Source organism: Variovorax sp. 10N420 (assembly GCF_056394705.1).
The window spans coordinates 228065-343023 of record NZ_JBFTIJ010000005.1 but is presented as its reverse complement, the minus strand read 5'-3'; the positions used below and the strand labels follow the sequence as shown (position 1 = coordinate 343023).

At 62.9% G+C, this 114959-nt stretch carries 102 protein-coding genes (2 of these 102 running past the window's edge); 57 read left to right on the top strand and 45 right to left on the bottom strand.

Going from position 1 to position 114959, the window contains the following annotated elements; all coding sequences use genetic code 11:
- The 8 genes from AC1DEK_RS15485 to AC1DEK_RS15450 all read left to right on the top strand — a co-directional run.
- Nucleotides 1-522, top strand: the 3' portion of a protein-coding gene (locus AC1DEK_RS15485; RefSeq protein ID WP_478126131.1) for a phosphatidylglycerol lysyltransferase domain-containing protein. 372 nt of this gene lie to the left of the window's left edge; only the last 522 of its 894 coding nucleotides appear in the window; its start codon lies beyond the left edge, outside the window; its stop codon occupies nt 520-522.
- A gap of 113 nt (nt 523-635) precedes the next feature.
- Nucleotides 636-2255, top strand: a complete 1620-nt coding sequence (locus AC1DEK_RS15480; RefSeq protein ID WP_478126130.1) for an acyl-CoA carboxylase subunit beta — start codon at nt 636-638, stop codon at nt 2253-2255.
- Between the two features lie 29 nt (nt 2256-2284).
- On the top strand, nt 2285-4273 hold the full coding sequence (locus tag AC1DEK_RS15475; RefSeq protein ID WP_478126326.1) for an acetyl/propionyl/methylcrotonyl-CoA carboxylase subunit alpha: 1989 nt from the start codon (nt 2285-2287) through the stop codon (nt 4271-4273).
- Nucleotides 4270-5118: an enoyl-CoA hydratase/isomerase family protein gene (locus AC1DEK_RS15470; protein ID WP_478126129.1), complete on the top strand. Its 849-nt coding sequence runs from the start codon at nt 4270-4272 to the stop codon at nt 5116-5118. The genes AC1DEK_RS15475 and AC1DEK_RS15470 overlap by 4 nt, the downstream gene beginning before the upstream one ends.
- A gap of 2 nt (nt 5119-5120) precedes the next feature.
- Nucleotides 5121-6929: an acyclic terpene utilization AtuA family protein gene (locus tag AC1DEK_RS15465; RefSeq protein ID WP_478126128.1), complete on the top strand. Its 1809-nt coding sequence runs from the start codon at nt 5121-5123 to the stop codon at nt 6927-6929.
- 93 nt (nt 6930-7022) lie between these two features.
- Nucleotides 7023-8459: an MFS transporter gene (locus AC1DEK_RS15460; protein ID WP_478126127.1), complete on the top strand. Its 1437-nt coding sequence runs from the start codon at nt 7023-7025 to the stop codon at nt 8457-8459.
- A gap of 71 nt (nt 8460-8530) precedes the next feature.
- The gene (locus AC1DEK_RS15455) at nt 8531-10261 is read left to right on the top strand and encodes an IlvD/Edd family dehydratase (RefSeq protein WP_478126126.1); all 1731 of its coding nucleotides are present in this window, start codon (nt 8531-8533) and stop codon (nt 10259-10261) included.
- A gap of 21 nt (nt 10262-10282) precedes the next feature.
- Entirely contained in the window at nt 10283-13795 is a 3513-nt protein-coding gene (locus AC1DEK_RS15450; protein WP_478126125.1) for an indolepyruvate ferredoxin oxidoreductase family protein, read from the top strand.
- 208 nt (nt 13796-14003) lie between these two features.
- Here the strand turns inward: AC1DEK_RS15450 and AC1DEK_RS15445 are convergent, their stop codons facing one another.
- Nucleotides 14004-14894 carry a LysR family transcriptional regulator gene (locus tag AC1DEK_RS15445; RefSeq protein WP_478126124.1) on the bottom strand — a complete coding sequence of 297 codons (891 nt, stop codon included), beginning with the start codon at nt 14892-14894 and terminating at the stop codon, nt 14004-14006.
- Between the two features lie 339 nt (nt 14895-15233).
- Between AC1DEK_RS15445 and AC1DEK_RS15440 the strand changes: the two genes are divergently transcribed.
- The 3 genes from AC1DEK_RS15440 to AC1DEK_RS15430 all read left to right on the top strand — a co-directional run bounded on the left by AC1DEK_RS15440 (nt 15234) and on the right by AC1DEK_RS15430 (nt 18572).
- Complete coding sequence (locus tag AC1DEK_RS15440; RefSeq protein WP_478126123.1) at nt 15234-16892, top strand: thiamine pyrophosphate-binding protein; 1659 nt, start codon at nt 15234-15236, stop codon at nt 16890-16892.
- Between the two features lie 70 nt (nt 16893-16962).
- Complete coding sequence (locus AC1DEK_RS15435) at nt 16963-18126, top strand: acyl-CoA dehydrogenase family protein (protein WP_478126122.1); 1164 nt, start codon at nt 16963-16965, stop codon at nt 18124-18126.
- Nucleotides 18127-18401: 275 nt separating this feature from the next.
- The gene (locus AC1DEK_RS15430) at nt 18402-18572 is read left to right on the top strand and encodes a tripartite tricarboxylate transporter substrate-binding protein (RefSeq protein ID WP_478126121.1); all 171 of its coding nucleotides are present in this window, start codon (nt 18402-18404) and stop codon (nt 18570-18572) included.
- Nucleotides 18573-18654: 82 nt separating this feature from the next.
- Here the strand turns inward: AC1DEK_RS15430 and AC1DEK_RS15425 are convergent, their stop codons facing one another.
- Nucleotides 18655-19554 carry an AraC family transcriptional regulator gene (locus AC1DEK_RS15425; RefSeq protein ID WP_478126120.1) on the bottom strand — a complete coding sequence of 300 codons (900 nt, stop codon included), beginning with the start codon at nt 19552-19554 and terminating at the stop codon, nt 18655-18657.
- Between the two features lie 171 nt (nt 19555-19725).
- On the opposite strand from AC1DEK_RS15425, the gene AC1DEK_RS15420 reads away from it, so the two are divergent.
- Entirely contained in the window at nt 19726-20685 is a 960-nt protein-coding gene (locus AC1DEK_RS15420) for an aldo/keto reductase (RefSeq protein ID WP_478126119.1), read from the top strand.
- Nucleotides 20686-21261: 576 nt separating this feature from the next.
- On the opposite strand, the gene AC1DEK_RS15415 is transcribed toward AC1DEK_RS15420, so the two are convergent.
- The 5 genes from AC1DEK_RS15415 to AC1DEK_RS15395 form a co-directional block, all read right to left on the bottom strand.
- Complete coding sequence (locus AC1DEK_RS15415; RefSeq protein ID WP_478126118.1) at nt 21262-22002, bottom strand: ABC transporter substrate-binding protein; 741 nt, start codon at nt 22000-22002, stop codon at nt 21262-21264.
- Nucleotides 22003-22028: 26 nt separating this feature from the next.
- Nucleotides 22029-22826, bottom strand: a complete 798-nt coding sequence (locus tag AC1DEK_RS15410) for an MBL fold metallo-hydrolase (protein WP_478126117.1) — start codon at nt 22824-22826, stop codon at nt 22029-22031.
- Nucleotides 22827-22828: 2 nt separating this feature from the next.
- Nucleotides 22829-23800 carry a Bug family tripartite tricarboxylate transporter substrate binding protein gene (locus tag AC1DEK_RS15405; protein ID WP_478126116.1) on the bottom strand — a complete coding sequence of 324 codons (972 nt, stop codon included), beginning with the start codon at nt 23798-23800 and terminating at the stop codon, nt 22829-22831.
- Between the two features lie 62 nt (nt 23801-23862).
- The gene (locus tag AC1DEK_RS15400) at nt 23863-24909 is read right to left on the bottom strand and encodes an Ldh family oxidoreductase (protein ID WP_478126115.1); all 1047 of its coding nucleotides are present in this window, start codon (nt 24907-24909) and stop codon (nt 23863-23865) included.
- 35 nt (nt 24910-24944) lie between these two features.
- Nucleotides 24945-25958, bottom strand: a complete 1014-nt coding sequence (locus tag AC1DEK_RS15395) for a Bug family tripartite tricarboxylate transporter substrate binding protein (RefSeq protein WP_478126114.1) — start codon at nt 25956-25958, stop codon at nt 24945-24947.
- Nucleotides 25959-26073: 115 nt separating this feature from the next.
- Here AC1DEK_RS15395 and AC1DEK_RS15390 point away from each other — a divergent pair, with 115 nt between their 5' ends.
- Nucleotides 26074-27009 carry a LysR family transcriptional regulator gene (locus AC1DEK_RS15390; protein ID WP_478126113.1) on the top strand — a complete coding sequence of 312 codons (936 nt, stop codon included), beginning with the start codon at nt 26074-26076 and terminating at the stop codon, nt 27007-27009.
- A gap of 373 nt (nt 27010-27382) precedes the next feature.
- On the opposite strand, the gene AC1DEK_RS15385 is transcribed toward AC1DEK_RS15390, so the two are convergent.
- A complete protein-coding gene (locus tag AC1DEK_RS15385; protein ID WP_478126112.1) occupies nt 27383-28591 on the bottom strand; it encodes an aminotransferase class V-fold PLP-dependent enzyme in 1209 nt (402 codons plus the stop codon).
- A 48-nt stretch (nt 28592-28639) separates the two neighbouring features.
- Nucleotides 28640-29611, bottom strand: a complete 972-nt coding sequence (locus AC1DEK_RS15380; RefSeq protein WP_478126111.1) for a Bug family tripartite tricarboxylate transporter substrate binding protein — start codon at nt 29609-29611, stop codon at nt 28640-28642.
- A 14-nt stretch (nt 29612-29625) separates the two neighbouring features.
- On the opposite strand from AC1DEK_RS15380, the gene AC1DEK_RS15375 reads away from it, so the two are divergent.
- Nucleotides 29626-30618, top strand: coding sequence for a LysR substrate-binding domain-containing protein (locus tag AC1DEK_RS15375; RefSeq protein WP_478126325.1), 993 nt, complete (start codon nt 29626-29628; stop codon nt 30616-30618).
- A 267-nt stretch (nt 30619-30885) separates the two neighbouring features.
- Here the strand turns inward: AC1DEK_RS15375 and AC1DEK_RS15370 are convergent, their stop codons facing one another.
- Nucleotides 30886-31857 (bottom strand): GlxA family transcriptional regulator, encoded by a 972-nt coding sequence (locus AC1DEK_RS15370; RefSeq protein WP_478126110.1) that lies wholly within the window; start codon nt 31855-31857, stop codon nt 30886-30888.
- A gap of 51 nt (nt 31858-31908) precedes the next feature.
- Between AC1DEK_RS15370 and AC1DEK_RS15365 the strand changes: the two genes are divergently transcribed.
- Nucleotides 31909-33147, top strand: coding sequence for an MFS transporter (locus tag AC1DEK_RS15365; protein ID WP_478126109.1), 1239 nt, complete (start codon nt 31909-31911; stop codon nt 33145-33147).
- Nucleotides 33148-33743: 596 nt separating this feature from the next.
- On the opposite strand, the gene AC1DEK_RS15360 is transcribed toward AC1DEK_RS15365, so the two are convergent.
- The 3 genes from AC1DEK_RS15360 to AC1DEK_RS15350 form a co-directional block, all read right to left on the bottom strand.
- Nucleotides 33744-34406, bottom strand: a complete 663-nt coding sequence (locus tag AC1DEK_RS15360) for an enoyl-CoA hydratase/isomerase family protein (RefSeq protein WP_478126324.1) — start codon at nt 34404-34406, stop codon at nt 33744-33746.
- A gap of 64 nt (nt 34407-34470) precedes the next feature.
- A complete protein-coding gene (locus AC1DEK_RS15355) occupies nt 34471-35049 on the bottom strand; it encodes a cupin domain-containing protein (protein WP_478126108.1) in 579 nt (192 codons plus the stop codon).
- Nucleotides 35050-35056: 7 nt separating this feature from the next.
- Nucleotides 35057-36037 (bottom strand): Bug family tripartite tricarboxylate transporter substrate binding protein, encoded by a 981-nt coding sequence (locus tag AC1DEK_RS15350; protein ID WP_478126107.1) that lies wholly within the window; start codon nt 36035-36037, stop codon nt 35057-35059.
- 94 nt (nt 36038-36131) lie between these two features.
- On the opposite strand from AC1DEK_RS15350, the gene AC1DEK_RS15345 reads away from it, so the two are divergent.
- Nucleotides 36132-37052: a LysR family transcriptional regulator gene (locus tag AC1DEK_RS15345; RefSeq protein ID WP_478126106.1), complete on the top strand. Its 921-nt coding sequence runs from the start codon at nt 36132-36134 to the stop codon at nt 37050-37052.
- A 14-nt stretch (nt 37053-37066) separates the two neighbouring features.
- On the opposite strand, the gene AC1DEK_RS15340 is transcribed toward AC1DEK_RS15345, so the two are convergent.
- On the bottom strand, nt 37067-37474 hold the full coding sequence (locus AC1DEK_RS15340) for a GlcG/HbpS family heme-binding protein (RefSeq protein ID WP_478126105.1): 408 nt from the start codon (nt 37472-37474) through the stop codon (nt 37067-37069).
- A gap of 182 nt (nt 37475-37656) precedes the next feature.
- Between AC1DEK_RS15340 and AC1DEK_RS15335 the strand changes: the two genes are divergently transcribed.
- The 5 genes from AC1DEK_RS15335 to AC1DEK_RS15315 are packed head-to-tail and all read left to right on the top strand — an operon-like array spanning nt 37657 to nt 45841.
- On the top strand, nt 37657-38466 hold the full coding sequence (locus tag AC1DEK_RS15335) for an enoyl-CoA hydratase-related protein (RefSeq protein ID WP_478126104.1): 810 nt from the start codon (nt 37657-37659) through the stop codon (nt 38464-38466).
- Nucleotides 38463-40364 (top strand): AMP-binding protein, encoded by a 1902-nt coding sequence (locus tag AC1DEK_RS15330; RefSeq protein ID WP_478126103.1) that lies wholly within the window; start codon nt 38463-38465, stop codon nt 40362-40364. The genes AC1DEK_RS15335 and AC1DEK_RS15330 overlap by 4 nt, the downstream gene beginning before the upstream one ends.
- Nucleotides 40361-41125, top strand: coding sequence for a transporter substrate-binding domain-containing protein (locus tag AC1DEK_RS15325; RefSeq protein WP_478126102.1), 765 nt, complete (start codon nt 40361-40363; stop codon nt 41123-41125). The genes AC1DEK_RS15330 and AC1DEK_RS15325 overlap by 4 nt, the downstream gene beginning before the upstream one ends.
- A complete protein-coding gene (locus AC1DEK_RS15320) occupies nt 41122-44643 on the top strand; it encodes an indolepyruvate ferredoxin oxidoreductase family protein (RefSeq protein ID WP_478126101.1) in 3522 nt (1173 codons plus the stop codon). Before AC1DEK_RS15325 ends, AC1DEK_RS15320 begins: the two co-directional genes overlap by 4 nt.
- A 28-nt stretch (nt 44644-44671) precedes the next feature.
- Entirely contained in the window at nt 44672-45841 is a 1170-nt protein-coding gene (locus tag AC1DEK_RS15315; protein WP_478126100.1) for a hypothetical protein, read from the top strand.
- Between the two features lie 12 nt (nt 45842-45853).
- On the opposite strand, the gene AC1DEK_RS15310 is transcribed toward AC1DEK_RS15315, so the two are convergent.
- The gene (locus tag AC1DEK_RS15310; RefSeq protein ID WP_478126099.1) at nt 45854-46759 is read right to left on the bottom strand and encodes a LysR family transcriptional regulator; all 906 of its coding nucleotides are present in this window, start codon (nt 46757-46759) and stop codon (nt 45854-45856) included.
- A gap of 95 nt (nt 46760-46854) precedes the next feature.
- On the opposite strand from AC1DEK_RS15310, the gene AC1DEK_RS15305 reads away from it, so the two are divergent.
- From AC1DEK_RS15305 to AC1DEK_RS15290, 4 genes are read left to right on the top strand one after another with little or no spacing between them, the layout of a single operon-like run.
- A complete protein-coding gene (locus AC1DEK_RS15305; RefSeq protein WP_478126098.1) occupies nt 46855-47451 on the top strand; it encodes a cupin domain-containing protein in 597 nt (198 codons plus the stop codon).
- 1 nt (nt 47452) lies between these two features.
- Nucleotides 47453-48088 carry a flavin reductase family protein gene (locus tag AC1DEK_RS15300; protein ID WP_478126097.1) on the top strand — a complete coding sequence of 212 codons (636 nt, stop codon included), beginning with the start codon at nt 47453-47455 and terminating at the stop codon, nt 48086-48088.
- A 52-nt stretch (nt 48089-48140) separates the two neighbouring features.
- On the top strand, nt 48141-49127 hold the full coding sequence (locus AC1DEK_RS15295) for a Bug family tripartite tricarboxylate transporter substrate binding protein (RefSeq protein WP_478126096.1): 987 nt from the start codon (nt 48141-48143) through the stop codon (nt 49125-49127).
- 3 nt (nt 49128-49130) lie between these two features.
- Entirely contained in the window at nt 49131-50666 is a 1536-nt protein-coding gene (locus tag AC1DEK_RS15290) for an acetolactate synthase large subunit (RefSeq protein ID WP_478126095.1), read from the top strand.
- Here the strand turns inward: AC1DEK_RS15290 and AC1DEK_RS15285 are convergent.
- Together AC1DEK_RS15285 and AC1DEK_RS15280 are read right to left on the bottom strand one after the other, a co-directional pair.
- Nucleotides 50647-51411: an alpha/beta hydrolase family protein gene (locus tag AC1DEK_RS15285; RefSeq protein WP_478126094.1), complete on the bottom strand. Its 765-nt coding sequence runs from the start codon at nt 51409-51411 to the stop codon at nt 50647-50649. The two genes, AC1DEK_RS15290 and AC1DEK_RS15285, sit on opposite strands and share 20 nt — an antisense overlap.
- A gap of 110 nt (nt 51412-51521) precedes the next feature.
- Entirely contained in the window at nt 51522-51659 is a 138-nt protein-coding gene (locus AC1DEK_RS15280; RefSeq protein ID WP_478126331.1) for a hypothetical protein, read from the bottom strand.
- A gap of 234 nt (nt 51660-51893) precedes the next feature.
- Between AC1DEK_RS15280 and AC1DEK_RS15275 the strand changes: the two genes are divergently transcribed.
- Entirely contained in the window at nt 51894-52349 is a 456-nt protein-coding gene (locus AC1DEK_RS15275) for a thermonuclease family protein (RefSeq protein WP_478126323.1), read from the top strand.
- Nucleotides 52350-52694: 345 nt separating this feature from the next.
- On the opposite strand, the gene AC1DEK_RS15270 is transcribed toward AC1DEK_RS15275, so the two are convergent.
- From AC1DEK_RS15270 to AC1DEK_RS15250, 5 genes are all read right to left on the bottom strand, one after another.
- Nucleotides 52695-53081 (bottom strand): hypothetical protein, encoded by a 387-nt coding sequence (locus AC1DEK_RS15270; RefSeq protein ID WP_478126093.1) that lies wholly within the window; start codon nt 53079-53081, stop codon nt 52695-52697.
- A 135-nt stretch (nt 53082-53216) separates the two neighbouring features.
- Nucleotides 53217-54701 (bottom strand): CsgG/HfaB family protein, encoded by a 1485-nt coding sequence (locus AC1DEK_RS15265; RefSeq protein WP_478126092.1) that lies wholly within the window; start codon nt 54699-54701, stop codon nt 53217-53219.
- A 21-nt stretch (nt 54702-54722) separates the two neighbouring features.
- Nucleotides 54723-55376 carry a hypothetical protein gene (locus AC1DEK_RS15260; RefSeq protein ID WP_478126091.1) on the bottom strand — a complete coding sequence of 218 codons (654 nt, stop codon included), beginning with the start codon at nt 55374-55376 and terminating at the stop codon, nt 54723-54725.
- Between the two features lie 60 nt (nt 55377-55436).
- Nucleotides 55437-56573: a hypothetical protein gene (locus tag AC1DEK_RS15255; RefSeq protein ID WP_478126090.1), complete on the bottom strand. Its 1137-nt coding sequence runs from the start codon at nt 56571-56573 to the stop codon at nt 55437-55439.
- Nucleotides 56564-57214, bottom strand: a complete 651-nt coding sequence (locus AC1DEK_RS15250; RefSeq protein WP_478126089.1) for a hypothetical protein — start codon at nt 57212-57214, stop codon at nt 56564-56566. Before AC1DEK_RS15250 ends, AC1DEK_RS15255 begins: the two co-directional genes overlap by 10 nt.
- A gap of 57 nt (nt 57215-57271) precedes the next feature.
- On the opposite strand from AC1DEK_RS15250, the gene AC1DEK_RS15245 reads away from it, so the two are divergent.
- From AC1DEK_RS15245 to AC1DEK_RS15220, 6 genes are all read left to right on the top strand, one after another.
- Nucleotides 57272-57643, top strand: a complete 372-nt coding sequence (locus AC1DEK_RS15245) for a hypothetical protein (protein WP_478126088.1) — start codon at nt 57272-57274, stop codon at nt 57641-57643.
- A gap of 1099 nt (nt 57644-58742) precedes the next feature.
- On the top strand, nt 58743-59534 hold the full coding sequence (locus AC1DEK_RS15240; protein ID WP_478126087.1) for a TnsA endonuclease N-terminal domain-containing protein: 792 nt from the start codon (nt 58743-58745) through the stop codon (nt 59532-59534).
- Nucleotides 59531-61777: a hypothetical protein gene (locus tag AC1DEK_RS15235; RefSeq protein WP_478126086.1), complete on the top strand. Its 2247-nt coding sequence runs from the start codon at nt 59531-59533 to the stop codon at nt 61775-61777. Before AC1DEK_RS15240 ends, AC1DEK_RS15235 begins: the two co-directional genes overlap by 4 nt.
- Complete coding sequence (locus tag AC1DEK_RS15230; RefSeq protein ID WP_478126085.1) at nt 61764-63185, top strand: DEAD/DEAH box helicase family protein; 1422 nt, start codon at nt 61764-61766, stop codon at nt 63183-63185. The genes AC1DEK_RS15235 and AC1DEK_RS15230 overlap by 14 nt, the downstream gene beginning before the upstream one ends.
- A gap of 13 nt (nt 63186-63198) precedes the next feature.
- The gene (locus AC1DEK_RS15225) at nt 63199-64989 is read left to right on the top strand and encodes a TnsD family Tn7-like transposition protein (protein ID WP_478126084.1); all 1791 of its coding nucleotides are present in this window, start codon (nt 63199-63201) and stop codon (nt 64987-64989) included.
- A 14-nt stretch (nt 64990-65003) separates the two neighbouring features.
- The gene (locus AC1DEK_RS15220; RefSeq protein WP_478126083.1) at nt 65004-66635 is read left to right on the top strand and encodes a TniQ family protein; all 1632 of its coding nucleotides are present in this window, start codon (nt 65004-65006) and stop codon (nt 66633-66635) included.
- Between the two features lie 21 nt (nt 66636-66656).
- Here AC1DEK_RS15220 and AC1DEK_RS15215 read toward each other — a convergent pair whose 3' ends face one another.
- From AC1DEK_RS15215 to AC1DEK_RS15195, 5 genes are all read right to left on the bottom strand, one after another.
- Nucleotides 66657-66806, bottom strand: coding sequence for an antitoxin Xre/MbcA/ParS toxin-binding domain-containing protein (locus tag AC1DEK_RS15215; protein ID WP_478126322.1), 150 nt, complete (start codon nt 66804-66806; stop codon nt 66657-66659).
- 154 nt (nt 66807-66960) lie between these two features.
- A complete protein-coding gene (locus tag AC1DEK_RS15210; protein ID WP_478126082.1) occupies nt 66961-68001 on the bottom strand; it encodes a metallophosphoesterase in 1041 nt (346 codons plus the stop codon).
- A 9-nt stretch (nt 68002-68010) separates the two neighbouring features.
- A complete protein-coding gene (locus AC1DEK_RS15205; RefSeq protein WP_478126081.1) occupies nt 68011-68442 on the bottom strand; it encodes a hypothetical protein in 432 nt (143 codons plus the stop codon).
- A 14-nt stretch (nt 68443-68456) separates the two neighbouring features.
- Nucleotides 68457-69692: an AAA family ATPase gene (locus AC1DEK_RS15200; protein WP_478126080.1), complete on the bottom strand. Its 1236-nt coding sequence runs from the start codon at nt 69690-69692 to the stop codon at nt 68457-68459.
- A gap of 59 nt (nt 69693-69751) precedes the next feature.
- Nucleotides 69752-70252 (bottom strand): hypothetical protein, encoded by a 501-nt coding sequence (locus AC1DEK_RS15195; protein ID WP_478126079.1) that lies wholly within the window; start codon nt 70250-70252, stop codon nt 69752-69754.
- A gap of 272 nt (nt 70253-70524) precedes the next feature.
- Here AC1DEK_RS15195 and AC1DEK_RS15190 point away from each other — a divergent pair, with 272 nt between their 5' ends.
- Nucleotides 70525-70836 carry a helix-turn-helix domain-containing protein gene (locus AC1DEK_RS15190; protein ID WP_478126078.1) on the top strand — a complete coding sequence of 104 codons (312 nt, stop codon included), beginning with the start codon at nt 70525-70527 and terminating at the stop codon, nt 70834-70836.
- A 233-nt stretch (nt 70837-71069) separates the two neighbouring features.
- Here AC1DEK_RS15190 and AC1DEK_RS15185 read toward each other — a convergent pair whose 3' ends face one another.
- The 4 genes from AC1DEK_RS15185 to glmS form a co-directional block, all read right to left on the bottom strand.
- Entirely contained in the window at nt 71070-71645 is a 576-nt protein-coding gene (locus tag AC1DEK_RS15185) for a DUF7281 domain-containing protein (RefSeq protein WP_478126077.1), read from the bottom strand.
- Between the two features lie 66 nt (nt 71646-71711).
- Nucleotides 71712-76259: an NACHT domain-containing protein gene (locus tag AC1DEK_RS15180; RefSeq protein WP_478126076.1), complete on the bottom strand. Its 4548-nt coding sequence runs from the start codon at nt 76257-76259 to the stop codon at nt 71712-71714.
- A gap of 144 nt (nt 76260-76403) precedes the next feature.
- Nucleotides 76404-76541, bottom strand: coding sequence for a hypothetical protein (locus AC1DEK_RS15175; protein ID WP_478126075.1), 138 nt, complete (start codon nt 76539-76541; stop codon nt 76404-76406).
- A 312-nt stretch (nt 76542-76853) separates the two neighbouring features.
- Nucleotides 76854-78734: a glutamine--fructose-6-phosphate transaminase (isomerizing) gene (glmS, locus tag AC1DEK_RS15170; RefSeq protein WP_478126074.1), complete on the bottom strand. Its 1881-nt coding sequence runs from the start codon at nt 78732-78734 to the stop codon at nt 76854-76856.
- Nucleotides 78735-78872: 138 nt separating this feature from the next.
- Between glmS and AC1DEK_RS15165 the strand changes: the two genes are divergently transcribed.
- On the top strand, nt 78873-79352 hold the full coding sequence (locus AC1DEK_RS15165) for an Lrp/AsnC family transcriptional regulator (RefSeq protein WP_478126073.1): 480 nt from the start codon (nt 78873-78875) through the stop codon (nt 79350-79352).
- 23 nt (nt 79353-79375) lie between these two features.
- Here the strand turns inward: AC1DEK_RS15165 and glmU are convergent, their stop codons facing one another.
- The 5 genes from glmU to AC1DEK_RS15140 form a co-directional block, all read right to left on the bottom strand.
- A complete protein-coding gene (glmU, locus tag AC1DEK_RS15160) occupies nt 79376-80764 on the bottom strand; it encodes a bifunctional UDP-N-acetylglucosamine diphosphorylase/glucosamine-1-phosphate N-acetyltransferase GlmU (RefSeq protein WP_478126321.1) in 1389 nt (462 codons plus the stop codon).
- 140 nt (nt 80765-80904) lie between these two features.
- Nucleotides 80905-81528 (bottom strand): acyltransferase, encoded by a 624-nt coding sequence (locus tag AC1DEK_RS15155; RefSeq protein ID WP_478126072.1) that lies wholly within the window; start codon nt 81526-81528, stop codon nt 80905-80907.
- Nucleotides 81497-82315, bottom strand: a complete 819-nt coding sequence (locus tag AC1DEK_RS15150; protein ID WP_478126071.1) for a glycosyltransferase family 2 protein — start codon at nt 82313-82315, stop codon at nt 81497-81499. The genes AC1DEK_RS15155 and AC1DEK_RS15150 overlap by 32 nt, the downstream gene beginning before the upstream one ends.
- Nucleotides 82312-83532 carry an MATE family efflux transporter gene (locus tag AC1DEK_RS15145; RefSeq protein WP_478126070.1) on the bottom strand — a complete coding sequence of 407 codons (1221 nt, stop codon included), beginning with the start codon at nt 83530-83532 and terminating at the stop codon, nt 82312-82314. The genes AC1DEK_RS15150 and AC1DEK_RS15145 overlap by 4 nt, the downstream gene beginning before the upstream one ends.
- 187 nt (nt 83533-83719) lie before the next feature.
- Nucleotides 83720-84490 carry a Crp/Fnr family transcriptional regulator gene (locus AC1DEK_RS15140; RefSeq protein ID WP_478126069.1) on the bottom strand — a complete coding sequence of 257 codons (771 nt, stop codon included), beginning with the start codon at nt 84488-84490 and terminating at the stop codon, nt 83720-83722.
- Between the two features lie 124 nt (nt 84491-84614).
- Here AC1DEK_RS15140 and AC1DEK_RS15135 point away from each other — a divergent pair, with 124 nt between their 5' ends.
- Nucleotides 84615-85007, top strand: a complete 393-nt coding sequence (locus AC1DEK_RS15135) for a BLUF domain-containing protein (RefSeq protein WP_478126068.1) — start codon at nt 84615-84617, stop codon at nt 85005-85007.
- A gap of 5 nt (nt 85008-85012) precedes the next feature.
- Here the strand turns inward: AC1DEK_RS15135 and AC1DEK_RS15130 are convergent, their stop codons facing one another.
- Nucleotides 85013-85351: a DUF2917 domain-containing protein gene (locus AC1DEK_RS15130; protein WP_478126067.1), complete on the bottom strand. Its 339-nt coding sequence runs from the start codon at nt 85349-85351 to the stop codon at nt 85013-85015.
- A 144-nt stretch (nt 85352-85495) separates the two neighbouring features.
- On the opposite strand from AC1DEK_RS15130, the gene AC1DEK_RS15125 reads away from it, so the two are divergent.
- Nucleotides 85496-86479 carry a LysR substrate-binding domain-containing protein gene (locus AC1DEK_RS15125; protein WP_478126066.1) on the top strand — a complete coding sequence of 328 codons (984 nt, stop codon included), beginning with the start codon at nt 85496-85498 and terminating at the stop codon, nt 86477-86479.
- Nucleotides 86480-86586: 107 nt separating this feature from the next.
- Here the strand turns inward: AC1DEK_RS15125 and AC1DEK_RS15120 are convergent, their stop codons facing one another.
- A complete protein-coding gene (locus tag AC1DEK_RS15120; RefSeq protein WP_478126065.1) occupies nt 86587-87204 on the bottom strand; it encodes a 5-formyltetrahydrofolate cyclo-ligase in 618 nt (205 codons plus the stop codon).
- Nucleotides 87205-87213: 9 nt separating this feature from the next.
- Between AC1DEK_RS15120 and AC1DEK_RS15115 the strand changes: the two genes are divergently transcribed.
- The 7 genes from AC1DEK_RS15115 (at nt 87214) to otsA (ending at nt 96108) form a co-directional block, all read left to right on the top strand.
- A complete protein-coding gene (locus AC1DEK_RS15115; protein ID WP_478126064.1) occupies nt 87214-89232 on the top strand; it encodes a lytic transglycosylase domain-containing protein in 2019 nt (672 codons plus the stop codon).
- A 5-nt stretch (nt 89233-89237) separates the two neighbouring features.
- Entirely contained in the window at nt 89238-89825 is a 588-nt protein-coding gene (locus AC1DEK_RS15110; RefSeq protein ID WP_478126320.1) for a mechanosensitive ion channel domain-containing protein, read from the top strand.
- 99 nt (nt 89826-89924) lie between these two features.
- Nucleotides 89925-90608: a glutathione S-transferase family protein gene (locus AC1DEK_RS15105; RefSeq protein ID WP_478126063.1), complete on the top strand. Its 684-nt coding sequence runs from the start codon at nt 89925-89927 to the stop codon at nt 90606-90608.
- A 53-nt stretch (nt 90609-90661) separates the two neighbouring features.
- A complete protein-coding gene (locus AC1DEK_RS15100) occupies nt 90662-91930 on the top strand; it encodes a multifunctional CCA addition/repair protein (protein WP_478126062.1) in 1269 nt (422 codons plus the stop codon).
- Nucleotides 91931-91992: 62 nt separating this feature from the next.
- Nucleotides 91993-92754: a trehalose-phosphatase gene (gene otsB, locus AC1DEK_RS15095; RefSeq protein ID WP_478126061.1), complete on the top strand. Its 762-nt coding sequence runs from the start codon at nt 91993-91995 to the stop codon at nt 92752-92754.
- A gap of 89 nt (nt 92755-92843) precedes the next feature.
- Nucleotides 92844-94685: a glycoside hydrolase family 15 protein gene (locus AC1DEK_RS15090; protein WP_478126319.1), complete on the top strand. Its 1842-nt coding sequence runs from the start codon at nt 92844-92846 to the stop codon at nt 94683-94685.
- Between the two features lie 37 nt (nt 94686-94722).
- A complete protein-coding gene (gene otsA, locus AC1DEK_RS15085) occupies nt 94723-96108 on the top strand; it encodes an alpha,alpha-trehalose-phosphate synthase (UDP-forming) (protein WP_478126060.1) in 1386 nt (461 codons plus the stop codon).
- Between the two features lie 32 nt (nt 96109-96140).
- Here the strand turns inward: otsA and AC1DEK_RS15080 are convergent, their stop codons facing one another.
- Entirely contained in the window at nt 96141-97088 is a 948-nt protein-coding gene (locus AC1DEK_RS15080; RefSeq protein ID WP_478126059.1) for a LysR substrate-binding domain-containing protein, read from the bottom strand.
- Nucleotides 97089-97219: 131 nt separating this feature from the next.
- Here AC1DEK_RS15080 and AC1DEK_RS15075 point away from each other — a divergent pair, with 131 nt between their 5' ends.
- From AC1DEK_RS15075 to AC1DEK_RS15040, 8 genes are all read left to right on the top strand, one after another.
- Complete coding sequence (locus AC1DEK_RS15075) at nt 97220-98107, top strand: dioxygenase family protein (RefSeq protein ID WP_478126058.1); 888 nt, start codon at nt 97220-97222, stop codon at nt 98105-98107.
- Between the two features lie 28 nt (nt 98108-98135).
- Nucleotides 98136-98942, top strand: coding sequence for a citryl-CoA lyase (locus AC1DEK_RS15070; protein WP_478126057.1), 807 nt, complete (start codon nt 98136-98138; stop codon nt 98940-98942).
- Nucleotides 98939-100093 (top strand): CaiB/BaiF CoA transferase family protein, encoded by a 1155-nt coding sequence (locus tag AC1DEK_RS15065; RefSeq protein WP_478126056.1) that lies wholly within the window; start codon nt 98939-98941, stop codon nt 100091-100093. Before AC1DEK_RS15070 ends, AC1DEK_RS15065 begins: the two co-directional genes overlap by 4 nt.
- The gene (locus AC1DEK_RS15060) at nt 100090-101304 is read left to right on the top strand and encodes an amino acid ABC transporter substrate-binding protein (protein WP_478126055.1); all 1215 of its coding nucleotides are present in this window, start codon (nt 100090-100092) and stop codon (nt 101302-101304) included. Before AC1DEK_RS15065 ends, AC1DEK_RS15060 begins: the two co-directional genes overlap by 4 nt.
- Before the next feature lie 254 nt (nt 101305-101558).
- Entirely contained in the window at nt 101559-102410 is an 852-nt protein-coding gene (locus AC1DEK_RS15055) for a branched-chain amino acid ABC transporter permease (protein ID WP_478126054.1), read from the top strand.
- 2 nt (nt 102411-102412) lie between these two features.
- On the top strand, nt 102413-104161 hold the full coding sequence (locus AC1DEK_RS15050; protein WP_478126053.1) for a branched-chain amino acid ABC transporter ATP-binding protein/permease: 1749 nt from the start codon (nt 102413-102415) through the stop codon (nt 104159-104161).
- Complete coding sequence (locus AC1DEK_RS15045; protein WP_478126052.1) at nt 104154-104858, top strand: ABC transporter ATP-binding protein; 705 nt, start codon at nt 104154-104156, stop codon at nt 104856-104858. Before AC1DEK_RS15050 ends, AC1DEK_RS15045 begins: the two co-directional genes overlap by 8 nt.
- Before the next feature lie 45 nt (nt 104859-104903).
- The gene (locus AC1DEK_RS15040; RefSeq protein ID WP_478126051.1) at nt 104904-105935 is read left to right on the top strand and encodes a uroporphyrinogen decarboxylase family protein; all 1032 of its coding nucleotides are present in this window, start codon (nt 104904-104906) and stop codon (nt 105933-105935) included.
- Here AC1DEK_RS15040 and AC1DEK_RS15035 read toward each other — a convergent pair.
- Nucleotides 105932-106282, bottom strand: a complete 351-nt coding sequence (locus AC1DEK_RS15035) for a hypothetical protein (RefSeq protein ID WP_478126050.1) — start codon at nt 106280-106282, stop codon at nt 105932-105934. The two genes, AC1DEK_RS15040 and AC1DEK_RS15035, sit on opposite strands and share 4 nt — an antisense overlap.
- A 190-nt stretch (nt 106283-106472) precedes the next feature.
- Between AC1DEK_RS15035 and AC1DEK_RS15030 the strand changes: the two genes are divergently transcribed.
- Nucleotides 106473-107939 (top strand): aminotransferase-like domain-containing protein, encoded by a 1467-nt coding sequence (locus AC1DEK_RS15030; protein ID WP_478126049.1) that lies wholly within the window; start codon nt 106473-106475, stop codon nt 107937-107939.
- Nucleotides 107940-107973: 34 nt separating this feature from the next.
- Here the strand turns inward: AC1DEK_RS15030 and AC1DEK_RS15025 are convergent, their stop codons facing one another.
- The 5 genes from AC1DEK_RS15025 to AC1DEK_RS15005 all read right to left on the bottom strand — a co-directional run bounded on the left by AC1DEK_RS15025 (nt 107974) and on the right by AC1DEK_RS15005 (nt 111964).
- Complete coding sequence (locus AC1DEK_RS15025) at nt 107974-108900, bottom strand: ROK family protein (protein WP_478126048.1); 927 nt, start codon at nt 108898-108900, stop codon at nt 107974-107976.
- A 4-nt stretch (nt 108901-108904) separates the two neighbouring features.
- Entirely contained in the window at nt 108905-109099 is a 195-nt protein-coding gene (locus tag AC1DEK_RS15020; protein ID WP_478126047.1) for a DUF2905 domain-containing protein, read from the bottom strand.
- 9 nt (nt 109100-109108) lie between these two features.
- Nucleotides 109109-109891: a histidinol-phosphatase gene (hisN, locus tag AC1DEK_RS15015; RefSeq protein ID WP_478126046.1), complete on the bottom strand. Its 783-nt coding sequence runs from the start codon at nt 109889-109891 to the stop codon at nt 109109-109111.
- Between the two features lie 60 nt (nt 109892-109951).
- The gene (locus tag AC1DEK_RS15010; protein WP_478126045.1) at nt 109952-110851 is read right to left on the bottom strand and encodes a TauD/TfdA dioxygenase family protein; all 900 of its coding nucleotides are present in this window, start codon (nt 110849-110851) and stop codon (nt 109952-109954) included.
- Nucleotides 110852-110947: 96 nt separating this feature from the next.
- Nucleotides 110948-111964, bottom strand: coding sequence for a class I SAM-dependent methyltransferase (locus tag AC1DEK_RS15005; RefSeq protein WP_478126318.1), 1017 nt, complete (start codon nt 111962-111964; stop codon nt 110948-110950).
- A 98-nt stretch (nt 111965-112062) separates the two neighbouring features.
- On the opposite strand from AC1DEK_RS15005, the gene AC1DEK_RS15000 reads away from it, so the two are divergent.
- The 5 genes in view from AC1DEK_RS15000 to AC1DEK_RS14980 are tightly spaced (at most 16 nt apart) and all read left to right on the top strand, a layout consistent with a single transcriptional unit that may run on beyond the window.
- Nucleotides 112063-112860 carry an SDR family oxidoreductase gene (locus AC1DEK_RS15000; RefSeq protein ID WP_478126044.1) on the top strand — a complete coding sequence of 266 codons (798 nt, stop codon included), beginning with the start codon at nt 112063-112065 and terminating at the stop codon, nt 112858-112860.
- Nucleotides 112857-113246: a dihydroneopterin aldolase gene (locus AC1DEK_RS14995; RefSeq protein WP_478126043.1), complete on the top strand. Its 390-nt coding sequence runs from the start codon at nt 112857-112859 to the stop codon at nt 113244-113246. Before AC1DEK_RS15000 ends, AC1DEK_RS14995 begins: the two co-directional genes overlap by 4 nt.
- Nucleotides 113247-114155, top strand: a complete 909-nt coding sequence (gene ttcA, locus AC1DEK_RS14990) for a tRNA 2-thiocytidine(32) synthetase TtcA (protein WP_478126042.1) — start codon at nt 113247-113249, stop codon at nt 114153-114155.
- A 16-nt stretch (nt 114156-114171) separates the two neighbouring features.
- Nucleotides 114172-114834 carry a DUF4136 domain-containing protein gene (locus AC1DEK_RS14985; protein ID WP_478126041.1) on the top strand — a complete coding sequence of 221 codons (663 nt, stop codon included), beginning with the start codon at nt 114172-114174 and terminating at the stop codon, nt 114832-114834.
- Between the two features lie 13 nt (nt 114835-114847).
- Nucleotides 114848-114959: the beginning of a histidine phosphatase family protein gene (locus AC1DEK_RS14980; RefSeq protein WP_478126040.1), read on the top strand. It continues 530 nt past the right edge of the window; only the first 112 of its 642 coding nucleotides appear in the window; it begins with the start codon at nt 114848-114850; its stop codon lies off the right edge, out of view.

Below are 114959 nucleotides of genomic sequence, written 5' to 3'. Positions count from 1 at the left end.
GGTGCGCAGCAGTTCCACGGCTATCGAGGGCGCTTGCTCCGAAACAAGGCCAACTTGATGTCGCAACTTCTGGCGACGCACGAAATTGACGCCGAACCCTATGGCGCCCGACAGCGCGATGCCGCCCTGAGCGTGCTCGATGGCTGGATGCAGGACAAGAGCAAGGCCCCAGGCGATGCGGACGAAGCCGCCTGCAGAGAAGCCCTCTCGCTCGCGCCTGAGCTGCAACTCATGGGCTTCCTGTACCGCGCAAACGGACAACCGGCCGGCTTCCTGCTGGCTGAAGCCCTACAGGAGGGCGTCTGGGCAGTGCGGTTTGCCAAGGGATTGACGCGCTTCAAGGGAATCGCCCAATACATGTTCCACCACTTCGCGGCCAGTGGAAGTTCCGGTGACGGGCCTGCCGTGGACTGGCTCAACTTCGAGCAGGACCTGGGGCTGGCCAATTTCCGGCAAACCAAGACGAGCTACAGGCCAGCCTTTCTGCTTCCGAAATGGCGTGTCCTGGCGTCCAGGTCCTAGTCCGGATCTCGATGCATGTCGCGGCGCCGGATCAACCGCTTTGCGCAAGATTGCGCGAACTGTTGAGCCTACGCTGACGAGGTCGCCGCAACTGATCCTTGAACCAAGCAGCCATGCCTCAAATCGAATCCACTGTCTCCACAAGCGCTTCTGCCTACACGACCAATCGCAACCACATGCTCGGACTTATCGAGCAACTGCGCGTGTATGAACGCCGCACGCATGAGAAGTCCGCCGCCTCGCGCGAACGCTTCGAGAAGCGCCAGCAGCTGTTGCCGCGCGAACGCCTCTCGCTGCTGCTGGATCCCGGCGCTCCATTTCTCGAGTTGTCCACTCTCGCAGGCTTGGGCCTTGACACGGCTGAACTTGGCAGGAGCGTTCCCGGTGGCGGCGTGATTGCTGGCATCGGCTTCGTCAGCGGCATCCGATGCATGGTCTGCGCCAATGACTCGGGCATCGACGCAGGCGCGCTGCAGCCCATGGGCCTGGACAAGCAACTCCGTATCCAGGAGATCGCGCTGGAGAACAAGCTGCCCTACGTCCAGTTGGTGGAAAGCGCGGGCGCTAACCTCATGCAGTACCGCGTCGAGGAGTTCGTGCGCGGTGGCAATGTCTTCCGCAACCTGGCACGCCTGTCGGCGGCAGGATTGCCGGTAGTGACCGTCACGCACGGGTCCTCGACTGCGGGCGGCGCGTATCAAACCGGCTTGTCGGACTACATCATCCTGGTTCGCGGACGCTCGCGGGCATTTCTGGCAGGCCCCCCACTGCTCAAGGCAGCGACGGGCGAGGTCGCGACGGAAGAGGAACTGGGCGGCGCCGTGATGCACACGTCTGTATCGGGCCTCGGTGACTACCTGGCGGAGGACGATCGGGACGGCCTGCGCATCGCCCGCGAGATCCTGGGGAAGATTGATTGGAACCGTGGCATGCCGCCGGAGCGGACGCGTACGCACAAGGCGCCGCGCTACGACGTTGAGGAACTGCTGGGGATCATGCCAGCGGACCCCAAGCGACCCGTGGACATGAAGCAGGTGATCGCGCGCATCGCCGACGATTCCGAGTTCCTGGAGTTCGGCCCCGAGTACGGCAGCGCCACTGTATGCGGGCACTTCAAGATCGAGGGCTTTCCCGTCGGCGTGATTACAAACAACGGCCCCATCGATCCAGCCGGTGCGTCCAAGGCCACACACTTCATCCAGGCCTGCTGCCAATCCCGCACACCGATCCTCTATCTGAACAACACGACGGGCTTCATGGTGGGCCGTTCCTACGAAGAGGCCGGCATCATCAAGCACGGCTCCAAGATGATTCAGGCCGTGACCAGTGCAACGGTGCCGCAGGTCACGATCTACTGTGGCGCGTCATACGGCGCAGGCAACTACGCAATGTGTGGTCGAGGCTTCCACCCGCGCTTTTGCTTCAGCTGGCCCAACGCCAAGACGGCCGTGATGGGCGGCGAGCAAGCTGCGCAGACGATGCGGATCGTTAGCGAAGCCGGCATGCGTCGCAAGGGGCATGTAGACGAGGCAAAGCTGGACGAGATGTCGGACCGCATTGTCAACCGCTTTGACAGTCAGATGAGCGTGTTCACCACCAGTGCGCACCTGCTGGATGACGGCGTGATCGATCCCCGCAATACCCGCGCCGTGCTGGCCAACGTGCTTGCGATTTGCCGCGAGGCCGAGGATCGAACCCCGCAGGCCATGCAGTTCTCGGTCGCTCGTCCGTGATCGACTCCATGACCAATCGCTACAACTCCATGAACGCTCCTACGCCCTTCTCAAAGATTCTCATCGCCAATCGAGGCGAAATCGCATTGCGTGTGATCCGAAGTGCGCATGCGCTTGGCTATCGAACGGTGGCCGTGTACTCCACGGCGGACGCCCAGTCAGCCCACGTCATGGCAGCAGACCAGGCGGTCTGCGTTGGGGAACCGCTCCCGGCGCAGTCCTACCTGCGCATTCCCGCCATCATCGACGCTGCTCGAATCAGCGGCGCCGACGCCGTGCACCCCGGCTACGGTTTCCTCGCGGAGAACGAAGACTTTGCGGCTGCCTCCCGCGATGCAGGCCTGGTCTTCATCGGCCCGTCGCCTGAGGCGATCCGCGCCATGGGCGACAAGGCAGGCGCCAAAAGTCTCATGATCGACGCCGGCGTCCCATGCATACCCGGATACCAGGGAGAAGACCAGAGCGAACAGCGCCTGTCAGAAGAAGCCGCCCGCATCGGCTATCCAGTCATGATCAAGGCAACAGCCGGCGGCGGGGGCCGTGGCATGAGGCTGGTGCAGTCGGGCGTTGAATTCGCCGACCTGCTTCGAAGTGCCCAGTCCGAAGCGATGAACGCATTCGGCGATTCCACTGTCATTCTGGAGCGGGCAATCGTCGAGCCGCGGCACATCGAGATTCAGGTCTTCGCTGACCGGCATGGCAATGCGGTGCATCTGGGCGAGCGGGACTGCTCCGTGCAGCGTCGGCACCAGAAAGTGATCGAGGAGGCACCGTCTCCGGTAGTGAACGCGGAACTGCGTTCGCGCATGGGTGCCACCGCTGTTGCAGCCGTCAAGGCCATCGCCTACGAAGGGGCGGGCACGCTGGAGTTTCTGCTGGATCGTGAAGGCAACTACTATTTCATGGAGATGAACACGCGGCTCCAGGTGGAGCACCCGGTGACCGAAGCTATCACCGGGCTGGACCTGGTGGAGTGGCAGTTGCGCGTGGCGGCGGGTGAGGCCCTCCCCCTCTCCCAGGACGAGATCCGCTTCTCCGGCCATGCCATAGAGGTGCGCTTGTGTGCTGAGGACGTGCGAGCCGGCTTCATGCCCCAGAGCGGGACGATGCGCCGTTGGGAAGTGCCCCAAGGGCTGCGCGTGGAGCATGGCCTGCGCTCGGTCACGTCGATCCCGCCCTTCTACGATTCCATGATTGCCAAGCTGATCGCGTACGGGACGACGCGAGACGGTGCTCGTCGCCGCTTGATGCGCGGCATTGAAGATACCGTGGCGCTGGGTGTGCGGACGAACCAGGAATTCTTGGCGCGTTGTCTGTCGCACCCCGTTTTCGCCGCTGGCGGAGCAACCACCGCATTCATCGCCCAGCACGAATCGGATTTGGTGCCGATCGACGCGAAGGCCATCGAGAGAGCGGCCCTAATTGGCGCCTGGCTGCTGCAAGAGACGGGGGAACATGCCCAACATGACGCAAGCAGTCGCGGCCTGACCCACACGCTGCCGCTCGGAGTGCGTTTCGCGCTTGATGGCTCGCAACTTGTGGCGAGCATCTCGCAGATTCAGCCGTGGCGCTTCAAGCTCGTGTTCGAAGGGAAGGAGCACGTACTTGAATCGGTTTGTGTCGGTGAAAACGAAGCGCGATTCCTCCTCGACGGCGTGATGGAGAGCGTTGCGTATGACCGCGATGGCGCCACCCTCTGGTTTCGCCACGCGGGTCGACCGCACGAATTGGAGGACCAAACGCGCGCCGCGGCTTCGCGCAAAGACGCAGGTGAAGGCGATGGGCGCGTGCGGGCGTCCATGAATGGCCGGGTCGTGTCCATGCTCGCGGCGGTGGGCGACAGGGTTGTTACAGGGCAGCCTCTACTGGCTCTTGAAGCGATGAAGATGGAGCACATCCACAGTGCCCCAGTGCAAGGTGTAGTTACAGCCGTTCTCGTCAGCATTGACGAGCAGGTGCAGGCGAAGGCATTGGTCGTCGAGATCCAGCCGGATGAAGTGCAAGGAGCCGAGAAATGAGCAATTGGTCGCTTCCCGACGCAGAGGTCCTCCATGACAAGCGCGAGCGGTCGTTCTGGATCACCATCAACCGCCCTGACAAGCGAAACGCCATTCACGCGGGCGTCATCGCCGGCATTCGGGAAGGTTTGCGCGCTGCGCACGCCGATCCCGAGGTAAGGGCCATCGTCTTGACGGGCGCCGGCGAGAAGGCGTTTTGCGCCGGCGCCGACCTGCGGCCGGGCGAGGGGTTCGCGCTCGATCTCTCGCGCCCTAACGGCGACTACGCTGACCTGATGCGTGAGGCTCAAAGTGCCACATTGCCGATCGTGATTCGGGTGAACGGCATTTGCATGGCTGGCGGCATGGGGCTGCTGTGCATGGCCGACATGGCTGTAGCCGCCGACCACGCGCTGTTCGGCCTGCCTGAAGTGAAGGTCGGATTGTTTCCAATGCAGGTGCTCAGCCTGCTGCAGGACTTGGTTCCGATGCGGATCGTTCGCGAATGGACGCTTACGGGCGAGCCGTTCGCGGCGGAAGAGGCGCGCCAGGCCGGGTTGGTCAATCACGTTGTCCCCTTGGCCGATCTTGACGCCAAGACACAGTGGCTCATCGCCCGCATCGTCGACAAGTCGCCCGCGGCGATCCGAAGGGGAAAGTACGCGATGCGCGCAATCTCGGCCATGTCGTTCGACCAAGCGATTGCGTACGCTGAGAACCAGATTGCGTTGATGCCGATGACTGACGATGCCCGCGAAGGCATGGCCGCCTTCAACGAGAAGCGGAAACCAAATTGGACAGAACCCTGGAGAGCTTCGGCCCCGAGTCAGCTGGGGAATCGACTCAACAAGAGCAAGGAGACCTGAGCATGGCCGGCAAGATAGTCAGGATCGGCGGAGCCTCCGGGTTCTGGGGCGACAGTATGGTGGGCGCACCGCAGTTGGTGGCGTCCGGGGGGGTCGACTACCTGGTCTTCGACTACCTGGCCGAAACCACAATGGCCATCCTGGCCGCCGCGCGTGCGAAGAAGCCGGAAATGGGCTACGCGACGGACTTTGTCGACACCGCAATGCGCCAGGTGCTTCCAGAGATCATGACGCGCGGAATCAAGGTCATCGCCAACGCCGGAGGCATCAACCCGCAAGGTTGCGCGCATGCGCTCCAGGCGCTCGCCGCATCAATGGGCTTGTCGCCGCGTATCGCGGTCGTGGAGGGCGATGACGTGAGTGGCCTCATGTCAACACTGCGCGAAGAGGGCGTGCGCGACATGTTCATCGATGAAGCGCTGCCGCCGCGTGTGCTGAGCGCCAATGCCTACCTGGGTGCATTCCCTGTGGCGTCCGCGCTGGCCGCAGGGGCCGACATCGTGATCACGGGGCGTGGCGTCGACAGTGCCGTGACGCTGGGCGCGCTGATCCACGAATTTGGTTGGACACCCGAGGACTACGATCACCTGGCCAGTGGAAGCTTGGCGGGCCATATCATCGAGTGCGGTTGCCAGGCCACCGGGGGCCTGTTCACGGATTGGCAGAGCGTTCCCGATTGGGCTCACATCGGCTATCCCATCATTGAGTGCGCCGATGACGGCAGCTTCGAGTTGACCAAGGCCGCAGGAACCGGCGGGCTGATCGGTCGGGCCTGCGTTGTCGAGCAGATGCTCTATGAGATCGGTGATCCCGGTGCCTACCTGCTCCCGGATGTCGGCTGTGACTTCCGGCACGTCACAGTCGAGCAAGTTTCGTCGGAGCGCGTGCGCGTCAGCGGTGCGCGGGGGCGCGCACCGACCAGCACGTACAAGGTGTCCGCTACGCAGCTCGACGGCTATCGATGTGTCGGAATGATGGCGATCGTGGGCATCGACGCATGGGCCAAGGCTCGTCGTACCGGCGAAGCGATCATCGATCGCACGCGGGGCATCTTCAAGCAGATCGGCCTGGCCGACTACGCCAACGTGCAGATCGAATTGTTCGGTTGCGAATCGCTCTATGGAGCGAATGCGCGTACGCGTGCCTCTCGCGAAGTGATGGTTCGCGTGGTGGTCGATCATGCGGACAAGAAGGCCCTGGAGATCTTCGCCCGTGAGATCGCGCCGTCAGGCACGTCTTGGTCGCCAGGCACAACGATGCCGGCCGGCGGTCGCCCCTCGCCCTCCGCACTCATCAAGCCTCTTTCCTTCTTGCTCGACAAGGCCCGCGTGCCTGTTCGGGTTTGCTTGGACGGCGCGACGATCGAAAGCAGCGCACCAACCGCTTCCACATCGGATCCTCGCTCCGCCTCTCAGGCTCCGCCGCTCGCCAGCCCCGCTGCATGGACCGATCCCGTGGACGAGGCTCAAGTGGAAGTTCCACTTGTTCGGCTGGCGTGGGCACGTAGCGGCGACAAGGGGAACATCTCCAATATTGGCGTCATCGCTCGGAAGCCTGAGTGGATTGCACTGTTGTGGGCTCGCTTGACGCCCGAGGCGGTGAGGGACTACTTCGCCCACCAGGTGAAGGGTCACGTCGAACGCTTTTACCTGCCGGGCACGGCTTCACTGAATCTGGTGATGCACGACGCCCTTGCCGGAGGAGGCCCAGCCTCTGCACGTTTCGACCCATTGGGCAAGGGGAACGCGCAGATCCTCCTTGACATGCCCATCAGAGTTCCAGCCTCGATCGCCACCCAGATTAGCCTGTAACCGCAATCCAATCCAGCAAGTCAAACGTACGCTTCTCTATGCCTCGGTTCCAGCAGAAGTGGAACCATCCAGACATAGAACGGAGACGACAAGATGCCGGAGTTCATTGCGCCGAACGGAGCGCGCGCCGCCCCGGATCGCGGCACGTGCGACAACAAGATCGACCTCGGCGGGCTGCTCGACGCATCGCCGGTGCGTCACGGCCACGTCTTCACCGTGGCGATGCTGTTTCTCGTGTTGCTGATCGACGGCTACGACCTGGCGGTGACCGGCCAAATCTTGCCTGTAATTGCGTCAACGCTCGGTGTCCCAACCGCAAGCCTCACCGGCGCCTTCGCGTTGCAGCCCATGGGACAGGCGATCGGCGGCCTGCTGCTGTCGCCGCTGGCCGATCACTTCGGCCGCAAGCGCGTGCTGATCGCACTGTTGGCGTTGTTCTCGATCGCCACATTGCAAAGCGTGTTCGCCACCTCGATCACCAGCTTTGGGGTGACCCGCTTCGTCGCTGGCGTGCTGGGAGGTGGCCTGCTGCCTGCTGCCGCCAGCCTGGTTGCCGACATTTCATCTATCAAGCGGCGCTCAACGATGGTAGGCATCGTCTACGCCGGCGTGGCCGTTGGCACAGTGGGTGCCAGCGGCCTCGTGGCCTTCTCGCTCGACCGCATTGGCTGGCAGGGCATGTATGTGATCGGTGCGTTGGCACCGCTCCTGATGATCTTGCCGATCGTGCTTTTGATGCCCGAATCGCCACTGCACCTGGCCCGCACTGCCGCCCCATCGAGCGACATTCATCGTGCCCTGCGCAAGCTGAGCATTGTGGTGAAGGCCGACACCCGCTTTCGCGAACCCGCCGCCCGGCGCCTCGGCGCCCGCATCTCGATCATCGAGATCTTCAGCGACCATCGCGCAGTGTTCACCACCGTGCTCTGGTTCACCTGCATCTGCGGACAAATCAGCGTCAACCTGTTCGGCATCGGCGCGGCTTTCTTCCACGAATTCAAGGGCGTCCCGGTCGCCAGCTATGCGGCCTACGCCTCGATGGCCGGCGTGGCGTCGATCATCGCCGGACTCTCAACCGGCTTCGTGATTGATCACTTCGGGCGCTACCCTGTGACCGCTGTGTATGCGCTGCTGGGCGCACTGTCGCTGTTCGGGCTTGCCATCTTTCCCTTCGGCAGCCCGGCTTTCGTGGCGGCAATCGCCAGCGCCGGCTTCTTCATTGTCGGCACTTACCAGTCGCTCAACATCATCACGCCAATCGTCTATCCGGCCGCGCTGCGCAGCGCGGCAGTCGGTTGGAAAGGTGCTGTCTCGCGCTTCGGCAGTAGCGCTGCACCACTCATCGCCGCAGCGTTGCTGGCGCAACAGATGGGCCTGAAGGTCGCCATGTGCGCCGCAGCGGCACCGATGCTAGTGGTGGTGCTGTTGGCACCGTTGCTGGCCGTGCTGGAGCGGCGCATGCGCTCGCACGACCCTGCATCGTCGAATCGATCGACAAGCCCATCTGCGTCTGGGGGACGTGTGGCGTAAGGCTGGCCGGTAACCCCAAGCCGTCCGAGCACGAGCGACCCCCTCGATGTCATTGATAGAAAGACAAGCGTATGTCCGGTAAAGAAAAGGGCGAGCTGCGATCGCAAGCCTGGTTCAAAGGAAAAGGTGCAGAAAACTTTGCAAACCGAGGCTGGGTTCGCAGCCGGGGCGTGCCGATGGATCACTTTGACGGACGGCCCGTTGTCGGGATCTGCAACACCTGGTCTGAACTCACCCCATGCAATTCGCATTTCCGGGACTTGGCTCAACACGTTCGCGAAGGCATCCTGGAAGCGGGCGGCGTGGCCATGGAGTTCCCGGTCATCTCGCCCGGCGAGATGCTGACTCGGCCGACGGCAATGCTGCTGCGCAACCTATGCAGCATGGACGTCGAAGAGACGTTGCGCGCCAATCCGCTGGACGGGGTGGTTCTGCTGATGGGCTGCGACAAGACGACCCCGGCGCTGCTGATGGGCGCCGCCAGCGTCAACCTGCCGACCATCGGCCTGTCCGGAGGCCCCATGCTCAACGGCAGCTTCCGGGGTAGGGCCTTCGGCGTCAAGGATGCTTGGAACCTGGCGGCGGACCTGCGCGCCGGTCGTGCCAGCAACGAGGACTTCGAGGAGGCCGAGAGCTGCCTCACCCGCTCCGTGGGCGTGTGCAATGTGATGGGAACGGCTTCGACGATGGCCTCGATGGTCGAAGCGCTTGGCATCGGGCTGCCCGACAACGCGTCGATTCCCGCCGTTGATGCCAGGCGTCGAGTGCTCGCGCGCATGGCGGGCCGCCGCATCGTCGAGATGGTGCGGGAGGGTCTCACGCTGGACAAGCTGCTGACGCGCAAGGCGTTCGAGAACGCCATCGCGATCAACGCGGCCATCGGCGGGTCGACCAATGCCGTCATCCACCTCACAGCGGTGGCGCGGCGCATGGAAGTCCAGTTGGACATCGAGGACTGGCACCGGATCGGGCGCAACGTGCCTACGCTGCTCAACCTCCAGCCCTCGGGCAGCTACATGATGCAGGACTTTCATGAAGCCGGCGGCCTGCCTGTGATCATCCGCGACATGTGCGAGTCCGGCATGCTGAATGGCGATGCGCTGACCGTGACCGGCAAGACGCTCGCCGAGAACAATGCCAGCGCAACCTGCATGAACCCGGACGTGATTCACAGCGTGGCGAAGCCCTTTATGGCGAACTCGGGTGTGGCCATCCTGCGCGGCAATCTGTGCCCGAACGGCGCCGTCATCAAGCCTTCGGCAGCCGAACCGCGCCTGCTCAAGCACAAGGGGCGTGCGGTGGTGTTCGAGAACCAGGACGACCTCAATCAGCGTGTCGACGATCCCGATCTCGAGGTCGATGCGGATTCGGTCATGGTCCTCAAGAACTGTGGCCCCAAGGGATTTCCGGGCATGCCGGAGCTGGGGATGCTGCCCATCCCCGCCAAGCTGCTGAAGCAGGGCGTGACGGACATGGTCCGCATCTCGGATGCTCGCATGAGCGGTACGTCTTTCGGTGCCGTGGTACTGCACGTGTCGCCGGAGGCGGCAGTGGGTGGCGCACTCGCCTTGGTGCGTGATGGCGACCTGATCGAGCTCGACGTCGCCGCGCGGCGACTGGAGCTGCTCGTCTCTGAACCCGAGTTGCAGCAGCGCATGGCCGCATGGAGGCCGCCTGCCGCTCCGGCCAGTCGAGGCTACGTCAAGTTGTACGTCGACACCGTCAACCAGGCCCACGATGGCTGCGACCTGCAGTTCCTGGTGGGCAAGAGCGGCAGCGACGTGCCGGCCGCCCAGCACTGACCCCCGATGAGGAGAGAGATTTTGGATACCGCCCTGGCTCGCGACGTCGCAACCCTCGATGACCGCTACCGAATCAACGACGACTGGGTCTACATGACCGGCATCCAGGCGCTGGTGCGCCTGCCGCTGCAGCAGCGCGCCCGCGACGTCGCAGCTGGATGGAACACAGGCGGCTATGTCTCCGGCTACCGCGGCTCGCCATTAGGACGCTATGACATGGAGCTGTGGGCCGCCGAGAAGGCGCTCAAGGCCGCCAACGTGGTGTTCCGCCCTGGCCTCAACGAGGACCTGGCGGCCACCGCGATCTGGGGCTCGCAGTACGTCGGGACCTTTCCCGGCGCGCGCGTGGATGGTGTCTTCGGCATTTGGTACGGCAAGGGCCCGGGCGTGGACCGTTCGGGCGATGTGCTTCGTCACGCCAACCAGGCCGGCACATCGCCCAAGGGCGGCGTGCTGTGCCTGGCGGGTGATGACCACGGGGCGAAGAGTTCCTCGGTCGCCAACTTCTCCGATCCCATCTTCATGGCAGTCGGCATGCCTGTGCTCTACCCATCCAACACGCAGGAGCTGTTGGACTACGGCCTGCATGGAATTGCCATGAGCCGGTTCTCGGGTTGCTGGGTCGGCATGAAAGTTGTGACCGACGTTGTCGAAGGCGGTGGGTCGGTCTACGTCGGTGCGGACGCTCCTGCGATCACACTGCCCGAGGCGCCGAGCCGGCCCACCGACCCGTTCGGGGCGGGCTATCAGATCCGGGCTTTCGATCTGCCGCTTCCTCAGGAGGATCGGCTGTACAACCACAAGCATTCCGCGGTGATGGCCTATGCCCGAGCCAATCAGCTCAACCAGATCGTCGCCGCTCCGCACGGAGCCGGCGTCGGAGTCATCGCCGCCGGCAAGGCGTGGCAGGATGTCCTGCAGGCCCTGGGGCGTGACAGCGAGACGGCGGGCGGCGGTCATGCGCGGTTGGCCAACCTCAAGCTGTTGAAGGTCGGGTTGGTCTGGCCCCTGGATCCGCAGATCGTGCGCGAATTCGCGCATGGGCTGCACACCGTCGTGGTGGTCGAAGAGAAGCGGCCTATCCTGGAAGACCAGATACGAACCATCCTCTATGGCAGCGCGAACGCACCGCGCCTCGTGGGCAAGCAGTTCGAGGGCGGGCTGTTTGACTCGGTCCCTACAGACATCGCTTTTCCGAACGCCAACGAAATTACACCGACACGGGTGGCCGAGGTGCTGGCTCGGGTGCTGGGATTCGACCTGCCAGCGCCCGCGCAACCCGCTGGCTCATCCGTGAAGGCACCCGGACCCACACGCGTGCCCGGGTTCTGCTCAGGCTGCCCGCACAACCGCTCGACCAAGGTGCCTGAAGGCAGCCGCGCGCTGGCTGGCATCGGATGCCACAGCATGGCGCTGCTGATCAACCCGCAGCAGACCACCACGTGGTCGCATATGGGCGCCGAAGGGGTGATGTGGCTCGGCCAGCAACCCTTTACCGCCGAGCGCCATGTGTTCGCCAACATCGGCGATGGCACCCTGGCGCATTCGGGCTACCTGGCGATTCGCCAAGCGGTAGCGGCGCAGGTGCCCATCACCTACAAGGTCCTGTACAACGGCTTCGTGTCCATGACGGGTGGACAGCCGGTCGAGGGCAACCTGAGCCCGCAACAGATCCTCGCGGGCTTTGCGGCAGAGGGCATCCTCAAGATGGCGGTCGTGACGGATGAGCCGGAGCGCTATGCCGGAGTCGCGCTTCCCAAGGGCGTCGCAGTGCACCACCGCACGGCCATGGACGCTGTGCAGCGTGAATTCCGCGAATATCCTGGTGTGTCGGTGATCCTGTACGACCAGGCTTGTGCGGCGGAGAGGCGTCGGCTTCGCAAGCGCGGCAAGTTGCCTGATCCCGACCGACGCTTGTTCATCAACGCGGCCGTGTGCGAGGGCTGCGGCGATTGCGGCGTGGCGTCGAACTGCATGTCGATCGAGCCGCTGGAGACGGAGCTCGGCCGCAAGCGCCGCATCAACCAGGGAAGCTGCAACAAGGACTACTCCTGCGTGGAAGGCTTCTGCCCCAGCTTCGTCAGCGTCGAGGGCGGAAAGCCACGACGCGCCTCGGTGCGCGCCGAGGCACAGGCGGCATCGCAGCGTCCCTACACGCACGATTTGCCCGAGCCCGCCATTGCACCGCTGCAACACGCCTACAGCGCGCTGATCTGCGGCATCGGCGGCACGGGCGTGGTGACCATCGGCCAGACTTTGGCCGTGGCCGCGCATCTTGAGGGCCAATACAGCTCGAGCCTCGACGTCACCGGGTTCTCGCAGAAGTACGGCGCCGTGACCTCGCACGTGCGATTCGCACCCGAGGCTCAGATGCTGCATGCCACGCGCATTGCCGACGGCGAGGCCGATGCCTTGATCGGCTGCGACCTGGTCGTCGCGGCGTCAGACGAATCACTCTCACGGCTGCCGGCCGGTCGCGGGCGCGCAGTGGTGAGCACCGGTCTCGTGCCGACAAACGACTTCGCGCGCAACCCAGATTGGCAGCTCGACCCGAAGATGCTCATCGAACGCATCGAGGCTGCGGCGGGAAAGGCCGACCTCGTATTGCTGGATGGCGAGCGCTTGGCCACCGCACTGGTCGGCGATCCGATCGGCATCAATATGTTCATGCTAGGTCTCGCCTGGCAACGCGGGTTCATCCCGTTGAGCAGAGTGGCGATAGAGCGGGCTATCGAGCTCAACGGCGTGGCCGTTACCATGAACAAGGAAGCATTCCTCTGGGGTCGACGCGCCGCCCACGACCAACCGGCGGTCGAGCGCTACCTGAAGGCGCAGCAGCCGGCACACGTTATCACCTTTGTTCCACGACAGACCCGGGGGCTCGACCAGACCGTCGCGCACCGCATCGAGCACCTGCGCGCGCACAGCGGCCAGGTACATGTGCAAAGGTACCGGGGGTTGGTGGAGAGGGTGCGCCAACTGGAAGCCGGTATCCAAGGGGGTGATGCGCTGGCCAGGGCCGTGGCACACAACTACCACCGACTCCTAGCGACCAAGGATGAGTGGGAGGTAGCCCGCCTGTTCACGCACCCCGACTTCCGATCGGCGCTGGAGCAGGAGTTCGAGGGCCCGATCCGCCTGCGCTTTCACCTTGGGGTCTGGCCGTTCGCCCGGCAGGACCCCAATGGTGGCAAGCCCGTCAAGGGTGATGCGGGGCCCTGGGTGCTTCTGGCGATGAAGTGGATGGCGCGGATGCGTGGGCTAAGAGGGAGTTGGCTCGATCCATTCCGCAATACGGCGGAGCGCGCACTGGACCGTCAGTTGCTACTGCAGTACGAACACGACATGCAGGCTGCCCTGTCCGACTTGCGTGCTGAGACCTTGCCCGTCGTCATCAAGCTGGCCTCGCTACCTCAGACGATCCGAGGGTACGGCCACGTGCGACAGGCACAGGCCACGAAGGCGGCTGAGGTCAGAGAGAAGCTGCTGCAAGAGCTCGAGCTCGCGCGCCAGCAACTGGCCCGCGCCGCCTAACCAACGGACGATGTCATGGAACTAGACGGCGAACCGCGCGCCATCGTTGGGACGCAGGCCTACTCGATGCGGCTGACCTGTCGTAAGGAGCGGCGGGATACATGCAGCCGAGCATCTTTGCGCACGTGTCTTTGTGCGTCCGAGCCCTGTGGTGCGACTGGCCCGCGCAGTTTCAGTCAATAGACCAGTGGAGAGCGCGTACGTTGAATCACACCGGCAAGAACACCTTCTCCGCGATGCCCTGACTCACAAGCTCCTCCACAGCGACGCGAAGTGCGCGCGTTGCCAGGCTGGCAGGGCGCCCCTTGCTCCAGGCGAGCATCCGTGTGGTCTCAAGGCCGCGTACAGGAATTCCTTGCAACCCGCGCCATACATCAGATGTACCCAGCGCAGACCTTGGGACAACGGCATGACCCACCCCTAATCGCGTTAGCTCGGCAGCTGGATTGCCGCTGTGAATTTGGACAATCGGGCGCAATGCACCGTATCGCTCCTCGTAGATGCGCCGCAACCCCGGCGCGATAATGATCGGCATCTGCGGCAAATCGCGTGCTGCAATGCTCTTTCGCTTGCAAAGCGGATGGCCAACAGGGCACAGAAGCACAGCTTCCTCGCGCAAGAGAGGCTGCAACACAATGTCGTCGCGAGGCTCGACTTCCGTGACGAGTCCGAGATCCAACGTACCGATGGCCAAGCTGCGCAACATCTCGTCGGTTGTCCCTTCCGATAGCTCAAGCTGCACCTGCGGATATTGAGCGTGGAACCGCTTTACCAACGGTACGTAGAGGACGCGTCCCGCGCTGGCAGGCGCCGCTACGCGCACAGTGCCACGCATTCCGCGACTGAACGTGGCGACATCGCTTGTCGCACTCTCGACCTCCCGCAGAATGAAGCGCGCACGCTCCAACAGCAAGTGGCCGCTGTCGGTGAGCTCGACACCGGCAATGCTGCGCCGAAACAAGGCCCCCCCAACTTGATCTTCTAATCGAAGCATCTGACGACTGACCGCTGACTGCGCGATATGCAAGACCACAGCCGCGGCACTGATGCTGCCGCTGTCCGCAACGGCGACGAAGTAGCGAAGCTGGCGCAGATCCATGGGATCCTCCACTTGTAGCGTCCATGCTCATCTTAGATGGTTAGGACCTGAAATCTATGCTTTTCAGGTGTGGATTCCGTTCACACAATGCTGCCGCAGGAGACTGTCGAGGCTCTAGGCACACGTTGAGTTTTTAAGGGAGCGAGAGCGGTGCAGATGGCGGCCACCCGCTGTCCGCGCCTGGCTCGCCTAAGGCCAAGAACCAGGTTGACTCCCATCCATGACCGACGTGACGACTATTCCTAAAGCGCCTGACCCTTCTCAAGAGTTTCTCGACACGCTCCGCGGCGTCGTTGGGACGTCGAATGTTCTAGCAGACACCGACCTAAGAGGAACAACGTGAACACCAACGTCGGCGATGCCGTCGCCTGCTTTCTGGAACAAGTCGGTATCAAGACCGGCTTTGGCATCATCTCCGTTCACAACATCCCAATATTCGACGCAATTGCGCGGCGCGATCGCATTCACATGGTGATGACGCGGGGCGAAGCGGGCGCCTCGCACATGGCCGATGCATTTGCGAGAGTGACCGGAGGACTTGGCCTTCTTGTGTCAAGTACCGGGCCTGGCGTGGCCAACGCAATCGCAGGTTTGGTGGAGGCGCGTTTCGCTGGTACGCCTTTGCTGCACCTCACTGGTCAGGTCCCCAGCAAGCTGATCGACCGCAACACGGGCACCACGCACGATGCACCGGACCAGTTAGGCCTAATGCGTGCGGCCTGCAAATCAGCCTATCGCATCCGTACGCCTGAAGAAGCCTGGGGCGTATTGACACGCGCCGCGACCGAAGCTTTGACCGCACCCAAGGGACCCGTCAGCGTCGAGATCCCGATCGACCTGCAAAAAACGGTCGTCTCATTGCCCCCGCAGCTCGGCATGGACTTTCGTTTGCCAATCCCAGAACCGCTACAGCCGACAGAGGCCCAGATGGACGCTTTGGTCGATCAGGTGATGAGCGCGAAACGGCCGATGCTGTGGGTCGGCAATGGAGCGAGGCACGCCAGCGCGGAAATACAGGCACTGGTGAGCTTGGGTTTCGGGATGGTAACCAGCCATGCCGCGCGTGGCGTCGTGCCCGAAGACCATCCGATGAACTTGGGAGGCATGAATGGCACCGGCGTGCAGACCGTTCAGGACTTCTATCGAACAGTCGACCTGATGCTCGTGGTCGGTTCGCGACTGCGAGGCCAGGAGACGGTTGACAACACGACGCCGCTGCCTGAAAAGCGCATCCACATCGACATCGACCCGGCCGCCAATGGCCGCACCTACAGCAATGTGATGTTCGTGCTTGGCGATTCACGCCTCGTAATCAGTGGGCTGGTCAAGCGTCTGAAGGACCGTTTGCAGCCGAACGTCGGGTTCGCGAAGGAATTTCAAGCGATGAAGCTTCGCGCGCGGGAGGAGTTCAAGGCGACCCTTGGTCCGTATGCAAGCTTTGCCGATCAGCTCAGACGCGTGGTGCCGCGCAACGCACTTTGGGTGCGAGACATCACCGTCGCCAATTCCACCTGGGGAAACCGGCTCTATGAAGTCTACGGTCCTCGAGACGCCGTGCACCCCATCGGCGCAGGTATCGGGCAGGGGTTGCCGCTGGCCATCGGAGCGGCAGTAGCGGCGGGCGGGCGCAAGACGGTGGTGCTGCACGGCGACGCCGGCTTCATGATGCACGTTTCCGAGCTTTGGACCGCCGTCCAGGAGGGACTCGACATTCTCTTCATTGTCATGAATGACGCAGGCTATGGCGTGATCCGACACATGCAAGATGCGGCGTTCGGAGGACGACGCGTCTACGGGGATCTCATGCCGCCCGACTTCGCCAAACTGGCTGCCGCGGCGTCTGCGCGCTATGCGTGTGTGAAGTCGGCGAACGCGTTCGGCTCTACCGTGCGCGACCAACTGGAGGCGCCTGGCATCTGCATCTTGGAAGTCGACATGCAGGCCGTGGGGGAAGCACCTCCCTATTACCCGTACATGCCAACCAAGAAGGCGCCTTAGTCGGTTCGGACGAACTGGCGTGGCCTGGTCCACTCAGGTCGCGCGTACCCATCCCTAAGGAAAGTAGTGAATGAATTTTGAACTGACCCCAGAACAGGAGCAGATTCGCGACGCGATCGAGCGCGTCTGCGTCCCGTTTGATGCTGACTACTGGCTGCGCAAGGATCAGGAAGGTGGATTTCCCCACGACTTCCACCGAGCCCTCGCAGAATCGGGCTGGCTCGGCATCGCCATGCCGGAAGAGTTCGGAGGCGCCGGACTCGGTATCAGCGAAGCCGCCTTGATGATGCACACGATTGCGGCCACTGGCGCCGGGCTCTCGGGTGCATCAGCCGTTCATATGAACATCTTCGGCTTGCATCCCGCAGTTGTGTTCGGATCTACCGCTCAAAAGGCACGTTGGCTCCCTCCCTTGATCTCAGGAAAGGAGAAGGCGTGCTTTGGCGTCACCGAGCCCAACACCGGATTGAATACGCTAAAGCTCAAGACCCGCGCGATACGCCAAGGTGATCACTATGTCGTGCATGGACAGAAGGTCTGGATCAGCACGGCCAAGGTGGCCAACAAGATCTTGCTCCTGGCACGCACCACGGCGATCGAAGAATGCCAAGGGACCGACGGCTTGAGCCTGTTCTACACCGACCTTGAGCGGACCAGCATCGAGGTTCGCGAGATCGAGAAGCTCGGCCGCAAATGTGTGGATTCCAACCAAGTCTTCATTGACGGACTCCGCATTCCGGTCGAAGACCGCATAGGGGAAGAAGGCAAGGGCTTTCAATACATCCTGCATGGCCTGAATCCGGAGCGCATCCTGATTGCCAGCGAGGCCGTTGGTTTGGGACGCGCCGCGCTCAGGCGTGCAGCAGGCTATGCCAATGAACGAGAGGTTTTTGATCGTCCGATCGGCAAGAACCAGGGCGTTCAGCATCCTCTGGCGAAGTCTTGGATGGAGTTGGAAGCAGCCCACCTCATGGTTCAGAAGGCCGCTTGGCGCTACGACCGACACCTGCCATGCGGTGCCGACGCCAATAGCGCCAAGTACCTCGCCGCTGAGGCCTGTTACCACGCGTGCGAGAACGCGATCTTCACGCACGGGGGAATGGGGTATGCCAAGGAATATCACGTTGAACGCTACATGCGCGAAGCCTGGATTCCCCGCCTTGCGCCGGTGAGCCCGCAGCTCATTCTTTGCTTCATTGCAGAGAAAGTACTCGGACTTCCCAAGTCTTACTAAAAAGCTAAGGAAATTCGCGTCTGTTTACCCCCAGAGTCCCGCCCGATGACGTCTCCGCCCTATCCGGCCATTTTCTAGACTGCAGTCAGGCGGCTTCCGGCTTGTCGATCTTCGTTATTGAAATCATTCGGGGTCAGGGGGCCGAGAGCCATGCGGTTGTGATGGTTGTCGTAATGCTGTCGAGCCTTCAACGTAAGCGGCCGGCGAACCCATCTTGAATTCGCAGTAGGAGCAAAGGATGCTCGTATCCATTAACTCTGGACCGAACCCAAGACTTGGACACGATTGACTTGATCTTTCTGACCAAGGCCCGCAACCGTCCCGGCGCTCTGTCGTATGCGTCTCCGGGCAACGGCAGGCCGCACCACATCGTCCTGGAGATCTTCAAGGCCCACGCTGGAGTCCAGATCCTGCACGTCCCTACAAGGGCGCGCCGCCGGCCTTGACCGACCTCATCGGCGGGCAGATCCCGATGATGATGCTCGATCCCGCCACCACCAGCAAGGACAGTATGGCAGTAAGCCGATCTCAGGCCACCACTGCCAAGCCCGGCGAAGCGCGCAAGCGGGCTATGTCGCGCGCTGGCGGTTCACCAAAGTGGCGGCGATATTCGCGAGTGAACTGCGACGAGCTTTCATAACCCACGCGGAAGGCGGCAGTCGCAGCGTCGATTCCCTGGACCAGCATCAGGCTGCGCGCCTCCTGGAGCCTTAGCTGCTTCTGGAATTGCAGCGGCGTCATCGCCGTCACGGCACGAAAATGCTCGTATAGGCTCGACGGACTCATACCTACTTCCGCGGCAAGCCGCTCGATGCTGAACCTTTCCCGGAAGTTCTGCCCGATCCACGCGATGGCGCGGCCAACCTGAGCCACCCGACCCTGGCTGGAGGTGATGTGGCGCATCCTGGCACCGTCCGCGCCGGCGAGCAGGCGATAGAGAATTTCCTGCTCGGCCAGCGGCCCGAGCACCGGCAGCGCCGCCGGATCGTCGAGCAGACGCAGCAGGCGTAGCGCCGCGTTGAGAAGTTCGGCCCCGGCGTCTGACACTGTCTTGCCTATGGACAGAGATGGCGCTCCCCGCGGCGCCGGCACGCGCAACGCCAAGTCCCCCAGCATGATCGGATCGAAATCGAGGTATAGGCAGAGATAGGGCTTGTCAGGCGTCGCCTCAACCACATGGCCTATAACCGGCAGGTCATAAGTCACAACCCCATAACGCCCCGGTGCGTATCTGAACACACGGTCGCCCAACGTGACCTCTTTGTGCCCCTGAGCAACGAGGCACAGCTGCGGCCGATAAACGTTCGGCATCGGCATCGTCACCGTGGAGGATCGAACAAGCGTCACACGTTCGATGGGGGTGGCATGGAAGCCATCCTTCGAGACGTGTCGGGCAATCACGGCCGCGATTTCGGTCAGTGTTTCCATGAACCCGACTATCACACGCACACGAAAGCGCAGCAATGCGAACCGCGGCTTCTAGAGGATTAGGCAGTAATCCCGGCGCATCGGGATAACGGTTCGACGTCGCTGCGCATCATATTGCCAGCAGCGGCTTGGTCACAGTGAACCTGGCTGCAGAACAAGTATGGAGCGAACATGACAATGGATAATCTGAAGGTCCCCACGGTCGCACTGGGGACCTGGGCTTGGGGCGACAGCGGTGAGACCGGCAACGGCTATTTCGGAAGCCCCCTCACTCGAGCTGGCCTGGAAGAGGTCGCGCACAAGGCACATGCGGCCGGCCTCACCCTGTGGGATACCGCCGCGGTGTACGGCATGGGTCGGTCAGAGACCGTACTCGGGGACGTTCTGAAGCGCTACGCCCGCGGCGACTACCAGCTCTCCACGAAGTTCACGCCGCAGGCCGCTGGCACTAGCGATGATCCGGTGGCGGACATGCTGGAGCAGAGTTTGGCACGCCTCGGCACCGATTACATCGACCTCTACTGGATTCACAATCCAGCAGATGTAGCGCGGTGGACTCCGCACCTGATCCCGCTGCTAAAGAGTGGGAAAGTCAGACATGTGGGCGTCTCGAATCACAATCTGAGCGAAATCGAGCTTGCCAACCAAATCCTTGGAGAAGCCGGGTTCCGGGTCGAGGCCGTCCAGAACCACTATAGCCTGCTCTACCGCGGCTCTGAAGATGCTTGCATCCTGGACCACTGCCGCAACCAAGGCATCCCATTCTTTGCCTATATGGTGCTTGAACAGGGCGCCTTGACCGGCAAGTACAGTCCGGAGAGCCCGCTGCCGAAAGGCAGCAGCCGGGCGGCGACTTACGATGGCATGCTGTCTCAGTTGAAGGCTCTGACGGACAGGCTCGCCTCGATCGGCCAGAAGCAGGGTGCCGCAGCTCCCGATGTCGCGACAGCTTGGGCGATCGCCAAGGGCGCGATGCCGATCATCGGCGTCACCAAGCCCTATTACATCGATGGTCTGGTCCGAGCTACCAACATGACGCTCACCAGCGATGAGGTTGCGGAGCTAGAAGCTCTTGCCGATGCTGCCAACGTGAACACCCGCGGGTGGTGGGAAAAGGAGATGCAGCCTTGACGGCGAAGCCCACTACAAGAAGACGGCGGGTTCTGCGGCGCAAGCAGGCCTCAGTTGCCCAGTTGCCCAGTTGCCCAGTTGCTCGGACCTACGCTGCGGATACTTGCCTTGCTCGCGCATGAACGACACGGACTCACTCAGAGCCCGTACGATCTTCTCTTTGGCCGGCGAGAGCTTGGAGACGCAGAGGCCAGTCTTCTCCGCAATCAAAGCGCCCCAAAGGTGCGCCTCTGGCGCTTTAGCGGCTGCGGCGACTTCGTCGTCTAAGCAGCTCTGCTCGCGCACGCTCGACTCCAATTGCCGTAGTCCTTCCCACGAGCAGCCGCCGCCACGCGAGGGCGGCCTCTCGAATCTCAATTCAAAAGAGGATGCAGCGCCCAATGCGCGGTGAACATAGCTCTGGGTGTCCGTGCGACAGGGGCGCCCATACTGGTTTTAGTAGTCGCAGAGCCCGACCGCCCTACCCATTCATGACGGTGCCCGCCATGCACCTTGCACCCGAGGTTGACAGTATTCGGGTTGGCGAGAAATCGCAGGACGATTGCGACATCTGTGACTCTTGCTTGCTGCGGGTATTCAATTCGATTGCGGCGGTGCAACCAATGCGCCTTTGATGTCATGGCGAGCCATAGCGTCGGCAACAAATCCTGAAGATTTCATATCTTCGACGAACTCGCCTAGATAGTTGGCTGCTTCCATGCCTCTGCTGCGCGGTGTTCCCATCGCTTGTTGAATCACCATGAACCTACCCGGCAGAAGTCGCAGCCCATTCAACCTCGCCGAGTCTGAGGCAAGCTGCTGACGCACGCCCGCGGCCACGTCAACCTTCTGCGCGAGAAACTCGTCCACGACGATGGGTGACGTGTTGGCGCGAACGATCTGGGCATTCTTGAGTTCGCGGCTCAAGTAGAGATCGTATGCGCTGCCCTTGCCGACCATGATCCGCATGCCTTCGACATCCACCTGCTCGTTGCTTTCGATATTGGAGTCAATTCGCACGAGGTAACTTCCCTCGATCAGGATGTAGGGTGCCGTGAACAGGAGGCCTTCGCCGCGCAGCGGATCGACGGCAAAGAAGCCAACGTCAGCCTGCTCGCCGGTGACAGCGGTCACCGATTTCCCTGCGGCATCGAACACTACAGGCTGGAACTCAACCTGCAGGCGCTTTGCGAGTTCGGTGGCCAGGTCGACCGATACTCCGGCTGGCAGGTTCCGGCCTGCATCCCACCGTGCGAGGATCGGATTGCCAAGATTGATTGAGGCGCGCAGCACGCCAGTTGGCGCAAGCGCAGAACGGATCGTAGCAGTGACTGGCATAGGGGTGTTTCAAAAGTGAGGAGGTCTCAAAGCTCTGCGCGGGACCCGATGAGCTCGGAGAAGATGCCGCCGGGTGACTTTCGGCATAAATCGACGGTAGCTGTCTGGGCGAGGCTCTGTGAAAACCACGCCGTGATCACGGCGCTGCGTTCTCCCAGGTAGACAGGTTGGCCTGCCTCATCAAGCTGCATTGGGAGGTCATGCCCGGGAATCAGCAACGTGCCGGGTGTGCGTCGCCACGTTTCCCAGATCCGTTCCAGAGTGCCGATGCTCGCAGGGCGATCACTGGTGTCACTGACGTCCATTGTGAGAAGCTCCGCGCGGTTCTTCGCCGCATCGCCTGTGAACAGCACCGGCACTTCGCTTTCTGCGAGCAGGTACATCAGGTGGCCGAGCGTATGCCCCTCGGAGGAAATGGCTGTGATCCCGGACAGGAACTCGTCACCCTCATCGAGCATGCGAACCCGGTCAAGTCGCCGCAATTCCCGAACGTAGAGTTCTGGCAAGGGATTGAAGCCGGGCTGCGCCGCAGCGGCCCACTCAAGTTCCCTGCGCCCGACCCAGATCGTTGCCTTGGGAAACAGCGTGAAGTTGACCGCGTGGTCGTAATGCACGTGGGTCAGGACGACGTCGGTGACGTCTTCTGGCGCGACACGGCGTTGCGCGAGCTGCTTCGCAAGGGGTTTGCGGACGCCGAACGCGCCCACGTCCACGAGAACCGTCCGCTGCGCGCCGCGCAGGAGCGAGATGGTGCTCCACCCGAGACCCCCGTGGCAAACGGCTCGCCCCGGAAAACCCTGAATCAGGACATCAACCTTGTACATGCCTACTCCGGCTTGATGTTCGCATCCTTGACGAGCTTTCCATACCGATCAAGGTCGGAGCGGATACGTTCGCCAAACGCAGCCGGGGTGCTTCCCACAATCTCGTAGCCGCCCTCAGTGGCAAGCCGGTCTGCGACTTCCTTGACCTTCAGTGCCTTGGTCACTTCGTCGTGGAGGCGATCGATGATCGCCGCTGGTGTGTTCGCAGGCGCCAGCAGTCCCTGGAACTGCGTGATGTCAAACCCCTTGTAGCCGACCTCTTGCATGGTCGGCAGGCCTGGCAGCGACGACGCCCGGCGGGGGCCGGAGACCGCGAACGCCCGGAGCTTTCCGCTCCGGACAAACGGCGCGGCCGTGACCACCGTGTCGAACGTAAAGGAGAGTGTGCCGCCGAGCAGATCGGCTAGCGCAGGGGCCGCGCCCTTGTACGGCACGTGCGTGTACTCTGCGCCGCTCATCAGACCGAACATGACGCCAGCCAGATGCCCTCCACCGCCCACACCGGTCGAGCCATAGCTAAGGTGCCCCGGCTTCGCCTTGGCTGTCGCCACCAGCTCCGTCAGGTTCTTGATCGGCGATGCTGCCGGAACGGTCAGGGCATACTGGTAGCTCGTCACTAGGCTGATGGGTGAGAAATCCTTGACCGGGTCGTACGGGACCTTTGCATAGAGCACCGGGTTCACCACAAGCGGGCCGCTTGCGAGCAGGACAAGCGTGTAGCCGTCCGGGGCCGCCTTGGCCACCGCGTCCGTTCCGATCATGCCGTTGGCGCCCGGCTTGTTGTCGATGATGACGGGCACGCGCAGCCCTTCGGCCATCTTCTGGCCGACGATCCGCGCCGTAATGTCCGCGGCGCCGCCGGCAACGTAGGGAACGACGATGCGAATCGGCTTGCTGGGATAGGCTGATTGCGACTGCGCATCGCCTCCCGTCGCTGCCAGCAGCATCACTGCGTACAGGTGAATGGCCTTCATCTTGAGTCTCCGTGTTCTTCATGGGCCGGCCAGATCGTGGGGCGGCAGGCCTGCCCGGCTGCCTAGGCCTTGGCCGCGTGCTCGTCGAGCAAAGCAAGCACCGCGGGATCCAGTGCAAGGCCGTCGCGCCGATGACGCGCGAGGTTGTTCAGTTCGATCTCACCTGGCACGAGGACGGGTCGCAACGCCTCTACGGGGGGGCTGGCATGCAGGATCGCCGCGAAGTCGTTCATCCGCTCGCTCAGCCATGCGGTGGACCCGAGGCGCCGCGTGTCCATCAGGAAGAAGAAGTGCCCGAGGTTCTGTGGCTCGTCAGGCGCATCGACCCATGACTTCACATGCGTGAGATAGGCAGCGCCGGACAGAAGGCCGGCGAACAGGTCGACCAGCAGCGCGAGGCCGTAGCCTTTGTGCCCACCAATTGGAAGCAGGAACCCGTCCAGGGCCGCCGCCGGGTCCGTTGTGGTCCGGCCGTCTTTGTCCGTGGCCCACGTGTCGGGAATTGATTCCCCGCGCTTGAGGGCGTTGCGGATCTTGGCACGAGCGGCAACGCTGATGGCCATGTCGAGCAGGAACGGGTTGCCACCGGGATTTGGCACACCAAAGCCAACCGGGCTGTTGCCCAGGCGCGCATCGCTGCCGCCCCATGGCGCGATTGTGGTGGTCGCATTGCTGCCGATGATGCTGGCGAAGCCGGCCTCTGCTGCGATCAGCGAGTACGGCGAGACCGGGCCGAAATGGTTGCTGCCGCGTGCGAACGCAATGCCGACCCCAGTCTGCTTGGCCGTTTCCATGGCTGCCTCCAGCGCACGCATGCCGACAAGCGGGCCGACACCGTTGTCGCCATCGACGCTCACGATGGCGGGCGCACGCTGCTCCACTTTGATGTTCGGTCGCGCCTTTATGCCGCCGACACTCAGGCGCTCCCCATAGGACTCGACGCGGCTGAGGCCGTGCGTCGACAAACCGAAGAGGTCTGCCGTCACCAGAATCCTGGCGACATCCTGAGCATCCTTTGGGAGCAGGCCAAGGCCCTCGAAAGCCTTCGCACCAAGTTCAAGCAGTTCGGACTCCAGCAGGACTCGTTTTTCAGCAACAGTGGTGTTCATGATGTCTCGAAAAAAATGAAGTGATGAAGGGGGACTCAGTCGACCTTGAGCCCGGCCTTGCGGACCACGTTGCCCCAACGTTCGCGCTCGGCTTTGATGTATTTGGCGAATTCGGCTGGCGTCATGGGAGCCGCCGTGCTGCCGTCTTCCTCGAGCCGAGCACGTACCGCCGGCACGCTCAATGCCTTGACGGCGGCGTCATGCAGCCGGCTCACGATCTCGGGCGGCGTCTTCGCTGGCGCAAGAAGACCGAACCATTGAGAGCTGTCGAAGCCGGGATAGCCGAGTTCGGCGACGGTAGGCACCGCGGGAAGCGCTGACAGGCGTTGCGGCGAGCCGCTCGCAATGATCTTGATCCTGCCTGCCTTGGCCTGTGCAATGAAGCCCGGAGGGCCGGCAGAGGCAGCGTCCGTGTTGCCCGCCAGCAGGTCGTTGAGCTGTGCTCCCGTGCCCTTGTACGGAACATGAGTCACATCAATGTTGGCGGTGACCTTCAACATCTCGAAGGCAAGATGACCCGCGCTGCCGTTGCCGGCAGAGCCATAGTTCAGCTTGCCTGGCTTTGACTTGGCCAACGCGATGAACTCCGGCAGGGTTGCTGCGGGCACCTTCGCTCCGACGGCGAACACCATTGGCACCTTGGCCAGCAAGGCAACTGGCGCGAAGTCCTCATCGCTGTACGGCAGCTTTGCAAACATTGCCGGATTGACAGCCAAAGTGCCCACATGCCCAAGGACGACGTTGTAGCCATCCGGTGCCGCGCGTGCCACTTCCTGCATGGCGATGATCCCGGAGCCGCCCGCCTTGTTGTCCACGATGACGGCCTGCCCAAGCGTCTTTGACATCTCGTTGGCGATGAGGCGCGCAATGACGTCAGAACTGCCACCGGGACCGTAGGGCACGACGAGGCGTACTGGCTTCTCGGGCCAAGCGGCGTGGGCCAAGGGCGTTGCGGCCGCCATCACGGTGGTTGCCAGAACGCCGAACACGCGGCGTATAGAAAGGCGAAGCGAACTTCGGGTGGTGCCAACGTCGGGCGAAATGCTCATCAATGTCTCCTTGTTGATGCGGCCCTTGATTGCAGCCGCTGCTGAGGGTTGATTGTTCGCGGGGAGCCGCTTCGGTGTAAATTGCAAAGATTCGTTCTACCTTTGCGTGAAACGCATGAATTTCGATCTCGCGGATCTGCGCGCCTTTCTGTCCGTTGCGGATTTCGGTAGCTTCCGGGTTGCCTCTGAAAACTTGCACCTGTCGCAGTCGGCACTGTCTCGTCGCATCGACAAGCTCGAGATGGCGCTCGGCATCAAGCTCTTCAGCCGCACGACGCGGAAGGTGGAACTGACGACGGTCGGCAGGGCTTTCGTGCCCAGGGCTCAAAACGTCATGCGCGAACTGGAAGACGCACTTGTCGGCATCAAGGACACGACGGAACGCATCTCTGGCCTGGTGACGATTGCTTGCGTCCCGTCTGCCGTGGGTTACTTCCTACCAGGTCTCATAAAGCGGTTTCACGCTTCGTATCCGAGGGTACGCATCCGACTTATCGATGAATACTCTTCGGAGGTCCTTGTCGCAGTAGCAAGGGGAGATGCCGACTTTGGTTTGACGTACATCGGCACCCAAGAAGCTGACATCGATTTCGCGCCCCTGTTGGAAGAACGATTTGTTGTCGCATGTCCTGTGGGGCATCCTCTTGCGAGGCGGAAGCGGCTCACCTGGACTGAGTTGTCCGAGTATGAGTACCTGACGCTTGCGCAGGGAAGTGGCAACCGTTTCCTGATCGATCAAGCACTCAGCCGCGTTGATCGAAAACCGCAGTGGACCTGTGAGGTGCGTCACGTCCCGGCTTTGGTGAGCCTTGTCGAAGCGGGGCTCGGCCTGGGCGTTGTCCCGCGACTGGCAATGCCTCCAAAAGGACATTCCGGGCTGATCAGCGTCCCGCTTGAAGATCCAGAAATCACGAGGGTGATCGGGTTAATCAGGCGACGCGGGCGTGAACTCATGCCGGCGGCCCGACTGTTTCATGACATGCTCTTGCGTGCACGCGTGGACAAGAGGACTGAAGATCGCCCGCGGCAACGGGGAGAAGACAAGACATAATCCGTCGGGTCACGCACGAAAGCTCATTGGACGGCGACGACTGGATTGGCTCGCATTTGTGAAAACTCGACGAGCGTCATAGAAGGATGCTCACGTGAGTGCAGGGCAAGGATGACGGACTCAAAGCGCAGAAGCTAGACAAAGCCTAGTGGCGCAAGCCACGGCGATGTCAGAGCTCAAGCTTCTGAGCAGAGCTACAACTGCGAAAAAACATGTCTGTCCCCTTACAACTGCCGCACTCTGCGAGCCTCCTGTTGTTCAACCTGTCAGTGCAAACCAGGAGTAGCGCGCTGCTGCCCGCGATCATATGCGCCGGGGAACGCCACCGCGAAGAACCGCCAGTCAATGACAGTCGCCGAGCCTTGTCAGCGGCCTACTGCAAAGTCGTTCCGTGCAGATCCAGCCAGCTCTTGCAGGCCGCCAGAGCGACATCCACATCCGCCTGATTGTTGTACAGGTGCAATGAAAACCGCAGTGCGTTGCGCCGAACGGCAGCCATCACCTTATGGGCTTGCAGGTGTGCTTGCAGGCTTGCGGCAGCGTCGGGGTTGCGCGACTCGATGCACACCATGTTGGCACGCAGGGCGTCGGGAGCCCGGGCGACCGGCGCACCTAGGTCCATCAAGCCGGCCGATAGCGCCGCTGCCAAGCCGGTTACGTGCGTGTCGATTGCCTGTGTGCCGACGCCATTAAGCAATTCCAGCGTGTCACCCACCAGCAGCGCTGCGAGAAAGTTGTAGTTGCCGAGGTTGAAACGCTGAGCCGCCGCCTGGTACTTGATGGGCGCGTCGTCGTAGTCAGCCTCGTGGTTTGCTTCCATCTCAACTCCGAATCGGGCGAGGTAACGCGGTGTCAGGCTCTCGGCAAACTCGCGACGCACATACAAAAAGCCCATGCCGTACAACGAGCACAGCCCCTTTTGCGTACTGGCTGTAAATGCGTCGATGGGAGTGCGCGCGAGGTCCAGGTGCGTGACTCCTATGCTTTGCGCTCCATCGACTACCAGCCGAACGTCGGCGCTCCGGCAGGCTGCACCTAGCCGATCGAGTTCGGCCCGAAAGCCAGGCTTGAACGAGGTGGCCGATAAGGTAACCACGCGCGCACGGTGGCTGCCTTGCAAGGCCTCGATGACGGCGTCGGTCGGAAACAGGCCGTCGACCGAAGGAAAGTCGCGGACAGACACCTGCAGGCCTTCGAGGTTGCGCCATGCGTAGATGTTGTTGGGGTGCTCCACGCCGGAGCAAAGGAATACCTCGTCACCTGCCCGCCACTCCATGGACGCGGCGACCATGTTGAGGCCATCCGAAATGTTCTTGGTGATGGCGATCTCGTCCGTCGCGGCGCCGATCAGTTGCGCGAAGCCGGCACGTGCCTTGTCGACCAGGGCGAAATAGGCGTACTTATCGGCAGTGCCCTGCACGCGCTGCTGCATGTGCTCATGGGCCCGATCGGGTGCGTCATCGGGAAGCAAGCCGCGACTGGCAACGTCGAAGTACGTTTGTGTGAGCGCGCCTGGAAAGCGATGGCGGGCGGCGGCGATGCGCTGGGTGTCGGAAGGCGAGAGCGTCGGTTGAGTCAGCATGGTGGCGTTGAGGTCGTAGAAGAGGGAAAGATGCGCTGGGCAGTCCTATCACTGTCGCTCGATGCCAGCAGCCTTCACGATGCGAGCCCAGTTGGTGAGGTCGTCGATCATGAAGCGCTGGGTCTGAACGCCGTTCAGTTTGCCGGGCGTGATGCCAAGGTCTGACAGGGCTTTGCTCACCGGCGCCGACGCCAAGGCAGTCGCCAGCTCCTTTTCCCAGCGTTGTGAAATTGCAGGCGGCACATTGGCGGGAAGCAGAACGGCAAACCAGTAGCCTGTGTCCATCCCCGGGACGCCCTGCTCCTGGAAGGTGCGTACGTCGGGGTAGTCACGGTGACGCTGCATGCCTGTCACCCCAAGCGCGTTCAATTTATCGGACTTTAAGTACAGCCCAGCCGATGCTGGGCTGGTAAAGATGAGATCGATCTGGCCGGAAAGCACATCGATGACGGCTTGCGACGAACCCTTGTAAGGGATCATCTCAATCTTGAGGCCTGACTGAATCCGATAGAGTTCCGATATGAGCTGGCTGGCAGTGCCTGACCCGATGCCCGAAGTGAAGCTGCCGCCCGGACGACCGGGCGCGGCGGTGCGCATGTCCTGCACCGTGTGTAGGTTGGACTGCTTACTGGCGAACAGCATGGCAGGGGTGGTGCCCACCATACCAATCGCCTGGAAGCTCCTAGTGGCGTCATAGGAAAGGCGTTGGTAAAGCGCCGGTGCCGTGGTATGCGCAGTGTCGGCCAGCAAAACCGTGTACCCGTCCGGTGCAGCCCTCGCTGCCAGCGCGGTGCCCAGAGTGGCCCCGGCGCCGGGCCTGTTATCTACCACTACGGGCTGACCGAACTGGTCGCCCAACTGCTTGGCAAGCAGGCGCGCCAGAGCGTCCGAGCTTCCGCCCGCGGTGTAAGGCACCACTACGGTAATGGCTCGTTCAGGAAAGCCCGCGGCATGGGCCAGTGCTCCGAAAAGCAGCCAGGCACCGCATACGGTGGCCCGGGCAAGGGTAGTAAATATCATTGTTCCTCTATGCGATGGATGTTGAAGCGGAGCCCGATGGTCGGCGGTTCGTAGGAGCGTTACCATCGAAAAAACCGCGCCGTGATATGAGCTCAACGAATACCGCACTACATCGCAATCTGCCTTCTGTTAAGGCCTTGTTATTCTTCGATGTAGTAGCGCGTCACCAAAATTTGGTGCGGGCTGGCGAAGAACTGCACTTGACCCAAGGGGCGCTCAGCCGGCAGCTCAAGGCGCTGGAAGACCATCTGGGTGTGATCCTGTTTTTCCGCGGTCCTCGTGGCCTGAAGTTCACTCAGGAAGGCGAACTTCTATACGACTACACACGCCGGGCTTTCGAGACGCTCGGCAGCGGTTTGCGGCGTCTGTCGGTGGACGCCGCGCGAGAGACGCTCGTGGTATCTGTGGCGCGCAGTTTCGCGGCGTGCGTGTTGGCGCCCAAGATCGATGGGTTCGCGCAAGCCCATCCCTGGGTGGACCTGCGCATAGACGTGCACCGCTACTTCACGGATCTGGAGTTGTCCGGAGCCGACATCTCCATCCGGCTTGGCGCTGGCGACTGGGAGGGTTACCGCATGCTTGCATTGACCGGTGATACGGTATGTGCAGTTTGCAGTCCGGCCATGGCTGTCGCGCTGCAGGAAGTGGCGCCGCCCGACTTGCCCGCTGGAGCCGTTTTGCTGCGCAATGCCGAGCGTGACTATTGGGCCGAGTGGATCGGCAGTGGCAATCGTCCCATCGACCTGGAGGCGGTCGCGACGGTGCGGTGCAACGATTCAGTCGCGTTGATCGAGGCCGTCAAGGCGGGAGGCGGGCTGTGTCTCACTCGGCATTCATTGGCGGCCGCCTCCATTGCTGCCAGAAGCTTGGTTCCGCTGTGGGGCGAACAGCTGAACGATGGCCTGCGCTATTACGCGCTGAGTGCCCGGCGCTCACACGCCCGCCGAGCCGTGGAGCTATTCATGCAGTGGCTGGAGTCGGAATTCACGCCTGCGCGCTCGTCGTAGCGCCGCCCAGCGTTGCGGAATCTAGAGACCCGAACTCGCTTCAGCCCTGCACATGGGGTATCCCTGCAGCCGTAACCGCGAGGAGCGCCAAGACGAGCCGGCATGGTTTCTCGCACCGCTATACGGCGTCGAGATGGACGAATCACAGAATCACATGCACCGTAGCTGCCTCAAGAACGCATTGAAGATCCGAACCGACACCCACGCCCAACAGCGGCGAGGCGGCCACGGCGGCGCCGCGGCGCGTGGTCTGACCTGCTATGGCTGCTATGGCTGCAAGGCCGCCGCGCGCGCCACACGGCGCAGCGCCTGCGGCGGCTGGCCGTACACCCGCACGAAGGCGCGCCGCATGCGCTCCGCGTCTTCGAAGCCCGTGAGCCGCGCGACCGCTTCGATGCTGCTGTCGCCGCCCTCAATCTGCGCACGCGCAGCTTCGGCGCGGATGCGTTCTACGGCCTTGGCCGGCGTTTGCCCCGTCTCGCTCTTGAAGGCGCGCATGAACTGGCGCGGACTCACGCAGGCCACGTCAGCCAGCCGCTCAATGCTCAGGTCGGCCGTAAGGTGCTCGCCGATGTGAGCCAGCACGGCGCGCATGCGATCGCTGGGCGGCGCCAGGTCCTGCAACGCCGAGAACTGCGACTGACCGCCGGTTCGCCGGTGGTAGACGACCATCTCGCGTGACACGGCGCCTGCGATCTCGGCGCCCAGGTCGGCTTCGACCATGGCCAGCGCGAGGTCGATGCCAGCGGCGATGCCCGCCGAGCTCCACACCGGGCCGTCGCGCACGAAGATGCGGTCAGCATCGACGGCAACGCGAGGGAAGTTGCGTTGCAGCAGCGCCGCCCGGCGCCAGTGCGTAGTGGCGCGGCGCCCGTCGAGCAACCCCGCTTCCGCAAGCAGAAAGGCGCCGGTGCACACGCTGGCCACGCGCCGCCCAGCCGCCAGCGAGGCGCGCAGGTGCTGCATCAGCGCGGGTGTGGCGGCGCCGGGTTTCCGCGCGCCCCAGCCACCGGGGACGATGAGCGTGTCGGCCTGCGAATTTCGCCACGCGCGCGTCTGCACTTCGATCCGGGTGGAGCACGCGACACGCCCGCCGCGCTCCGACTGCACCGAAAGTTCGTAGGCCGGCCCGCCTCGGTAGCGCCCGATCTCGGCGGCGATCTGAAACGCCGACAGCGGTCCGGCCATGTCGAGCAGCTCGAATTCGGGGACGAGCACAAACGAAACTGAACGCGTCATGTCATTTAACGAGGGAAATACGTCATTCTTGCCTCAGTGTCGCTGCGCACAATGAGTGCTGTCAACCCCCTTTCGCCCATGACCAACACCGCCTCCACCGACCGCCGCAATGTGCGCGTGCTCGCGACCTGCCAAGCCCTCTACACGGCCGCCGTCTCCATTGACCTGACGCTGACGGCCCTGACGGGCCACATGCTCGCGCCCGACAAGTCGCTGGCCACGCTACCCTTCGCACTCATCACGGTGGCGAGCGCGGTGATGACGTGGTTCGCCTCGCTGTTGATGCAGCGCATCGGCCGGCGCGGCGGCTTCACGCTGGGCGCGTTGACGGGCACGGCGGGCGGGCTGGTGTCGGTGTGGGCCGTGTTCCACGACGACTTCTGGGTGTTCTGCGTGGGCACGGCGCTGGTGGGCGTGTACCAGGCCTTTGCGCAGTTCTACCGGCTGGCCGCCGCCGACGGCGTGGCCGCGGCGGACAAGAGCCGCGCCGTGTCGTCGGTGCTGGCTGGCGGCGTGATCGCGGCCATTGCGGGCCCAGCACTGGCGGCGTGGAGCAAGGATCTGTTTCCGACCGCGCTGTTCGCAGGCGCGTACCTGATGGTGGCGCTGCTGGGCGCGATCTCGGTCGTGCTGATCCTCTCGTGCTATTGCGACACGCAGGCGCGGGCTGCCGAGGGAACGCTGGTCGACACGCGGCCGCGGCGTCCTTTAAAGGAGATCGCGCGCCAGCCCATCTTCATCGCCGCGCTGGCCAACAACGTGGTCGGATCGGTGTCGATGATGCTCGTGATGACGGCCGCCCCGCTCGCGGCCGTAGCCTGCAACCACAGCATCAACGACGGCGCGGGCATCATGCAGTGGCACCTCGTGGGCATGTATGCGCCTTCGCTGTTCGCGGGCGCGCTAATCCAGCGCTGGGGCCTGGCGCGCGTGGTGAGCCTAGGCATGGTGCTAAACGTGGTGTGTTCCGTAGTGGCGATGAATTCGACCACGCTGCCGGCGTTCTATGCCGCCCTATTCTGCCTGGGCGTGGGCTGGAACTTCATGTTCGTGGGCGGCACGACCTTGCTCGCCCAGTCTTACCGCCCGCAGGAACGCGGTCGTGCGCAGGGCGTGGCCGAGTTGCTGCGAAACGCGTGCACGGCCTGCGCCACGCTGGCGGCCGGCCCCGCGCTCGACCATTTCGGCTGGACGCGGCTCAATGCCGCGATGCTGCCGGTGGTGCTGCTCGCGGCGCTCATGACGGCGGTGTGGGCGCGCTCGGCGCGGCGCACGACGGCGCTCGCGTGAAGCGCATTGTTGGAGAATCAGGCGAAAAGCCAACCCGAAATAGTTATCCGGTTTGACCCTTGACGACGAGACTTCCTGCTCAGCCGGCGGTGCACTCATGCGTCTTGATAGCTGCAAGATGGCGAGGAAGTTTCGTATGAACGGCATTCAAGGAAAGTGGTTCGCAGGGACCCGCCCACATCGGCGCTTCAGTACGGCTCAGCGAAGCACGCTGGCCATGGAATCGTACCAACTGCGTCCGCCCAGCACGTTGGACGGATAGACGTCCCTTGTACGGCGCACCGATACGCCGCTCAAAGCTCATGCGACCGTGCAGCCGGCAAACCCAGTCTTCCCATTGGGCGAACTGGTCTATCTCAGGTGTGGTCAGCGTGTCGTACTCGCCGAGCGAGAGGGGATCAGCGGAGCTGAGCATCGTCGGACCAGTGTCGGTCGAACGCCGCGCCGCCCAGCTGGTATTCCATCTGCGTGTCCGGACTTGGCCAAGAGCTCAGACCGGCTTTTTCATTTTCGGCGAGACTTTGGTGAGCAGCGCCCGGTCGACGGACTCAATCTTGCGGCGCTCTGCGCTTCCTTCGAGTCGGCCCTAACCTTCTCTATCCTTGGCGCTTAGCCCAGTCCAAAGCCGCATCAAAAGCTCGTCGGCGGCGAGCTAGGATCCACTCCTTCATGGCCTCGAACGCGGCTGACGGCTTAGCCGCATATATCGAGGCGGCGGCCTCCGCTTCCTGCATGAGAGCGCCGCCCGGCACAACTGCGTGCACCAGTTGACAATCGAGCGCTTCCGCTGCATCCATGCGACGGCCGGACAGTACGAGCTGGTCAGCCACCGCATTGCCAACCGAGTCTGCAATCAATGCGTGCCCAATGTAGGTTGCGATTCCCAGGTCGATCTCAGGCAGTGCCAGAGAAACGTGACTAGCAGCGACCACATGATCAGCATGTAGCGCGAGCATCAGGCCGGCGCCAAGCGCTACTCCATTCAAGGCGACGACCAAAGGCTTTGGGAACGAGAGCAGTGCTTGGCTGTAGGCCACCAACTCTGACCTGCGCTGACGCGCGAAGACGCTGGCGTCCATAGTCGCCGGTCGCTTCATGTCTCGCCCAGATGAGAACACGGTCCGGCCCGCGCCCGTCAGAATGACCGCGTGGATCGAGTCATCACTCTTGGCGGTTGCGAGCCTGGCGACCAGCGCCTGCGCGACATCGCGGTCGATGGCGTTGGCAGCCAACGGACGATTGATCGTCAAATGCAGCACGCCTTCCTTGCGCCGTGCAAGCACCTTTTCCCCAGTGTGTCTCAACCGGAACTCCCGACCGACCTCAGATTGACTTGGGCGCAAACCGAATGCCAATGTTGGCCATGTTTTCGGTCGCCTCCGGCCCGAAGCGTGCCTCGATCCGCTGCCCCACCGACGTCTCGTACGTGATGTCGCTCATCGAATCGCCGTCCGCGCCCTGTATGAAGACGAGCATCTTCGCCTCATGGTCGTCGGCATTTCGAAAGGCACGATACACCCCCGGAGGAACCGACACGAAGTCATTGGGCTCGAGCAGGATCGTGTGCTCGCCCTTGTCACCCCAGATGATTTCATAGCGCCCGTCGAGCGGCATGAAGCTTTCGGTCGTGCGTTCGTGGGCGTGCAACTCTGCGCCGTTGCCCGGTGGACACTCGACGATGGCCACCTCGAGCCCCGGTAGCCCTTCGACCGCCGGCTTGTTCATGCCGCGGGAACGGTTCTTGGGCGCCATCAGCATGTAGATGTTGCGCGCCGCGAGCATCTCGTAGGCCGCGGACGGCACGCCGGTGCCAGCGCCCTCGTAGGAGCGCTTGGTGGGCTCCAGGTCTCGAAGCCGTGCGATCCGACCGTTCATGTCGGCGGAAGTGAAATGGGTTGTCATGTTCAGTTCAGTCCAGTTGGATGTTGGCCTGGCGAGCCACGTCGCCCCAGCGCTTCAGGTCGACGGCGATCAGTGCCGACATGCCCTTGCCATCGGTAGGCTTCACGTGGGCACTGAACTTCTTCAGGCCCGCCAGGTAGTCCGGGCTCGTTGTCACGCGCCGCACTGCGGCTTCAAGGGTTTGGACCACCTCGTCCGGCGTGCCGGCAGGCACAGAGGCGCCGGTCCAGTACGGCATGCTGACCGCTGGATAGCCGGCTTCGGCCATCGTCGGCACTTGCGGAAGCTCTGTCGAGCGCGCGAGGCCGGTCACCGCCAGCGCCTTGAGCTTTCCTTCGCGCACCATGGGCAATGCCGATGTGAGGTCCACCACCGCGAAGCTGACCTGCTCACCGATGACTGCGGTCATCATCTCGCCGCCGCTCTTATAGGGCACGTGAGTCATCTCCACGTGGGCCGTCGACTGCAGCAGTTCGCCGATCAGATGCGCGCCGTTGCCCACACCGGCCGATGCGTACGACACCTTGCCGGGGTTGGCTTTGGCGTAGGCAACGAGATCCTTCACTGTGCCCCCTGCGAAAGACGGGTTCACGACCAGCGCCGTATCGGTCTCGGCGATGAGGCCGAGATGCGTGAAGGAGCGAAGGGGATCGAAGCCGGGGTTCTTCTGCGTCGAGGGAACGATTGCGAATGTGGACGCGTTCCCGATCAGGATCGTCTTGCCGTCCTTGTGGGCCGCCGCGACATAGCGTGCGCCGATCTGGCTGCCGGCCCCGGGGCGGTTTTCGATGATGACGGTCTGTCCCAGCGCCGCCTGCAGGCCCGGAGCGAAGAGGCGTGCCTGCAGGTCCGCCGGGCCACCTGCGGCGTAGGGCACCACCAGCCTGACAATCTGCGACGTCTGCGCGGTGGCCTGCGGCGCGGCAAGCGCAGTGGCCAGGGCGGCCAGCAATATGAGTCTGCGCGTGGGGGCGCTCCGGATGGGCATATCGATGTCTCCTGCTTGTTCGTGTGGACCAACAGCCAGCAGTCTAGGAATCGACCGAAGTCCGTGCCATCATTCAGGATCAATGTCGAACATCATGATGCGTGATACCAAGAGCCTAGACATTGCCCTGCTCAGGGCACTGCGGGCGATGGTGAACGAAAGCAGCGTCACCCAGGCGGCGCACGTGCTGGGCATTGGCCAGCCCGCCATGAGCGGCCAGCTCGCCCGCTTGCGCAAGATATTTGGCGATCCCATCCTGACGCGCAGCGGTGGCGGCTCCAAGCCCACATTGCGCGCGCTGGAACTGATGGCTTCCGTGGACGAGATCCTGGCCCGGGTCGACCTGCTGGCGACAGCTCGCCACACCCCTTCGGCCCCGTCGCATTGGAACCTCTCGATCACCATCGCTGCTACGGACTACGCCCGCCAGCTGCTCCTGGAACGAGCCCTGCCGCGCATCCGTCAGGAGGCGCCGGGCCTGCACCTGCGCTTCCACCGCTCAGACCGGGACCGTGTACGCGAGTGGATGGAGGAAGGCAGCGTTGACATCGGTATCGGCGCCGCGGCCGTGCCTACCGGCCGGCTGCACAGCCGCCGGCTCTATCGGGATGCCGCCGTCTGTGTAGCGGCGTGCGGCGTGATGCCGCAGCCGCTCACGATCGATGCATATTGCGCACTTCCACACGTGCAGGTGCGCTTCGGCCGGGCCAGCGAGATGGAGTCACTGATCGATGCACGCCTGGACATCCTGGGACGGACGCGGCAGGTCGCGCTCACCGTACCGGACTTTTCCGGGGTGGTCGACATCGTTCGCAGCGCGGCGCTGGTCGCTGTCGTTCCCCGTGGATTCCTCAAGCGCCTGGCGCTTCCGCAGGACGTCGATGTGCGCGACCCACCCTTCGCCCTGCCGGACGTGCAGTGCACGCTCTACTGGCACGACCGCACGAACCACAGCGTCCCACACAAGTGGCTGCGCAGCGTGATCTTCGACGCGTTCAAGTCCTTCTCGCCCTAGAGTGCGCTGCGACTCTACAAGCCGAGCGCCGCCACGCCAACGCGCGCAATGTCGACATCCTGCGAAGGCAGCACGCCACTCACACCGATGGCGCCAACGATCACTCCCTCCACGTCGATTGGCACGCCCCCTTCGAGCATGCCGTCCAAGCCAGGAGCGCTGAGAAATGCCGGGCGGCCGTTGTTGATGACGTCCTCGTAGTGCTTGCTGTCGCGGCGCGACAGCGCAGCCGTTCTCGCCTTTGACATGGCGATCTGCGCGGTGGGTGCCGGTGCGCCATCAAGCCGCTGGACGGCGAATGCATGGCCGCCGGCATCGGCGACGGCGATGCCGACCAACCAACCTTTCGACTGTGCGTAAGCGAGCGCAGCATCAAGAACGCGACGGGCATCGGCGGCTTCGATCTGGGGAACATGACGCATGTGAAAACTCCTTGAATGGAAAAAGCGAAGCTGACGATGAGAAGCGCATGCTGCTAGGAAGTCAACGCAGTTTCCATCACGCGAACTGATGTCTGTCATCGCGAGTGGGCGATGGAGTCCGAAGGCTGCGCTTCCTAGACTGCGGCTCGAACCCAATCGTGCTCAGGCAGCAGGACAACGCAATGACAGACAACCCCTCCCCCGTACTCATCGAATCCGACGGCCCCGTGACGATCGTCACCTTGAATCGCCCCGAGAAGCGCAATGCCATGAACGCGGCGCTCATCACGACCATGATCGAGACGCTTGAATCGCTTCGCGCCGACGAGCGTTGCCGCGTCGTGGTCATCACCGGTGCCGGTCCGGCCTTCTGCGCGGGCATGGATCTCAAGGAGTTCTTCGGACAGGAAGACCGCACGGCCGCATCGCGCGAGCGAATGATCCAGAGCGCATCCGAATGGCGCTACAGGCTGCTGCGCCATTTTCCCAAGCCGACCATCGCGATGGTGAACGGCAGTTGCTTCGGCGGTGGCTTCTCGCTGGTGGAATGCTGCGACCTGGCCATTGCGGACCGCAAGGCCCGGTTCGGATTGTCGGAGATCAACTTCCGGCACATTCCTGCCGGACCGGTCAGCAAGTCAATGGCTTCGATCCTGCGTCCGCGCGACGCGCTGCTGCTCGCGCTGACCGGGCGTCCGTTCGACGGCATCCATGCGGAACGGATCGGCTTGGTGAACGAGGCGGTGCCGGCGGAGCAGCTTCTTGCGCACACGCTCGCACTCGCGCATGAGATCGCCGGGAAAGACGCCGCCGCGCTCCGCCTGACCAAGGAGTCGTATCGGTACGCAACCGAGATGGGTTGGGATGCCTCACTGGCCTTCACTGCTGCCAAGAGCTATGAACTGCTCGCGAGGCAGGCCAACGGCGAATCTCGAGACGCGGCCGTGCTCGACTTCCGCGCGGGGCGGCTCAAACCTGGGGCACCGGAATGAATACGAGTGTCGACATAGGCAGACGCCATCCGCCCATCCGTAACCTGGCGGATATCGAAGCCATCGAGGCCACGCCATTTGAACAGCGCGTGCCGCACTGGGACTTCGGTATCAACCTTCTCGAAGGTTGCGCCCTGGATCCGGCCAAGCAGGCGCTCAGCGCCACTCACTGCGGCGCTGTCGACGGTGACATTCAGACCTGGTCGTATGCTGAGTTGGCCAAGCGCTCGATCGCCGTTGCCAATCTGCTTCGAGCCAGCGGCGTCGGACAGGCAGACGCCGTTGCTATCGTGTCGCCGACCGTTCCCGGTCTCTATGCCGCGCTCATCGGCGGCTTTCTTGCCGGGCGCCCGTTTCCGATCAATTGGCTATTGGAGCCGGACGCCCTCGCGGACCTGCTCGCCGCCGTGAAGCCCAAGGTCGTGATCGCCCTGGGTCCGACCGAGGGATTCCGCATCTGGGACAACGTGCAGGCAGCCGTGGCACGCCTGCCAGCCGCGCCCACACTCTTCTCGTTGAACGACCCCTTTGCGCCCATGGGACCGCGCGATCTGCTCGCGACGGCACAGACCCACCCTGGCGACAAGCTCGGGTTCTCGCGACCGCCGACCACCGCCTCGTCGTTGGCTGCCTACATGCATTCGGGCGGAACGACGGGGCGCCCAAAGATCGTGAAGATCACGCACGGCGGCTTGCTGTATCGCCAATGGACTACTCGCGTCAGCATCGGCCCGGGTGGCGATGCCGACAACGTGGTCCTGTCGGATACGCCTCTGTTCCATATCGGCGGGTTGTCGCCACGCGGTCTGACGCCCATTGCTTCGGGCATGAGCGTCGTCATTCCGAGCATTCACGGGGCGCGCGACAAGCGCTACATGACTAACTATTGGCGCTACGTCGAGCGCTTCGGCATCACGCTCATTTCTGGCGTGCCCACGACCCTCGGCGTGCTCGCCAAGAACCCGCCGCAGGGTGAAGACCTTTCGACCCTGCGGCCACGCTTCTTTACGGGTTCGACCGGTGTAGCCACCGCGGTTCAGCAGCGCATCGAGGAGATCACCGGCGCCCAGGCGCTCATGACCTACGGGCTGACCGAGAACACCAGCAATGCTACGGCCGATCCGCGCGATGGCCGGATGAAGCCGGGCTTCTCGGGCCTGCGTGTTCCGTACACGACGCTGCGCATAGTGCGCCTGGACGAGAACGGCGACATCTGCGGCGAATGCGTCACAGATGAGCCGGGGACGATCGTCGTGCGTGGTCCGGGTGTGTCGCCGGGCTATCTCGATGCCAGCCAGAATGCCAGGGCATTCCTGCCGGACGGCTCCTTCGTCACCGGTGACATCGGCAGCCTGGATGCCGAGGGCTATCTGCGGGTCTCCGGGCGCCGGCGGGACCTGATCATCCGCGGCGGCCACAACATCGAGCCAGCGCACATCGAAGAAGCCTTGCTCGCCATTCCGGTCGTTGCCGCCGCCGCCGCCGTCGGCCGCCCGGATGCCCATGCCGGCGAGGTGCCGGTGGTCTACGTCGAACTGCGCCCTGGGGAAGTGGCTTCGCCCGAGGAGCTGCTGCGCCTGGCGGCCGAACGCATTCATGAACCGCCGGCCGTGCCCAAGGAGATCATCGTCGTCGACCGCATTCCCCTGACGGCGGTCGGCAAGCCCATCAAGGCCGAGCTGCGTGAAGACGCCGCGCGCCGGGTGTTCGCAACATTGCTGGCGCCGATGGCCGAGCACTGCAGCGTCCACGTGTACACCAATAAGAGCGGCGCGGTCGAACTGCGTGTGCGCGTGTTCGGCAAGGACGCGCAAGCCGTGCGTGCGGCCATTGCGCAGCGGCTGGCGGATTTCACCATCCACTATGCCTTCGTCAATGCCACGGAATACACAGCATGACGTTGCTGTCCAACCCCGAAGCTCTTGCTGCGGTCCGCGCGGCGCTGCTGGTGGACGGCACACTGCGCGTGGGGCTCAACCTCAGCAACATCCTGCTGGTGCGCCAGGACGACCGGTCAGGCCGTGCGCAAGGGGTCGCGCCAGCGCTCGCCGGCCGCCTTGCGTCCGCACTCGATGTCCGGCTGGAATTCGTGTACTACGAGACGCCCGGGCAAGTCATGGCCGACGCCGCGAACGATGTCTGGTCCATGGCTTTCCTGGCGGCGGACCCCCTCCGTGCCGGCAACGCGGTGTTCTCGCATCCGTACGCCGGTATCGAGGCAACCTACCTCGTGCCAGCCGGGTCGCCCTTCACGGACGTTGCGCAGGTGGACGCTCCGGGCGTGCGCATCGCGGTGTTCAAGGGCAGCGCCTACGAGCTGTGGCTGCAGCAGCATCTGCGGCATGCGCAATTGGTTCAGGCCGACACGCCCGAGCAGGCCATCGAGCATTTCCGCCGCGATGGACTGGACGCACTTGCCGGGCTGCGCGTGCAACTCGCTCCGATCGCCGCCAAGGAGCCGGGAAAGCGCGTACTCAAGAGTGCCTTCACGGCGGTGCAACAGGCGGTTGCATTGCCCAGGGAACGCGCCGGGGCGTTGCCGTATCTCGACGCATTTCTGCAGCAGGAGAAGCAGTCGGGTGGCTTGGCCGCGCTCATCGATCGCCTGGCCCCGCCCGGCTTGCAAATTCTTCACGAGACAACAACAGGTCGTCCATGAGCACCACCATCGCAACGCCCGAATCCGAGCCCACACTTGACGACAAGTACATCAAGCCGCGCGGACGCGTCTTCATGACTGGAACCCAGGCACTGGTACGCCTCCTGCTCGCGCAGAAGGTGCGCGATGCGGATGCCGGCCTGCGCACACGCGGCTTTGTCTCGGGTTACCGCGGCTCGCCACTCGGCTCGGTGGACCAGGAACTGTGGAAGGCCCGCAAGCACCTGGACGCCGCAGGCATCGTCTTTCAGCCCGGCCTCAACGAGGAACTTGCAGCGACCGCCCTGTGGGGCACGCAAATGGTCGGACTCGATGCGAATGCCACGGCAGACGGGGTCTTCGGCATGTGGTACGGAAAGGGCCCCGGCGTGGATCGCAGTGGCGACGTCTTCAAGCATGCCAACCTTGCGGGGACTGCGAAACATGGCGGAGTGCTCGCCATCGTCGGCGACGACCACACCTGCAAGTCGTCCACGCTGGCGCACCAGAGCGAGCATGCGCTGATCGCCGCGATGATCCCGATCCTCAATCCCTCGGGCGTGGCTGAATTCGTTGAGCTCGGCCTGCATGGCTGGGCCATGTCGCGATGGTCGGGCTGCTGGGTGGCGATGAAGTCGATCAGCGAGACCATCGAAACCACGACTTCCTTTGATATCGACCCGCAGGCCATCGAGACCCGAGTTCCGCAGGACGTCGACGGGCCGGCGTCTGATTTCTCGCTTCGCTGGCCAGACGCGCCGCTGGAGCAGGAGAAGCGCCTGGTGGATCACCGGATTCAGGCCGTGCTGGCCTACGTGCGCGAGAACCAGCTGAACACCGAGCCCTGGGAAGTGCCGCAGGCGAGCTTGGGTATCGTTTCGACGGGCAAGAGCTGGCTGGACACGCTCGAGGCACTGGCACTGCTTGGCATCGACGAAAACGTCTCGCGCAGGATCGGCCTGCGCCTCATGAAGATCGCCGTCACGTGGCCCCTTGAGCCCGATGGCATCGAAAACTTCTCGCGCGGCTTGAGCGAGGTGCTGATCGTCGAGGAAAAGCGGCCGATCCTGGAGACGCAGATCAAAGATCTGCTCTACGCCGCGCCGCCCGAGCAGCGCCCGCGCATCGTCGGCAAGAACACCGGCGCCGGTGAGTGGGCACGCTCGGGCACCAGCGGTGCGCTCTTGCCAGCTTCTGGCGAACTGACGCCCTCGATGATTGCCAAGGCGATCGCCGACCGGCTGTTCCCCGATGGAAATTTCAGCACTCTGCCACCGCAGGGTCGTGCCTGGCTCGAAGCACAGCGCGCGATCGAGTGCATTGCCGCAGTGGACCCGAGCCTGCCCCAGCGCCTGCCGTATTTCTGCTCGGGCTGCCCGCACAACGGTTCGACGAAGGTGCCCGAAGGCTCGCGAGCGACGGCCGGCATCGGCTGCCATTTCATGGCGACCTGGATGGACCGCAGCACCTCGACCTTCACCCAGATGGGCGGGGAAGGCGCGTCCTGGCTCGGCCAGATGCACTTCACCGATACGAAGCACATCTTCGTGAATCTCGGGGACGGCACGTACAACCATTCCGGCTCGCTCGCCATCCGAGCCGCGCTCGCAGCCAAGGCCAACGTCACCTACAAGATCCTAGCCAACGATGCCATCGCGATGACGGGCGGGCAGCCCATCGAAGGCTCGCTCGATGCCGCGCAGATCCTGCAGCAGGTCGCGGCCGAAGGGGTCCGGCATCTGCATCTGGTGTCTGACGAGCCGCAAGCGTGGATTGATCGTGGCGGTTTGCCCAAGGATGCGATCGTCAGTCATCGCGACCGCATGGACCGGGTCCAGCGCGAGCTTCGCGAGCAGGCCGGCGTCTCGGTGATCGTCTATGCGCAGACTTGTGCCGCCGAGAAGCGTCGCCGCCGCAAGAAGAAGGAACTGGCCGACCCGCCCGGGCGCGCTGTCATCCACGACGAGGTGTGCGAAGGCTGCGGCGACTGCGGCGTGCAGTCCAACTGCGTCTCGATCCTGCCCCTGGAGACGCCGTTGGGCCGCAAGCGCACCATCGATCAGAGTTCATGCAACAAGGACTTCTCCTGCGTCAAGGGCTTCTGCCCCAGCTTTGTCACTGTTGAAGGCGGCCACCGCCGCAAGCCGGAAAAGCGCAGCGCTCAGGTCCCGACCGGCCTGCCGGAGCCCGAGCTGCCGAAGATCGATCGCCCCTACAACATCCTTGTCACCGGTGTCGGCGGCACCGGTGTCGTGACGGTCGGCGCACTGATGGGCATGGCGGCGCATCTCGAGGGCAAGGGCGTTGTCATCCTCGACATGGCCGGCGTGGCCCAGAAGGGCGGCGCAGTCACCTCGCATGTGCGGATCGCGGCGCAGCCGCGGCTGGTGCATGGCGCTCGCGTCGGCGACGGCCAGGCCGACCTGCTGCTCGGTTGCGATCTGATGGTGGCGGCCGGCAAGGAAGGCATGGGCGTGTCGGACCGATTGCGCACCCGGGCCATCGTCAACACCGAAGTGGTTCCCACTGGCGCCTTTGCCCGGGACACCGAGTGGCAGGGCCGCCCCAAGGAGCTGCTTGAGCAGGTGCGGCGATCAACCGCCCAAACCGTGACCGTCGACGCTTCACGGCTTGCGTCCGCGCTGATGGGCGATGCCGTGGCAACCAACGTCTTCATGCTGGGCTTTGCCTGGCAGAAGGGACTGGTTCCGCTCGGCGAGACCGCTTTGAAGCGAGCCATTGAACTGAATGGCACGGCAGTGCCCATGAATCTGGCCGCTTTCGCGTGGGGGCGGCAGGCAGCCATCGACGAGGGCAAGTCACACGCGGCAGCCGGGCTCGGCGCCTCGGCATCCGTGATCGCGCTTCCACAACGCACGCCGTCGCTCGCGTCGATCCTCACCGACCGCTGCGAGCGGCTCATCGCTTACCAGAACGAAGGCTATGCCCACCGCTACCGCAGCTTTGTCGAGCGCTTCGCCGCGGTCGAGGCCGCGCGCTGCGGCGGCGACCGGGTCGCCCGCGAGCTCGCCATCAGCCTGTACAAGCTGATGGCCTACAAGGACGAGTACGAGGTCGCACGCCTGTACGTGGACTCGGGTTTCTTCGAGCGGATCGAACGCGAGTTCGAAGGGGACTATCGCTTGCGCTTCCACCTGGCGCCGCCATTGCTGGCCAAGCGCGACGACAAGGGCCGGCCCCTCAAGCGATCCTTCGGCCCGTGGATGAAGCCCGCACTGCGCATCCTGGCACGCATGAAGTTCCTGCGTGGTACGCCGCTGGACATCTTCGGCTGGACGGCCGAACGCCGTATCGAGCGCGCGCTGGCCGACGAATACATGGCGCTCATGGAGAGCATCGTCCCCCGGCTCGATGCCGACACTCGCACGGAGGTCCTGGCGCTCGCGCGCCTCCCGCAGAAGGTGCGCGGCTTCGGACATGTCAAGTTGCGCAATCTTGCGGCGACACGCGCCGAGCAACAGGGGCTGCTTGAGCGGATCGACGCCTCTTCACCCGGGGCGGCAAGGCATGCCGCCTGATCCACCCAAAAAATCGGAGACAACCCTCATGATCAACCGACCCGACTCATCGCAGACCGATCCGACGACTCAACCCCTGCATCGCCGCGCGCTGCTTGTCGCTGCGCCCGTCTGGGCTACGGGCCTTTCCCTTGCCGCGTCCCAGAGCGCCCGGGCGGCTGCGTCAGCCGCGGACGGACACCGAAAGCCCCACAACCGGGCGCCACAGGCCCGCGTGACCACCGTCGCCAACTTTCCGCGCAAGTACTTCCTGGAAAGCCTGGTGGTGCGCTCCGATGAGTCCTTTCTCGTGACCGTGCTCAACACGCGCGAGCTCTGGTATGTGCCACCACCGGACGCCAACAACAGCACGGTCGAGCCGGTTCGCCTTCACACCTTTGGGCAACCGCTTCTCGGCATCGCTGAAGTGGAGCCCGATGTGTTCTACGTGATCGCCGCGAACGCCTATGCACCCCGGTCGGACGCCAGGCTGCACCGGGTCGACCTGCGTGGCTGGCGGCCGGGCACCACGGTCGAGCCCTCATTGGCCTTCGAATTCCCGACCGCGACGCGTGCACCGAACGGCATGTGCCTCGTCGCGCCTGGCGTGCTGCTCGTGGCCGACAGCTTCTCAGGCCTGATCTGGCGCGTCGACCTGCAGGGTCGTTCGCCGGGTCGGGCGCCCGAGGCGAGCGTGTGGCTAGAGCACAGCAGCATGAAGCACTTCCCCGGCAAGATGAAGCCCGAGCAACCCGGCGTGAATGGCGTGCGCTACGCAGCCAAATCCAACTACGTGTACTACACAGCGACCGCCAAGAAGCTACTCATGCGGGTGCCGGTCGACCCCGCCACGCTCTTGCCCGCGGGCGAACCTGAAGTCGTTGTGGCCGGACGGATGGGGGACGACTTCATCCTCGACGAGGAGGCCCAGGCCATCTACCTGACCACACACCGGCAGAACAGCATCGACCTGGTCTCGATGGACCCGGGCGAGAACAGCGGCTTCACGCAAATCGTCGCCGGTGACCCGCTCAACCTCGATGTCGTGGGTCCGTCCGGCGGCGCATGGAGCCGCAGACCGGGCGCGGCAGGTCGGGTGGCCTACTTCATCACGGACGGAGGCACCGCGTCTCCCCTGCCCGGCGGGACCGAGCCGGCAAAGTTGCTGCGGCTCGAACTGTCGCCATGGTCGGGCGCCTTCCCGGGCATGGGCGCTTAGCCAGACTGATCGTCAGATCGCTCGCGCGGCGCCCGCAAGCTGCTCGCGCAGCCAGCGGTGGCCGACATCCCTTTGACCCCGCTCATGCCAGTACGCCGCGTAGCGGATCTTCGGAAGCTTGAGCGGCACCTGCAGCAACTGCAGGTTGTGCTGGGCGACAAACGACTCGGCCAGGCGCCGGGCCATCGTCGCCAGCATGTCGGTGCGACCCACGATGTGGGGAATCGTCAGAAAGTTCTGGACCAGGAACGACCGATCGAAGCGCCGGCCTTCACCCTCCGCCGCGGCTTCGAGCACCTGCGAAGTCGTGGAGCGGCCCGTACCCAGCGTGTAGACGTGGGGCAAACCGAGAAACTGGTCCAGGTTGAGCCGGCCTTGCACCAGCGAGTGCGACCGGCTGGCCAGGCACACGATCTCGTCCTGGAACAGCGGCATCGAGCGCATCGATGCAGGTGGGTTGAGCAGCCAGGCAATGCGCAGATCCAGCTCGCCACTCTCCAGCATTTCTGCCGCCCGGTCCGGCTGCGGCGCGCGTGCCTCCAAGCGCAACCCGCGCCCCGCAACGCGAAAGCGCGACAGCAGGTGCGGCATAAGCACATATTCAGCGTACTCGGGGACCGAGACGACAAATCGGCGCCGCGAGATTGCCGGATCGAACTTCTCGGGGGGTGCCACCAACCGGTCGTAGTCCGCCAGCAGCTTGCGAACGGACTGCTCCAGATCGCGCGCCCGGTCGGTCGGCACCATGCCGCCACGCGAGCGAAGGAGCAACGGATCCGAGAAAAGTTCTCTCAGCCGCGTCAGGCTCTGGCTGACGGCCGATTGGCCGACGCCCAGGCGATTGGCGGCCCGCGTCACGCTGAGCTCGGACATCAAGGTCAGGAAGATCTGCAGGAGCCTACGGTCAACGTTATTCATAACGCCTAATTCTGCCCATTAGCGTTGTGGCATGCACAACGCCAACGCCTGCGATCAAATCCTGAACGTTGTCCACCCATGAAGGAATGCCGCATATGAACCGCATCACACCGTCTCAAGAGGAGATGAAGTCCCGAATCGCCCGCTTCAAGAACCTGGTGTCCACCAAGGCACGCGTGCAGGAAAGGCTCGGCGTTCCCATGGAAGTCATCGAGCTGATCACTGCCAAGGCCACCTACAACATCATGTCGCCCGGCCCCATGCCCGGCCAGATCACGCCCATGCCTGCAGTGATCGGCGGCGACGCCGGCGTGTTTCGCCTGGGCATCGTCGTGTGCCCGCCCGGACAGGGTCCTGGCCTGCACGTGCACTACAAGACCCACGAGACCTTCATGTGCCTCACGGGCCGCTGGGAGATGCAGTGGGGCGACAAGGGCGAGGAATCTACGATCCTCGAGCGGTTCGACGTCATCGCCTTGCCGCCGTGCGTCACGCGCCGCTTCGTCAACGTGTCGGACGAGGATGCGCACCTGCTGGTCATCATCCAAGGCAAGCAGGACGAATTCGACGACATCGATCGGGTTCCGGAAACTGCCGACGCTATCCGCGCCGCCTTCGGCCAACCCATGGTTGACAAGCTCGAGTCGGCCGGTTGGAAGTTCTCGATCGGCCGTGAAAAAGCCGAGGCCTGACATGGCAGCCTTCGATCCGAGCAAGCTCACGCCGCAACAGCAATACAAGCTGATGAGCGGCACGGTGATCCCGCGCCCGATCGCGTTGGTCACGACGATCTCTCCAAGCGGCGTCACCAACGCTGCGCCTTACAGCCTGTTCAACATGGTGGGCGTCGACCCACCCATGGTGATGTTCTCACTGACACCGCGCGCCGGACAGGTGAAGGACACTGGCAGGAACATCGAATTTCTGCCGGAGTTTGTGATCCACATCGTCGACGAAGGCGTCAAGGACAAGATGAACATCTGCTCGGCCGACTTCCCGGCGGACCAGAGCGAGATCGACTTCGCCGGCTTCGAGACGGCGCCCTCGGTCCTCGTGAGACCGCCCCGGCTGATCGAGTGCCCGGCCCAGTTCGAATGCCGCTTGATCGACATCATCAAGGTCGGCAAGCGCCCCAACCAGATTGTCATTGGCGAGGTGGTCATGATGCACTACCGCGATGGCATCGTAGACCGGGAGAAGTTCTATGTGGACGCGGGCCGGCTGGCACCCATCGGACGACTGGAAGGCGCGGGCATGTACACGCGCGTGACGGACCGCTTCAAGATCGAACGGCCCGAAATTCCGGGCGTGCCGGTCACGGCGGGCTGACCCCGGCTTCTCCTCGCTCGCAGAAAAACGATCCAACCAATCAGAGACATATATGACCAAGAGACGAAACTTCATGGGCTTGGCCAGCGCGGCCTTTGCACTGGCCGCTGCAGCGCTTTCCCTCCCGGCGTTGGCCGACACCTATCCGAGTCGGCCCATCCGGCTCGTGGTCCCCTTCAGCCCCGGAGGGGCCGCGGACATCGTCGCCAGAATCCTGGCGGACCGCATGGGGCAATCGCTCGGCCAGCCCATCGTGGTGGACAACAAGCCCGGCGCCGGCGCCGCCATTGCCTCGGAGTTCGTGGCGCGCTCGGCGCCCGACGGCTACACCGTCCTGCTTGGTGGCAGCACGCAGACCGTGCTGCACCCCATTCTCGAGGCCAAGCTCAACTATTCGGACACGGACTTTGCGCCGATCGGCTTCGTGGCCTTCTCACCCTTGGTGATGGTGGTCGATGCCAAGTCGCCCATCAAGACGGTCGACGAGTTCGTGAAGCAGATGAAGACCAAGCCAGGCTCGGGCAACTACGGCTCGTCGGGCAATGGCTCGCCGATGCATATCGCGGCGGCGTGGTTCAACAGCGCGGCCGGGCTCGAGATGGTGCACGTGGGATACAAGGGCAGCCCGCCCGCCCTCAATGCACTGTTGACCGGCGAGATCCAGACCGTCTTCGACCTGGTCGCGACGGCCAAGCCGCTGATCGACGGCGGGAAGCTGCGCGCCCTGGCGGTCACAACGCCCACCCGCAGCGCCGTCCTGCCCGGTGTGCCAACGCTCGAGGAATCCGGCTACAAAGGCTTCGACTTCGCAGTCCGGTATGCCTTGCTCGGCCCCAAGGCCATGCCGGCGGCCATCGTGGCACTCCTGAACAAGGAACTGAATGCCGCGCTGCGGGAGCCGGCGGTGACCGCCCAATTGGCCAATCTTGCCCTCGAAGCGCGACCCGGCGCCCCGGACGCCGTCCCGACGCTCGCGGCCAAGGAAAAGGCTCGCCTGCGGCCCATCGTCAAGGCCAACAACATCACCCTCGCTCAATAACTCATGAACGGCGCACAAAGTCTCGTCACTTCACTCATCGCGGGTGGCGTCGACACCTGCTTCGCGAACCCGGGCACCAGCGAGATGCACTTCGTTGCGGCGCTCGACCAGACCGACGGCATCCGGTGTGTGCTGGGGCTGCAGGAAAATGTGGTCACCGGCATGGCCGATGGCTACTGGCGCATGGCGCGCCGGAGCGCATGCACGCTCCTGCATTGCGGCCCGGGACTGGCGAACGGCTTGGCGAACCTGCACAACGCGAGACGCGCACGCAGCGGCATCCTCAACATCGTGGGGGACCAGGCGACGCACCATCGGCCCTTCGACCCGCCCCTGACGTCGGACATCGACGGCATCGCCAGGGCGGCATCGCAATGGGTGCGCACCAGCATGGCGTCCCCCGCCGTGGCGGCCGATGGCATGGCCGCATTGCAGGCGGCGCAGGCGGGTCAGGTGGCCACGTTGATCCTTCCTTCGGACGCCTCCTGGAACGAAGGCGGAAGGGTCGCCGCGCCCCTGCCGGCACTGGCGCCAGTGGCACCTTCCTCTCACGATATCGAGAGTGCGGCGCGCGCACTGCGAACCGGGGGCGAAAAGGTTCTGCTGCTGCTGGGCGGGGATGCCGTGCTCGGCGAGGGCCAGGCCCTGGCGTGGCGCATCTGTGCACAAACCGGCGCCAAGGTCATGGCCGAATACGGTGTGAGCCGGGTTGCCCGCGGGCAGGGAAGAATACCGTTGGAACGCGTGCCCTACAGCATTGAAGGTGCGACGAAGGCTCTCGCGCAATACGAGCAGATCCTTCTGGTCGGCGCCACCACGCCTGTCGCCTTCTTTGCCTACCCGGGAATGCCATCCGTTCTGCATGCACAGCATACGCAAGTTCGTGCGCTTGTACGTCCCGAGCAGAACGCGGTTTCAGGGCTGCGCGCGCTGGTTGATGCACTGGACTGCCCCAACGTCGTCATCCCGGAGGCTGCGCCCCGCCCCGAGCCGGGACGCGGCTCGCCGACGCCCGAAGGTCTCGCACGGACGCTGGCAGCTCTCTTGCCTGAACAGGCGATCGTCTGCGACGAAAGCATCTCGTATGGCCGGGGCTTCTATCCACATACCGTATCGGCCCCGCCGCATGATTGGCTACACCTGACGGGCGGCGCCATCGGCATCGGACTACCCCTTGCCACCGGCGCTGCCATCGGCGCGCCAGGCCGGCGCGTTGTCAGCCTTCAAGCGGACGGATCCGCGATGTACTCGCTGCAAGCCCTCTGGACCCAGGCGCGCGAGGGCCTGCCTTGCACGACGGTGATCCTGAGCAATCGCAAGTACAACATCCTCATCGGCGAATACAAGGCCGTAGGTGCCCAACCCGGCCAGACCGCCAACCGAATGCTCGAACTCGGCAATCCAGACCTGGACTGGATTCAGCTGGCCCAAGGCATGGGCGTGGAAGGCGCCAAGGCAAGCACCCTCGATGAATGCGCCGCTCTCCTCAATGTCAGCTTCCGGCGGGAAGGCCCCTTCCTTATCGAGTTGCTGGTTTGAGGCAACGCGCCAGGTGCGCGATGTAGGCATCGACCTCTTCCTGGGTCCTGCTGTTGTGGGGGCCCCGGTAAATGCACATTCGCTTGTCCTCCGAAGCAAGCGCCGCAAACAACTCGATCGAGCCTTCGAGATCGAAGCGTTCATCGTCCCAGTGATGGATGAACAAGGCGGAGCATTTCACCTGCGCGGCCGAGTCGACCAGGTGCCGGCTATGGAGCTTGTTGGCCGACCACTTTCCAAGCACAGCGCACTTGATCTCGGGGACTGCCGCCAGCAGCGGCAGACCGTATGCTGTGCCCATCGAGACGCCGCACCAGCCGATCCGATCGGAATCAACAAATTCCAGTTCGGTCATTGCCTGAATGACCTGGGTCCATTCCTCTACAAACGAGCGGAGAAACCGCTGCTCGACCCACGACTGCCGGAACGCCTCGAGGACTGAGCGCCCGTCGGCAACGGCGTTCCTGCGCTCGCCATGGACCGGGCCATCCACTGCAACGGCGATGCAATCCAGTGCCGCCACCAACTGGCGCGCCAGCGAACTGGTGTTCTCGTCTTCCTTGTGGCCAGAGCCACCGTGCTGCAACAGCACCAATGGTTTTGGCAGCGCGAGTTGCGCGGGCCTCCACATGATTCCTGGCACCTCTGCGTCGCCATGGCATGAGAATTTTTGAACAGTGATGCTGTTGTCGCAGACAGCTTCGCCGATCCTTAGGCGTCTCGAATGGTGGGCGTTGGCGAACATGATCCTGGTCTGCAGTTCAATGGGAGGCCCCAGTGGGTTATGAGCTACATGCTAGAGATCCTGATCGGCTGGACATTGCGCGACGTCTAATACTCACTATTAGCCGGAACTCAATGCCCCACCCGGCTTCCGCACGCAGTGAACGGGTAATTTCTCTCGATGTGCAGCACCAGGGTCACACCGATGGTGGCGCGCGGATGCTTCGGATCGGCAGCAATGGTCATCAAGATCTCGGCGGCCACTTCCATTCGCAATGAGTATCGACCTGACCTTAAGATGGCCCAGTGCTCAGGTGATATCTTGGGTACTGCGCCAGGCCGGACCGTAGATGCGAAAGATATCGGCGAGTTCCGCGGCGCACACGGCCGACATTGACGGATGACCGCGCACACGCCACCAAGCACTCTGCAAGGTCGGCCAGCGTTTCCGCCGACGTTCGTCGGATCTCAGCGAACTGCCGCGTATCGGTGCGCTAGTTCGCAATACCGGAAAACGACACGCTCAAGGCTCGGTGCGGCCAGCCCGGCAGCTACGAAGAGGTAAAAGTCCGTCTGAACGGCATCGACGCGCCGGAAAAGCGACAAGCCTTCTGCCAACGCTCCAAGGAAGCGATGGCCGACCTCGTCTACATGAAGGAAGCGGATCTCGATTGCCTGAAGAAAGACAGGTATGGCCGGAGCGTCTGCCGGGTAACAGTCGCGCCCGGCTCCGCGCAGAACGGCCGCAAAACAATCGACGCGGGTCTGGCGATGATCACCGTCGGCATGGCATGGTGGTATCGCGACTATGCGCGCGAGCAGACGCCTCAGGAGCGCGGCCAGTATGAGTTTGCAGAAGCCGAAGCGAAAGCGAAGCGCATCGGAATTTGGGGGGACGCCAATCCTGTGGCGCCGTGGGAGTGGCGAAGGAAGGCTCGCGCACACGATGAGACTCTATAGGGATATGCCATGCGTCGGTCCGCTGTGCCTAATTCCGGCGCACTCCGATGGCCCGGTCGTGAGCCCTCTGGGCGCTGTCATTGTGCAAGTTCTACGCTCACGAAAGGTGACGACAAACTAGATGGTCTCGGAAGAGGCGCCCCACAACCACCCTTCCCTGTTGATTCCGCCTTTCCTCCACCGCGAGCGCAACACCTGAAAACGAACATCTCCGCTCATGCTGGTGAACAGCGGCTCGCTCCTGTGCTGCTTTGCAGCATCCATGCCGAATCCAGTCCAGCGTGGACTAGCGGCGACGCAGCGACCCTGGTTGGAATTGCTGCCGCCGGCCAATGACGCATCAGGTCAATTCTTGCGCGCGGCCTTTTCTATGGCTTTCCCCAATTTGGCGAAATAGGAGCGAGCCAGCATCGTCGGAACGATGTACTTGATTCGGCTATCTGTTTGGTCGTCGGCGAAGGTGATGAGGCCCTTTTCGCGCAACGACCGAAGGCGGCGATGTACTGTCGTTGGAGACGACGCCACGTCCAGGTCCATCGCCTCAAGGACTCGCACGCTCTCTCCCGCCGCCCACTTTGCCGCGAGCCCACTGAGAATACGTTCTTCCATCGCGTCCATCGACGGAACGTCATGAATGGCGCGAGCCAAGCGTACGAATTGCAGATACGTTTCGGCGAATCCTTCGGACTTAGGCATAGTTGGCGGCGCGGCGAGGGCGTTCGACAAGGGCATTGAGACTCTATCGAAGGAAGCGCTTCGCACGACAGCGCTTTTCCTCCAAGCATGGATGGGAAATCCTGCGCGCTCGCCGACTCGACGTCAAGATGTGAAGCGGTCGGCGGATTTCGGAGTAGCCGCCGAGCTAGTTCACCATTTGTCGTCGGTCTTCGGGGGCGCCGGCAATGTGGCTGCCGGTGCAGGGCGGGGCTGGACAACCCTCGCGGCGGGCGCCGTGCCCGCCACCGGTGCCGCGGCAACTGTTGCCGTACCAGATGCCGCGGAAGTCGCACCTTGCGCCCCCCCTGCCGCCGGGGCTGCAGTCAGCTGCGCCTTGGCCACGGCGACGCCCTTGAGTTCGTCGCGGAGTTGAAGTCCGCCAATCGAGAGTTGTTCCAGATTCGAACGCACGTTCTCCAAGCGGCCATAGGAAAGATTCGGGGTCACACGCTCAACCACGAGTTCGCAGCACGGCTGCTCGACACGCCCCAGGCTTTGTCCTGTCTGCGGGTCCTTCATCTCGGCGCCCATGGCAGCCACCTGGTAGCGGCTACCTTCCTTTAGAGCCTGTCCGCCCTGACTCAATACCACGTTCGTTCCGTCTCGCGAGACGACAGTCACCGGGAACGTGCGTCGGAGCACTGAGGTCACCACCTGGTTCACCAGGTCAGTGGTCATGTCCTCCATGATCTTGTTGGAGTCCACACCGGAACTCAGCGTGGTCGGCGCTACCGAAGGCGCCTCGCCGCGTAACGAGTCCGAAGCCATTACTTGCCTTGTCGCAACGTTCACCAGCTTCTCGGAAATGGCCCACCCTCCCGAATAACTCACGAGCTCGCGGTCGCTGGTCTTGAGCTGACGCGCGTGGCGGTTGTACGCCAGACTGCTCACGCGGCCGCTCCAAATGATGTCGGCGCTTGAAGACTGGGACAGCTTGGCCAACTCGGCGCTAGGCGCCTGACCGGTCTTGATCATCTCCAACTCGCCTTCTATGTCCGGGCTGAGTTCGCGGTCCAGCACTGCGAAGCGTCCCGTCTGCACCAACGCGTCGCTGATGCGCTGGCGAATGGTGGTACCGAGTTCGGCCGAAGATACGGCACGGTCACCCATCGGCAAGCTAGGGCTGTCGAACCGAATCTGACCCACGACCACCTTCACCTTCTGCATGTCCGCAGAAGGGGTGAACTTGGCGATCTGGGCTTCGATAGTCGCCTTGTAGCGCTTGCCGGCCAACACGGACGGCTCCTGCAATTCAACCAGCTTGAAGTTCTGGATGACACCTCCTGACCGCTGAGCCACGACTTCCGCAAACGCGTTGCCACGCAGCGATGCCGCGTCCTCGTTCAGGCTCACGTCCAAGCCGTACTTGGCTGTGACGGTCGCGGACTGAATGGCCGCGCCATTGACTTGCAGCAGCGCTAGCTTCATTGCTTCTGTCACCGCCTCGCCGGCCGAAGCTCCGAAGCCTTGCGCCGTCGTGGTGACATTGGCGACCTTGCCAACATCGGGCACGGGTGGCGAGACGTTCGTAGCAGCCGGTGGCGACGCAGCGGGCGCTTTCTCAGGCTCTTGCTTGCCGCATGCGATCAGAAGGGTTGCCGCAGTAACAGCGGTCACGCACAGAAGGTGGCGCATCAGGAGGTGCTTCCTTGCTGATTACAGAGCGGCTGCCGCAGCGCTTGCATCCGACGGCACCGGAATGCCGCTGGACTGGGCGAAGGACACTGCGTTCTTCATCGCACCGGTGACACTCGTCATCGCGTCGGGGAACTTCGCAATGACGTAGACAGCCGATTGCAATTTGGGCAGCTGCAGGGGCGAAGCGCCCTTGATACTGCTGCCCATGTTCGACACGTCTTTGCCCACGCCGACGTACTTGGTCACGCCGGTGGCCAGCAGTACCAAGCCTTGACCATAGACCGCCTTCGACTGGGCGTCCATTGCGGGCTGAGTGGCAATCTTCTTGGCGACCAGGTCGGTGGAAGCCGCCACCGCCCTGTTGGCAGCTTCGGCGCTGTCCTTGGTCGCTCCTTCCTGGAAGCTGTCCGCTTCAGCCTTCACCTTGGCCGCTTCGTCCTTGAGGCCGAGCGCCTCGGCCAGTTTGGCATTGGCATACAGCACGTCCTTGCTCGCCGCCACGTAACCACGCACGAGGGAATCCTGCTGGCCCGACAGGTCGGCCGCAGGCGCTGCACCTGCGGAACTGGTCACGCCGGGAATCGAAGGCAGCGAGAACTGGGCATGCGCCACGTTGGCAACGCCTGCTGCGAGGAAGGCGGCGGCTGCGATGGTGGTGTGAATTCTGTTCATTCTTGAGGTTCCGATTGGATGCTTCTGATAGAGGGGAAAGATGTTTCTGGACTGAGAGGCTCACTGCACACGAAGGGCCGTGATTTGGCTGGTCAATTCACGTGCGGCGTTGTTGGCAGCCAGCTTGAGCGCGTTGCCGCGCGCTTCATCTTCTGAGGGGCCGACACCTGCGTACTGCACCGGGCCCACTGCAGCCTTGGTCTCAGGGAAGGTCTGGGTCACATCAAGCAGCTTGGCGTTAACGGTGACGGACACGCGCACCAGCCCTGTGGCGGGGTCCTTGTCGGCGGAACCTACATCCAGCGTCCCGTAGGCCAGGTAAGGCACTTTGGCATTGCGCATGCCGGTGACCATCGCCTGGAGCGTCGTCGACTTGAGGTCGTTGCCCGATTGATAGTCGCTCTCGACGTTGGCGACTTTGAAGGCGCCACCAGACATGGGTTCGATATAAGCCGCCTCTGCGACGCGGAAGCCCGCCTTGCTGAACATGCCGGTGAAGACCTGATTCAGGTTCGCGCTCGGGATGAGGCGAAAGGTCGCCTCGCTCGAACGCTTGACGGTGCTCCCACCGGTTTCGACCGAGCGAGTGCGGTTGGCCGCAACGTCGGTCTTGCTGGAGGTTGATTCGTTCGTGCGAATCTGACCGGCGCTGATGGACTCGCCTTCGGCGCCGGTTTTGACGTTCGACTCGGTTCGACCGCCGCTGACGCTCTCATCGACGCGCTTGTACACCCGGTCATCGAATGACTTCACGGTAGCCACTTGGCGTGAAACGAACAGGAAGGCCAGTGGTGACTTCTCCGTGACGCCAGCTTTGGCGACGGCCGAGTTCGATTTCACCAGGTTGCGCAGGTTGGCCACATTCAGCGCCACGCGAACAGACACCGTGTATTGCTTCTTGTCGGTGCTGGTTTCCTCTCCGAGGACGGTGGACTCCAGGATGTATCGGTCCGGATTGGCCAGGATCTTTTCGCGCACGGAGTCGAAATTCTCCGATTCCGACTCACCAGCCTCGGCGTAGTAGAACTCCACCGCCTTGAGTTGAGCCGCCTGGGTGGCCTTGGCCTTGTCCTCGGCCGTGAGGCTCCAGCCCTGAAAGGTGACGGAAGCCTTGCCGCGCGCCTGCTGGACCTGCGCCACAGCGGTGATGGCGATGCACGCCAATGCGGCAACCACGAATGTGCGAATCATTTGCATAGCTGAATCATTTCCTTGGTTTTAAGGAGTTGGGAGTCGATGTCGGAAGCCGACGCGGCGGCCTTGAGCCACGAGGCCTGGTCCTTGCCGGCCATGGCTTCGGCCACGCGGCGGAAGAGCGCGTTCCAGGAGTCGTAGTACGCAGGGAAGTCATCCACGAAGGTCTGGGTCGCGGGAACCAACTTTGTCTCACCGTTCTTGAACGACGAGTTCAGGTAGCTGGTGCCCATGCTCGGCAGTTGAATCTTCACCGTGGCGAAGGTGCCATAGATAAAACTGCTGCCGGCGGCGACTTGGCCGAACTGGACCTTCTTCACGTTGGTCAGGTCCACCGAAATCGCGTAGTCGGCGTCGGGAAGCTTCAGATTGAAGACCGTACCGTCCGAGATGCGCATCGGGAACACGCCTCCGACCGCATAGCCCTTGGTGTACGGAATGATGGGAACACCGGCATGGGTCGAAATCGCCTCGCTCACCATGTCCGCAGCCCAGGTCTCCATCACACCGGGACTTTCCTTGAGATAGGCGGGCAAGCTCGCAGCGACTGTCTCGCTCACCGTGACGTCGGTCACCTTCAGGAAGCGCGGAACCTGGGAAGGAATGCTGGCGTCCGCCAGGACCGCGGCATAGCGCGCGAACATGCCAGGTTTGCCTGCGGCACCTTCATAAACGCTGCGCACTCTTGCAAGAACTTCCTCTTGAGTCGGCTGTCGGTCAAAGACATCGATGTACGCAAAGCTAAGTGGGTACGAGCGGATGACTGTTTGAGTCTTGAAATCGAAGAAAAGCGCCTGCCCACGGATGAGGACGAACAGCTTTCGCAGTTCGCCGAAGATCTCAACAGACACAGTCTCGGAGTTCACGACAAGCGAGGTGACGAGAGCCTGGTCGCGGCCCTTCAACTCGTCGATGAGGCCTGGGAGTACTTCGAAGTTGCGCGGCGCGGCCTTGGCGATGGCGGCGCGAATCTGGGCGTCTACCCGACTATTCGCCCCTTCGAGGCGCTTCTCGTACTCGCGCGAAAAGGGAAAGCGCTTCTCAAGGGACGCAGCATCGCCGGCGTACGCTAAGCCGGCAAAAGCGACTTGGGTGCCTTGCGCGGACGCGGCCAAAGGCAGGAGCGCCACCGCGCACAGCAAACTTGCGCAAAGTGCGCGAACGAAACCTCTCAAACAAGTCTCCAGTCAGTATTGGGTCTTTTTGCGGCCGACGCGAGCCTTTGTTCAAAGCACTCTTCAGAGACATGTGTCCTGTGAATCCGGTGCTCACCGCGTTGACATTTGCAGCCCAATTGTTACGTGTCATTTTGGAGATTGTCGCCAAAATGGCAATCGAACGGAAAATCGGACGTCCACGTGTGGCATTTGTCACGGAGGAACGTGGGCCTGAGCACATTCCTTGTGCTGGTGCCGCAACAAGAATGTCAACGCCGAAAGCTTTTGCTGCTTGGAGCCTGCCGACCCTCCACACAGCGGAGTCTTGGAGCGGCGTACAAAGTGCGTTCTCACATGGTTAGGCACGTCCGCATATCCGGGGGCACAGAGACCCCAGCAACCAAGAACTTTGCGGGCATACCCGAACCATTGGTCGTCAGAAAGAGTGAACGAGCGATTGCAGTTCTTGCGCGGCCTCATCCGATTCGCCGTAGGTAGCATGCGCAGAGAGCCGCTCACGGCCGAGATGGCATGAACACCGCCCATTTTTGACCGCGTAGGCCACCGAACAGCTGGCGTGTCAGAGTGGGTTCAGTCGAACGAGGGAAATGGAACGTATCACTAGTCCAAGGAAGGCACAACGCTCCATGCTGCATGTCGCGTTTGCCAGTACACGCGCTTGAATTTCTGGACGAGGTCGCAATGTCATCAGGCCCGGGGCCATCAGGCCGTTCGTGCAATCGCTCCCCAACATTCACTTGAATCTTGAAATCTGGCGACTAAGCTAGGACCATGGACGCTTGCTTGAAGACGCGCGCGCCCATCGTTGCCGTGCCTGGACCTTGCGCGCGCCGAATTTGGTTTGCAGCTGAGCCGCCCCGGCGAAAGCCCGAGTGCTGCTTGCCCAACAGCGCGCGCATCCCCCCGATGAGCACAGCGGGAACGGTCGCCCAGCCTGCGGCGCGACCAGTGACAACATCTCAAGGGCTGACCTGAAAGCCGTACGGGGCCTTCGATGGACTGGCCGCGAGATCTGTCGCTCTATCCGCCGTATTGGCATAGCTGGCTCAAACGTGGGTTCGGCTTCGGCGAGGGCGCTTCTTATCAGCCTTGGATCAGGGTGCGGGATTTCGGCTCCAAGGGCTCGTCCTCGAACTTCACCGGCATCAAGATCGATCGCCCCTTTCACTTTCTCTCGTCCTTGGAGGCTACGTACTACCTCTTGCTGGAGCGCAGCCCAGACGTTGTCGACATACAAGAACAGTATCCGGTCCTCGACCTGCGAGGGACTCTTCGGCTCTGCGCCGAAAACCAACTAAGGCATCCCTACAAAGGCCATTTCCCAAGGCCTGTCACGATCGACTTCGTCGTGAGCAGAAGAGTCGGCGCAAGGATCATTCCCGAGGCGCGCAGCATCAAGACGGTCGCCGATGCAGAGAAGGCGACAGTCCGCGCCCGGCTGGGCATCGAGCACCAATGGTGCGCCCAGGCTGGAATCGATTGGGCGTACATCGACACCATTGAATTCACGGAAGAGCTCCTGAGCAACCTGCGCTTTATGCGCCGCTGGTTCTTGGACAGATACGTTCCCGAACTCGATGCCGCACAGCCGTACGCGGATGCCTTCAATGCCAGTGTGGAGGTGGGCACGCCATTGGAAGACTTAATTCCGATCGCAGCTTTCAGAGCACGTCGGCGGATCCGAGATGCGGAAAACCTCTTTCGCTACTGCGCCTGGTCAAACCTGATTCGCCTTGACCTGCGGCGCCCACTTGCGCTCAACCACCCCGTCATTCTGCTGCCATGAACGTCATTAAGCTGTATCCCAACGCGGGAACAACCAAGCTGTCGGTCGGACTCCTGCTTTGCTTCAAGGATTCTGAGGCGGTTCCACTTCGAATCACGCACGTGTTCGAGCATCGCATCTACGTGACGGCATACACGACCCCAGAAGCAGTCCGGACGGCGCGAAAACCCCGGCCACTCCCCAGGGCCGGCATTCAAAAGGATCTGGATTCCGGAAGGTGTCGGCTCGCCAAGGCAGCGTTACCGCCAGAGCTCTTTCGAACCCACCCAAGCCCGGGCGACGATGCAAAAAGCACGGGAACCGAGGAACCGGTATCGACGGCCCACACGATCTTCCAATGGATCGCACCACTGATCGAGCACTTCGACGTAGAAAGCAATTTGGCACGCCGCCGCTTCACGGCGTTAGTCCAAGCTCGAGCAGATGAGCTTCAGATGAACTTCCTGACGCTGAGGCGACTGGTGCTTCGCTTCTACTATTTCGGACGTGTTGCAGCCGCACTGACACCGCTCGTTTCGGGACCCGCAGCTGGCATTCAGAAGAGCACCAACGCTTCGAAAGCAAAGATGTGCGCCAAGTACGAAGCCAACTCGGACGGTACGTGCCACCGCAGGGGGCGTCAGCCAGTGCTCTCCAAGAAGTTGGGGCCGAACATGTTCGTCGTCGGCGACAAGGACGTTGCGGACATGGTTTTGGCAGCCAAACGAGCCGGGCGACGCCAGAAAGGCACGTTGCTCGACGCTCACGACGACTACTTGAAAACAGAGTTCGCCCGACGGCATCCAGCCCTCTTTAAGGCCTGGATCGAGGAGCGTTGCCCTGAGCCAGTGACATACGACCAATTTAGAAAGTACACCAAAGCGCACAAGGACTACGAGCAGGAAGTTCTGGACAACCTTCCCGCTCTCGCAGGAAATGACCCGGGCCGCTCCTCCCATTCCGCAGGGCCGGGAGAGATGTCCGAGATTGATGCGACCGGCGGGCGAATTCACCTCGTTGCAGAAGACGAGGCCGGAGAGCTGGTTCACGTCGGAACACCTTGGATCTATCTTCTGATAGACAGGTGGAGCCGTTTCATCATCAGCGTATACGTGACCTTGGGTTTCCCATCCTGGGAGGAGATCCGGTATGCCCTGTTGATCGCATTCACGCCTCGCGAAGCGCGGTTCCGCTCGATCGGGGCGGAGGTGAGTGAGGCCCGCTGGCCGCAGGGCCGCATGTGCTCCGCCATCGCTCAAGATCGCGGCAGTGAGTTGAAGTGCATAAGCAACCTCGAGGCCACTGCCGGGCAGTTCCGGATCGAACTCGTCACTTTGCCCCCTCTGACACCAGATGGAAAGGCGATCATCGAGCGAACCATACGCGACCTGAAGAAGAGCATGGCGTCTAGCGGCCTGTCCGGCGTCTATGTGGTGCGTCCAATAGATCCCAAATCAAAGAAGGCATCGCGGAAGGCAGCAACCGCCGCCGCCACTTCCCTCCGCGAGGTCTACCGGGCGGTTCTCGAAGTCGTGGATCGGAAGAACAACAGCCCCCATCGCAGTCTCAAGAAGAACCTCGTATTGACGCAGGCCGGCGTGCGACCGATTCCGAGGGAGGCCTACCTGTGGGGATGCAGGAACCTCACTGGCGCGAAGGTCACCAGCCTGACTGAAGAGGACATGCAACGCATGCTTATGTCCGTAGGAAAAGGCTCGATTGCGAACAGTCGAGTGGCGTTCAGGTCCCGCGCCTATGAACCCGCGGACGCCGAGGCGCGCGCGATCGCAAACGCCTCCACCAAGCGCCCGAAGGCGGTGGAGCTCAGGTTTGACAAGACTTTTCGCGAGGAGATCTACGTCGTGAGCCAATCCGGCAGGTGGTCGCTTTGGCGGATGACCGCGGCCGACAGGTTGCAGATTCAGGGCGTCACCATGGACGAGGAGGAAATGCTCATAGACGTGGGCGCCCTGCTTTGGGCCACAGCGGCAAATCGCAGCAAGATCGAGCGGGTTTCTTCTGGTCACGGCAGGCCTGCTGCTCGCCGCGAACCCGCGCGCCACGGCAGCCGCGCCGAGACGGTGGCGCGCCGCGGTAGCGAAACGCGAGCTCTCAAGGAGAGCCTCACTGAACGAGTTTCCACCGCGAAGTCTCCCGTACGTCCATCGAAGACCGTCCCCCCGGCTTGGAGGCAGCTGGAAGCGACGGAACGTCTGGCCTCCATCAACAGGACGCGCCAGCGTAAGTCACATGACCCACTATGAATCTGTGCAAGCCCAATACACCCCTACCGGCGTTCGCGCCTACGATGGGAATCCTCTTATTGAAGCTCTCCCTCCGCTTGAAAGGTCCAAGGACGAGATCCTCGATCGCATCGAGTACACGCCGCCGAGGTTCACGAAACAGGACAGAAGGCAGGGCGATCTGGTTCGCATTGGGGAGCTGTCGCGGTTGGGATCGCTGGTATATCCATTTGCCGAGTATCGGCGCGCCGCAACAAATGCGACCCTGAATATCCGCGAAGCCTACGTTTGCCGAAATCCGTTGACCGTGGAGGGACGAAGGCGTCGTCATTTGATTGGCACGTTGGAACTTGACCAGTTCCCCATTCACGCAATTCGCTCCACTGCCCTCGGTCAGCTTCTGATGGGTGTGACCGGAAGTGGAAAGACAACCTTCGGTGGTTGTTTCGCCGCTCCATATCTCAAGCTCATCGAGCATTCCGAGTACCGAGGAACTCCCTACAAATGTCGCCAGATTCCAATGATCGCAATGGCCGTATCGCACGACGCGACGTTGCAGAGCTTCTGCCTTCAGTTCTTCGAGATTATCGACAGCATCCTCGGGAACACACACTATTTGCACGAGGCGAAGACCGCTAGGAACATCGCAAAGATGGCACTCCTTCTTCACCGCGTGTCCACGGCAGTATCGCTTGGCGAAATCTTCGTTGACGATCTCCAGCATCTTCGTGCTGCGAGAAGTGGGCAAGCGGAGATCGTCTTGAATCTCTTCAGCCAAATCATCGAGATTGCGGGTGTGTCGATGATGTTCTCAGCCACCCCCGCGCTCGAACCGGTGATCGCGAACAGCGTGAGAAACATCCGAAAACTCACCTCTGGTGGCACGAGTAATTTTCCCGTCATGGGTCGCCACGACCCACAATGGATTGCCCTGTGCGAGGCTCACTGGCCACATCAACTTGTGCGCCACCCCTGCAAGCTCACGCCCTTGATCCTTGATGCGTGGCACGACTGCAGTGGTGGCAATCCGGCATTCACCACCATGAGCTTCGCACTTGCGCAGAGACAGGAGATTGGGGGGCGCGAGACCATCGACGAACTGTCGTTCCAACGCGTGGCCGAGACCGAAATGTGCATCTTGCGTCCCGCGATAAAGGCGCTACTGTCCGGGAACGCGGCTGACCTGTCCCGTTTCGACGATCTGGTTTTCAAGTCCGAACTGCGTGGCCTTCGCGAGTTGATCGGTTGGTCTGATGCGCCCAATACAACTCCGGACGACAACACTGAGTTTGATGAACTGGAAGAGGCCCGGACGTCCGAGACAAAGAGCAAGCCAAAGTCGGCACCTCGCGTTCGCTCCGCAACCAGCAAAGGCCTCCCCGTGCAGAAGGGTGATCGTGAGCTTCCTGTAGTGAGACCCGTGTTCTGAGGCGAGCACCGACATGTCCTCGCTCGGACCTCCCCCCTACATACCGCCGCACCTCGAAGACGAGACGCTCTACGGCTACCTCGGGCGGGTCAACGCGTATAACTGCGCCGGATCAAGTCGGCAGTTCCTGCATGAGATCTTCGGGCATTCGAAGGCCGTCTCCAGCGCCGACCTCCCGACAAGCCTTACCGCCATGGTGACCGGGCGGCCAGAAGTGAGCCCCTATCCTGGCCTTAAGGACGTCATCGAGAGGACTACCCAGTATCCGTACCACCGGCCTTTCATGCCGAGCGAGCGGTGGGCGAAGCTCCTCGATCGGGCATCGAAAGGGCCGGGGCATGAACTCAAGACCTGGATGGGCCTCGTGGCACATCGCTTCGGCGCTACTTCCACCTTCCGCTCCTGCGTCCATTGTGATCGGGAGGCCTGGGACACGGTTGGCTTTCTCTACTGGCGTCGTACCCATTTGCTACCCGGCGTGCTGATCTGCCCGATTCACCAGACGCCTCTCGTCAAGCATTTTGTGCAGAGCGAGGACAGCGCTCGCAGTGCGCTGAGGCGACTTCCTGCGGGCGGCTCGCCCATTCGCGTCCCCAGGACGGCGCTTGATCCCTTGACGAGGTTCGCCACGACCTCCCTTGATGTCCTAAGTTCGACGCCTCTCGAGTTGACGGGCGAACGCTGCACTGCGACATACCTCGCAAGATTGGAGGAAATGGGCATATGTCGGGCGCCCGGCCAAGTTCGCTGGAGGGAGCTTTCCTCATTGCTTCTGGCGTCGAACAACGACTTCAAGGGGTGGGACGTCGGCGAGCGCATCTCCCAGACGAAAGGAGGGGTCTTGGGCTGGCTGTACGGCCTCGTGCGGGACCGCGGCAGGCTGTCTCATCCCTTGACGCACATCCTGCTGATCAACAGCCTGTTTGGTTCGCTGGCCGAATATGCGCAGGCGACGCGACCGAGCAAGGCGGTCGCCCAACCCGAGAGGCCCAATGTGGGACCTCCCCCGGAAGACGCTTTGGTCAGCGACGTCAACATCAGTTGCCGCGCGCTCGCGCTTCGCCTCGGCGCCAGTGTCACCACGGTCGTGCAGCGACGCCGAGTTCTCGGGCTTCCAATCGCCGAACGCCGCAAGTCAATCACGCCAGAGCGCATTGCGCAGGCTGTTTCGATGCTTGTGTCTGGCGCCTCCGCCGCAGCGGTCGCGGGAACGACTCGCCTATCGCTCTGTTCGGTGTACCGAATCCGAGCGACGGCCGCTACAAGGCTCGTGGCGGGTTCCCAGCAGTCGCGAGCAGAACTTGCTTCGGTCTACCGTTTGCGATGGACCGCGACTGAGAGCTGTGGTGGATCCGTGCGCCAGCGTCGTGTGCTGGATGGCGCAGCATATTCTTGGCTCTATCGGAACGATCGCGAATGGCTCAGGAATCAGCGGTTTCACTCGACGTCGCTTTTGGACCAAAGAATGCGGCGGTCGCGCATCGACTGGAACAAGCGCGATCAAAGCTACTCGCGGCGCATGGCCGCTATGGCTGAGGATATCAAGTCAAGGCCGATGCGAAAGCGCGTTTCGCCATCAACGTTGATCCGCGCCACGGCGCCTGAAAGCTCCATCCGAGCGAACCTCGATCGCCTGCCCCGCTATCGAGAAGCGCTCCAGTCATGCTCGGAGACAGTCTCGCAGTTTCAGCGCTGGCGCTATACACGTACGGTCGAAGATTTGTGTGACGAGGATGGCGGCTTTTCGCAATGGAAGGCCCTCCGGCTCGCTGGACTGCGCCGCGTCCCTCCTCTTGCCGACTAGTACCGAGGTGGACCGTGCTGCCTCTACCCTACATCCCTGAACCGCGCCCCGACGAGCTGGTCGGCAATGTCCTGACGGACATCATCGACGCGAACTCATTGGGATCAAAGCACGTACTCATGAAATGGCTTGGCTTTACGCGGGCTCAACGCAACGCGCAGTTCATGGACATCAGCGTCCTAACGCCTACCTGGATCGAGTTGTCGGAAAAGCTGGGCATCAAACTGAAGGACTTGGTCGAGGCGCTGAGCACGAAGCCGTATTGGGCGTGCTTTCATACCCGCCGACGCATAACGACCGCAAAGCTGTCGAACGCAGAAATAGCAGATCTGAGGGTCCCAGAGCTGGTTTTAGTGGAACAGGCCCCTATGCGCGCAGAGCTCCAACTGTGTCCTGAATGCCTGCGAGAAGATGGTCGGCCGTCGGGCACTCCCTACGTCCACCGAAGTCACCAACTTCCCGGAACGTTCGTGTGTCACGAGCATAAGAAGAAGCTCTTCTGCCGCTGCCCAGCCTGCGACAAAGTCTTAGCTCCCAACCTCGACTTAGTCAGAATTTCCACTCGGTGCGAGTGCGGGCATGACCTGACGAAAGGGGCTTCGGTTGCGAAGACGGCGGCCCTCTACAGGCTTGCATTGTTCGAGCATGATTGCCTCTACTCCACGTACCCTCCCCGACCCGGTCGAGAAGTGATCGCCTTCATCGCGCGGACCTGCCGTGAGCGCAATGTGAGCATGCAAGCCCTTGCCGTCAACACCTTTGGCGACGATCTCAATCGGTGGCGCGGCGTTGGGCTCCGACGCACTCCTGAGCCCAGGTTACGGCTGCAATACGACGGAATGCCGGCGCTATGTGCGTGCCTGGTAGCTTTGGGGTTTGACTATGCGCATGCTCATGAAGCTATCGAGAAAGCTTCCGCGTCAATACCGCCTTCGCGCCATACGAAGGCGCTACTTCGGCCGAACAGCACCGCGGAAGCACGTGACGCTCTGGCGTCCCTGAGGAAAACTGGAGAAGTAACCTGCTGGTCGACACTGCGCCGCCGATGGCGCTTCGTTTTCTGGTGTTTGTTCCTGAATGACCATCGTGGGCTCCAGCGGGAGTTGGGTACCCCCAGAACTGCGGCGACGGCGGCACCTTCGATCAGGGAGGACCGCAAGACGATTCTCACCTCTGTGCTCTTTTCGGCGAAGTTGGAGGCCAAGGCGCGTGCGTACTACAGAGACAAGGAATGGCTTGATCGGCTCAGCCTGGAACGAAACGCTGCGCGGACCGACATGAGGGACGCCAAGCTGGTGGGGATGGTCAGGACTGCAATGGAGCGGGCGTATGCAAGTCCGCAGCGGCCTGTGAAATTCACACGTCGTCACGCCGCGTTGGCAGCAGGCATGAGCCTGGTCGGCATTTCCGACCTTGACCGTCGCCGCCGGTCGATAGACGGGCACCTTTGGGAAAGTGTTCCTCACCATTGGTGCCGCCTTCTGCTGTGGGCGCTTGGGGAAAGGCTGGCGCGAGGGGCGCGGTTATCGCCGAATCTGCTCATTGGCGAGGCCGGCGGCCTCGAAAAGAGGTTCATGCAGCGGTTTTATGCGGCGAGCATCATCTATCTGTTCGGGCCGGATGCAAGAGCGGACCGTTCTGCCTGAGCGTCGATGAATTTCAGAAGGTTAGTTATATACGCCCAGCTTGAGCCGCATCAAAAATTCCTGCACAAGGCAAGTCCCCCTTGTTGTCTGGAGAAGATCGATTGGGCGGGCGCCGCTCAGTCCCATCGCGGGCGACATCATCCATCGCCGCGCCAGCTTCCTCGAACCCATGACGCCGCGCGCCAATGCCTGGACCTGTGCGGCGGAGGGAAGGTGCGTCACGTCTTTCATCTTGCCAGCCGCCCGCTTTGCGTTCGATCGACGCCTTCCGCGCCGTCCGCCGCCGATCTAGCATAGGGCGCCGTCGCGCCTTGCGCCCCGCAGCTCATACAGGTCCTCCGTACTGGATCGCCAAGAGAATTGACCGCACCCTTTCCGTGCCACCTTCAGCCGCAAATGCGGATGGCGTTGCACCTGAGAGGAGATGATGTGGCGTCTTCAACCAAGCATGGGCGTCGACGCCGAAAACCTCGGTAGCCAGGGCCAACAAAGACGACGCGGTACTCCCCGGACGATTCCTCTCGTTCATGGGGCACTCGACCTCGACCACCAGGCCAGGATCGAATGCCTTGTTCTCGAACTCACCATGCCAGTTTAAGTACCCACGAGGGTTGCAGACGACCCGGCAGCCCTCGACTTTGTAGTCGAAGCTATCGTGGGTGTGGCCGTGCACCCAGAGGGCGGGGACCCTGAAGAACTCGGGTCGCAGTTCGTTTACGAAGCCTCCGGAAGCCCAGTCGTCTGTGAACCTAGGCGCGAGCGAACCTCGATGTGGCGCATGATGCGTCACAACGACCGTCGGCCCGTCAAACGGCTCTTCTAGCTTCGCGCGCAACCAGGATCGATGTCGGCGGTGGAGCTGCAAGGTGTCCATTGGGACCAAGCGCCTCGATCCTCTAGAGTTCGACGTGTGTGGATCATCGACACGGATGGCCGCGTAATCGGCGAGATTGCGCGAGCACTCCGCCATGGAACGGTATCGGTCCGACAGGAGACGCACCGGCTGACCTGCGAATCCGTGATCGTCAATGCGTAGCCGAAAGTCGGTCCACAGCGTACAGCCAAGGAAGCGCACGCCGGCGAGCACGACTTCGTCGCAATCGAGGAAGTGAACCCGCTGATCCCGCGCCTCAGAGCGCATGCTGATCAGTTCATGCGACAGTACCGCTTCGTAGTATTCATGGTTGCCAGCGACCTGAACGACGGGCTTGTTGCCGAAGCGTTCCGGCGCTCGCAGCCAGCGAGCAACTGCGCGGCCGGGCGCCACGATGTCGCCCGCAAGAACGGCCACGTCGTAGTCCAGGCCGGGCTGGACCTCGAAAGTCTCGAACTCAGCGTGTAGGTCGGACAAGACGAGGAGCTTCACGCTTGCACCTCAGTGAGCATGGGCGACGGCAGCAGCCAGCACTCGCCCGACATTCGAGCCGCGTTCCAGGGCGGTGCGCGGCGTCAGTCCTGCCAGAGAGTCGGCGGGGCTTTCCAGAAAATTCAGCAGCTGCCACGCGTCAGTAGTCCCAAGGGCTTCCAAGACGTCTTCAATAACGAGCCAAACCTCCGGTTGGAACTGCCAATTCGGGAGTCTGAGAGCTCCTTCACTGTCGGCGATGGCGATGCACTGCCTTCGCCGAGACCAAGACAGAACAGCCGAAGGTTCAACGTTGAGCAAGCTCGCAGCCTGATTGATCGAGAGCATGTCGGCCGCTGCCAGCCGGGCCCTTCGTACATCGGCTCCAGCTTTCAGGATGTTCTTCGTCGCCGAGGTCGCTGCATACGCACCGTCGGAGTCGCTTCGTCGTCCGGCTCTCATGTCTCCTCCCCACGTCAGTGAAGCACGACCTTCGTCGCGTCTTCGTCGAGCAAATCGGCGGGCAGATCAGAAGGTTTGAGATATCTGCGGTCATTGACGAGGGCATGTGCCACCGCGCGCTGTATCGCCTTTCGAATGCCTCGAGGTGTGAGGTGGGCGAGCCGGTATGCCAACCTTGGCTCTGGCGGGAGGAAGTCTGGTACCGATAGCTTCTCAACAGTGCGAGCCGCCACTACCTGCGCGATCTGAAGGGCGTCCTCTCCGTGGGGAAGCGGAATGTGGAACTCCGAAAACCTCGAGCGCAGCGATTCCGGAAGTTTCGTTGGGTCGTTTGAGGCGGCGATGTAGATGACCAAGCTCGCGTCGAATGTGATGTCTAGCGCGGCATCGCGGATGGTCGTCGCTGTAAGCGGCTCGAGCAAGGAATGCAGCGGTTTCAGCGGGTCATACGTTGAATTCGCCGGAGCCTTGTCGAGCTCATCGATCAGGAAAACAGGATTCGCGAATCTCCCCAGCACGATCTCTTCGAATACCGCGCCAGGACATGCGGTACTCCAATGCCGCTCCGTGCCAAGCAGCAAAGAAGTCGTTTGGGCGTTCTCCATGGACTGCCGCCGTAGCGGCGCACCAAGTGCGATTGCCAGGTCGTTGGCATAGTGAGACTTGCCGATCCCCGGCGGCCCCCACAGATGCAGCGGAGGGATTGAAAGCGGCCCTTTGCTGCTCATCGCCAGCGCTACATGCTCGAAGACGAAGTCAGTGACGTGCAGAAAGTGTGGATGGGACGCGCGCAAGCCTTCCACCGATCGAGCCCATCGATCCGGACAACGATTTGGACTTGCGACTTGCCTGAGGGCGCCCAACGACTTCACCTTCTCCATCAATTCAAGCTCGCGCTTGTGCTCGTCCTTGTTCCGGACGGTTGCCGTCTTGTCAAGCACACGTAGAACCTCTTCGGCTTTCAGTACCGGATGAAGCCGCTTCCGATCGCGACGCGCCACACCTCGCTCGAACCGCTTGATGAAAGAGACTCGGTCCTCGGGTCCTGTCGGCAAATGGGCGGGCGGCGCCGCGGGAGCCCTGGAAACGTCGCGTCCGGCCAGCAGACGTGCCATGGCCGCAGTGTTCCTTTCTTCCTCGCGGGCCCGCGCCAACAGCTGACGTTCCTCGACCAAGCGCCACTGCAGCGCTATGGGAAGCAAAATTTCTGCTCCCTGATACGAGTCCTGAGAAGCTTCGGTGCGGTACATGGCGTAGCCCTCCGGCTCGTCGGAGTTGGTGCCTGGAGCAATCCTTCGACGATACGTGTTCACGACGGCCGGGCCTCCCACTCGATCGCCTGCCGCCAAAAGCCTTCAAGCCCTTCATCGCGGTCGCGCCCAAGAGCGCTTGGCTCATGCAAGCTGCACAGCGTGAGCTCAGTTCCAAAATAGGAGGCTGCTTCGGCACGGCCGCCGCAGACCATGCAGGCGGTGCTTGTCATGCGCTCGGCTTCAAGGACAACCCGATCGACCTCGGGCGTTAGATCAGCGGCAATATCGTAGGCCGCGAACATCATGGCTCGGCGCGTATCGCCTTCGAGGTTGACAGCGAGCGATCGAAACTCGCCCAACACGTACAAGAAGAGTCCGCAGCCCTGGTCGGCTCGAAGTTGGACCCAGCGAAAGCCAAGTTTTCCGGGAGGTAGGAGCCGGTCGATCTGCTCGCACGCGCGGCCCAGGATTGGCGTCCAGCCGCGATAGAAGGTCAGGCCAGCGTGGTCACCTTCGAACATGTACGGAAAGCGCGCTTTCAAGAGAGCACCGTTCATGCTGGTCACTCCGTCGGGGCGCGCGCACGATCGCCCTGTCTACGGCCATCTGCAAGTTCAGCCGTCCTAGGCATCCAGCCAGCCATTCGCGTCGTCCGCTAGCCCGGCTTGTATCTTATACGCTGGTGCCTAAAAGCTCAAGCCTAGTTGGTAACACATCGGTCGTTTCAATGCACCGCAGCCCGAAGCGCTTCCAAGAATTCGTACGGCTCCATGCATTTTGAACCCGATAGGCTGGTGCGCAAAAACGCGCAAGAGGCGAGATTCGTCTCATGCGTTCCGACCAAGATCCGGCCTTGCTCCGGGCGTTTGCAGCAGAGCTCAAGGCTCGAAGGCTGGCGCTCGGACTCAGTCAGGACCGGTTCGCGCTTCTGGCCGAAATTCATCGCACTTTTGTGACAAAGGTCGAGCGGGGGATTGCGATGCCTTCTCTATCTAGCGTCTTTCGCATCGCCGAGGGCCTCGAGGTCGATCCGGCCGTGCTGATTACGGCCGTTTCGAAGAGGTACAGGAAGGAACTTCGACATACCGCGCGAGTTGTCGAGTCGAGCGCGTCCAAGAAAGTTAGTTCGGTCGTCAAGTAGGACAGCTTGTTCGCTGGTCGAAGCGGTCCCCCGGAACGGCATGTGGCACGTGGCACTCTCATTCGGAACGGGCAACATTGGTAAGCAAGTCATTAGGACGTCTTTTCATTCGCACCAGGACTTCGTTACGAACAAACCATTTATGCAGAGGTTGCGTGTGCAGCTTCGCCACGTTGAGAAAACTATGGACGCTCAACAGTGATGGGGCGAGCAGACTCGACGGACTGTCCAAACTACGCGCGATGCATTGCTTCCTGCGCTACTGCACTGGCAAGGGATTTCATAAACGCCCACCTTTCGCTGATCAACGGCTCGCTCGTTGCGTCCAGGGCGGCGCCATACACACTCACTTGGCGGTCGTACAGCCGCCGCCCATGAGGGGATTCGCACGCTGCACCCAGCCATGCTTGATCCGGGAGCACAAAGCCCTTGAACCTGGTCGATGGAATTGCCTTGGCCATCATGAGTCCCGCTGGATCGAAGTCGAAGAACCCGACCACTGGCTCGCTTCTAGCTAGAACGAGATGCGCGGCATGCTGATTCGGGTTTTCGGGGTCACCTCGGTAGACAACCAAGGTGTCGGCCGCGTCCCATTGGATCCATCGATACGCTTGAACCTGCTTGAAGGTCTCGAAGTTTTCGACCAGCATGATCCGATCGCAGGAGATCGCGCAGGCTTGATCGGGGGTCGTCACCATGTGAGTTCCGTCCGGGGTATAGACGGACCGCCCATCCAGCTTGCAGTCGCCGATGCAGCGAATGGCGACCGACCTCGCGCGCGGCGAAACGCTGAAGGCCTTTTCGGACATCCCGCCAAATACCGCAGCATCTGCACGGCTGGCTGCGTTGCCGAGGCTGGCCAGGTGAGAGGAAGCCTATAAGCGCTCTGCGGCTCTTAGCCAATCGTTAACGCCAGCGACTCCAAGACGCAGAAATGCATCCTGAACAGCGACGGTTCTTCCGAGCATTACGCCGCCATCTAACTCTTCCTGTTCTTCCGCCAGTGCGAAGATCCTTGTTAGAAGCTGAGTAAAGTTATTCGCGTGGTCGTAAACAGGCACCCGACGAGACTCCGCGTAAGTAACGTAGTACTCCGCTGCTCCGAGCGCGGCTTCCGGGTCCACGGTCGCAATCGAGTTCAGCCAGCCATCGAACCCATAGATGTCTCTTTCATGAGTGTCACTGCTGCCAAGCAACTCAAAGAAACGTTGAACCAATCGTGAAGGCAGCATAACTGGCGGCGTCGGCTCATGGAAAACTCGACGTAACTTTCTCGCGACGCTCTGCGCGATTGGATCGGACGAGCTAAGACCAACTTCGATAGCGCTTACGCACGGGGCCGCGTGTGCATGCAGGTTTCCGCCGTGCGTCCAAACGCTGGCCGCGCCACTCCACGCTTCCACATCGCCCTTTGCATTCAAATCATCAATAACCTGAACAAGGGGCGTCCGTTCGGAAAGCGCTGCTAGCGCAGATATTCTTCCCCAAGTCTTCAGGTCTCTTCCACTCCCCTCGCGGTACAGCTTCTTCAGCCAAGAAGTAACAACGTCGAAGCGTTGGAAGTAGGCGTAGTAGAGGCATGTTTCGGCGACCGGCCAAAGTCCCGTCGTATCGCCTGCCATGGCTAGCGCAAACATCTCCCACCCGATCTCCGGATGATGGCTTTGAAGGCGAGGGAGGAGTCTGAGGACCACGGCTCGAATCGGCAGACTCTCGTGCGCGGCAAGTCTCCGAAGCGCGGGCCCAAGCGTGTCAGGCCACTGCAAATTGGTTCCACGAAGCTGACTGGGGAGAGTCATAAGAGCTTCTGCGATGTGGCCCTGCATCATGTTGATGCCTCGACTCACTAGATCGACATTGTCGCCGCGTACTGAACTCTCCTCGCCCAAGGATGCGAAACCCAGTGAGAGGAACACGACACGCCCGGCGTCACTGATGCTTTGAACTGCATGCGCGCACCCCTGAAGCGCGGACGATGCCGCGCGGTTTTTATACCAGTGCGCGGGATGCCGCTCTAGCTCATCCAAGACTCGACTCGCAACCTCGCTCCCAGTCGACTCATCATCAGGCATCCAATCCTGGTTCGGTTGGAGATTGCCAAACCGACGGTTCAAATAGTCTGCCACTCCCTCCAAGAGGTCATCGCAAAAATCATTCGAGAGAACGGCCCAGTGCTCGCTCAGAAGCGCCAGGAATCGAGTCGGTCGCCGCGACGCCGCCTCACGCAATTGAACCCCGACCTCCCGCGCCCCTCCCGACAGAAAATCATCAAAGGAACTTCGAGCAACGTGACCGGCGTAGTGCGACAACAATTCGAGTACTGCGAGGTCACCGCTATCAAGAAATACTTGGAACGTGAATGGCGGCCTTACAAACCCCCCTCGCCCTAATATCGCCGGTGCACGCACGAATGGAAAACACTTCTTCTCAACCTCTTCAAGCACGGCCGTCGCAGCCTCCGACCGAAGGTAGCAGGGAATCGCTTTGATCAATTGCGCCTGTTGCAAGACGATCCAAGGTCGCTCATCGGAGGAATCTGAATTCATCAGCAAGATGAATTCCTGAATTCGATCCTGCGCGCTAGCGTCAAGTAGCGCATAGCTGGCATTCAAGAGCGTGCCGAGATCGTATGCGAGTTCCGACTCGAGTGACTCCTTGTCACTCAGCATTCTCGAGATGATGTCCAAGTTCAACGAAAAATTCTCAATGCATGCAACGATTGCAAGGTAGCGAAGACCGCCATCGTGGCTAAAACACAGCCGTGCGCGGTTCGACCTCCACCAATTGCTGTGAGAGCGGGCATGGGAACAAATGGATGCCTCCACCGCATCAAATAGGATGCGTACGCCGTCTCTATGGTGAAAATCTTGCTCTTGGCGAGAGTCCATGTACGAGGTGTCCCTGAGGAATCCGCTCCACAAACCACGCTCTGATGGGTCGTACCGCTTGAGATCGCTCCAACGCTCAAAAGATGCCAGCACCAGATCCATCAGCACGTCCGATCGCCGCATGCAGCGCGCCAGGAAGTCGTCACCGTCTTTTCCAAACTCGTGAGGTTGACAGCGGAGATGCTGCCCCAACTGGTAGCCTCGAACGTCCGCCTCGCTGAGGCCTTCCGCGATATACCGCCAGAGCAGCGCGTCTTCAATGGCGCCCGCATCGATACATCGAGCGAGTGCGCGACCAAGTGTCGAATGCTCCTGTCGAGGCAAATTCATCAACGAGAGGACCAATGGAGCCGCGGCTGGAGCGCTTGCAGAACTGAGGTCCCGCAATGCGAACTCCAGATTTCGTGACATCTGATTCTTGTCCGACCAATCCAGAGCCATTGCTTCTGCCCAAAACCCGAAGACTGATGCAGGCGCAACATCCTTCCACTGTGCGATCAGATTCACGTGCATCGAAAGTCCTGCAGCGTCGCGCTCAGCTTTCAGATGCGGTATTAGCTGATTGAGCCAAAAATCGTGCCATTCCAATCGGACTGCCTGAGTGTAAATAACCTGAAAAACGTCACGAAAGTTATTTCTCAGGTCTCTGAGAAGGAGCCAGTCGCCAGGGTCCGGGAGCAGTTCCGCGAAGGTTTCGGCAACAAGTCGACGAACATGAAACGGTAGGCTTCCGGACAGTACCGTACGAAGTTGCTTTCTTAATTCGCGGCGATCCCCACTGAGCAGTTGTCGAATGAAGCTACGAATGCTCGGTCGTACAAAGGGGACTGGCGGGAGATCGCGAATAAATGCGTCTAGTGTTAGACCGCGACGCATAGCCCCACTGACTATTAAGACGTCTAGTAACGTTTGATGTCCGAACGCAAGCATGCCGAGATCGGTTTCGATCAAAATGTTGCTGCTAAGAAGCCTTCGTAGCATTTCGATCGAGCCTGTGAATCGCTGTCTCGGCACGGCTACGCTGCGCGAATTGTGCATTTCTTTAGCGATGTCCTCGACGACACGAATCGCAGCGCCACCAATGCCGCTCTCGCCTTCGAGCACTGAGGCTAGGTAGTTCATCGCTAGCGATTGGCTAGTAACTTCGTTTGACGCTCCCCTTCTTGCAGCCAAGTCGAGGAAAAGGGCCAGCTCTCTGGGATTCTTGACAAGCTCACGAGTCGTAGAATCTATTGACGCAGGGTCTATAGACTGCTCCGCGAGCAGTGGAGCGATCTGGCTACTCCAATCCAGCGGATAGCACTCAATGATTTTGTCCCAGTTTCTTTGGGCGATCCTTCGGTCGTAGTGACGATCAAACTCGCGACATGCGACAATGACCGAAACATTGGGCACAAGCAGAACGCGATCGATCTGGGCCAAAAAGTATGTTAGGACGCTGTGCTCGCGCGCGATCGAAAGCACGTCAAGCGATTCGACAAGAACCGCTACATGGACGGTTTCGGCCATTCGCGCTACGTCCTCTACCCACCGCTTCGACAAGCCTTGCGCCTCGCGCTCAATTACAGTCGTTATATCTGCGAATTCGCGAGTTTGAATAAATAGAGGAAGGATGTCGCGTTCAGTTCTTGCGCGCTCCTCGAGCGCCTCTTGAAGTTCGAGCATGACGCACGTTTTTCCCGCGCCAGGTTGACCCGTCAGTAGGATCGAGCGGTGCTTGGCATCGATAGCAGCGATTAGTGCTTCAACAGCCGAATTTAGGAGACGGGTGTTGCCAATTTCTCTGCGCCACGCCCGGCCGATCGCAGATGTTCCTTCGAACGATTCTCGGACCTGATCAACGTCGATTGATCCGCTTAGCAGCGCACCCGAGCGCTCCAAGAGGGCGACAAGCTCCCCTTTTCTCAGCCGATGCTGGACGTTGACAACCTGGTCGTCCGCACTCATGCGCATCCCGAGATGATCCAGATGCGTCCAGATCGCGTCATAGGCGGCGGAAGAGTTGTTGACTAGACGGCGCAGCCTTTCGTGCAGCAGCAACTGCATTCGATCAAGCTGCTCGGTGGTGACGAAATCCGTGCGTCGCAGAAACTCGAATGGAGAAAAGTGTGAGAGGTTTTGACGAAGCTTTGCATCGATGACCCGTGTGCCTTGACCAAGGGAAGCCTGATAGGTTGCTTCGTCAGGGAAGGTAAGAATGAACTCCCTTAGGTGCGCAAGCTCGCCAAAAGGACTACGTGAGTAGAAGCGGACCAGCGAATTCGGCTCCTGAGCAAGCAGACTGTCTGCCTTTCTTAGCTCTTCAGCGAGATCGCCGACGGTCCATGATTGGAATCCCACCTGATTCTTCTTGCATTGACAGCAGATCCTCGTGCCGTCGGATTTGCCGATCACAACATCGTCTACAGGCAGGGCTGCCGAGTCAACTTCAATCCACTCATAGCTCGGATCCGAAAGGATGGTCAGCGCCCAGTCGAATGCCACCAATGTTTGATAGCCGTCGCCTCGATTTGATTGAATGCCCGCCTTGCTCATTGGCCAGATTGTCTAGCCAAAAAACGAACTCCCCGACATGAGCACGCGGTCGAACGTGAATAACGATCGCGATCAGACCGACCACAACGCCCCACAAAGCGTTCAGGCAGGGGGCCTCGCTCCTTCGAAAAGCTGAATCCTCCTTCACGCAGCAGGCACTTCGAGAAGACCGCTTGAGGAAGGATTTTTGCCATTCGGATCGTAGAGCGCTTCCAGCTTGGAAGGCGGAGTGACGCCGGGCGTGGCGCCGATGACCTGCGCGACCCTGACCAACTTCGCCATTCCTAGGCCTTATGCGGAAACGCAGCGCACGACGGCCTACGTTCTATTGAGCACTCTCGGGAGTGAGCGACAGCTTGCCCGTTCGACGTGGACCTGCAATCGCGCTTCGAATGTCGGTACTAGGTCAGACGTCGAAGGTGCACGCCGCCACGACGCACACTCCCAATGCTGCGCTCAGTCCTGGTGAAAGGCGAAAATTTATAGCCGAAAATATCCACAACGCATATTTTTAGCAAATCCGACCCCGTCCCCTCGAAGAAAATATCCACAACCTTAGCAAATCGAGGGTGATTGCCCCCCCCCCGAGCCCCATCACTCCACAGTCACGCTCTTCGCCAGATTCCTCGGCTTGTCCACATCCGTCCCCCGGGCGCAAGCCGTGTGATACGCGAGCAACTGCAGCGGCACCACGTGCAGCAGCGGCGACAACGCGCCGTAGTGCTCGGGCATGCGGATCACGTGGAGTCCTTCGCCGCTTTCAATGCGCGTGTCGCCGTCGGCCAGCACATAGAGCACGCCGCCGCGCGCGCGCACTTCCTGCAAATTGCTCTTGAGCTTCTCCAGCAGTGCGTCGTTGGGTGCGACGGTGACGACGGGCATCTCGCTGGTGACCAGCGCGAGGGGGCCATGCTTGAGCTCGCCGGCCGCATACGCCTCCGCATGGATGTAGGTCACTTCCTTGAGCTTGAGCGCGCCTTCGAGCGCAATCGGGTAGTGCAGTCCGCGCCCGAGGAACAGCGCGTTTTCCTTTCGCGCGAAGTCCTCGGCCCAGCTGATGATCTGCGGCTCCAGCGCGAGCACCGACTGCAGTGCGACCGGCAGATGCCGCATTTCCTTCAAGTAGCGCGCTTCATCGGCATCGGACAATCGGCCCTTGGCTTGCGCGAGCGCCAGCGTGAGCAGAAAGAGCCCCGCCAGCTGCGTCGTGAAGGCCTTGGTCGAAGCCACGCCGATCTCCACCCCGGCGCGCGTGATGTAGGCCAGCTTGCATTCGCGCACCATCGCGCTGGTCGCGACATTGCAGACGGTGAGCGTCTGCGTCATGCCCAATGAACGCGCGTGCTTCAATGCGGCCAGCGTGTCGGCCGTCTCGCCGGACTGGCTGATGGTGACGACCAGCGTCTTCGGATCGGGCACGGAGTCGCGGTAGCGGTATTCGCTCGCGATTTCGACCTGGGTCGGGATCTTGGCAATGCCTTCGAGCCAGTACTTTGCCGTGCAGCCGCTGTAATAGCTGGTGCCGCAGGCCAGGATGAGGACCTTGTCGATGTCCTTGAAGACTCGCCATGCAGCGGCGCCGGGCTCGCCATCGACGGCAGCGCCGTCAAAGAGTTCGGGCACGACGCCTTCCACACCCTCGAGCGTGTCGGCAATGGCGCGCGGCTGCTCGAAGATTTCCTTTTGCATGTAATGGCGATAGGGCCCGAGTTCGGCCGCGCCGCTGTGCGCCTGAACTGTGCGCACAAGGCGATTCACCGGCTTGTGCGTGCGGTCGACGATCCAGTACTTGCCGGGCTGGATGTCGACCACGTCGCCCTCTTCGAGGTACACGATCTGGTCCGTCACTCCGGCGAGTGCCATCGCATCGCTCGCGAGAAAGTTTTCGCCCTCCTCTGCGCCCACTCCGAGGATCAGCGGCGACCCGGCACGCGCGCCGACGACACGGTGCGGTTCGTCGCGGGAGATCACGGCAATCGCATAAGCGCCGTGCAGCTCCTTGACGCTGGCCTTCACAGCTTCGAAGAGATCGCCGTCGTAGTGGCTGTCCACGAGATGCGCGATGACTTCGGTGTCCGTCTGGCTCGCGAATGCATAGCCTTTGGCTTGCAACGCCGCGCGCAGCGCTTCATGGTTCTCGATGATGCCGTTGTGCACGATCGCGATGCGACCCGGCCGCGCTGCCTCGGCGTCCGCGCCGGGGCCATGGCTGAAATGAGGGTGCGCGTTGTGGACCGCCGGCGCACCGTGGGTCGCCCAGCGCGTGTGGGCGATGCCGGTGGTGCCTTCGATGCGATCGGTCTTCACCTGGGTCAACAGGTCGGCCACGCGCGAGGTCGTGCGAGCGCGCTGCAGTCCGCCGGCATACACGGCCACACCGCAGGAGTCATAGCCGCGGTATTCGAGACGCTGCAGGCCTTGCACGAGGACGGGAACGATGTCGCGACCGGAAACAGCGCCGACGATGCCACACATGGGTTGCTCCTGAATAGATTGGTACGGAGCGATCCTATGTTTCACGGCATGAAATTTGTGATCTTCTTTTAGGCGAAAATTGACAAGCGATTTCACTTGCTCAAATATTCGATCTAATATTTCAGAAACGGCTGAATAATGAAATTTTCAGACCTCGACAGCATCGATCTGCGCCTTCTGGATGCGCTCCAACGAGACGCTTCCCAGAGCAATCAGTCGCTGGCCGAGCGCTTCAGCATCTCTCCGCCGACGTGCCTGCGTCGCGTGCGGCGCCTGCGCGAGGCGGGTTGGATCGAAAGTCAGGTCGCGATCCTCAATGCCGAGCAGGTCGGGCCGCTCCTCACCGCGGTGGTGGAGATCTCGCTGGATCGGCAGGATGCGTCGGCGCTCGATGCTTTCGAGCAGCGGGTTGTAGCCGACGAAACCGTCCAACAGTGCTACCGCGTTTCGCCGGGACCGGACTTTGTATTGGTCGTCACTGTGCGCGACATGCCGGGCTATCAGGCACTGGCGCAGAGGCTCTTCACGAGCGACGCCAACGTGCGCAACGTGAAGGCGTTTTTCAGCGTCAAGCGCGCCAAGTTCGCGCCGCGGTTGCCTCTGCCCGGCCTCACATAGGCCGTCACGCCGTTCTGCCGGCTTCAGTTCTTGGGCGCCTTCTGCGGACGCGCCCAGTTCGCGAAGCTCACCTGCCGCGCACGCGAGATCGACAACGCACCGGGATCCGTGCTCTTGGTGATGGTCGAACCGCCGCCGATCGTGCCGCCCGCGCCGATGGTGACGGGCGCGACCAGCACGCAGTTGCTGCCGACGTGCACGTCGTCACCGATCAGTGTGCGGTGCTTGTTGGCGCCGTCGTAGTTGGCGGTGATGCTCCCGGCGCCGTAGTTGACGCGTTGGCCCACGGTGGCATCCCCCAGATAGGCGAGGTGATTGGCCTTCGCTCCGGCGGCGAGCGTCGAATTCTTGACTTCGACGAAGTTGCCGATGTGCACCTCGGCACCCAGGCGCGTTCCCGGGCGCAAACGCGCGAATGGTCCCACCAGCGAGCCCGCGCCCACCGTCACGCCAGCCTTGTCGCCGTCGATGTGCGTAAAGGGATGGATCACCGAGCCCGTCTCGATGCGCGCATTGGCGATGACGCAGTTGGCGCCGATGCGCACGCCGGCTCCGAGCGACACGGCCCCTTCGAACACGCAGTTGACGTCGATTTCGACATCCGCTTCGCACGCGAGCGTGCCGCGCAGATCAAATCGCGCCGGATCGGCCAGGCGAACCCCCTGCGCCATCAGTGCATCGGCCTGGCGCAATTGATAGGCGCGCTCCAGCGACGCCAGCTGCGCCGGGCTGTTCACGCCGGCCACTTGCAAGGCATCGTCGGTGCGGTGTGCAACCACCGGAACACCGTCCACAGTGGCAAAGCCGACGACGTCCGTCAGGTAGTACTCGCCTTGCGCGTTCTTGTTGTCGAGCCGCGTGAGCCAGCTTCGGAGGAGCCGGGCCGGCACAGCCATGACGCCGGTGTAGACCTCCGTGATGGCACGCTGGGCTTCGCTGGCGTCTTTCTCCTCGACGATGGCGAGCACTTCACCCTCGCCCTCCTCTTGAGCCGGCGCGCGCACGATGCGGCCATAGCCGGTCGGCTTGTCCACCTGGATGGTGAGCAGCGCGAGCCGCCTCCCGGCGCTTTCGGCCACCAGCGCTCGCAAGGTCGATTCGCCGATGAGCGGCACGTCGCCGGAAAGCACGACCACGGTGCCGTCGTCCGGCAGAAGCGGCATCGCCTGCTGCATCGCGTGGCCGGTGCCAAGTTGCGGAACCTGCCGCGCGAAAAGCGGCGCCACGCCCGGCACTGCGCCGTCCATCGCCGACTCGACGTCGGCCGCACCATGTCCGGTGACCACGACGATGTTGCGTGCGCCGACGCGCGCCGCCGTGTCGATCACGTGCGCGACGAGCGACCGGCCGCCCAGTTTGTGCAAGACCTTGGGCAGGCTGCTCTTCATGCGCGTGCCTTTGCCGGCGGCCATGATGACGATGTCGAGCGCCGATGCGGCGTATTGCGAGGAGGTTTCCGAGGAAGTTTGCAACGAGGTCTGCGACGAGGTCTGCAAAGAGGATTGCGATTCAGACATGCGATGGGAGCGATTCGGATCGCTCAGGAAGCTGTTCAGTGGAAAAGCCGTCGATAGTCGAGCTGATAGGTCAACTCGACCTCGCGACTGCCGATCGGGCGGGCGGGAATGCCGCCCACGACCGCATTTTCAGGCACGTCGGCGGTCACGACCGAACCTGCTGCGACCACCGACCCACGCCCGAGATGCACGCCCGGCAAGATGATTGCGCGTGCGCCGATCCACACGTAGTCATCAATCACTACCGGCAGGTCGATGCCTGCGAAAGTGGGCGACTGCACATCGTGCGTGGCCGTGAGGATCATGACCTCGGAGCTGATGGAGACATTGCTCCCGATGGTCAGGCCGGCGCGGTTGTCCAGCCGGCACTTTTCATTGACGACCGAATTCGGCCCGATCCACAGTTGGCCGCGCGTGTCGAAAGTCGTCCCCATGAGGAGGCTTGTTCCGGGCTGGATTTCAAAAGCCATGACGCGCGCGTACCAGGCATGCCGCAAGAAGTGCGAGGGGATTCTATTGATCCAGTGATTGGTCAAATAGATCAAAAACTCCATGCCGACAGCTCTTATTTTTCCTGCGATCATCATGCCCCGATATTCACGGTCTTTTTTTTCAAATACATGCCGGTCAGGATGCAGCCGTTTTTCGACGATTCGCAAATGGGCGAAGAATGAATCGCTGGTAAAAAAATGGAATGGTGAGCATGAAAGGCCGCGTCAGCAATCGGCTATAAAACCGGCGCTGGTCACTGAGCCCGCCCATTTTCCAGTTGTCGTTTGAAAAGTAGGCAGTCCATAGCCGCTCGGATTCCTCGTGAGCGACGTGTTGCAGCGTCGCAGATTTGGCCTCGGCATGGCAGCGAAAGCCGCCGATGAAATCCGGGATCATGTGAAATTTGGCGCCTGCAAGATAAAGCCGGCTGAACCAGTCGAGGTCCATCGCAAAGCGCAAGGACGCATTGAGCTCTTCGGACATCGCATTGGCGCGCCAAAAGGCGGTTTCGCTCGCAACGTTGTAGCCATGTTCGGCAGGATTGAAGACTCGCCCGCACACCCAGCCGATCACGTGCGATTCGGCATTCAGCATCAAACGGTCGCCATGCACCACGCCGACTTCCGGGTTCTCGTCGAAAACGCGCAGCACCTTCTTCAAGGCGCCCCGCAGATACACGTCGTCGCTGTTCAGCCAGCCGACGATGTCCGCCTTTGCATGCTTCAAGCCCTTGTTGATGGCGTCCGTCTGTCCGCCATCTCGCTCCGAGACCCAGAAATCGATGCGGCTGGAATACTTCTTGAGCACATCGACCGTCTCGTCGGTGCTGCCGCCGTCCATCACGATGAGCTGCAGCCCGTCAATGTCCTGGTTGAAGATTGAAAGCAGCGTTTCCTCGATGTATTTCCCTTGGTTGTACGAAGGGACGACGATGCTTATTCTCGGCTTATTCATGGCGTTGAACATTCCAATTCAGGTTCCGGCTCCGGCTCTTTCTTCAAATCGGGCCATTTGAGGAACAGCAGGACATATTGATACACGAAATGGGCGGCGCACGTCACGATGTTGAACCAGAGAATCATAGGAAGCGTGCCTGCCCCGAATCTCCATAAAAATGCGCATTGCAACAAGATCACGAATATGACGGCGTATGCCTGCTTTTCGGTAAATCCGCGCACCGCCAGCGTCATGAAGGCAAAGCCGGCGCCATTCATGAGAATGGTCGAAAGAAAAAGCATCCAGACATAGGGTACCATGTTCTGATATTTTGCCCCGAGTAAAATAATCCAATATTGCGGCAAAAAGACCGCCGTCACCAGCAAAAGGAACAAGGCACCCAGATAAGCGAGGTGCACCTTTGCAATCAACGAAACGAGCCGCTTCCCGGCAGGCGCCCGCGCAATGACCGGGAAGAGAAGAATAGCCCCGACCCTGTCGACGATTGCCAGTGCAAGCGCCAACCTTCCGAAGGCGCCGATCTCGGCCACTGTGGTCGCGGTGCCGAAAAGCGAAGCCAGGAAGATCGTGATCGCGCCCTGCACCTGGAAGAAGATGGCCGACGGAATCAGTGGAACGACGATCTTGAGGATCTGGCCGTCGATCTGCTTTTCTTCCGTCGCGCTCAGCCGCGTTTCCTCGATCTTCCTCGCCTTGAACTCCCGTCGATAAAGAACGATGGCAAACAACTCCGAAACCACCGTGGCGCACAAGAGAAATGCAATCGAATAAGGCGTCAGCGGCAGCAGCAGAACGGCGCCGACCATGAGGAACCGCGATGCGGTCACGAAGAAGGTGATGCGGCTGATCGCCGACACCTGCCCAAGGATCACGAGCACGGTCCCGGCAAAGCTGCCGCGCAGCGACGCCAGCACCGACGCGACCACCATCAGCGCCGCCCAGGCATAGGCCCACAGCAGCCACTGGTGCTGAATGAAGGTGTAGATGCCATATGGAATGACGACCGCGAAGCTCACGATGAGCATCAGCGTTCGGCGACGAAAGACCTGTCCGCACACACCCATCACCCAGTGCACTTCGGAGCTTCGCTGGCCGACGATCGGCAGCGGGCATTTGGACAACCCGAGATCGGTGATGCCCATGATCAACTGCAGGCAGGTGATGAGGAAGGTGTACACCGCGTACTGGTCCTTGGGCATCACGTTGACGATCAAGAGCCCGGTGATGCCGGCGACCCCAACGCTGAAAGACTCGACGCCGCTCACCATGACGATCTGGCGCAGCCGGGAGAGCAGGTTCATTGGTGCGTGCGGTGGAAGGGGTTCTGGATGGGAACCTGACGATACGCGATAAAAACAACGATCCGACAGCGATACGGCAACGATGGCAATGCGCCGACACTCAGATCAGCGGAACCGGACGCAGCGGCCGTTCGAAGTAGTCACCCAGCGATTCAAGGGCCCGGGGTTCCAGGATTCGCAGCCAGCCGTCTTCCAGGCGATGAAGGTTCAGGTGCCGCAGCCGGCGCAGGGTCTTGTTCGTGTGCACCAGCGAAAGCCCGAGCGCGTCGGCGATGTGCTGCTGGTTGAAGGGAAACTCGACCCAGCCGTCGCGCACCATGCCGACGCGCTCGGCACGGCGATAGAGATGCATCAGCAGCATCGCGACTCTTTCGCTCGCATTGCGCCTGCCCGCCGTCACGAGGTTGTCGTCCACCATCTTTTCCTCGCGCGCGGCCAGCCACGTGATCTCATAGCCGAGCTTCGGATGCGCGTGGAACAAGTCCCAGAGTTCGTCTCGCTTGAAGACGCAGAGCGTGACGTCGGTCACTGCCTCGACCCCATGTGTGAAGCCATCGGCGAATTCGTCCTGCAGGCCGATGAAATCGCCGGGCAGCAGGAAGCTCAGTATCTGCCGACGGCCGTCGCTCAGCGTCTTGAAGCGAAAAGCCCAGCCGGCGTAGAGCGTGAAGAGAGAGGCGCCGGGGCGGTATTCGTCGACGATGGGCTTGCCCGCCTGGACGACGCGCGAACCATGCCGGAATTTCTCGATGACGCGCAATTCGTCGCCGGCGACCTTAAGGAACGCGGCATTGGCACGAAGCCCGCATCGGTCGCAGGGGTCGTTGCCGCTTGGGGGAATGGCGGGAGGCGGATAGTCCTCGAGTTTCACGCTGGCACTATATATGCCGGGTCGCGAGGGAGCGGCGCTTCATGAGTGTCTTTTGACATTTCACGGATCGGCCGCGGCTCCTAAACTGCGGTCGCCTTCACTCCCCGATTCTTTTCCGACACCGATGGAATTCCAGGAAATCCTCTACTGCAGCAAACTCGCATCCGATCAGTCAACCACGGTGGTGGGGCATATCGTGTCCCAGGCCCGGGCGAGAAACGTTCATGAAGGGATTACGGGACTGCTCGTCTTTGACGGCCTGCGCTTCTGCCAGCATCTGGAGGGGCCGCCCGGATCGGTGATGTCGCTGATGCGCCGGTTGGCGGCGGACCGCCGGCATTCGGACATCCGTGTCCTGTACGAGGGTTCACTGGCGCAACGCCGCTACCAACGCTTCGAGATGGGTCTCGCGGAGGTCGAAGACCACGAAGACCTCGCGGACCTTCACGACCTGCACGGCAAGGCGGCTCTCGATCATTTCATCGCCCTGCGTTCCCGCTTCGACATTGCAGGCTGAAGGGCTCAGCTATTGGAGACAGTGGCGGATTGGGCAACGGCGTCCCAGCTATAGGTTGCGCCGTTGCTATCCCAAGGCTCCATGACGATGCGCTGGCCCGCGGGGACGTTCAGCGATTCGCCCGGGGCCAGCACAAGGTCTTCGCTGCCCCAATGGGCTGTGGCGTCGCGCGTCACCCAAATCCGCCCCTGGCGAACCCGCAGCACGCTGGCGCTCGATGCCTTGAGGCTCATCGCGTGCCCGGCATCGAGTTGCCATGCGCCGCGGCGCACGGCCGAGGGCACAGTGGCCTGGCGTCCCAGCGCAATGGAAGACGGCGAGGTGGAGGTGTAGACGGCAGACATGTTCGGCTCCTGGATGTTGAGCACGCTATTGCGCGCTTCGGGAATGAATGATCTGCCCACCTTCGTTGGCGGTCCAATGAAAACGCGGTAGCCTACTGATTCCGGTTTCGCATCAATCAACCCACCCGCAGAAGCTCGCCCCACATGCTTCATTCGCAAACACACCTGCGTTCCAGGCCCATATCGGCGGGCCATCTCCGCGCCTTCGAAGCCGTCGCTCGCCACCTCAACTTTCGCGCCGCGGCCGACGAAATGGCGCTGACCCAATCGGCCGTCAGCCGCCAGATCCAGTCACTCGAGGAAGAAGTCGGCGTCGGGCTCTTCCTGCGACACACCCGAGCGGTCGAATTGACGAGCGCAGGCTCGCAGTTGCTGCTGGCGGTCCAGCAGTCCTTGCCGCGCATCGACGGCGCCGTTCGCCAGATCCGACAGAACGCCGGACGAAAGAGTGTGTCGCTCACCACCTTTGCGTCCTTCGCTTCGATGTGGCTGATCCCACGCCTGGAGGCATTCCAGCGCGACAACCCCGAAATCGACATTCGCATCGACGCAAGCGATGCGGCGCTCGACCTCGACGTGGCCGACGTGGACATCGCCCTGCGCTACGGCCCGCGCGAGCACATGCCCCCCGGCGCGCTGCGTCTCTTCGGCGAGACCATCACGCCGGTGGCAAGCCCTTGGCTCATCAAGACCAATCCGCCGATCAAGTCCCCGGCGGATATCGCGCGCTTCACGCTGATCGAAGCCGGCGACGCCCATCGCACGCACCTGGAATGGCTGACCTGGCGTCGCTGGTTCGAGGTCAACAGCATGGGCCGCGCGCAGCCGCGGCGCTGGCTGTACTTCAACTACGCCTATCAGATGGTCCAGGCTGCGCTGACCGGCCAAGGCGTGGTCCTGGCGCGCAGTTCGCTCATCGCGGAAAGCCTGGCCAACGGTGACCTCGTCGAGGTGCTCCCGCACCACCGCATGGATTCACCGATGGCCTATTGGCTGATCACTGGCCCGCGCGGCGCGCCAAGGCCTGAAATCCAGGCTTTCAATGAATGGCTGCAAGGCCAGGCCGCGATCACCCGGGAAACAATCGGCGAAGTGCCAGACCCCGACACCGTCGACCAACTAGATTGAGGCTTCGACGCCAGAAACACCGCGGAACCGGCTTTGCCGGGCCGCTGGTGTTCCCCCCGGCAGGGGGAAGGCGAAGCGACACGAAGTGCGCGAAGCCTGGGGGCGAGTCACGAAACAGGCCAGACGACGCCGTTGTCATTGAGGATGGCGTCCAGCGGCACGTCGTGGGCCTCCGGCTCGAACTCGCCGAGAAAACCGTTGGTGAAGCCCAGTCCGACGGTGAAGGGCCGCGGTTCCAACGCGGCAAGCGTGCGGTCGTAAAAGCCGCCCCCATAGCCCAGGCGATATCCGCCGGCGCTGTAGCCCAGACAAGGGACAAACAGCAGCGTGGGCACGATCAGCTCGGTGTCCTTGGGCTTGGGGATGTCGAAGGCGTCGTTTTCCATCGGGCAGCCGGGATACCACGCGTGAAAGGTCAGCGTCTTGTGCACGCGGTCGACGACCGGAAGGCCGATGCGCCTGCGTTGCGGTTGGTCGAGCAGTTCGCCGTCTTCTTTCCAGCGATGCAGGGCTGGCAGTGGATCGAACTCGCCCTTGATCGGCCAATAGGCACCGATGACGGTGTCCGGCCGTCCGACCAGCCAGATCCGCATCACGCGCTGCAGAAGATCGGCGCGCGCGAGCCGATCAGGCATCGCAAGACGCTGTTCGATCAGCGCCGCGCGAACCTGAGTTTTGAGAAATGTGGCAGTGGCCGAGGTGTCGGCACCCTTTGACTTGTCCATAATCCCCCGATGCAATTCGCAAGCATTTTGGCATCCGTCCGCCGACTCCGGAGCGGTGCCCTCTCCTCCCTTCTTTTTTCGTTTGCTGCATTTGCAACCGTGAGCCAACCGGCCGCTGCGCAAAACAGCAACGACGACGTCCTCCTCCAGATGAAGCAAGCCGCCCAGCGCGGCGACAAGGCGCGTCTCACTGCGTTGTTGCCGCAGGCGCGCGGCCATGTGCTGGAGCCATGGGCGGCCTACTGGGAAATGAAGGCTCGGCTGCAGGACGTCAGCCTGCCTGAACTTCAGGAATTTCTCGCACGGTATGCCGGCACCTACCAAGAGGATCGCCTTCGCAACGACTGGCTGCTGCTCGCAGGCCAGCGACGCGACTGGAATGGCTTCACGTCCTTGCACCCGGCGTTCCGCATGAACGACGATGCCCAAGTGCGCTGCTATGCCGTCTTGATCGAGACCTTGCAGTCCGGCACCGCCACGCAGGGCCAGGCGGAGGAAGTGCGCCGCAACTGGTTCGGCCAGCGCGACCTGGACGACGGCTGTCTCACCGCGGCCGATCGCATGATCAGCGCGCGCATGATGTCGCCCAACGATGCCTGGAAGAAGGCGCGCCTCGCCATTGAGGCGAACCGTCCTCAGGCTGCCCGCGCGGCGATCATGCTGGTCGCGCCGGACGCCATCCCGCTCTTCGACGAAATGAACGCCAACGTCGGCAAGTTCCTGGCGAGCCGAGCCGTCGTCGCGGCCAAGTCGCGGCGCGAACTCGTGGTGCTGGCGCTCATCAAGATGGCCAACAGCGATCCGGAAACGGCCGCCTCGCAGTTCGACGTGAAGTGGAGCCCCATGCTCTCGGCCGAAGAGCGCAACTGGCTTTGGGGCACCATGGGGCGCCAAGCCGCGATCAAGCTTTCGCCGCTCGCCAACAACTATTTCGCCAACGTCACCAAGAACAGCGACCTCAGCGACGAAATGCTCGCGTGGAAGGCGCGCGCCGCCCTGCGCACCGGCGACTGGAAGACCGTGCAAACCGCCATCGACGCCATGAGCGAAACGCAGCAGCGTGACCCCACCTGGGTCTACTGGAAAGCCCGCTCGCTCGCTTCATACGGCGGCGACGAACGCCGTGCGCAGGCCCGCGTGCTCTACGAGAGCATTTCCGGCACGCGTGGCTTCTACGAGTTGTTGGCGCTCGAAGAACTGGGCCAGCGCGCGACGGTGCCGAGCCGACCAGCGCCGCTCACTGCAGAGGAAAAGAACGCCGCCCGCAACAACCCGGCACTGAATCGGGCGATCTATGCCATCTCGATCGGCATGCGCCCCGAAGGCACGCGGGAGTGGAACTACGCGACCAACCTGCACGCCACCGGCGGCATGAGCGACCGCGACCTGCTGGCGGCGGCCGATCTGGCCTGCCAGCGCGAGATATGGGACCGTTGCATCAACACCAGCGAACGCACCAAAGGCGTGATCGACGTGGATCAGCGCTTCCCCATGCCGTTCAAGGACATGGTGGTGCGCAAGAGCCGCGAAATCGGGCTTGATCCGGCCTACGTCTATGGCCTCATTCGCCAGGAAAGCCGCTTCATCATGGACGCCCGTTCGGGCGTCGGCGCCTCGGGGTTGATGCAGGTGATGCCTGCCACCGCGCGCTGGACGGCCAGGAAGATTGGCATGAGCGATTTCACGCAGGGCCAGATCAACGATCACGACACCAACATCACCATCGGCACCAACTACCTGAAACTCGCGCTCGACGACTTCGACGGCTCGATGGCACTGGCTGCGGCCGCCTACAACGCCGGCCCGGGCCGGCCGCGCAACTGGCGCAACGGGCCGCCCATGGAAGCAGCCATCTGGGCTGAAAACGTGCCGTTCAGCGAAACACGCGACTACGTCAAGAAGGTGCTGGCAAACACCACCAACTACGCAGCACTCATCACCGGCAAGCCCCAGTCGCTCAAGGAAAAGCTCGGCCGCGTCGGACCTCGCGACACCCCCGAACCCGAGGCGACCAAAGACCTGCCTTGACTTCGGTGATTGCCTTGCGCGAGAACTTGCCCGCCTGGGCCACCGAGTGGCTGGGCATCATCATTCCCATCGCCCAGGTCGCCTTGATCCTGCTGGCCGCGTGGCTGATCTATCGGTTCGTGCGCCGGCTGATCCTGCGCATGGGCACCGGCTATGGGCTGCCGTCCAATGTGGCTCTTGTCACCCGCCGCAGCGCGGCCTTCCTGATCTATGGCGGCGCGCTGCTTTGGGGCCTCGAGCGGCTGGGCGTGTCGGGCACCGTCCTGTGGACCGCGTTCACGAGTTTTGCAGCCGTCGGTGCCGTGGCTTTCTTCGCGGCATGGAGCGTGTTGTCGAACATGTTCTGCGCGCTCTTGATCTTCACGACGCGCATGTTCTGGCCGGGCGACACCATCGAAGTGCTGGAAAACGGAGAGAAACCCGGCCTGAAAGGCCGCGTGCTGGACATCAACCTCGTCTTCACCACGCTGGAGGAGAGCGGCAGCGCCCATGAGGGCACGACCCTCAAGATCCCGAACAGCATGTTCTTCCAGCGTGCCGTGCGCCGCTGGCACGGCACCTCACCAGCGCTGCCCGAAACTCCGAATCGATAAGCATCAATCCGGGCCTGTGATTGCATCAATCATCAGCGAGAGCGCCGCTAGCATTCGAGGCTTTGCATAGTTGCATCAACCCTGATACCGGAGACGGCCATGACACAGCTCTACATCGGCAACAAGAATTACTCCTCCTGGTCCATGCGGCCCTGGGTGCTCATGAAGCAGGCCGGCATCGCATTCGACGAAGTCATGGTGCGTTTCGACTCCTTCGACACCGATTCGAAGTTCAAGCGCACCATCCTGCCGCTCAACCCCATCGGCACGGTGCCAGTGCTCAAGGACGGGGACATCGTCGTCTACGACACGCTCGCGATCTGCGAATACCTTGCCGAGACCTACCCTGAGAAGAAGCTCTGGCCGGTGGATCGCGCCCAGCGAGCGCAAGCCCGCAGCGCCTGCGCCGAGATGCACGCGGGCTTTCAGATGCTGCGCACCCACTGCACGATGAACATCGAGGCCGACCTCCGCCAGCAGGGCCAGATCATCCTGCGCGACCAGCCCGGCGTGCGGGCGGACATCGACCGCATCGTTCAGCTCTGGAGCGGACTGCTTCGAGCGAGCGGCGGCCCGATGCTCTTCGGCGAATTCAGCATTGCAGACGCCTACTTCGCGCCCGTGTGCACGCGCATCGTCACTTTCGGGTTGCCCGTGCCGCCGGCGATCTCGGCCTATGTCGAACGCGTTCGCGCGCTGCCATCGGTAAAGGAATGGATCGATGACGCGCTGCGAGAAAAGGACTTCGTGGTCATGGACGAACCCTACCGCCTGTCGCGCTGAGGAACTCGCGCCGTCCTGGCGCAACGGCCTGGTGCGCGGCCTACACTGCACGGATGCAAATCTATCTTGTCGGCGGCGCGATTCGCGATGCGCTGCTGGGTCGGCCTGGCAGCGATCACGACTGGGTGGTGGTCGGCGCCACGCCGGAACAGATGGTTGCGCAAGGCTACTTGCCGGTCGGTCGAGACTTTCCGGTTTTCCTGCATCCGGAAACACGCGAGGAATATGCGCTGGCGCGCACCGAGCGCAAGAGCGCGCCGGGCTATCGCGGCTTCGTGGTGCATGCGGCGCCGGACGTCACGCTCGAACAAGACCTCGCGCGGCGCGACCTGACGATGAACGCGATCGCACTGCCAGCGGACAAGATCGGCGCCTCCGACAGGCTGGACGTCGATCCGCTGGACCTCGTCGACCCCTTCGAAGGCCAGCGCGACCTGCACGACAAGCGCTTGCGCCACGTGACCGACGCCTTCCGCGAAGACCCTGTGCGCATCCTGCGTGTCGCGCGTTTCGCGGCGAGGTTCGACGACTTCGCGGTAGCGCCTGAGACCATGGCGCTCATGCGCGACATGGTTGAAGCTGGGGAGGTCAATGCGCTGGTGCCTGAGCGCGTCTGGCAGGAGCTTTCGCGCGGCCTCATGGAAACGAAGCCTTCGCGCATGTTCGAGCTGCTGCGGGAATGCGGCGCGCTTGCAGTGCTGCTGCCCGAAGTCGACCGGCTGTGGGGCGTCCCGCAACCAGAGGCGCACCACCCCGAGGTCGATACCGGCGTGCACCTCATGATGGTGCTCGATATGGCGGCGCATCTGAATGCGCCGCTGTCGGTGCGCTTCGCATGCCTCGTCCACGATCTTGGCAAAGGCACTACGCCCGCGGACGTCCTTCCCCGGCACATCGGCCATGAGCAGCGCAGTGCCAGGCTTTTGCGCGCCGTGTGCGACCGGTGGCGCGTGCCCGTCGACATCCGCGAACTCGCGGACGTGGTGGCGCGCGAGCACGGCAACATCCACCGCAGCGGCGAACTCAACGCAGCGGCGGTCGTCCGGCTGCTCGAGCGCTGCGACGCTTTTCGCAAGCCACAGCGTTTCGACGAGGTGCTCCAGGCCTGCGAATGCGATGCACGCGGACGGCTGGGCCTCGAAGAGCGGCCCTATCCCCAGCGCAATCGATTGGCGGCGGCGCTGGCAGCGGCGCAGTCGGTGGCGACGGAGCCCATTGCGCGCGAGGCACTGGCGGCAGGCGCGACAGGACCGAAGATCGGCGAGGCGATCACCCGGGCCCGCGTAGCCGCCGTGGCGGAAGGGCTCCTCCCCTACTCGTGAGTCAGGATTGGCGGTTTTGGCCGACGCTCCATCGGGCGGGAGTCTGCTATGGTTTTCCCTCCATGCAGACGCCACCCCGTATCCCCCCTGACGCTGCGCTCTTCCTCGATTTCGACGGCACCCTGGTGGAGCTCGCGGAGACCCCGGAAGCCGTGCACGTGCCTCCGGCCCTCGTCCCGCTGCTCAGCGATCTCCACGGCCTGCTCGGCGGCGCACTCGCGGTGGTTTCGGGACGCCAGATCGACGTCATCGACCGCTTTCTTGCGCCGTTGCGACTCCCGGCCGCCGGCGAGCACGGCGTGCAGCGACGCGACGCGGACGGCCAGATGCAGGAACACCGCGCCCCCGACCTCAAACTGGTGCTCGACGCCGCCAACGAGCTTGCAGGGGCGCACGAGGGCTTGCTGGTCGAACGCAAGCACGCTGCCATCGCCCTGCACTACCGGCTCGCGCCGCAACTCGAGGCGGTTTGCCGCGACGCCATGGAGCGCACCATCGATGGCCAGCCGCAGCTGGAACTCATGCATGGCAAGTTCGTGTTCGAGGTCAAGCTGGCCGGTATCAACAAGGGCATCGCGATCGATGCTTTCATGCACGAGGCACCCTTCGTCGGCCGCGTGCCGGTGTTCGCAGGCGACGACACCACGGACGAAAGCGGCTTCAGCATCGTGCAGCCACGGGGCGGCCTCGCGATCAAGGTCGGCGCCGGCCCAAGCCAGGCGCTGCATCGGCTCGAATCGCCACGAGAGGTCTTCGAATGGCTCGTGGCAGCGCGGGACTTGCTTGCGGCGTCGCCATCCGCAACCCGCAGGAATCCCGCATGACGACTCTCCAAAGAGAAAACGAATCAGAAATCGAAGCGCCCGACAGGGCCGGCCAGGCCCTTGCCGGCGCGGCCAGCGCGAGCAACAAGATGCCGGAGCATCCGGAAGCGCTGGCCGGGCCGTCCGCGCGCACCGGCTTCGGACCGCCGGCCGAACCTTCGCTCAACGTCGGCGTGATCGGCAATTGCGCATACAGCGCGTTGATCGACGAACGCGGGCGCGTGGTGTGGTGCTGCCTCCCCCGCTTCGACGGCGACCCGGTCTTCAACGCGCTTCTGGACTTGGGCGACAACGCCAGCGCCTGGGCCATCGAGCTCGAGGACTTTGCGTCGTCCAAGCAGTGGTACGAGCCGAACACGGCGGTGCTGCGCACCCAGCTGTTCGATTCCGCAGGCCAGGGCATCGAGATCACGGACCTGGCGCCGCGCTTTCACAGCCGCTCGCGCTACTTCAGGCCGCTCACGATGGTGCGCAGAGTCAGGCCCATCATCGGCACGCCGCGCATCCGCGTCACGCTGGCGCCGCGTTTTCAGTGGGGCACGATGGCGCCGACCATCACGCGAGGCAGCAACCACATCCGCTATGTCGGACCTGATTTCACGCTGCGGCTGAACACCGACGCATCCGTCTCGCACATTCTTGCGGGGCAGCCCTTCGTGCTGTCACGCGAGCACAACTTCGTGCTGGGCGCCGACGAAACGCTGACCGACGGCATTGCCGACACGGCACGGCACTTCGAGCAGGAAACCATCGCCTACTGGCGCACCTGGAGCAAACGGCTCGCGATTCCGTTCGAATACCAGGATGCGGTGATCCGCGCCGCCATCACGCTGAAGCTGTCGCTCTATGAAGACACGGGCGCCATCGTTGCCGCGATGACCACCAGCATCCCCGAAGCGCCCGGCAGCGAGCGCAACTGGGATTACCGCTACTGCTGGCTGCGCGATGCCTTCTTCGTCGTGCGCGCGCTCAACAGCCTCTCTGAAGTCGGCACGATGGAAGACTACCTGCGCTGGCTCTCGAACGTCGTGATCGGCTCGCGCGGCGAGCACATCCAGCCGCTCTACGGCATCGGGCTGGAGCGTGAGCTTCCCGAATCATTCGTCGTGGGCCTGAGCGGCTATCGAGGTATGGGGCCGGTCCGCGTCGGCAACCAGGCGCAGGAGCACTTTCAGCACGATGTGTACGGCAACATCGTGCTCGGCGCAGCGCAGGCCTTTCATGACCACCGCCTCTTGAGCCGCGGCGGCGTGGCCGAGTTTCCGTACCTCGAGGCGATCGGCGAGCAGGCGGTCCGCGTCTATGGCACGCCGGATGCCGGCATGTGGGAATTGCGAACGCGCGCTCGCGTGCACACCAGTTCGGCGCTGATGAGCTGGGCGGCATGCGACCGGCTCGCCAAGATCGCCCGCGCGCTTGGTCTTCCGGAACGTGCGGCGTACTGGCACGGCCATTCGTCGCGCATGCGGGAAGAAATCCTCGCCAAGTCGTGGTGCGAAGAGCGCAAGGCCTTCGCCGAGAGCTTCGGCGGCCATGAGCTCGATGCGAGCATCCTGCTGATGGTCGAAGTCGGCCTCATCGACGCTCGAGACCCGCGCTTCATCTCCACCGTCGAAGCCATGGAGAAGTCACTTTGCGACGGCCCCTACATGCGCCGGTATGAAGCGGCGGACGACTTCGGCAAGCCCGAGACCGCCTTCAACATCTGCACCTTCTGGCGCATCGATGCGCTCGCCAAGATCGGCCGCAAGGCCGAGGCGCGGCAGATCTTCGAGACCATGCTGGCCGCACGCAACCCGCTCGGGCTGCTCTCCGAAGACACGCACCCGGTGACGGGCGAGATGTGGGGCAACTTTCCGCAGACCTATTCGATGGTCGGGATCATCAACGCCGCGGTGAGACTGTCCGCGCCTTGGGACACATGCATATGAGCAAGGACACGACAGTGTCGAACGCAGGGGCCAGCTCGTGAGCCGGCTGGTCGTGGTCTCCAATCGCGTAGCGGACCCGCGCAAACCCGCCGCTGGCGGCCTGGCAGTGGCGCTCGGCGAGAGCCTTCAGCAAAGCGGCGGCCTGTGGTTCGGCTGGAGCGGCTCGGTCATCGAGGACGGCCCGACCGGCGAGGGCGAACTCCATCGGCAGCAGGCGGGCAAGGTCACCTTGGCCACCATCGACCTGAGTCGCGACGACCACGACAGCTACTACCTCGGCTACAGCAACGACGTGCTGTGGCCCGTGTTCCACGATCGGCTCGACCTCGCGCACTTCGAAGCCGGCTTCATCGGCGGCTACCGGCGCGTCAACCAGCTCTTCGCGCGCAAGCTGATGCCGCTGCTCCGAAGCGACGACATCATCTGGGTGCATGACTACCACCTGATCCCCCTTGCAGCCGAGCTTCGCGCAATGGGTTGCAGGCAGCGCATCGGATTCTTCCTGCACATCCCCCTGCCGCCGCAGATCATCATCGCGGCCATACCGCAGCACGAGTGGCTGATGCGTTCGCTGTTTGCCTACGACCTCATCGGCTTCCAGGCCCAGCAGGACGTCCAGCACTTCGAGCATTACGTGCAAAACGAGGCGCATGGCGAGCTCCTGGGCAATCACCTCTATCGCGCCTACGGCCAGACCGTGCGCTGCGACGCGTTCCCGATCGGCATCGACGTCAACGAGTTCGCCGCGCTCACGCACGCCAAGGAATCGCGCGACATGTACGAGACCATGAAGCGCGAGTATTCGACCCGCCGGCTGCTGCTGGGCATCGACCGGCTCGACTACTCCAAAGGCATTCCGCAGCGCGTGCGCTCGTTTCGCGAGCTGCTGTCCAACTATCCCGAGAACCGCCGAAGCGCGACGCTGATCCAGATCGCGTCACCGACGCGAGAGACGGTCGATGCCTATGCCGACATCCGGCGCGAACTCGAAACCTTGTGCGGCGCCATCAACGGCGACTTCGGCGAACTGGACTGGATGCCCGTGCGCTACATCCATCGAATGGTTGCGCGCAAACGCGTCCCAGGCTTGTGCCGCGCTGCGGCTGTCGGCCTCGTCACGCCGCTTCGCGACGGCATGAACCTCGTCGCGAAGGAATACATCGCAGCGCAGGACCCGGCCGACCCGGGCGTGCTTGTCCTGTCGCGCTTTGCGGGCGCGGCCGAACAACTCAAGGAAGCGCTGCTCGTCAATCCCTATGACACCCACGGCACGGCCGAGACCGTGCAGCAGGCACTTCAGATGCCGCTGGAAGAGCGCCGCGAGCGGCACCAGAAGCTGCTGGCGCGTGTGCGAGAGCAGGATGTGCATTGGTGGCGGGAAGGGTTCATGAATGCGCTGCGTGCGGCGGAGAGTGTTCGGTAGGCAGGCACCGCCAGGTCCGCCAGATCTCGCGACTATTTCTGCGGTCCCCCAACCCGCTTCTCCCGATGCCGCGGCGCCGGCACGTCACGCCGCAAGCTGTTCCCTAGCGCGGTCTTTCGCAAGATCACCGCAAAGGACTGGACGAACACGGGCTTGTTCTCACCCAGCCGCCAAAGAATGCCGGGCGTTCGCGTCGGCGTCGGGCTTTCCAGCGGGATCACGGTCAACCCCGGCATGCCTTCGGGCACGGCATTGATGGCGACGATCGACCCGATTTGCGTGCGCGCCACGAGCGCGAGCATCGGCGCGACGGTCGACATCTCCGCGACGACCGTGGGCTCCGCGCCGCAGGCCCTGAAGCATTCGTCCAGCATGGTCCGGGTGGAAAAAGACGTCGAGATGAGCACCAGGTCCTGCCGGTGCAGTTCCACCATGCGAATGCGCTTGCGGCCGGCAAGCGGATGATTGCTCGATACGACGAACACCATCTCCTCGTTGTAGAGCGGCTCGAACCACAGATCGCTCGGATCTTCGGGCCGGTAGGCGATGCCGAGATCGAGTTCGCCCGCCTGAAGCCGATCGCAGATCACCTCGGCCGACAACTCTTCGACGCTGATGCGCACCGTGGGATGACGCGCCAGGAACAGTGACACGCACTCGGGAATCAGGCCGATGTTGAAGGTGTGCGTCGCGCCGATGCGAACCCTGCCAGTCAGGTTGCCCGCGCCGGGCTTGAGCAGCGCCACGCCCTGGTCGACCTCCCGCAGCGCACGCGCAGCGAAGCCGCGCAGCAATTCCCCGGCCTCGGTGGTCACCACCTTCTTGCCGATGCGCTCGAACAGAGGCTGCCCGAGCTCTTCCTCGAGCTGCCGGATCTGGTGCGACAAGGTCGATTGGGTGACGTGCACCCGCTCGGCCGCTCGCGTGAAGCTCAGGCAATCGCTCAGCGCGACGAAGTACCGCAGATGCCTCATCTCCATGAAAACCCCCACGGATGATCGATGGCATCGATGATATCGATGCAAATTCACCATTTGCGGGCTTTGTGTCCGAGCCCTATCGTCCGATCCGAATCGACGCCGGATCACGGCGCGCAACCCGGAGACAAGCCATGTCGGAATACAACCAGGACGCGATCACGCGCGACGTCGTCGAGGCTTTCGCCAAGACGCCGGATCCGCGCCTGCGCCAGCTCATGACGGCGCTGGTCAAGCATGTCCATGCCTTTGCGCGGGAGGTCGACCTGCAGCCGGAAGAATGGCTCGCGGGTCTGAACTTCCTGAATGCGACGGGGCAGATCTCGACCGAGAAGCGGCCGGAATTCATCCTGCTCTCGGACACGCTGGGCCTGTCGATGATGGTGGTCGCGCTGGCACAGTCGCGCGCAAGCGGAGGCGCCAAGGGCCCGGCCGAACCAACCGAAGGCACGGTCGAAGGCCCCTTCTACTGGCCGGGCGCGCCCGACCTGCCACTGGGCAGCGACATCGCCGAGGGCGTTCGCGGCGAGCCCACCTTCTACATGGGCCGGGTCACCGACGTGGACGGAAAGCCGCTGGCCGGTGCGCTGCTTGACGTCTGGTCGGGCGACGGACATGGCAAGTACGACGTGCAACTGAGCAGCGAACCCTCGATGAAAGCGCGAGGCCGCTTCCGCACGGACGAACAAGGGCGCTACTGGTTCTGGTCGATCCGGCCTTCGTTCTATCCGATACCGGACGACGGGCCGGTGGGCGACATGATGCGGGCGACCGAGCGCAGCATCTACCGGCCAGGCCATCTCCACCTGCAGGTTTCGGCGCCGGGCTATGTGACGGTGACGACGCAGTTGTTCGTCGGCGGCAGCCCGTACATCGACGCGGATGCAGTCTTCGGCAAGCGTGACAGCCTCGTCGTGGACTTCGAGACGCATGCGCCCGGCAAGGCTGTTGATGGCCGCGAAATGCACGTGCCCTACCACTCGGCGAGCTTCGACGTGCGTCTCGCGCCCGCTGCCGCGTGACCTCCATCCGGACTCTGCAAGGAATCGCATGAAGATCGGCAAGGCCACCGTGCCACGCACCTCCATCTCCACGTCCGACGCCCACACCATCGTCGTCCGCGGGATGGATCTGTCCCGCGAACTGATCGGCAAGATTTCCTTCGTCGATCATTTCTTTCTGCTGCTGACCGGCAGGCGCGCTTCGGCCGGAGAAGCCGCGGTGCTGAATGCCGCACTGGTCGCGATCACCGAGCACGGCCTGGTGCCCAGCGTGCAGGCCGCGCGCATGACTTTCGCTGCCGCGCCCGACGCGATGCAGGGCGCTGTGGCGGCGGGCATCCTGGGCTGCGGGTCGGTCGTGCTGGGTTCCTCCGAGACGGCCGGTCGCCTGTATAGCGAAATCGATGCCCTGGTGAGCGCGGGGCAGCCGTTGCGGGCGGCGGCGCTGACGGTGGCGCAGGCCTGGCGCGAAGCCGGCAGACCCATCCCCGGTTACGGTCATCCGCTGCACAAGAAACGCGACGCGCGCGTCGATGCCCTGTTCGCCGCGGCCAGGGCGGCGGGCACCGACCTGCGCTTCGTCGAGATCGCGACCGCCGTCGAGGCACTGATGCCCGAGGTGCTGGACCGGCCGCTCAAGCTCAACGTGTCGGGCGCGATTCCGGCCGTGCTTCTTGGCGCGGGTTTTCCGGTGGAGGCACTCAAGGGCGTGCCGATCCTCGCGCGCACGGCCGGGTTGATCGCGCACATGTTCGAGGAGATGCGGCAGCCCATCGGCTTCGCGCTCTCTTACCAAGCGTCGCGCGAAGCGGTCTACGAAGGCGCGCTGCCCGCCCACTTCGGACCCCACGAATGATCCCTGTCCTGAAAGGCCTCAAGGTCGTCGAGCAAGGCACCTTCATCACGGGGCCGGCAGCGGGCATGCTGCTCGGCGACCTGGGTGCCGACGTCATCAAGGTGGAGCAGCCCAAGACGGGGGACCCGTTCCGCGCCTTCAAGGATGGGCTCTACAGTCCGCACTACCAGACCTACAACCGCAACAAGCGCAGCATCACGCTGGACCCCAAGGACGCCGCGGACCTCGAAGTGCTGGACGCGCTGATCGCCCAGGCAGATGTCTATATCCAGAACTTCCGGCCCGGAGTGGCAGAGAAGCTCGGCGTGGGCGCCGAGCGCTTGCGCGCGCTCAATCCGAGACTCATCTACTGCTCGATCAGCGGCTTCGGCGCCACCGGACCCGCGGCCGACCGGCCCGCTTACGACACCGTGGCGCAGGCCGCGAGCGGCTTCCTCAATCTGCTGATCAACCCCGAGAACCCGCGCGTCGTGGGTCCGGCCATTGCGGATTCGTTGACCGGCTTCTATGCGGCCTACGGCGTGCTGGGCGCTCTCTTCGAACGAAGCAGGACGGGGCTCGGCCGCAAGGTCGAGGTCTCGATGCTGGAGGCGATGGCGCATTTCAACCTCGACGCCTTCACGCATTTCTTCCAGGTGGACGAGGTGATGGGGCCTTACAGCCGACCCCGCGTTTCGCAGTCGTACGTGCTGCGCTGCGCCGACGACAAGTGGATCGCGCTGCACATGTCCTCGCCGGAGAAGTTCTGGCGCGGGCTCGCGGTCGCGATCGAGCATCCCCGCCTTTTCGAGGACGAGCGCTTCGCGACTCGCGAGGCGCGCATCGAGAACCAGGAGCAGCTGATCCAGTTGCTGGGCGAACGTTTTCGCGCACGGCCGCGCGACGAGTGGTGCCGCCGATTGGCGCATGAGGACGTGCCCCATGCGCCGATGTACGACACCAGCGAGGCGCTCGAAGACCCGCAAGCGAAGCACCTCCAACTGATGACCTCTGCCGAACACCCCGTGATGGGCCTGTTTCGCACGGTGCGATCGCCGGTCAGCTTCGATGGTGAGCGCGCGCTCGAAGTGCGCCCGCCACCGACGCTTGGCGAACACAACGAAGAGATTCGCGCCGCCCTGGGGCGAACCATCAGGAGACAAGAACCATGAAGACGCAGACTTTCGAAGGCATCGGACGGCGCAGCGCGGTGGCGGCCATCGCGCTCGCCGCGGCAGGCATCGCATTGGCGCAGACGCCGTCCGGCCCGCCGATCCGCATCGGCAGCACGCTGGCGCTCACCGGACCGCTTTCGGCCACGGCGCAGATCCACAAGGTCGTGGGCGAGATCTATGTCGAGCAGCTGAACAAGCGCGGCGGCCTGCTCGGCCGGCCGGTCGAATGGGTGGTGAAGGACGACCAGTCCAAGCCCGACCTCGCGCGCACGCTGTACGAGCAACTCGTCACCGCCGACAAGGTCGACCTTCTGATGGGGCCCTACGCCACGGGCGCGATCCTCTCGGCGATGGGCGTGGCCCAGCGCTACAACAAGGTGCTGGTGCATCACACGCTGGGAATTCCGTCGCTGGCCAAGTACGACATGCAGTTCCCGGCCTGGTCGATCGGCTCGGACCCGGCGAACACGGTGCCCAATACGCTCTTCGATGCCCTCGCCGCATCATCCAAGCCGCCGAAGACGGTGGCGGTAGTGACCAGCAAGTTCCCGTCGATTCAGTTCATGAGCGCGGGCGCGCGGGAGGTGCTCAAGAAGCGCGGCCTCACTGAAGTGCTGTTCCTCGAATGGGACTTCGGCAACCGCGACTTCGGCCCGATCGCCAACCGGGTGAAGGATGCCAAGCCCGACTTCGTCTGGGTCGGCGCCATCGGCCTGGAAGGCAATCTGCTGCTGGATGCGATGAAGAAGATCGACTATGTGCCGCCGCAGCACTTCTATCTCTACCCCGCGCCCGGTCCATTGCTCGCATCGCCGGACGCGAAGAACGCACTGTCGGCCACGATCTTCGAGGAGCAGCCGCCCTTCACGAGCAACCTCGGTGCTGCCGAGTTCATCAAGCTCTATCACGAGCGCGCCGCCAAGGCCGGCTTCACCGACACCTCGGTCGAAACGCAGGCAGCCGCTTCATACACGGCATGGCAGATTCTGGAAGCCGGCGTCGTCAATACCAGGAGCCTCGACGACAAGGCCATCGCCACCTACCTGAAGACGCACAAGGTCGACACGCTGCAAGGCAAGCTGCGCTTCGACGGCGTCGGCAACTTCGGCGACGACCTGATGCGCATCAAGCAGATCCAGGATGGGAAATGGGTGGTGGTCTGGCCGAAAGAGGTCACTGCTGGCAGCGCGAAGCTGCTAGCGCCGTAGATGAAGCTCGCCCCCAGGCTCGCGCACTTCGTGTCGCTCTCCACCCCCTGCCGGGGGCAACACCAGCGGCCCGGCAAAGCCGGTTCCGCGGTGTTCCTGTTGCTCGCCCCCAGGCTCGCGCACTTCGTGTCGCTCTCCACCCCCTGCCGGGGGCAACACCAGCGGCCCGGCAAAGCCGGTTCCGCGGTGTTTTCGACATGGGGCTGCGCCGGGTTCACGTCTTGCGGGTCGCGCGAAATGCGGTGGAGCAGCTGATGCCTAGCTTGTCATTGCTGTCCCAGTCGATTCTCTCCGGGGTCTTCGTCGGGGCGCTGTACGGGTTGATGGGCCTGGGACTGAGCTTGAGCTGGGGATTGCTGCGGCTGATCAATCTCGCGCACTTCGCGTTTGCGTTCATGGCCGCGTACCTCTGCTACCAGCTGGCGACGATGGGCATGGACCCCTTGCTGACGCTCGTGGTCATCGTGCCGGCCTTCTTCGGGCTGGGCGCGGGATTGCATTGGGTGATGGCCCGCTTCGCTGTCACGCCCTTCAACTCGCTGCTGCTCACCTTCGGGTTGATGGGCATCGTCGAGAGTTTGATCCAGGCCATCTGGACTGCCGATTTCCGCAAGCTCGAATCGAGCTACGCGCAACAGAAGTTCAAGGTCGGCGAGCTGTTCGTGCCGGTGCCGGAGTTCATCACGCTTCTGCTGGCGGTCGGGCTCGCGTTCGCCGTGTGGGCCGTGCTGCGTTTCACCGATTTGGGCAAGGCCATGCGCGCCGCCGCGCAGGACGCGCCGGTGGCGGCAGCCTTCGGCATCAACGAAAAGGCGCTCGGTCTCCTGCTCGCCGGAACATGTGCCGCGCTCGCCAGCGTGGCTGGCGTGTGCCTGGCGCTGAGCTTCACGCTCGCGCCGTCCCAGATGTACGCCTGGGTCGGGGTGGTGTTTGCGGCCGTGATGCTGGGCGGGCTGGGGAGCGCCCTGGGGCCGCTGATCGCCGGCACGCTGATCGGTGTCAGCGAAGCCATCACGATGGCGATCACCGCGCCTTCATGGGCGCCGATTGTGTCCTTCACGCTGCTGATCGTGATCCTCGTCTTCCGCCCCGGAAAGACCACCTGACGATGAGACGCACCCCCGTGCTCATCCTGCTGGCCGGCGCTGCGCTGGCCTTTGTGCCGCAACTGGACCTGCCTGCGTTCTACGACTCGCTGCTCTACCTGATGCTGCATTGGATCGTGCTGGCGACCTCTTGGAACATTCTGTCGGGCTATTCAGGCTACTTCTCGTTCGGGCATGGCGCGTTCTTCGGTGCCGGCATCTACACGAGCGCAACGCTGATGGCGCGCTACGACTGGCCCTTCCTGTGGACGCTGCCGGCGGCGGCGCTGGTCGCGGCGCTGCTCGGCGTGGCGCTCGGCGCGGTCGTGTTCCGCGTCCGGGGCGTGCGCGGCGAACTCTTCGCACTGCTCACGCTGGCGATCACCTTCGTCATCGGCACCATCGTCATCAACACGCCGCTGGACGGCGGCTCGGGCGTGCCGCTCAGTGCGGTGCCTGTTCCGGAGATCGGTCCGACCCAGTCCTCGACTTTCTACCTGCTCGCGCTGGCAGCCGCTGTGGGCACGCTGCTGATCGCCTGGGGCATCCAGGTGTCGAAGTTCGGCGCGGGCCTGTTCGCGATCCACGACGATGAAGATGCCGCCGAAGTGATGGGCGTGCCGACCTACCGCTACAAATTGCTCGCGCTGGCCATCTCCTGCGCGCTGGCCGGCATGGCCGGCGGCATTCACGCGCTGTTCCTCTCCTACGTGACCGCCGGCGAGGTCTTCACCATCGCGGTGCCACTGACAGTGGTGCTGATGAGCGTACTCGGCGGCACGCGCCACTGGGCGGGTCCTGCGATTGGAGCGGTGGTCATCACCGCTCTGCTCTACAGCTTCACGGCGGCCGATCATGCGGTGGCGGGCAAGGCGCTGATCGGGATCATCCTGATCGCTGCCATCCTGTTCATGCCGGAAGGCATTCTGGAGCGCGTGCGCCGCTTGTGGCGGCCGGCGCAGCCCGTCACGCCGCCCGCGACCCACACGGCGCCCGCATCGGTGGAGACGCCTGTTCGACCCGCCGCGGTGATCGCAGGACAAGGCGACCTGCTGCTGCGCGTGCGGGGCCTGAGCAAATCGTTCAAGGGTGTGCGTGCGCTCACCGGTGTCAACGTCGACGTGCGGCGCGGCGAGATCCTCGGACTGCTTGGTCCGAACGGCTCCGGCAAGTCGACCTTCATCAACGTCGTCAGCGGCCACTACACGCCCAGCGGCGGCGAGATCGTCTTCGAAGGCCGCCGCCTGAACGGCCTGCCTGCGCACCGCATAGCCGCCAGCGGCATTGCGCGCACTTACCAGATCCCCCGGCCGTTCGCGCACCTCAGCGTGCTGCAGAACGTGGCGATCGCCACGATGTTCGGCGGGGCGGTCCGCGATCCGGACGGCGCGCGCAAGCAGGCAATGACCTGGCTCGAATTCACCGGTCTGCAGGACCGGGCCGCCGCGCTGCCGGACGACCTCAATCTGCATCAGCGCAAGTTCCTCGAACTCGCACGCGCGCTGGCCTCGCGCCCGCGGCTGGTGCTGCTCGATGAAGTGCTGTGCGGGCTTACGCCGAGCGAGATCGACGACGCGGTGATGCTGATCCGGCGCATCCGCGACCAGGGATCGAGCATCGTCTTTGTCGAGCACGTGATGCGCGCGGTGATGGCGCTGGCCGACCGCATCGTGGTGTTCAATCACGGTGAACTGCTCGCTGAAGGCGCGGCAACCGACGTGATGCAGCGCACCGAGGTGATGACCGCCTATCTGGGGACAGCCCATGCTTGAAGTCCGCGATCTCCAGGTGGCCTATGGCGCAGCGCCTGCGCTGTGGGGTGTCTCGATCGACGTGCGGCCCGGCGAACTGCTGTGCGTGGTTGGCCCCAACGGCGCCGGCAAGACGACGCTGATCAACACCATCGCGGGAATGCTGCGCGCAAGCGGCGGCAGCATCGGCCTCGACGGGCGCGACATCACGCGACTGCCGCCGCATCGCTTCTGCGAAGCCGGCATCGCGCTGGTGCCCGAGGGGCGGCGGCTCTTTGCCGGCATGAGCGTGCTGGAGAACCTCGAGCTCGGCAGCTACCTGCACCACGCCAAGGCGCAGCGGCGCGACACGCTGGAGCAGGTGATCGCGCTGTTCCCCGTGATCCGCGAGAAGCTGGCAACCCCGGCTGGCGAATTGTCCGGCGGACAGCAGCAGATGGTCGCGATCGCCCGGGCGTTGATGGCGCGCCCACGCCTGCTGCTGCTCGACGAGCCCTCGCTGGGCCTGTCACCGCGCATCGTGCACGACATGTTCGCCGCCATCCGGCGAATCAATGCGGGCGGCATGGCGGTACTGCTCGTCGAGCAGAACGTCACGATGGCGCTGGAGGTGTCGCACCGTGCTTACGTGCTCGAAGAAGGCCGCGTCGTGGCCGAGGGCGAGCCGCAGGAACTGCTGGCCCGGCCTGAGATCAGGCGTGCCTACCTGGGGGTCTGAGCCGCCGGATCGTTCGAACTTCAATTTCCACCCTGGAGCGAAACCATGCTGTTCCCCACCACCATCGTCGGCAGTTTTCCGCAGCCCGACTGGCTGATCGACCGCGCGAAGCTGGCCGGCCGCTTTCCGCCGCGTGTGAGAGCGCGTGAACTCTGGCGAATTCCGCCGCAGTACCTCGAGGAAGCACAGAACGACGCGACGCTGATCGCCATCCGCGCACAGGAAGAAGCCGGACTGGACATCGTCAGCGACGGCGAGATCCGGCGCGAAAGTTATTCCAACCGCTTCGCCACGGCGCTCGACGGGGTGGACCTCGACAACCCGGGTTCCGCGCTGGACCGATCAGGCCATCCGAACCCGGTGCCGCGCATCGTCGGCAAGATCGTGCGCCGACATGCCGTTGAAGTCGACGATTTGAAGTTCTTGCGAGCTCACACCAATCGCCAGGTGAAGATCACCGTCCCCGGCCCGTTCACCATGTTGCAGCAGGCGCAAAACGATCACTATGCGAGCGAAGAAGAAGCGGCCATGGACTACGCCGCCGCGGTCAATGCGGAGATCCGCGATCTGTTCGCCGCGGGCGCCGACGTCGTCCAGATTGACGAACCGTACATGCAGGCTCGCCCCGAGAAGGCGCGGCAGTATGGGCTGAGGGCCCTTAACCGCGCGCTGGAGGGAATCACCGGAACGACCGCAGTGCATATCTGCTTCGGCTACGCGGCAATCATCCACGAGCGTCCGAGCGGGTATTCGTTTCTGCCCGAACTGGCCCAGTGCAGTTGCCGGCAGGTCTCGATCGAGACCGCGCAGTCGAACCTGGACTGTTCGGTGCTGCAGCAACTGGATGGAAAACGCGTGATGGTCGGGTGCATTGATCTGTCCGACCCGAACGTCGAATCCGTGGAGACGATTGCCGGGCGCATTCGGCGCGCGCTGCCTTACATCAAGCCGGAGAACGTCATCCTGGCACCCGACTGCGGCATGAAATACCTGCCGCGCGAGGTGGCCAAGGCCAAGCTTCGCGCGATGGTGTCGGCCGCCAAGGTGCTGCGCGAGGAGTACGCCTCGGCGGCCTAGCTGCGCCAGGCCACATCGCCTGTGAGGAATTGCACCAGCCGAGCGACACGCGAGGCCGTCGCTTGAGGATCGCGCGCCGCGCGTGGCAAGCCACGCACTTGCGCCGCGGACATTGCGGAAACTTCGATCCAGCCGCCGCGTTCGACCACGTGGGCCTCCCCCTCTTCCAGCATCGTCTTCGTGCTGAACACCGCTTCGCCGAACCACGCAGGCGGAGACGTCACGCGCACGGAACCTTGCGCGACAAACAACGTAAAGCCAGCGTCAACGGCCACACGCAGACTCTGGCCCGCTTGAAGACTGCTGACCTCGGAAAGCTCGCTGGACGTGGTGGACAGGACGGACATCGGATACCTTTCTGGAGAATGCTGGAGAACCGATCTGGTGCCTTCATCGTAGGCAGCCGCCTCTCAACAAAACAGGCACAGCACCGTGACTTCCGAGGCGGAACAGAGGGGCCGGCGACCCATCTGTTATGTCGATTTCCCCGGAATCTGCATCTGTTTTCCGGTCCCGGCCCACGCGAGGATCGAAGCCATGGAATCGCCACCGCTCTACCGCAAGCTCGCCTCCCACTACGTGGAAGCCATTCGCGCAGGCTCTCTGGAGCCGGGCGACAAGCTGCCGTCGCTGCGCAGCCTGATGCGGCTGCACGACATCAGTCTTTCCACGGCACTCCAGCTCTGCCGGGCCATGGAAAGCGAAGGCTGGGTCGAGGCGCGCGATCGCTCCGGCTACTTCGTCCGGCGTCCGCGCCGGCTCGCCATCGCTGCGATGGAGGAGCCGGCCGCGAACGACCCGCCCAACCCGGCGCAGTACGTCGGTATCCATGCGAAGGTCTCCGACTTCGTCACCCGCAGGCGACAGGGCGAAGTGCGGATCGACTTTTCGACGGCACGCGGTGCGCCCGAGCTCTATCCCGCGCAAGCGCTTCGCACGACGATGATGCGGCTGCTTCGCCAGCGTCCGGCCCTGCTCACCACCGCCGCACCTTCACGCAGCCGCACACCGTTGCGCGAGGTGGCAGCCCGGCGCGGATTGCGCGTGGGCATGACCCTGGCGCCCGACGACGTGATGGTCACCAACGGCTGCATCGAAGCGTTGAATCTCGCGCTGCGCGCGGTGGCCCAGCCCGGCGACACCATCGCGGTCGAGTCGCCGACCTTCTATGGCTTGCTGCAAGTGCTCGAAAGCCTCGGCATGCGCGCGGTCGAGATTCCAACGAGTCCGCAGACCGGCATCTCCATCGAAGCCCTGGAAATGGCGCTCGACACCTACGGCAACATCAAGGCGGTGGTGGTCGTGCCCCATCTGCAGAACCCGTTGGGCAGTGTGATGCCCGACCTGCACAAGCAACGCCTGGTCGCGCTTTGCGAACAACGTGCAGTCGCGCTCATCGAGGACGACTCCTACAGCGAACTGCTCGACGCGGACGTGCCGCCGCGCGCGATCAAGTCATGGGACCGCAGCGGCAACGTCATCCATTGCGCATCGCTGCACAAGATCCTGGCACCGGGCATGCGGCTGGGCTGGATCTCGGCGGGCCGCTGGCACGGCCGTGTGGAGATGCTCAAGTACACGCAGACGCGCAGCAACGAGGAACTGTCGCAATGGGCGGCGGGCGAGTACATGGGCACTGGCGCCTACGACCGCCATCTGCGGCGGCTGCGCGACAGGCTCAAGGTCCAGCGCGAACAGGCAGCGGACGCGATCGCTACGCATTTCCCGTCCGGTACCCGGCTCAACTACCCGCCCGGCGGTCTTCAGCTCTGGGTGGAACTGCCCGGCCGCCTTTCATCCATGGAGGTGTTCGATGCCGCATTGCGCGAACGCATCCTGGTGGCGCCCGGGACGCTGTTCTCGAACTCGTCCCGCTTCGATCATTACCTGCGCATCAACTGCGGATGGCCCTTCGATGAGACCATCGCTGCAGGACTGCGCCGGCTGGGCGAGATCGCTGGCGAGTGTGTCGAGCAGAGCGCAAAGCCGCGGATGGCGGCGTGACTTGGCCAGGAGCCCCTATGCCGCGCTGAATGCCTCAAGCAACCAGCGCCAGCGCGCCATAGTCGCCCACGATTTCGCCCAGCCCCGCCGGTATCAGCACCGCGCCTCGCGTCAAGGCGACGAGCTTGCCGTCGATCTCCGCCTGCAATCGCGGCAACAGGAAATCCCGGTTGCTCCAGAACACACCGCCGCCCAGGCTGATGCGTTCGAGGTCCAAGGTGGCGATCAGGTTGTAGAGCATGCGCCCCATGACGCGACACAAGCCGTCCGCCGTGGCAATCGCCTGTGCGTCGCCGCTCATGGCGGCCGCGAACAGCTCAGGCGCGGACTGGCCGAAACGCCGTGCGATTGCGTTGCCAGCGCTCAGTCCCTCCACGTCGCCGACGTTGCCGCAGCCGCACAGTGCATTGGTGTCGTCACTGACGACAAAGCTGTGGCCCGCATGACCCGCATTGCCGTTCTTGCCGCGCAGCACGGTTCCGTCGACGCAAAGCCCGACGCCGATGCCGGTGCTCCACGTGACGTAGGCGCAATGATCGAACCCCTGCAGTGCGCCCCAGCGTCGCTCGGCCTCGAGTGCCGCGACAGCATCGTTCTCGACACGGACGCGCGCAAAGCGCCGGCGCAGCGGAGCCTCCAGCAGCGCGGTCATCCAGTCGTTCGGCAGTCCGCGCGCAGGGCCGGCGATGCCGCCGCAGATATTGGGCGACGCCAACTCGACCAGGCCGTCTTTCAACTCGAAGGGGCCTGCCGACGAAACGCCGACACGCTCGATGGAAGCGGGATCGATCCCTTGCTCGGCGCATGCTTCTTCGATCAGCCGGATGATCTGCAGGGCGACGGCATCGTTGTTGCCAGTCTTGGCAGTGGGCTCGCTGCGGCGGCCGATTAGCGGCGGGGCGCCCGCCGCCGAAAGGCTCACCGCCATCTTGGTTCCGCCGATGTCGACGCAGGCTTTCATCGATTCAAATCCATCGTGCGATCAACGCCGCAATCATGCTGAGAACGACCGTGCTGGCGATCGGCAACTGCCATTCGCGTCCAAAGGCACGGAACTCGAAATCGCCGGGCAGCCGTCCGAAGCCGAAGCGGCGCAGCCATTCAGTCAGCCCGCTCATCAGAACGAGCGCGAGAACGACGACGATCAGCCAGCGAATCATCGGCTGAGTTTAGGCCGCAAGCAGGGCCAATGCCTGTCGGTGAAGTTCCGGGGTTGCTGCGGCGATCACGCGCCCGTCGGATTGCAGGCCGAGCGGCCGCCCTTCCCAGTCAGTCACCGTGCCGCCGGCCGCCTGGATGAGCCCGGTTGGGCCCAGATAGTCATAGGGCTGCAGGCCGGTTTCGACCACCAGGTCGACCGTGCCGCCTGCGAGCTGCGCGTAGCCATAGCAGTCGCCGCCGAAACGCCGCATCGCGCACTGGCGGCTCAGCTTGTCGAAGGCTTGCCAGTCCGCTGCATTGAAGATGTCGGGCGACGTGGTGACGATGCGAGCCTCCGCTACGGACTTGCAATCCCGCGCGCGCACCGCCCGTCCATTGCGGTTGGCACCAACGCCTGCCTGGCCCACCCAGCGCTCGCCAAGCACCGGCATGTCGACCATTCCCAGCTCGACCTGCCCGCCGCGCACCAGCGCGATCAACGTGCCCCAGAGCGGCGACCCGGTAATGAAGCTGCGTGTGCCGTCGATCGGGTCCAGCACCCAGACGCGATCCGCTTCCAGCCGCTCGCGGCCGTGCTCTTCGCCGAGGATGCCATCGGCCGGCCGTTCGGCGCCGAGGATGTCGCGCATCGCCGTCTCGGCCGCGCGGTCGGCCTGTGTGACCGGGCTTTCATCGGCTTTCGCGATGATGTCGAGCGGTGTGCGAAAAAGGCGCAGCGAATGCGCCGCCGCGGCGTCCGCCAGCGCATGGGCGACGCGCAAATCGTCCGCCGTGGAAAAATTGGAGCTCATGAGGGCCGATTAGAACCGAGCCGATCCCGCACCTGAACCGAGCCAGAACCTAAGACAGCGTCAGAAAGGCTGATCACCCTCGATCGTCGTCCGGTAGAGCTTGCGCCGCAACGCGTCGGGCGTTCCGGCAGCCAGGTGCATCAACGAGCGATTGTCCCAGAACACGAGATCGTGCGGCGCCCACTGATGGCGGTAGACGAATTCGGGCTTCACGCTGTGCGCGAACAACTCCGCCAGCAACGCATCGCTTTCTGCCTGCGGAATGCCGACGATGCGCGTCGTGAAGTGCTCGCTGACAAAGAGCGCCTTTCGGCCGGTTTCCGGATGCGTACGAACCACGGGCTGCACAGCAGGGGCGACCTGATCGATCTGCGCCTGCGACAGCTTCGGCCGCCATGGATTCTTTGCGCGCAGTTCTTCGTACTTGGCAAGGTAGCTGTGCTCCGCCTTCAGCGGCAGGATCCGCTTCTGCAGGGCCGGGTCGAGCGCTTCCCATGCCAGGTGCTGATCAGCGAAGAGCGTATCCCCGCCCTCGCTCGGCAATTCCTGCGCGTGCAGCAGCGAGCCGAGGCTCGGCCGTGGTTTGTAGGAGATATCGGAATGCCAATAGGCCCCTGCGTCGCCCAGTCCGATGGGCTCGCCGTTTTCCTTGATGTTCGAGACGATCAGGATTTCGGGGTGCCCTTGCAGATGGAACTGGTGCAGCACATGGATTTCCAGCGGCCCGAAGCGACGGCTGAAAGCCACGTGCTCCGCAGGCGTGATCGGCTGATCGCGGAAGACGAGGACGTGGTGATCGAGGTGCGCGCGGTGAATGCGCGCGAAGTCCTCATCGTTGATCGGCTTGGAAATATCGAGGCCGACGATTTCGGCACCCACGGGCGCATCGAAACGCCGCACTTCGAAGGGCTGTGGCGGCGCATTTCTGGCGTCGGCTTCAGGGGAGGCAACTGCGGTCATTCAGACAGGTCCAATCGTGGCATCCAGACAATGTAGGCCGCCCGCGGCGGATTTCCAACCAACAGTTGGTTTCTAGCTTATGGACTACAGGGTGGGTTACAGGGTGTGAGTGCGATCGCCTTCGGCAAAACCCAGCGCATCCCAGTGCGGCCCGACCGTGAAGCCGATCACCTTGAACAATTCGCCCATCTCGTGCTCATGGATCAGCCGCACCGCCATGCTGCGCTCGGCCAGCGTGGCCTGCTCCATCATGGGAAGGATGCCGGCGTTCAACAGGAACCTCGCCTGGCTGCAATAACCCAGCACCTCGAAGCCCGCCTCCTGCCCCGCAAGCGCGACAGAAGTGAAGTTGACGTGCGCGGTGATGTCCTTGGCGCCGACGTCGACCAGCGGATTGCCATCGGCCTGATGACCGAGATGGCACATCACTGTGCCCATGTGCCGTTGCGGGTGGTAGTACTCCGGCTCCGGAAAGCCGTAGTCGAAGAAGAAGGCTGCACCCTGCTTCAGGCGATCCGCGAGCGTGGCGATGAAGGCTTCGGCTTGCGGATGGATCTCGGTGAGATAGTCGTGATCGCCTTCGATCTCCACGGGTGGCCGCAGGTCGGTCGGGCGATCTTGCCAGGCGAAGCCTTCGCCTTCGCGCACCACGCCACGCTCGAACCAATCGCCGCCGATTCGCACCAGCAATTGCACCGGCATCGCGTCGAGCACTTCGTTGCCCACCACTACGCCGCGCATGGTTTCGGGCAGTTCGGAAAGCCACTCGACCTTGTCGCCATATGCGGCCAGGGTCTCCTGCTGGCGCTCGCGCAGCGTTCCCGAAAGGTCGACGATGCGATAGCGCGCCACGCGATCGCCCAGCGCGCCGAGCAACTGGAGCGCCAAGGCGCCCGAGCCGGCGCCGAATTCCCACACTTCATCGGTGGCGGTCCGGGTGAGCGCTTCGGCCACTTGCACGGCCACCGTGCGGCCGAAGAGTGGCGTGAGTTCGGGCGCCGTCACGAAGTCGCTGCCTGAAGTCGGCATCTGCCCGAACTTGCGGCTCGCGTTGGCGTAGTAGCCCCATCCGGGCGCATACAAAGCCAGTGCCATGAAGCGGTCGAATGGCATCCAGCCGCCGTCGCGCTGCAGCGCGGCATCGATAATCCGGGTCAAAGGGGTGGCGCGACCGGCGCCCTGCTCCAGGTTCATACGGGAAATTTATCAGGATGGCTCAATCGTCCCCACGCCAGGGCGTGCTCGTGACCGGCGGCGGCCAGCGGCTGGGTGCCGCGGTCTGCGAAGCTTTCGCGCGCGCGGGCTGGCGCGTGTGGTGCCAATACCGAGCTTCACGCGAAGAGGCACTGGCATTGTGCGCGAGGCTGCGCGCCGAAGGCCACGACGCGACAGCCATCGAAGCCGACATCGGCAACGAGGAAAGCCGCCGCGGGCTGATCGGCCAGGTCTCGGCCGATGTGCCGCTGGCTTGCATCGTCAACAACGCGTCGGCCTTCGAACCCGACACCGGGCTCGACTTCGATGCCGATGCCGCGATGCGCCAGATCGGCGTGAACCTGATCGCGCCGCTTTCGTTTGCGCGTCTTCTCGCGCAGAACGCGACGCCGGGTGACGGCATCGACCGTTCGACCATTCACGTGCTGGACCAGAAGGTCTACAACCTGAATCCCGATTACTTTTCTTACACAGTGTCGAAGCTAGCGCTTGAACGCGCCGTGGCGCTGCAGGCCCAGTCGCTGGCGCCAACGGTGCGTATCTGCGGCGTCGCGCCGGGCATTCTCTTCATGAGCGGGGCGCAGACGGGGGACAACTTCGAGAAGGCTTCGCGCGCCAATCTGATGCGCCGGCCCATCGACCCTGCCGACGTCGCGCGAACCTGCGTCTTCCTTGCCGGCACCCCCAGCGTGACCGGCACCACACTTTGCGTCGACAACGGCCAGCACCTGGTGCCGCTCCCGCGCGACATCATGTTTGTCGTCGACGATCTTCTGAAAGCACCTGCTCCATGACTCACGTCGCCATCGATCCCCTGTTGCTCACCTGCAGACGCGTCTTCCTGCGCAACTACGAGGTGTGGATCAACATCGGCGTGCACGAATTCGAGAAACGCGCCGAGCAGCGCGTGATCATCAATGTCGACCTGTACGTGCCGCTCGATGTCTCTACGCCCAAAGAGGATGAGCTCGATGAAGTCGTCGACTACGACTTCATCCGCCGCACCGTCGCCACGCGCCTGAGCAAGGGGCATATCCACTTGCAGGAAACGCTGTGCGACGACATCCTGACGCAAGTGCTGCTGCATCCGAAGGTGCATGCGGCGCGCGTGTCGACGGCAAAACCCGATGTGTACCCCGATTGCGATGCAGTCGGAGTAGAAGTTTTCAGGAGCAAGTAAATGAGTGCCGTGTGGATCGACGAAACCCCTTCGTCCACCAATACCCTGAAGATCGAGCGCGAGACGCACAAGCTCGAAAAGCGCCTCTGCCGCGAAGTGGGGCGCGCCATCGTCGACTACAACATGATCGAAGAGGGCGACAAGGTCATGGTGTGCGTGTCGGGAGGCAAGGACAGCTATGGCCTGCTCGACATTCTTCTCAAGCTGAAAGCGCGGGCGCCGATTCACTTCGACATCGTCGCGGTCAATCTCGACCAGAAGCAGCCCGGGTTTCCAGAGGATGTGCTGCCCGGCTATCTGACTGCGCTGGGTGTGCCTTTTCACATCGAGGAGCAGGACACCTATTCGATCGTCAAGCGCGTGATTCCTGAAGGCAAGACGACCTGCGGACTTTGCAGCAGGCTGCGGCGCGGCATTCTCTACCGCGTGGCCGACGAGCTTGGCGCCACCAAGGTGGCTCTGGGCCATCACCGTGACGACATGCTGCAGACCTTCTTTCTCAACATGTTCTTTGCGGCAAAGCTCAAGTCGATGCCCCCCAAGCTGGTGAGCGACGACGGCAAGCACATCGTGATCCGGCCCCTCGCCTACGTGGCCGAAAAGGATCTGGTTCGCTGGGCGCAGCACCGCGCGTTCCCGATCATTCCGTGCACGCTGTGCGGCAGCCAGGAGAACCTGCAGCGCAAGCAGGTCGGCGAAATGCTGCGCGAATGGGAGCGCAAGTTTCCGGGGCGCGTCGAGAACATGTTCAGCGCTCTCCAGAACGTCGTGCCCTCGCATCTGCTCGATGGAACGTCGTTCGACTTCAAAGGTCTGAAGGCGACAGGCGTGCCCGACGCCGACGGAGACAAGGCCTTCGATGCTCCCGAATTTCCAGTCGAGTCGCCGCTGCGCATCGTCCAAATCTGAAGGCCGGAGGCCGTGCATGAGATTCCTACCGGCCACTCTCGTGCTCATCGCAAGTCTTTCGGGCTGCGCCACCCACTGGGTGGTCGACAGCGACGTCCGCAGCTTTTCGGAGATCGGCTCCGTGCCCGCCGATGCGACCTACAGATTCGAGCGGCTCCCGTCACAGCAATACGACTTGCGCGCGCAGTTGCAACTGGAGGCGATGGCGACACCCGCGCTGGAAAGCGTGGGCTTGCGCCGCGACGATTCGGCGCCCCGCTACACCGCAGAGATCGGCGCTCGCGTCACGTCCGAGCTGTCCCCCTGGGTCGATCCCTGGTTTGGCGGGCCGGGCTGGGGACCGGGGCCATGGTGGGGTCCGGGCCCTCGCTACGGCGGCTGGGGCTACGGGTATGGCGGTGGGTGGTATGGGCCGATGTACCCGGCCGCTTCGAACCCCTGGTACACGCGCGAGGTCAGCATCGTGCTCCGCGAACTCCCATCGAACCGGGTCGTCTATGAAACACACGCCCGAAACGACGGCCCCTACAACATCAGCGCCGATGTACTGCCCGTGATGTTCCAGGCGGCGCTGCAGGGATTTCCCCATCCACCGCCGGGTGAGCGGCGGGTGAACCTGGAGATTCCGACGGCCAGGAACCAAGCCCCGCCGACCCCCCGGGTTCAGGGGCCGCCCTAAAATCTTCGCGGATATGGAGCCCACCAGAGTCATCGCCGTTCGCCACGGCGAAACCGCCTGGAACGTCGACTGCCGCATCCAGGGACAGCTCGATATCCCGCTGAACGACACCGGTCTTTGGCAGG

Coding starts and splice junctions, on each gene's coding strand:
- AC1DEK_RS15480 (WP_478126130.1), top strand. CDS start 636: ATGCCTCAAATCGAATCCACTGTCTCCACAAGCGCTTCTGCCTACACG.
- AC1DEK_RS15475 (WP_478126326.1), top strand. CDS start 2,285: ATGAACGCTCCTACGCCCTTCTCAAAGATTCTCATCGCCAATCGAGGC.
- AC1DEK_RS15470 (WP_478126129.1), top strand. CDS start 4,270: ATGAGCAATTGGTCGCTTCCCGACGCAGAGGTCCTCCATGACAAGCGC.
- AC1DEK_RS15465 (WP_478126128.1), top strand. CDS start 5,121: ATGGCCGGCAAGATAGTCAGGATCGGCGGAGCCTCCGGGTTCTGGGGC.
- AC1DEK_RS15460 (WP_478126127.1), top strand. CDS start 7,023: ATGCCGGAGTTCATTGCGCCGAACGGAGCGCGCGCCGCCCCGGATCGC.
- AC1DEK_RS15455 (WP_478126126.1), top strand. CDS start 8,531: ATGTCCGGTAAAGAAAAGGGCGAGCTGCGATCGCAAGCCTGGTTCAAA.
- AC1DEK_RS15445 (WP_478126124.1), bottom strand. CDS start 14,894: ATGGATCTGCGCCAGCTTCGCTACTTCGTCGCCGTTGCGGACAGCGGC.
- AC1DEK_RS15435 (WP_478126122.1), top strand. CDS start 16,963: ATGAATTTTGAACTGACCCCAGAACAGGAGCAGATTCGCGACGCGATC.
- AC1DEK_RS15425 (WP_478126120.1), bottom strand. CDS start 19,554: ATGGAAACACTGACCGAAATCGCGGCCGTGATTGCCCGACACGTCTCG.
- AC1DEK_RS15420 (WP_478126119.1), top strand. CDS start 19,726: ATGACAATGGATAATCTGAAGGTCCCCACGGTCGCACTGGGGACCTGG.
- AC1DEK_RS15415 (WP_478126118.1), bottom strand. CDS start 22,002: ATGCCAGTCACTGCTACGATCCGTTCTGCGCTTGCGCCAACTGGCGTG.
- AC1DEK_RS15410 (WP_478126117.1), bottom strand. CDS start 22,826: ATGTACAAGGTTGATGTCCTGATTCAGGGTTTTCCGGGGCGAGCCGTT.
- AC1DEK_RS15405 (WP_478126116.1), bottom strand. CDS start 23,800: ATGAAGGCCATTCACCTGTACGCAGTGATGCTGCTGGCAGCGACGGGA.
- AC1DEK_RS15400 (WP_478126115.1), bottom strand. CDS start 24,909: ATGAACACCACTGTTGCTGAAAAACGAGTCCTGCTGGAGTCCGAACTG.
- AC1DEK_RS15395 (WP_478126114.1), bottom strand. CDS start 25,958: ATGAGCATTTCGCCCGACGTTGGCACCACCCGAAGTTCGCTTCGCCTT.
- AC1DEK_RS15390 (WP_478126113.1), top strand. CDS start 26,074: ATGAATTTCGATCTCGCGGATCTGCGCGCCTTTCTGTCCGTTGCGGAT.
- AC1DEK_RS15385 (WP_478126112.1), bottom strand. CDS start 28,591: ATGCTGACTCAACCGACGCTCTCGCCTTCCGACACCCAGCGCATCGCC.
- AC1DEK_RS15380 (WP_478126111.1), bottom strand. CDS start 29,611: ATGATATTTACTACCCTTGCCCGGGCCACCGTATGCGGTGCCTGGCTG.
- AC1DEK_RS15375 (WP_478126325.1), top strand. CDS start 29,626: ATGGATGTTGAAGCGGAGCCCGATGGTCGGCGGTTCGTAGGAGCGTTA.
- AC1DEK_RS15370 (WP_478126110.1), bottom strand. CDS start 31,857: ATGACGCGTTCAGTTTCGTTTGTGCTCGTCCCCGAATTCGAGCTGCTC.
- AC1DEK_RS15365 (WP_478126109.1), top strand. CDS start 31,909: ATGAGTGCTGTCAACCCCCTTTCGCCCATGACCAACACCGCCTCCACC.
- AC1DEK_RS15355 (WP_478126108.1), bottom strand. CDS start 35,049: ATGACAACCCATTTCACTTCCGCCGACATGAACGGTCGGATCGCACGG.
- AC1DEK_RS15350 (WP_478126107.1), bottom strand. CDS start 36,037: ATGCCCATCCGGAGCGCCCCCACGCGCAGACTCATATTGCTGGCCGCC.
- AC1DEK_RS15345 (WP_478126106.1), top strand. CDS start 36,132: ATGATGCGTGATACCAAGAGCCTAGACATTGCCCTGCTCAGGGCACTG.
- AC1DEK_RS15340 (WP_478126105.1), bottom strand. CDS start 37,474: ATGCGTCATGTTCCCCAGATCGAAGCCGCCGATGCCCGTCGCGTTCTT.
- AC1DEK_RS15335 (WP_478126104.1), top strand. CDS start 37,657: ATGACAGACAACCCCTCCCCCGTACTCATCGAATCCGACGGCCCCGTG.
- AC1DEK_RS15330 (WP_478126103.1), top strand. CDS start 38,463: ATGAATACGAGTGTCGACATAGGCAGACGCCATCCGCCCATCCGTAAC.
- AC1DEK_RS15325 (WP_478126102.1), top strand. CDS start 40,361: ATGACGTTGCTGTCCAACCCCGAAGCTCTTGCTGCGGTCCGCGCGGCG.
- AC1DEK_RS15320 (WP_478126101.1), top strand. CDS start 41,122: ATGAGCACCACCATCGCAACGCCCGAATCCGAGCCCACACTTGACGAC.
- AC1DEK_RS15315 (WP_478126100.1), top strand. CDS start 44,672: ATGATCAACCGACCCGACTCATCGCAGACCGATCCGACGACTCAACCC.
- AC1DEK_RS15310 (WP_478126099.1), bottom strand. CDS start 46,759: ATGAATAACGTTGACCGTAGGCTCCTGCAGATCTTCCTGACCTTGATG.
- AC1DEK_RS15305 (WP_478126098.1), top strand. CDS start 46,855: ATGAACCGCATCACACCGTCTCAAGAGGAGATGAAGTCCCGAATCGCC.
- AC1DEK_RS15300 (WP_478126097.1), top strand. CDS start 47,453: ATGGCAGCCTTCGATCCGAGCAAGCTCACGCCGCAACAGCAATACAAG.
- AC1DEK_RS15295 (WP_478126096.1), top strand. CDS start 48,141: ATGACCAAGAGACGAAACTTCATGGGCTTGGCCAGCGCGGCCTTTGCA.
- AC1DEK_RS15290 (WP_478126095.1), top strand. CDS start 49,131: ATGAACGGCGCACAAAGTCTCGTCACTTCACTCATCGCGGGTGGCGTC.
- AC1DEK_RS15285 (WP_478126094.1), bottom strand. CDS start 51,411: ATGTTCGCCAACGCCCACCATTCGAGACGCCTAAGGATCGGCGAAGCT.
- AC1DEK_RS15280 (WP_478126331.1), bottom strand. CDS start 51,659: ATGGAAGTGGCCGCCGAGATCTTGATGACCATTGCTGCCGATCCGAAG.
- AC1DEK_RS15270 (WP_478126093.1), bottom strand. CDS start 53,081: ATGCCCTTGTCGAACGCCCTCGCCGCGCCGCCAACTATGCCTAAGTCC.
- AC1DEK_RS15265 (WP_478126092.1), bottom strand. CDS start 54,701: ATGCGCCACCTTCTGTGCGTGACCGCTGTTACTGCGGCAACCCTTCTG.
- AC1DEK_RS15260 (WP_478126091.1), bottom strand. CDS start 55,376: ATGAACAGAATTCACACCACCATCGCAGCCGCCGCCTTCCTCGCAGCA.
- AC1DEK_RS15255 (WP_478126090.1), bottom strand. CDS start 56,573: ATGCAAATGATTCGCACATTCGTGGTTGCCGCATTGGCGTGCATCGCC.
- AC1DEK_RS15250 (WP_478126089.1), bottom strand. CDS start 57,214: ATGTTCGCGCGCTATGCCGCGGTCCTGGCGGACGCCAGCATTCCTTCC.
- AC1DEK_RS15240 (WP_478126087.1), top strand. CDS start 58,743: ATGGACTGGCCGCGAGATCTGTCGCTCTATCCGCCGTATTGGCATAGC.
- AC1DEK_RS15235 (WP_478126086.1), top strand. CDS start 59,531: ATGAACGTCATTAAGCTGTATCCCAACGCGGGAACAACCAAGCTGTCG.
- AC1DEK_RS15230 (WP_478126085.1), top strand. CDS start 61,764: ATGACCCACTATGAATCTGTGCAAGCCCAATACACCCCTACCGGCGTT.
- AC1DEK_RS15225 (WP_478126084.1), top strand. CDS start 63,199: ATGTCCTCGCTCGGACCTCCCCCCTACATACCGCCGCACCTCGAAGAC.
- AC1DEK_RS15215 (WP_478126322.1), bottom strand. CDS start 66,806: ATGGGTTCGAGGAAGCTGGCGCGGCGATGGATGATGTCGCCCGCGATG.
- AC1DEK_RS15205 (WP_478126081.1), bottom strand. CDS start 68,442: ATGAGAGCCGGACGACGAAGCGACTCCGACGGTGCGTATGCAGCGACC.
- AC1DEK_RS15200 (WP_478126080.1), bottom strand. CDS start 69,692: ATGTACCGCACCGAAGCTTCTCAGGACTCGTATCAGGGAGCAGAAATT.
- AC1DEK_RS15195 (WP_478126079.1), bottom strand. CDS start 70,252: ATGAACGGTGCTCTCTTGAAAGCGCGCTTTCCGTACATGTTCGAAGGT.
- AC1DEK_RS15190 (WP_478126078.1), top strand. CDS start 70,525: ATGCGTTCCGACCAAGATCCGGCCTTGCTCCGGGCGTTTGCAGCAGAG.
- AC1DEK_RS15185 (WP_478126077.1), bottom strand. CDS start 71,645: ATGTCCGAAAAGGCCTTCAGCGTTTCGCCGCGCGCGAGGTCGGTCGCC.
- AC1DEK_RS15180 (WP_478126076.1), bottom strand. CDS start 76,259: ATGAGCAAGGCGGGCATTCAATCAAATCGAGGCGACGGCTATCAAACA.
- AC1DEK_RS15175 (WP_478126075.1), bottom strand. CDS start 76,541: ATGGCGAAGTTGGTCAGGGTCGCGCAGGTCATCGGCGCCACGCCCGGC.
- glmS (WP_478126074.1), bottom strand. CDS start 78,734: ATGTGTGGCATCGTCGGCGCTGTTTCCGGTCGCGACATCGTTCCCGTC.
- AC1DEK_RS15165 (WP_478126073.1), top strand. CDS start 78,873: ATGAAATTTTCAGACCTCGACAGCATCGATCTGCGCCTTCTGGATGCG.
- glmU (WP_478126321.1), bottom strand. CDS start 80,764: ATGGCCGCCGGCAAAGGCACGCGCATGAAGAGCAGCCTGCCCAAGGTC.
- AC1DEK_RS15150 (WP_478126071.1), bottom strand. CDS start 82,315: ATGAATAAGCCGAGAATAAGCATCGTCGTCCCTTCGTACAACCAAGGG.
- AC1DEK_RS15135 (WP_478126068.1), top strand. CDS start 84,615: ATGGAATTCCAGGAAATCCTCTACTGCAGCAAACTCGCATCCGATCAG.
- AC1DEK_RS15130 (WP_478126067.1), bottom strand. CDS start 85,351: ATGTCTGCCGTCTACACCTCCACCTCGCCGTCTTCCATTGCGCTGGGA.
- AC1DEK_RS15125 (WP_478126066.1), top strand. CDS start 85,496: ATGCTTCATTCGCAAACACACCTGCGTTCCAGGCCCATATCGGCGGGC.
- AC1DEK_RS15120 (WP_478126065.1), bottom strand. CDS start 87,204: ATGGACAAGTCAAAGGGTGCCGACACCTCGGCCACTGCCACATTTCTC.
- AC1DEK_RS15115 (WP_478126064.1), top strand. CDS start 87,214: ATGCAATTCGCAAGCATTTTGGCATCCGTCCGCCGACTCCGGAGCGGT.
- AC1DEK_RS15105 (WP_478126063.1), top strand. CDS start 89,925: ATGACACAGCTCTACATCGGCAACAAGAATTACTCCTCCTGGTCCATG.
- AC1DEK_RS15100 (WP_478126062.1), top strand. CDS start 90,662: ATGCAAATCTATCTTGTCGGCGGCGCGATTCGCGATGCGCTGCTGGGT.
- otsB (WP_478126061.1), top strand. CDS start 91,993: ATGCAGACGCCACCCCGTATCCCCCCTGACGCTGCGCTCTTCCTCGAT.
- AC1DEK_RS15090 (WP_478126319.1), top strand. CDS start 92,844: ATGCCGGAGCATCCGGAAGCGCTGGCCGGGCCGTCCGCGCGCACCGGC.
- AC1DEK_RS15080 (WP_478126059.1), bottom strand. CDS start 97,088: ATGGAGATGAGGCATCTGCGGTACTTCGTCGCGCTGAGCGATTGCCTG.
- AC1DEK_RS15075 (WP_478126058.1), top strand. CDS start 97,220: ATGTCGGAATACAACCAGGACGCGATCACGCGCGACGTCGTCGAGGCT.
- AC1DEK_RS15070 (WP_478126057.1), top strand. CDS start 98,136: ATGAAGATCGGCAAGGCCACCGTGCCACGCACCTCCATCTCCACGTCC.
- AC1DEK_RS15065 (WP_478126056.1), top strand. CDS start 98,939: ATGATCCCTGTCCTGAAAGGCCTCAAGGTCGTCGAGCAAGGCACCTTC.
- AC1DEK_RS15060 (WP_478126055.1), top strand. CDS start 100,090: ATGAAGACGCAGACTTTCGAAGGCATCGGACGGCGCAGCGCGGTGGCG.
- AC1DEK_RS15055 (WP_478126054.1), top strand. CDS start 101,559: ATGCCTAGCTTGTCATTGCTGTCCCAGTCGATTCTCTCCGGGGTCTTC.
- AC1DEK_RS15050 (WP_478126053.1), top strand. CDS start 102,413: ATGAGACGCACCCCCGTGCTCATCCTGCTGGCCGGCGCTGCGCTGGCC.
- AC1DEK_RS15045 (WP_478126052.1), top strand. CDS start 104,154: ATGCTTGAAGTCCGCGATCTCCAGGTGGCCTATGGCGCAGCGCCTGCG.
- AC1DEK_RS15040 (WP_478126051.1), top strand. CDS start 104,904: ATGCTGTTCCCCACCACCATCGTCGGCAGTTTTCCGCAGCCCGACTGG.
- AC1DEK_RS15035 (WP_478126050.1), bottom strand. CDS start 106,282: ATGTCCGTCCTGTCCACCACGTCCAGCGAGCTTTCCGAGGTCAGCAGT.
- AC1DEK_RS15030 (WP_478126049.1), top strand. CDS start 106,473: ATGGAATCGCCACCGCTCTACCGCAAGCTCGCCTCCCACTACGTGGAA.
- AC1DEK_RS15025 (WP_478126048.1), bottom strand. CDS start 108,900: ATGAAAGCCTGCGTCGACATCGGCGGAACCAAGATGGCGGTGAGCCTT.
- AC1DEK_RS15020 (WP_478126047.1), bottom strand. CDS start 109,099: ATGATTCGCTGGCTGATCGTCGTCGTTCTCGCGCTCGTTCTGATGAGC.
- hisN (WP_478126046.1), bottom strand. CDS start 109,891: ATGAGCTCCAATTTTTCCACGGCGGACGATTTGCGCGTCGCCCATGCG.
- AC1DEK_RS15010 (WP_478126045.1), bottom strand. CDS start 110,851: ATGACCGCAGTTGCCTCCCCTGAAGCCGACGCCAGAAATGCGCCGCCA.
- AC1DEK_RS15005 (WP_478126318.1), bottom strand. CDS start 111,964: ATGCCATTCGACCGCTTCATGGCACTGGCTTTGTATGCGCCCGGATGG.
- AC1DEK_RS15000 (WP_478126044.1), top strand. CDS start 112,063: ATGGCTCAATCGTCCCCACGCCAGGGCGTGCTCGTGACCGGCGGCGGC.
- AC1DEK_RS14995 (WP_478126043.1), top strand. CDS start 112,857: ATGACTCACGTCGCCATCGATCCCCTGTTGCTCACCTGCAGACGCGTC.
- ttcA (WP_478126042.1), top strand. CDS start 113,247: ATGAGTGCCGTGTGGATCGACGAAACCCCTTCGTCCACCAATACCCTG.
- AC1DEK_RS14985 (WP_478126041.1), top strand. CDS start 114,172: ATGAGATTCCTACCGGCCACTCTCGTGCTCATCGCAAGTCTTTCGGGC.